This window comes from Kitasatospora griseola (assembly GCF_044999035.1).
Classification (GTDB): Bacteria; Actinomycetota; Actinomycetes; order Streptomycetales; family Streptomycetaceae; genus Kitasatospora; species Kitasatospora griseola.
On the sequence record NZ_CP173360.1, the window covers coordinates 831,660 to 944,297 of the forward strand.

Annotated in this window: 106 protein-coding genes, 1 tRNA gene and 1 riboswitch (1 of these 108 cut by a window edge); of the genes, 29 read left to right on the forward strand and 78 right to left on the reverse strand. The window is 72.9% G+C overall.

The genetic code is table 11. From position 1 onward, the window contains the following. Positions 1 to 66: 66 nt before the first annotated feature. Positions 67 to 540, forward strand: a complete 474-nt coding sequence (locus tag ACI1MP_RS04120; protein WP_380332323.1) for a carboxymuconolactone decarboxylase family protein — start codon at positions 67 to 69, stop codon at positions 538 to 540. Here ACI1MP_RS04120 and ACI1MP_RS04125 read toward each other — a convergent pair. From ACI1MP_RS04125 to ACI1MP_RS04150, 6 genes are all read right to left on the reverse strand, one after another. Beyond that, positions 494 to 1,054: a hypothetical protein gene (locus tag ACI1MP_RS04125; protein WP_404867742.1), complete on the reverse strand. Its 561-nt coding sequence runs from the start codon at positions 1,052 to 1,054 to the stop codon at positions 494 to 496. The genes ACI1MP_RS04120 and ACI1MP_RS04125 overlap by 47 nt on opposite strands. Next, the gene (locus tag ACI1MP_RS04130) at positions 1,055 to 1,510 is read right to left on the reverse strand and encodes a hypothetical protein (RefSeq protein WP_404867743.1); all 456 of its coding nucleotides are present in this window, start codon (positions 1,508 to 1,510) and stop codon (positions 1,055 to 1,057) included. It abuts the gene before it with no gap. 95 nt (positions 1,511 to 1,605) lie between these two features. Then, positions 1,606 to 1,971, reverse strand: coding sequence for a VOC family protein (locus tag ACI1MP_RS04135; RefSeq protein ID WP_404867744.1), 366 nt, complete (start codon positions 1,969 to 1,971; stop codon positions 1,606 to 1,608). Between the two features lie 173 nt (positions 1,972 to 2,144). Next, the gene (locus ACI1MP_RS04140; RefSeq protein WP_404867745.1) at positions 2,145 to 2,831 is read right to left on the reverse strand and encodes a hypothetical protein; all 687 of its coding nucleotides are present in this window, start codon (positions 2,829 to 2,831) and stop codon (positions 2,145 to 2,147) included. Next, positions 2,824 to 4,095 (reverse strand): hypothetical protein, encoded by a 1,272-nt coding sequence (locus tag ACI1MP_RS04145; protein WP_404867746.1) that lies wholly within the window; start codon positions 4,093 to 4,095, stop codon positions 2,824 to 2,826. The genes ACI1MP_RS04140 and ACI1MP_RS04145 overlap by 8 nt, the downstream gene beginning before the upstream one ends. A gap of 95 nt (positions 4,096 to 4,190) precedes the next feature. Beyond that, the gene (locus ACI1MP_RS04150; protein WP_404867747.1) at positions 4,191 to 4,580 is read right to left on the reverse strand and encodes a winged helix-turn-helix transcriptional regulator; all 390 of its coding nucleotides are present in this window, start codon (positions 4,578 to 4,580) and stop codon (positions 4,191 to 4,193) included. A gap of 125 nt (positions 4,581 to 4,705) precedes the next feature. Between ACI1MP_RS04150 and ACI1MP_RS04155 the strand changes: the two genes are divergently transcribed. Next, complete coding sequence (locus ACI1MP_RS04155; RefSeq protein WP_404867748.1) at positions 4,706 to 5,551, forward strand: NAD(P)H-binding protein; 846 nt, start codon at positions 4,706 to 4,708, stop codon at positions 5,549 to 5,551. A gap of 49 nt (positions 5,552 to 5,600) precedes the next feature. Here ACI1MP_RS04155 and ACI1MP_RS04160 read toward each other — a convergent pair whose 3' ends face one another. The 4 genes from ACI1MP_RS04160 to ACI1MP_RS04175 form a co-directional block, all read right to left on the reverse strand. Further along, positions 5,601 to 6,539, reverse strand: a complete 939-nt coding sequence (locus ACI1MP_RS04160) for a hypothetical protein (RefSeq protein ID WP_404870763.1) — start codon at positions 6,537 to 6,539, stop codon at positions 5,601 to 5,603. A 2-nt stretch (positions 6,540 to 6,541) separates the two neighbouring features. Beyond that, positions 6,542 to 7,150 carry a TetR/AcrR family transcriptional regulator gene (locus ACI1MP_RS04165; protein WP_404867749.1) on the reverse strand — a complete coding sequence of 203 codons (609 nt, stop codon included), beginning with the start codon at positions 7,148 to 7,150 and terminating at the stop codon, positions 6,542 to 6,544. A 69-nt stretch (positions 7,151 to 7,219) separates the two neighbouring features. Next, positions 7,220 to 7,864 (reverse strand): response regulator, encoded by a 645-nt coding sequence (locus tag ACI1MP_RS04170; protein WP_380332350.1) that lies wholly within the window; start codon positions 7,862 to 7,864, stop codon positions 7,220 to 7,222. Next, complete coding sequence (locus ACI1MP_RS04175) at positions 7,861 to 9,186, reverse strand: sensor histidine kinase (RefSeq protein WP_380332353.1); 1,326 nt, start codon at positions 9,184 to 9,186, stop codon at positions 7,861 to 7,863. Before ACI1MP_RS04175 ends, ACI1MP_RS04170 begins: the two co-directional genes overlap by 4 nt. A 180-nt stretch (positions 9,187 to 9,366) precedes the next feature. Here ACI1MP_RS04175 and ACI1MP_RS04180 point away from each other — a divergent pair, with 180 nt between their 5' ends. Continuing rightward, entirely contained in the window at positions 9,367 to 10,422 is a 1,056-nt protein-coding gene (locus ACI1MP_RS04180; RefSeq protein ID WP_100584679.1) for an FtsX-like permease family protein, read from the forward strand. Positions 10,423 to 10,454: 32 nt separating this feature from the next. Further along, positions 10,455 to 11,153 carry an ABC transporter ATP-binding protein gene (locus ACI1MP_RS04185; RefSeq protein ID WP_380332356.1) on the forward strand — a complete coding sequence of 233 codons (699 nt, stop codon included), beginning with the start codon at positions 10,455 to 10,457 and terminating at the stop codon, positions 11,151 to 11,153. Between the two features lie 144 nt (positions 11,154 to 11,297). On the opposite strand, the gene ACI1MP_RS04190 is transcribed toward ACI1MP_RS04185, so the two are convergent. The 10 genes from ACI1MP_RS04190 to ACI1MP_RS04235 form a co-directional block, all read right to left on the reverse strand. Beyond that, positions 11,298 to 12,527: an MFS transporter gene (locus ACI1MP_RS04190; RefSeq protein ID WP_380332359.1), complete on the reverse strand. Its 1,230-nt coding sequence runs from the start codon at positions 12,525 to 12,527 to the stop codon at positions 11,298 to 11,300. A 64-nt stretch (positions 12,528 to 12,591) separates the two neighbouring features. Further along, positions 12,592 to 13,344: a phytanoyl-CoA dioxygenase family protein gene (locus ACI1MP_RS04195; RefSeq protein ID WP_380332362.1), complete on the reverse strand. Its 753-nt coding sequence runs from the start codon at positions 13,342 to 13,344 to the stop codon at positions 12,592 to 12,594. Positions 13,345 to 13,505: 161 nt separating this feature from the next. Then, the gene (locus ACI1MP_RS04200) at positions 13,506 to 14,189 is read right to left on the reverse strand and encodes a TfuA-like protein (RefSeq protein ID WP_380332365.1); all 684 of its coding nucleotides are present in this window, start codon (positions 14,187 to 14,189) and stop codon (positions 13,506 to 13,508) included. Then, positions 14,186 to 15,367, reverse strand: a complete 1,182-nt coding sequence (locus ACI1MP_RS04205) for a YcaO-like family protein (RefSeq protein ID WP_404867750.1) — start codon at positions 15,365 to 15,367, stop codon at positions 14,186 to 14,188. Before ACI1MP_RS04205 ends, ACI1MP_RS04200 begins: the two co-directional genes overlap by 4 nt. Before the next feature lie 119 nt (positions 15,368 to 15,486). Next, positions 15,487 to 17,475, reverse strand: coding sequence for an alpha/beta hydrolase family protein (locus ACI1MP_RS04210; protein WP_380332371.1), 1,989 nt, complete (start codon positions 17,473 to 17,475; stop codon positions 15,487 to 15,489). A gap of 4 nt (positions 17,476 to 17,479) precedes the next feature. Next, positions 17,480 to 18,328, reverse strand: coding sequence for a JmjC domain-containing protein (locus ACI1MP_RS04215; protein WP_404867751.1), 849 nt, complete (start codon positions 18,326 to 18,328; stop codon positions 17,480 to 17,482). Between the two features lie 40 nt (positions 18,329 to 18,368). Then, complete coding sequence (locus ACI1MP_RS04220; protein WP_404867752.1) at positions 18,369 to 19,193, reverse strand: JmjC domain-containing protein; 825 nt, start codon at positions 19,191 to 19,193, stop codon at positions 18,369 to 18,371. Between the two features lie 117 nt (positions 19,194 to 19,310). Beyond that, the gene (locus ACI1MP_RS04225) at positions 19,311 to 19,436 is read right to left on the reverse strand and encodes a hypothetical protein (RefSeq protein ID WP_363475917.1); all 126 of its coding nucleotides are present in this window, start codon (positions 19,434 to 19,436) and stop codon (positions 19,311 to 19,313) included. 82 nt (positions 19,437 to 19,518) lie between these two features. Continuing rightward, complete coding sequence (locus tag ACI1MP_RS04230) at positions 19,519 to 20,412, reverse strand: transketolase family protein (protein WP_380332836.1); 894 nt, start codon at positions 20,410 to 20,412, stop codon at positions 19,519 to 19,521. 63 nt (positions 20,413 to 20,475) lie between these two features. Next, entirely contained in the window at positions 20,476 to 21,195 is a 720-nt protein-coding gene (locus ACI1MP_RS04235) for a thiamine pyrophosphate-dependent enzyme (RefSeq protein ID WP_404867753.1), read from the reverse strand. Between the two features lie 349 nt (positions 21,196 to 21,544). Here ACI1MP_RS04235 and ACI1MP_RS04240 point away from each other — a divergent pair, with 349 nt between their 5' ends. Together ACI1MP_RS04240 and ACI1MP_RS04245 are read left to right on the forward strand one after the other, a co-directional pair. Next, positions 21,545 to 22,537 (forward strand): aldo/keto reductase family protein, encoded by a 993-nt coding sequence (locus ACI1MP_RS04240; RefSeq protein WP_404867754.1) that lies wholly within the window; start codon positions 21,545 to 21,547, stop codon positions 22,535 to 22,537. A 39-nt stretch (positions 22,538 to 22,576) separates the two neighbouring features. Then, positions 22,577 to 23,107 carry a GNAT family N-acetyltransferase gene (locus ACI1MP_RS04245; protein WP_404867755.1) on the forward strand — a complete coding sequence of 177 codons (531 nt, stop codon included), beginning with the start codon at positions 22,577 to 22,579 and terminating at the stop codon, positions 23,105 to 23,107. Between the two features lie 597 nt (positions 23,108 to 23,704). Here the strand turns inward: ACI1MP_RS04245 and ACI1MP_RS04250 are convergent. Both ACI1MP_RS04250 and ACI1MP_RS04255 read right to left on the reverse strand, forming a co-directional pair. Beyond that, a complete protein-coding gene (locus ACI1MP_RS04250; protein ID WP_380332390.1) occupies positions 23,705 to 24,349 on the reverse strand; it encodes a fasciclin domain-containing protein in 645 nt (214 codons plus the stop codon). 76 nt (positions 24,350 to 24,425) lie between these two features. After that, positions 24,426 to 26,042 (reverse strand): molybdopterin-dependent oxidoreductase, encoded by a 1,617-nt coding sequence (locus ACI1MP_RS04255; RefSeq protein ID WP_404867756.1) that lies wholly within the window; start codon positions 26,040 to 26,042, stop codon positions 24,426 to 24,428. A 356-nt stretch (positions 26,043 to 26,398) separates the two neighbouring features. On the opposite strand from ACI1MP_RS04255, the gene sigK reads away from it, so the two are divergent. Together sigK and ACI1MP_RS04265 are read left to right on the forward strand one after the other, a co-directional pair. Continuing rightward, the gene (gene sigK / locus ACI1MP_RS04260; protein WP_387989484.1) at positions 26,399 to 27,004 is read left to right on the forward strand and encodes an ECF RNA polymerase sigma factor SigK; all 606 of its coding nucleotides are present in this window, start codon (positions 26,399 to 26,401) and stop codon (positions 27,002 to 27,004) included. Beyond that, positions 27,001 to 27,744 (forward strand): anti-sigma factor domain-containing protein, encoded by a 744-nt coding sequence (locus ACI1MP_RS04265; RefSeq protein ID WP_404867757.1) that lies wholly within the window; start codon positions 27,001 to 27,003, stop codon positions 27,742 to 27,744. Before sigK ends, ACI1MP_RS04265 begins: the two co-directional genes overlap by 4 nt. 61 nt (positions 27,745 to 27,805) lie before the next feature. Here the strand turns inward: ACI1MP_RS04265 and ACI1MP_RS04270 are convergent, their stop codons facing one another. Beyond that, entirely contained in the window at positions 27,806 to 27,934 is a 129-nt protein-coding gene (locus tag ACI1MP_RS04270) for a hypothetical protein (RefSeq protein WP_404867758.1), read from the reverse strand. A 132-nt stretch (positions 27,935 to 28,066) separates the two neighbouring features. Continuing rightward, positions 28,067 to 28,777: an ArsR/SmtB family transcription factor gene (locus ACI1MP_RS04275; protein ID WP_404867759.1), complete on the reverse strand. Its 711-nt coding sequence runs from the start codon at positions 28,775 to 28,777 to the stop codon at positions 28,067 to 28,069. Positions 28,778 to 28,842: 65 nt separating this feature from the next. Between ACI1MP_RS04275 and ACI1MP_RS04280 the strand changes: the two genes are divergently transcribed. After that, positions 28,843 to 29,460: a flavin reductase family protein gene (locus tag ACI1MP_RS04280; RefSeq protein WP_380332405.1), complete on the forward strand. Its 618-nt coding sequence runs from the start codon at positions 28,843 to 28,845 to the stop codon at positions 29,458 to 29,460. 31 nt (positions 29,461 to 29,491) lie between these two features. On the opposite strand, the gene ACI1MP_RS04285 is transcribed toward ACI1MP_RS04280, so the two are convergent. The 24 genes from ACI1MP_RS04285 to arc form a co-directional block, all read right to left on the reverse strand. Then, the gene (locus tag ACI1MP_RS04285; RefSeq protein WP_100584696.1) at positions 29,492 to 30,178 is read right to left on the reverse strand and encodes a GntR family transcriptional regulator; all 687 of its coding nucleotides are present in this window, start codon (positions 30,176 to 30,178) and stop codon (positions 29,492 to 29,494) included. Between the two features lie 64 nt (positions 30,179 to 30,242). Beyond that, positions 30,243 to 31,172, reverse strand: coding sequence for an ornithine cyclodeaminase family protein (locus ACI1MP_RS04290; RefSeq protein ID WP_404867760.1), 930 nt, complete (start codon positions 31,170 to 31,172; stop codon positions 30,243 to 30,245). Beyond that, positions 31,169 to 32,176 carry a proline racemase family protein gene (locus ACI1MP_RS04295; protein ID WP_404867761.1) on the reverse strand — a complete coding sequence of 336 codons (1,008 nt, stop codon included), beginning with the start codon at positions 32,174 to 32,176 and terminating at the stop codon, positions 31,169 to 31,171. The genes ACI1MP_RS04290 and ACI1MP_RS04295 overlap by 4 nt, the downstream gene beginning before the upstream one ends. Positions 32,177 to 32,773: 597 nt before the next feature. Continuing rightward, the gene (locus ACI1MP_RS04300; RefSeq protein ID WP_232733768.1) at positions 32,774 to 34,156 is read right to left on the reverse strand and encodes an aldehyde dehydrogenase; all 1,383 of its coding nucleotides are present in this window, start codon (positions 34,154 to 34,156) and stop codon (positions 32,774 to 32,776) included. A 207-nt stretch (positions 34,157 to 34,363) separates the two neighbouring features. Continuing rightward, a complete protein-coding gene (locus tag ACI1MP_RS04305) occupies positions 34,364 to 35,371 on the reverse strand; it encodes a proline racemase family protein (RefSeq protein ID WP_100584700.1) in 1,008 nt (335 codons plus the stop codon). Between the two features lie 85 nt (positions 35,372 to 35,456). Beyond that, positions 35,457 to 36,320, reverse strand: coding sequence for a dihydrodipicolinate synthase family protein (locus tag ACI1MP_RS04310; RefSeq protein ID WP_380332838.1), 864 nt, complete (start codon positions 36,318 to 36,320; stop codon positions 35,457 to 35,459). A gap of 117 nt (positions 36,321 to 36,437) precedes the next feature. After that, a complete protein-coding gene (locus ACI1MP_RS04315; RefSeq protein ID WP_380332419.1) occupies positions 36,438 to 37,841 on the reverse strand; it encodes an NAD(P)/FAD-dependent oxidoreductase in 1,404 nt (467 codons plus the stop codon). Beyond that, positions 37,822 to 38,130, reverse strand: a complete 309-nt coding sequence (locus tag ACI1MP_RS04320; RefSeq protein WP_369879809.1) for a (2Fe-2S)-binding protein — start codon at positions 38,128 to 38,130, stop codon at positions 37,822 to 37,824. The genes ACI1MP_RS04315 and ACI1MP_RS04320 overlap by 20 nt, the downstream gene beginning before the upstream one ends. 90 nt (positions 38,131 to 38,220) lie before the next feature. Further along, the gene (locus ACI1MP_RS04325; RefSeq protein ID WP_404867762.1) at positions 38,221 to 39,393 is read right to left on the reverse strand and encodes an NAD(P)/FAD-dependent oxidoreductase; all 1,173 of its coding nucleotides are present in this window, start codon (positions 39,391 to 39,393) and stop codon (positions 38,221 to 38,223) included. Positions 39,394 to 39,529: 136 nt separating this feature from the next. After that, positions 39,530 to 40,405, reverse strand: coding sequence for a twin-arginine translocase subunit TatC (gene tatC, locus ACI1MP_RS04330; RefSeq protein WP_043911534.1), 876 nt, complete (start codon positions 40,403 to 40,405; stop codon positions 39,530 to 39,532). Positions 40,406 to 40,508: 103 nt separating this feature from the next. Continuing rightward, entirely contained in the window at positions 40,509 to 40,775 is a 267-nt protein-coding gene (gene tatA, locus ACI1MP_RS04335; RefSeq protein WP_363475950.1) for a Sec-independent protein translocase subunit TatA, read from the reverse strand. 142 nt (positions 40,776 to 40,917) lie between these two features. Beyond that, positions 40,918 to 41,073 carry a hypothetical protein gene (locus ACI1MP_RS04340; protein WP_161801053.1) on the reverse strand — a complete coding sequence of 52 codons (156 nt, stop codon included), beginning with the start codon at positions 41,071 to 41,073 and terminating at the stop codon, positions 40,918 to 40,920. A 16-nt stretch (positions 41,074 to 41,089) separates the two neighbouring features. Beyond that, the gene (locus tag ACI1MP_RS04345) at positions 41,090 to 41,320 is read right to left on the reverse strand and encodes a hypothetical protein (protein ID WP_043911529.1); all 231 of its coding nucleotides are present in this window, start codon (positions 41,318 to 41,320) and stop codon (positions 41,090 to 41,092) included. Next, positions 41,317 to 42,252, reverse strand: coding sequence for a YafY family protein (locus ACI1MP_RS04350; protein WP_198520370.1), 936 nt, complete (start codon positions 42,250 to 42,252; stop codon positions 41,317 to 41,319). The genes ACI1MP_RS04345 and ACI1MP_RS04350 overlap by 4 nt, the downstream gene beginning before the upstream one ends. Positions 42,253 to 42,278: 26 nt before the next feature. Then, on the reverse strand, positions 42,279 to 43,253 hold the full coding sequence (locus ACI1MP_RS04355; RefSeq protein WP_189273559.1) for a YafY family protein: 975 nt from the start codon (positions 43,251 to 43,253) through the stop codon (positions 42,279 to 42,281). Positions 43,254 to 43,370: 117 nt separating this feature from the next. Beyond that, positions 43,371 to 43,742: an FKBP-type peptidyl-prolyl cis-trans isomerase gene (locus tag ACI1MP_RS04360; RefSeq protein ID WP_100584707.1), complete on the reverse strand. Its 372-nt coding sequence runs from the start codon at positions 43,740 to 43,742 to the stop codon at positions 43,371 to 43,373. 60 nt (positions 43,743 to 43,802) lie between these two features. Further along, a complete protein-coding gene (locus tag ACI1MP_RS04365) occupies positions 43,803 to 45,074 on the reverse strand; it encodes an FKBP-type peptidyl-prolyl cis-trans isomerase (protein WP_380332433.1) in 1,272 nt (423 codons plus the stop codon). A gap of 113 nt (positions 45,075 to 45,187) precedes the next feature. Further along, positions 45,188 to 46,174: an FKBP-type peptidyl-prolyl cis-trans isomerase gene (locus ACI1MP_RS04370; RefSeq protein ID WP_404867763.1), complete on the reverse strand. Its 987-nt coding sequence runs from the start codon at positions 46,172 to 46,174 to the stop codon at positions 45,188 to 45,190. Positions 46,175 to 46,246: 72 nt separating this feature from the next. After that, on the reverse strand, positions 46,247 to 47,608 hold the full coding sequence (gene pafA / locus ACI1MP_RS04375; protein ID WP_100584710.1) for a Pup--protein ligase: 1,362 nt from the start codon (positions 47,606 to 47,608) through the stop codon (positions 46,247 to 46,249). A 125-nt stretch (positions 47,609 to 47,733) separates the two neighbouring features. Continuing rightward, complete coding sequence (gene prcA / locus ACI1MP_RS04380) at positions 47,734 to 48,480, reverse strand: proteasome subunit alpha (protein WP_380332439.1); 747 nt, start codon at positions 48,478 to 48,480, stop codon at positions 47,734 to 47,736. Between the two features lie 32 nt (positions 48,481 to 48,512). Continuing rightward, positions 48,513 to 49,358, reverse strand: a complete 846-nt coding sequence (prcB, locus tag ACI1MP_RS04385) for a proteasome subunit beta (RefSeq protein ID WP_100584712.1) — start codon at positions 49,356 to 49,358, stop codon at positions 48,513 to 48,515. Positions 49,359 to 49,537: 179 nt separating this feature from the next. Next, positions 49,538 to 49,756: a ubiquitin-like protein Pup gene (locus ACI1MP_RS04390; protein ID WP_189273547.1), complete on the reverse strand. Its 219-nt coding sequence runs from the start codon at positions 49,754 to 49,756 to the stop codon at positions 49,538 to 49,540. Between the two features lie 97 nt (positions 49,757 to 49,853). Then, on the reverse strand, positions 49,854 to 51,365 hold the full coding sequence (gene dop / locus ACI1MP_RS04395) for a depupylase/deamidase Dop (RefSeq protein ID WP_100584713.1): 1,512 nt from the start codon (positions 51,363 to 51,365) through the stop codon (positions 49,854 to 49,856). A 95-nt stretch (positions 51,366 to 51,460) separates the two neighbouring features. After that, on the reverse strand, positions 51,461 to 53,227 hold the full coding sequence (gene arc, locus ACI1MP_RS04400; RefSeq protein ID WP_043911512.1) for a proteasome ATPase: 1,767 nt from the start codon (positions 53,225 to 53,227) through the stop codon (positions 51,461 to 51,463). 227 nt (positions 53,228 to 53,454) lie between these two features. Between arc and ACI1MP_RS04405 the strand changes: the two genes are divergently transcribed. Further along, positions 53,455 to 53,742, forward strand: coding sequence for a ferredoxin (locus tag ACI1MP_RS04405; protein ID WP_043911509.1), 288 nt, complete (start codon positions 53,455 to 53,457; stop codon positions 53,740 to 53,742). 7 nt (positions 53,743 to 53,749) lie between these two features. Here the strand turns inward: ACI1MP_RS04405 and ACI1MP_RS04410 are convergent, their stop codons facing one another. From ACI1MP_RS04410 to ACI1MP_RS04420, 3 genes are all read right to left on the reverse strand, one after another. Beyond that, positions 53,750 to 54,271 carry a hypothetical protein gene (locus tag ACI1MP_RS04410; protein WP_380332446.1) on the reverse strand — a complete coding sequence of 174 codons (522 nt, stop codon included), beginning with the start codon at positions 54,269 to 54,271 and terminating at the stop codon, positions 53,750 to 53,752. A gap of 196 nt (positions 54,272 to 54,467) precedes the next feature. Continuing rightward, positions 54,468 to 55,430: a tRNA (adenine-N1)-methyltransferase gene (locus ACI1MP_RS04415; RefSeq protein ID WP_100584715.1), complete on the reverse strand. Its 963-nt coding sequence runs from the start codon at positions 55,428 to 55,430 to the stop codon at positions 54,468 to 54,470. A gap of 49 nt (positions 55,431 to 55,479) precedes the next feature. After that, positions 55,480 to 56,679, reverse strand: coding sequence for a site-2 protease family protein (locus ACI1MP_RS04420; RefSeq protein ID WP_404867764.1), 1,200 nt, complete (start codon positions 56,677 to 56,679; stop codon positions 55,480 to 55,482). Positions 56,680 to 56,821: 142 nt separating this feature from the next. On the opposite strand from ACI1MP_RS04420, the gene ACI1MP_RS04425 reads away from it, so the two are divergent. Further along, complete coding sequence (locus tag ACI1MP_RS04425) at positions 56,822 to 57,688, forward strand: RecB family exonuclease (protein WP_100584717.1); 867 nt, start codon at positions 56,822 to 56,824, stop codon at positions 57,686 to 57,688. Further along, positions 57,689 to 58,360: a response regulator gene (locus tag ACI1MP_RS04430; RefSeq protein WP_404867765.1), complete on the forward strand. Its 672-nt coding sequence runs from the start codon at positions 57,689 to 57,691 to the stop codon at positions 58,358 to 58,360. A gap of 70 nt (positions 58,361 to 58,430) precedes the next feature. Here the strand turns inward: ACI1MP_RS04430 and ACI1MP_RS04435 are convergent, their stop codons facing one another. The 3 genes from ACI1MP_RS04435 to metH form a co-directional block, all read right to left on the reverse strand. Beyond that, complete coding sequence (locus tag ACI1MP_RS04435) at positions 58,431 to 60,029, reverse strand: ABC transporter substrate-binding protein (RefSeq protein WP_380332451.1); 1,599 nt, start codon at positions 60,027 to 60,029, stop codon at positions 58,431 to 58,433. A 350-nt stretch (positions 60,030 to 60,379) separates the two neighbouring features. Continuing rightward, entirely contained in the window at positions 60,380 to 61,084 is a 705-nt protein-coding gene (locus tag ACI1MP_RS04440; RefSeq protein ID WP_043911494.1) for an HAD family phosphatase, read from the reverse strand. Positions 61,085 to 61,263: 179 nt separating this feature from the next. Then, a complete protein-coding gene (metH, locus tag ACI1MP_RS04445; protein WP_387989550.1) occupies positions 61,264 to 64,767 on the reverse strand; it encodes a methionine synthase in 3,504 nt (1,167 codons plus the stop codon). A gap of 147 nt (positions 64,768 to 64,914) precedes the next feature. On the opposite strand from metH, the gene ACI1MP_RS04450 reads away from it, so the two are divergent. Next, positions 64,915 to 66,027, forward strand: coding sequence for a hypothetical protein (locus ACI1MP_RS04450; protein ID WP_380332458.1), 1,113 nt, complete (start codon positions 64,915 to 64,917; stop codon positions 66,025 to 66,027). 147 nt (positions 66,028 to 66,174) lie between these two features. Further along, entirely contained in the window at positions 66,175 to 67,701 is a 1,527-nt protein-coding gene (locus ACI1MP_RS04455; RefSeq protein WP_380332460.1) for a glutamate synthase-related protein, read from the forward strand. A 58-nt stretch (positions 67,702 to 67,759) separates the two neighbouring features. Here ACI1MP_RS04455 and adhP read toward each other — a convergent pair whose 3' ends face one another. Next, on the reverse strand, positions 67,760 to 68,773 hold the full coding sequence (gene adhP / locus ACI1MP_RS04460; RefSeq protein WP_387989559.1) for an alcohol dehydrogenase AdhP: 1,014 nt from the start codon (positions 68,771 to 68,773) through the stop codon (positions 67,760 to 67,762). A gap of 245 nt (positions 68,774 to 69,018) precedes the next feature. Between adhP and ACI1MP_RS04465 the strand changes: the two genes are divergently transcribed. Together ACI1MP_RS04465 and ACI1MP_RS04470 are read left to right on the forward strand one after the other, a co-directional pair. Further along, the gene (locus ACI1MP_RS04465; RefSeq protein ID WP_380332466.1) at positions 69,019 to 69,765 is read left to right on the forward strand and encodes a hypothetical protein; all 747 of its coding nucleotides are present in this window, start codon (positions 69,019 to 69,021) and stop codon (positions 69,763 to 69,765) included. Between the two features lie 136 nt (positions 69,766 to 69,901). Next, positions 69,902 to 70,813, forward strand: a complete 912-nt coding sequence (locus ACI1MP_RS04470) for a PAC2 family protein (RefSeq protein ID WP_043911482.1) — start codon at positions 69,902 to 69,904, stop codon at positions 70,811 to 70,813. Positions 70,814 to 70,992: 179 nt separating this feature from the next. Here the strand turns inward: ACI1MP_RS04470 and mshC are convergent, their stop codons facing one another. The 4 genes from mshC to ACI1MP_RS04490 form a co-directional block, all read right to left on the reverse strand. Further along, the gene (mshC, locus tag ACI1MP_RS04475; protein ID WP_404867766.1) at positions 70,993 to 72,222 is read right to left on the reverse strand and encodes a cysteine--1-D-myo-inosityl 2-amino-2-deoxy-alpha-D-glucopyranoside ligase; all 1,230 of its coding nucleotides are present in this window, start codon (positions 72,220 to 72,222) and stop codon (positions 70,993 to 70,995) included. Between the two features lie 89 nt (positions 72,223 to 72,311). Beyond that, positions 72,312 to 73,109, reverse strand: a complete 798-nt coding sequence (locus tag ACI1MP_RS04480; RefSeq protein ID WP_404870764.1) for an SCO1664 family protein — start codon at positions 73,107 to 73,109, stop codon at positions 72,312 to 72,314. A gap of 53 nt (positions 73,110 to 73,162) precedes the next feature. Next, complete coding sequence (locus tag ACI1MP_RS04485; protein WP_043911479.1) at positions 73,163 to 73,726, reverse strand: DUF3090 domain-containing protein; 564 nt, start codon at positions 73,724 to 73,726, stop codon at positions 73,163 to 73,165. 185 nt (positions 73,727 to 73,911) lie between these two features. Next, on the reverse strand, positions 73,912 to 74,607 hold the full coding sequence (locus ACI1MP_RS04490; RefSeq protein WP_043911471.1) for a histidine phosphatase family protein: 696 nt from the start codon (positions 74,605 to 74,607) through the stop codon (positions 73,912 to 73,914). A 62-nt stretch (positions 74,608 to 74,669) separates the two neighbouring features. On the opposite strand from ACI1MP_RS04490, the gene ACI1MP_RS04495 reads away from it, so the two are divergent. After that, positions 74,670 to 75,668, forward strand: a complete 999-nt coding sequence (locus ACI1MP_RS04495) for a magnesium and cobalt transport protein CorA (RefSeq protein WP_380332474.1) — start codon at positions 74,670 to 74,672, stop codon at positions 75,666 to 75,668. Between the two features lie 36 nt (positions 75,669 to 75,704). On the opposite strand, the gene ACI1MP_RS04500 is transcribed toward ACI1MP_RS04495, so the two are convergent. The 5 genes from ACI1MP_RS04500 to ACI1MP_RS04520 all read right to left on the reverse strand — a co-directional run bounded on the left by ACI1MP_RS04500 (position 75,705) and on the right by ACI1MP_RS04520 (position 81,580). Further along, a complete protein-coding gene (locus ACI1MP_RS04500) occupies positions 75,705 to 76,493 on the reverse strand; it encodes a TetR/AcrR family transcriptional regulator (RefSeq protein ID WP_404867767.1) in 789 nt (262 codons plus the stop codon). Next, positions 76,379 to 77,722: a S1 RNA-binding domain-containing protein gene (locus tag ACI1MP_RS04505; RefSeq protein WP_380332843.1), complete on the reverse strand. Its 1,344-nt coding sequence runs from the start codon at positions 77,720 to 77,722 to the stop codon at positions 76,379 to 76,381. The genes ACI1MP_RS04500 and ACI1MP_RS04505 overlap by 115 nt, the downstream gene beginning before the upstream one ends. Before the next feature lie 206 nt (positions 77,723 to 77,928). After that, the gene (locus ACI1MP_RS04510) at positions 77,929 to 79,449 is read right to left on the reverse strand and encodes an LPXTG cell wall anchor domain-containing protein (RefSeq protein WP_404867768.1); all 1,521 of its coding nucleotides are present in this window, start codon (positions 79,447 to 79,449) and stop codon (positions 77,929 to 77,931) included. A 118-nt stretch (positions 79,450 to 79,567) separates the two neighbouring features. Further along, the gene (locus ACI1MP_RS04515) at positions 79,568 to 80,698 is read right to left on the reverse strand and encodes an LPXTG cell wall anchor domain-containing protein (protein WP_404867769.1); all 1,131 of its coding nucleotides are present in this window, start codon (positions 80,696 to 80,698) and stop codon (positions 79,568 to 79,570) included. A 438-nt stretch (positions 80,699 to 81,136) separates the two neighbouring features. After that, positions 81,137 to 81,580, reverse strand: coding sequence for a MarR family winged helix-turn-helix transcriptional regulator (locus ACI1MP_RS04520; protein WP_404867770.1), 444 nt, complete (start codon positions 81,578 to 81,580; stop codon positions 81,137 to 81,139). A 94-nt stretch (positions 81,581 to 81,674) separates the two neighbouring features. Here ACI1MP_RS04520 and ACI1MP_RS04525 point away from each other — a divergent pair, with 94 nt between their 5' ends. After that, positions 81,675 to 82,166 carry a DoxX family protein gene (locus tag ACI1MP_RS04525; protein WP_380332489.1) on the forward strand — a complete coding sequence of 164 codons (492 nt, stop codon included), beginning with the start codon at positions 81,675 to 81,677 and terminating at the stop codon, positions 82,164 to 82,166. Here ACI1MP_RS04525 and ACI1MP_RS04530 read toward each other — a convergent pair. Continuing rightward, positions 82,114 to 83,160: an LLM class F420-dependent oxidoreductase gene (locus ACI1MP_RS04530; RefSeq protein ID WP_380332492.1), complete on the reverse strand. Its 1,047-nt coding sequence runs from the start codon at positions 83,158 to 83,160 to the stop codon at positions 82,114 to 82,116. The genes ACI1MP_RS04525 and ACI1MP_RS04530 overlap by 53 nt on opposite strands. Positions 83,161 to 83,270: 110 nt before the next feature. Between ACI1MP_RS04530 and ACI1MP_RS04535 the strand changes: the two genes are divergently transcribed. The 3 genes from ACI1MP_RS04535 (at position 83,271) to ACI1MP_RS04545 (ending at position 86,912) form a co-directional block, all read left to right on the forward strand. Continuing rightward, positions 83,271 to 83,669 (forward strand): hypothetical protein, encoded by a 399-nt coding sequence (locus ACI1MP_RS04535; RefSeq protein ID WP_404867771.1) that lies wholly within the window; start codon positions 83,271 to 83,273, stop codon positions 83,667 to 83,669. A 140-nt stretch (positions 83,670 to 83,809) separates the two neighbouring features. Continuing rightward, positions 83,810 to 84,790, forward strand: coding sequence for an aldo/keto reductase (locus tag ACI1MP_RS04540; RefSeq protein ID WP_380332498.1), 981 nt, complete (start codon positions 83,810 to 83,812; stop codon positions 84,788 to 84,790). Between the two features lie 28 nt (positions 84,791 to 84,818). Continuing rightward, on the forward strand, positions 84,819 to 86,912 hold the full coding sequence (locus ACI1MP_RS04545) for a helix-hairpin-helix domain-containing protein (protein WP_404867772.1): 2,094 nt from the start codon (positions 84,819 to 84,821) through the stop codon (positions 86,910 to 86,912). A gap of 231 nt (positions 86,913 to 87,143) precedes the next feature. Here the strand turns inward: ACI1MP_RS04545 and ACI1MP_RS04550 are convergent, their stop codons facing one another. Then, entirely contained in the window at positions 87,144 to 87,746 is a 603-nt protein-coding gene (locus ACI1MP_RS04550; RefSeq protein ID WP_100584738.1) for a hypothetical protein, read from the reverse strand. A 353-nt stretch (positions 87,747 to 88,099) separates the two neighbouring features. Here ACI1MP_RS04550 and ACI1MP_RS04555 point away from each other — a divergent pair, with 353 nt between their 5' ends. Beyond that, positions 88,100 to 88,309, forward strand: coding sequence for a DUF5703 family protein (locus ACI1MP_RS04555; protein WP_043912690.1), 210 nt, complete (start codon positions 88,100 to 88,102; stop codon positions 88,307 to 88,309). 104 nt (positions 88,310 to 88,413) lie between these two features. Here the strand turns inward: ACI1MP_RS04555 and ACI1MP_RS04560 are convergent, their stop codons facing one another. The 3 genes from ACI1MP_RS04560 to ACI1MP_RS04570 form a co-directional block, all read right to left on the reverse strand. Then, positions 88,414 to 89,319 (reverse strand): chaplin, encoded by a 906-nt coding sequence (locus tag ACI1MP_RS04560; RefSeq protein WP_404867773.1) that lies wholly within the window; start codon positions 89,317 to 89,319, stop codon positions 88,414 to 88,416. A gap of 361 nt (positions 89,320 to 89,680) precedes the next feature. Beyond that, complete coding sequence (locus tag ACI1MP_RS04565) at positions 89,681 to 89,923, reverse strand: chaplin (RefSeq protein WP_380332507.1); 243 nt, start codon at positions 89,921 to 89,923, stop codon at positions 89,681 to 89,683. A gap of 206 nt (positions 89,924 to 90,129) precedes the next feature. Further along, on the reverse strand, positions 90,130 to 91,452 hold the full coding sequence (locus ACI1MP_RS04570) for a M20/M25/M40 family metallo-hydrolase (protein WP_043911451.1): 1,323 nt from the start codon (positions 91,450 to 91,452) through the stop codon (positions 90,130 to 90,132). Between the two features lie 248 nt (positions 91,453 to 91,700). Here ACI1MP_RS04570 and ACI1MP_RS04575 point away from each other — a divergent pair. After that, positions 91,701 to 91,788 (forward strand) — tRNA-Leu (locus ACI1MP_RS04575). A gap of 215 nt (positions 91,789 to 92,003) precedes the next feature. Here ACI1MP_RS04575 and ACI1MP_RS04580 read toward each other — a convergent pair. Next, entirely contained in the window at positions 92,004 to 92,486 is a 483-nt protein-coding gene (locus tag ACI1MP_RS04580; RefSeq protein WP_404867774.1) for a hypothetical protein, read from the reverse strand. A 362-nt stretch (positions 92,487 to 92,848) separates the two neighbouring features. Here ACI1MP_RS04580 and ACI1MP_RS04585 point away from each other — a divergent pair, with 362 nt between their 5' ends. After that, positions 92,849 to 94,318 (forward strand): hypothetical protein, encoded by a 1,470-nt coding sequence (locus tag ACI1MP_RS04585; RefSeq protein ID WP_404867775.1) that lies wholly within the window; start codon positions 92,849 to 92,851, stop codon positions 94,316 to 94,318. Further along, positions 94,207 to 98,301, forward strand: a complete 4,095-nt coding sequence (locus ACI1MP_RS04590; protein ID WP_404867776.1) for a tetratricopeptide repeat protein — start codon at positions 94,207 to 94,209, stop codon at positions 98,299 to 98,301. The genes ACI1MP_RS04585 and ACI1MP_RS04590 overlap by 112 nt, the downstream gene beginning before the upstream one ends. A gap of 46 nt (positions 98,302 to 98,347) precedes the next feature. Here the strand turns inward: ACI1MP_RS04590 and ACI1MP_RS04595 are convergent, their stop codons facing one another. The 4 genes from ACI1MP_RS04595 to ACI1MP_RS04610 all read right to left on the reverse strand — a co-directional run bounded on the left by ACI1MP_RS04595 (position 98,348) and on the right by ACI1MP_RS04610 (position 102,673). After that, complete coding sequence (locus tag ACI1MP_RS04595; protein WP_404867777.1) at positions 98,348 to 100,072, reverse strand: putative Ig domain-containing protein; 1,725 nt, start codon at positions 100,070 to 100,072, stop codon at positions 98,348 to 98,350. A 273-nt stretch (positions 100,073 to 100,345) separates the two neighbouring features. Continuing rightward, positions 100,346 to 100,792, reverse strand: coding sequence for an acyl-CoA thioesterase (locus tag ACI1MP_RS04600; protein WP_380332522.1), 447 nt, complete (start codon positions 100,790 to 100,792; stop codon positions 100,346 to 100,348). A gap of 67 nt (positions 100,793 to 100,859) precedes the next feature. Next, positions 100,860 to 101,004, reverse strand: a riboswitch (cobalamin riboswitch). A gap of 89 nt (positions 101,005 to 101,093) precedes the next feature. Beyond that, positions 101,094 to 101,384, reverse strand: a complete 291-nt coding sequence (locus ACI1MP_RS04605; RefSeq protein WP_404867778.1) for a sulfurtransferase TusA family protein — start codon at positions 101,382 to 101,384, stop codon at positions 101,094 to 101,096. Then, complete coding sequence (locus ACI1MP_RS04610) at positions 101,381 to 102,673, reverse strand: MFS transporter (protein WP_404867779.1); 1,293 nt, start codon at positions 102,671 to 102,673, stop codon at positions 101,381 to 101,383. The genes ACI1MP_RS04605 and ACI1MP_RS04610 overlap by 4 nt, the downstream gene beginning before the upstream one ends. 245 nt (positions 102,674 to 102,918) lie before the next feature. Here ACI1MP_RS04610 and ACI1MP_RS04615 point away from each other — a divergent pair, with 245 nt between their 5' ends. After that, positions 102,919 to 104,787, forward strand: a complete 1,869-nt coding sequence (locus ACI1MP_RS04615; RefSeq protein WP_404867780.1) for a flavin monoamine oxidase family protein — start codon at positions 102,919 to 102,921, stop codon at positions 104,785 to 104,787. 161 nt (positions 104,788 to 104,948) lie between these two features. After that, positions 104,949 to 106,592 carry a translation initiation factor 2 gene (locus ACI1MP_RS04620; RefSeq protein WP_404867781.1) on the forward strand — a complete coding sequence of 548 codons (1,644 nt, stop codon included), beginning with the start codon at positions 104,949 to 104,951 and terminating at the stop codon, positions 106,590 to 106,592. Positions 106,593 to 106,625: 33 nt separating this feature from the next. On the opposite strand, the gene ACI1MP_RS04625 is transcribed toward ACI1MP_RS04620, so the two are convergent. The 3 genes from ACI1MP_RS04625 to ACI1MP_RS04635 all read right to left on the reverse strand — a co-directional run bounded on the left by ACI1MP_RS04625 (position 106,626) and on the right by ACI1MP_RS04635 (position 110,555). After that, a complete protein-coding gene (locus ACI1MP_RS04625) occupies positions 106,626 to 108,791 on the reverse strand; it encodes a hypothetical protein (protein ID WP_404867782.1) in 2,166 nt (721 codons plus the stop codon). 218 nt (positions 108,792 to 109,009) lie between these two features. Further along, positions 109,010 to 109,957 (reverse strand): hypothetical protein, encoded by a 948-nt coding sequence (locus tag ACI1MP_RS04630; RefSeq protein WP_404867783.1) that lies wholly within the window; start codon positions 109,955 to 109,957, stop codon positions 109,010 to 109,012. A gap of 79 nt (positions 109,958 to 110,036) precedes the next feature. Continuing rightward, the gene (locus tag ACI1MP_RS04635) at positions 110,037 to 110,555 is read right to left on the reverse strand and encodes a SigE family RNA polymerase sigma factor (RefSeq protein ID WP_380332543.1); all 519 of its coding nucleotides are present in this window, start codon (positions 110,553 to 110,555) and stop codon (positions 110,037 to 110,039) included. Between the two features lie 161 nt (positions 110,556 to 110,716). Here ACI1MP_RS04635 and ACI1MP_RS04640 point away from each other — a divergent pair, with 161 nt between their 5' ends. Beyond that, positions 110,717 to 110,959 carry a hypothetical protein gene (locus tag ACI1MP_RS04640; protein WP_404867784.1) on the forward strand — a complete coding sequence of 81 codons (243 nt, stop codon included), beginning with the start codon at positions 110,717 to 110,719 and terminating at the stop codon, positions 110,957 to 110,959. Between the two features lie 62 nt (positions 110,960 to 111,021). Here ACI1MP_RS04640 and ACI1MP_RS04645 read toward each other — a convergent pair whose 3' ends face one another. Further along, positions 111,022 to 111,618 (reverse strand): TetR/AcrR family transcriptional regulator, encoded by a 597-nt coding sequence (locus ACI1MP_RS04645; protein ID WP_043911431.1) that lies wholly within the window; start codon positions 111,616 to 111,618, stop codon positions 111,022 to 111,024. 222 nt (positions 111,619 to 111,840) lie between these two features. Between ACI1MP_RS04645 and ACI1MP_RS04650 the strand changes: the two genes are divergently transcribed. After that, positions 111,841 to 112,638, forward strand: partial view of an acyl-CoA dehydrogenase family protein gene (locus tag ACI1MP_RS04650; RefSeq protein ID WP_380332549.1) — the 5' portion only. Its footprint extends 342 nt past the window's final position; the window shows 798 of its 1,140 coding nt (coding positions 1–798); it begins with the start codon at positions 111,841 to 111,843; its stop codon lies off the right edge, out of view.

The window sequence follows — 112,638 nt, forward strand, 5'->3', positions numbered from 1 at the left end:
GCGGTCACATTCGGGGGAGCTGCGGGGTCAGTCCTTGCAGAAGCACACACGACAAGGAGCCCGACCGTGGACGCACGCCTCAACTACTTCGGCAACCCGCTCGCGGGGAAGATCATCAAGCACATCAACTCGGCCGGCGCCGCCATCGGCGGCTCCTCGCTCCCGGCCGCCACCCAGGAGCTGGTGAAGATCCGGGCCAGCCAGATCAACGGCTGCGGCTTCTGCACCGACATGCACACCAAGGACGCCACCCACGCCGGGGAGACCCAGCAGCGGCTGAACATGATCGCCGCCTGGCGCGAGGCGACCTGCTTCACCGAGGCCGAGCGCGCCGCGCTCGAACTCACCGAGCAGGGCACCCGGATCGCCGATGCGGCGGGCGGCGTCGGCGACGAGGCCTGGGCGGAGGCCGCCAAGCACTACGACGAGGAGCAGCTGATCGCCCTCGTCGGCCTGATCGCCCTGATCAACACCTACAACCGGATCAACGTGATCATTCGCCAGCCCGCGGGCGACTACGTCCCCGGCCAGTTCGCCTGACCCGTTCGGCCCCTCCCCCCGCAGGGGAGGGGCCGCCCTCGATCTCCCCGGAGAGCGCGGCAGCGGCGGCCCGCACGTCGGCCTCCCAGCCGCGGAACTGCTGGGCAGTCAAGTACCCGGCGCAGCAGTCGCAGTGGACGGCCAGCAGCCCGAGCAGCGCCGACTCGTCCTGGTCCAGGCCCTCGGGGTCCCAGTCGCTCACCGCCGCAGCCAGCTCCGCGGGCGTCGTGCCACCCGCCACCACCCGGGCCGCGAGCTCGCGCACCAGCCACCGCTTGCCGTCCACTGCCCCCGGGTACGCCAGACCGAACTCGTCCAGCACCTCCCGCAACAGCGGCTCCAACTCGGACGCCGACTCCCGCCGCCCCCGCCCGGCCAGGTCGTACAACGCCGGGGAGTCGAACCCGTCGGCCACCAACTCGGCGGCGGCCATCGGAAGTTCACCGGTACTCAGCTCACCCGCGCGGTACCGAAGCGCCACCAGCCGCACCCGCTCCACCTCCGGCACCCCCACTCACCGCCCCTCCGCCACGAGCGCCGCCGCGGCGGCCCGCGCCTCCGCCTCCCAGGCCCGGACCTGCTCGGCAGTCCAGTACTCGACGCACCCGTCGCAGCACCCCTCCCCCACGATCCGGACGAACTCCCCCTCCGCGGACTCCAACCCGCCGACGGCAGCCATCACTTCGCCCATCGACCGGATCTCGCCGGAGACCAGCCGGGCCGCGACATCGCGCAGCGCCCACCGCTCCGCGTCCTCCTGCTCGGGCTCCGCCACCCCCAGCTCGTCGAGCGCCCGCCGCCAGAGCCGCTCCAGCTCGGCACACTGCTCGCGGCCACTGCACCCGGCCAACTCCCGCAGCGCCGGGGAGTCATGACCGTCCACCAGCAGATCCGCCGCCGCCATCGGAAGCTGCTCGGGCCAGATCCACCCGACGGCCTGACGGTTCGCCACCACGCGCAAGGAGTCCATACCCGGCAGCCTGCCAGCCTCGCCGGCGCCCTGACCAGTGGTTTTCCAGGAGGGAGCGGACCACCGGAGGAACTGGTGGCGCACCCCGCCCTCGGTCAGCCGTGGCTGGTGTCGATCACACAGAAACGGTTCCCCTCGGTGTCGGCGAGCACCACGAAGTCCGGGTCCTGCGGGTAGCTGTCCCAGTCGACGCGCTGCCCGCCGAGGGCCAGCAGCCGCTCGATCTCCGCGGCCTGCTCCTCCGCGTCCCGGGCGTACAGGTCCAGGTGGACCCGCGGATGCTCCTGAACCGGTGTCCCCGTACGCATCAGCGCCACCTGGACCCCCTCACCGGTCGGCACCAGGACGACCCAGTCGTCCCTCATCCCCTCCCGGGGCACATACCCGAGCGCCTCCGTCCAGAACGCCGTCGCCCGCGCCACGTCCGCCACGCCCAGTACCACCGACCCGACTCTCAGCATGCCGCCGATTCTCGCGCACCGCGGAGATCGGCGGCAGCCGCACCCGTGGACCTCGGGGCCGCCGGCCGATGCTGCCCCGGCCGGCCCGGAACGCCTTGGGGTCGTCCGCGCTCCGGGTGGCGGCCTCGGTGGAAGTGGACGAACTGCCCGGCCGGATCGGCCGGTGAAGCACCTCAGCCGACGTCGGTGCCTTCGGCGTCGGCGCGGGGGGCGGGGCTCAGGCCCAGCCGCCTGCCGAACGTGTTGGCGATCGCGCCCACGTCGCCGGTGTCGCTCCGGCGCAGGACGAACATCTTGGTCAGCACGATCAGCACCGGACCGACCAGGATGCCCATCGGCCAGTAGTGGCCGGCCGCGCCGAACCAGATCGCGCCGCCGATGCAGCTCAGGCTCACCACCACGCCGGCGGCCACGCCCACCAGGTGCTGCCGGTCGGCGTCGTTGAGCTTGGCCATCTCCAACTCGTGGAGCCGTTCGCCGTCCTTCAGTCTGGCCATGTCCACCTTGTGCCGCCGGTCGGCGTCCTTGAGCTTGGCCATCTCCCGTTCGTGGAGTCGCTCGCCGTCCTTCAGCTTGGCCATCTCCAACTCGTGGAGCCGCTCGCCGTCCTTGAGCCTGGCCATCTCCAGCTCGTGCTGGAACTCCGCCAGCTTGAGGCGCAACTGCTGTTTGCGCTCGGCCTCCTGGTTCAGGGTGGCCAGCATGGCGACGACGGTCGGCGCGGGGACGTCGCCCCACTTCGCGGCCATCTTGCTCGCCTGCTCGAACGCCCGGCTCTGCCACAGGTCTTCCGGTTCGAAGCCCTCCTCGTACGGCCCGTCCGGTTCGGAGTCCGCCTCGTACTGCTCGTCCTCAGCCACGATGTTCCCCGGTGGGCCTTTCCGTCGGATCGTCGCCCAGGGTCCCGTTCGTCGGGACGGGCAGGCGGTCGAGTCGTTCCAGCAGTTCGGTGAGGCCCCGGTCCACGGTGTCCGCGACCGCCTCCAGCGAGGCCTCGTCGAGTGCGCCGAGCGCCGTGAGGTCGGTGTCCAGGAGCCGCCGCACGTGGTCCCGGACGAGCTCGGGCGGGCGGGCGGCGCGAGGGGCGGCGTCCTTGTCGTACGGCGAGTCCCAGGTCAGGGCGGACGTGTCGGTGCCGGGCCTTCGGCGGAAGCCGACCGGGCTGTACCGGGGCACCGCGGCGGCGAGCCCGGCCGCCGATGAACCGCGCCGCGAGAGGCCGGAATCGGAGAAGGGGGACGGGCGGAGCCGGTCGGTGACGGTGATGGAGAGGCTGTTCAACGACATGCGGTTGCTGTCCTCGTCCTCGGTCAGGATGCCCGCGAGCCTGTCCATCTTGGCGGCGGTGTCGCGGAACGAGGTGAGGATCCGTCCGAGGGCGTCGTCGGTGATCGCCCGCAGGATCTTCTCGGTGGCCTCGATCGCCAACTCACCGAAGGGGTCGCTGGGTTCGCCGGTGGTGAGGCCCTGCACGGTCCGCCGGAGGTCGAGGCCCTTCGACTCGATGTCGTCCGCGCCGCGGCGCAGGCCGGCCGCGCACGATCTGAGCTGCCCGAGGTCGATGTCGAAGCTCTGGCCGTCGGAGCGGTCGGAGCCGCCCACCGGGGCGGGGGGAATCCTCTGCGCGACCTTGTCGACCATGTCGTCGATCGGCCGGGCGACGGTCCGGGCGAGCCGGTCGGCCGCCGCCGCCAGCAACTGGTTGACGATCTTGCGCCCCAGCCGCAGCACCGCCGCCGCACGCCACGAGCCGCGGGCCGAGACCCTCGCCAACTGGGCCTGGACGGCGATCAGTTGCGTGATGAGCTGGGTCTTGGCCACCTCGACCACCACGGCCGCCGCACGCAGCACCCTGGCCACCGTACGGCAGGTCTCGGCGATCAGCCCGGAGTACCCGGTGACGGTGCTCCACAGCTCGGCGAGTTTGCCCGCGGACCAGCCCCGATAGACCTCGTACAGCTGGGCGAGCTGCGCGTCCGCCGCCGTCTGGGCACCGTCCAGCCCCTCGGCGAACTTCTCCAACTGGTCGGCCAGCAGCCTGAGTTGGTCCTCGTCGATGCTCGGGAAGCGGACGCCGAGCAGGCTGAGGACAGGATCGAGTCCCGGTGGTGGTTGCACAGCCATTGCCGCCCCCAGCTGCTGTTTCGCGACAGCCGTCCGGTCGCGCACTGCGACGATACACACACGCGGCGGCGCTGACCAACCGAATCGCTGCGGCCTCAGGGCGTCTGCCCGTCGTAGGCGTGCCGGGCCTGTTCGACCCGGTCGAGGTTGGCGGCGGCCCACTGGGAGAGGTGGGCGAAGAGCGGGGCGAGGCTGCGGCCGAGGTCGGTGATCTCGTACTCGACGCGCGGGGGGACTTCCGGGTGGTAGTTGCGGACGACCATGCCGTCGCGTTCGAGTTGGCGCAGGCGCTGCGTCAGGACTTTCGCGGTGATGGCGCCGATCCGGCGTTCCAGTTCGACGAAGCGCTGACGGCCGTGGGTGTGCAGGGTCCACAGGATCGGCGTGGTCCAGCGGCTGAACACGATGTCCACCACCGCGCTGGTGGGGCAGGCGAGTTCGGGATCGGTGGCGGCGGCCGATGCCCGGTCGGTCTCGGTGGCCACGCGCACTCCACGGGTAGTCGCTTTCCTCTAGGTACCTACTGTATCGGCCTTGTTAGCGTCCTCGCACTGCCCGGGAGCGCCGCTCCGACTGGGCGTCAATCACCGTACGGAACAGAGGAATTGCCATGATCGTAGTCACGGGAGCGACGGGTAACGTGGGCGGATCGCTGGTGCGGGCGCTCGCGGCGGCCGGCGTGCCGACGACCGCGACGTCGCGGAACGTCTCGGCGGCGGACGTCCCGGAGCACGTCGCGCACCGGCGGGCGGACCTGGCCGATCCGGCGGGCCTGCGGGCCGTGTTCGACGGGGCGGACGCGCTGTTCCTGCAGAACGGCGGGCCGAGCGCCCACCTGCTGAGCCCGCACGGGATCGTCGCGGTCGCGCGGGCGGCCGGCATCGGCCGCGTCGTCCTGCTGTCCTCGCAGGGCGTGGCGACCCGGCCCGAATCGCAGTCGCACGGGGCGACGGCGCTGGCGTTCGAGGAGGCCGTGCGGCAGTCGGGGCTGGCGTGGACGATCCTGCGGCCCGGCGGGTTCCACTCCAACGCGTACGCGTGGGCCGAGCCGGTCCGTGCCCACCGGACGGTCGCCGCGCCGTTCGCGGACGTCGCCCTGCCGTCCGTCGACCCGGACGACATCGCCGAGGTGGCGGCCGTCGCCCTGCGCGCGGACGGCCACGACGGGCGGATCTACGAGCTGACCGGTCCGGTCGCCACCACGCCCCGCCAACGGGCCGAGGCGCTCGCCGACGCGCTCGGCGAGCCGGTGCGGTTCGTCGAGCAGACGGCCGAGGAGGCGCGGGCGCAGCTGCTCGACTTCATGCCGGCGCCCGTGGTGGAGACCACGCTGAGCATCCTCGGCGCTCCCACTGCGGCGGAGCGGCGGATCAGCCCGGACGTGGAGCGCGTCCTGGGCCGCGCCCCGCGCACCTTCGCCGACTGGGCGCGGCGGTACGTCGCCGCGTTCAAGTGAGCCGCCTCAAGTGAGCCGCCTCATGTGGGGCACCGCAAGCGGGTCGCCGTCAGCGCCGGTAGCGGGCGGCCATCGTGTCGAACACCCGCTTGGGCTCCCACCGTTCGTCGTCCAGCGTCCGGACCACGCCGTACGAGCCGAGGTCGCGGGGGCCGGGCTTGTCGTAGGCGGCGAAGGTGAACCAGAACGCGCTGTCGATGCCCTCCTGGGCGAAGACGTCGAGCAGGTCGTCGAGGTGCCGGGCCTGTTCGCCCTCGTCGGGGACGGCGCCGGGCGGCACCTGCCAGGCCATGCCGCCGAGGTCGGCGGCGCCGCGGTAGGCGCAGGTGCCGAACTCGGTGACGGCGACCGGCTTGCCGTGGGCGCGGGCGGCCCGCAGGTGCTCGCGGTACTCGTCGGCGTTCTGCGCGGACCGGTACGCGTCGACGCCGACCAGGTCGAACGGGGTCCAGTCGACGGGTTCCCACGGTCCGGACGCGTAGCCGACGGGGCCGGCGAACTCCTGGCGGACCGTCGTCGCGGCCTCGGCGAGGAAGGCGTTCAGCCGCTCGGGGACGGGGCCGAGCGCCAGCCACCAGTCCAGGTCGGCGGTGGTCATGGCGTGCAGCCGGTCGAGGTGGGTGGCTCCGGGCAGGAACCCCTGGGCGAACACGCTGAGTTCGCAGCCCGCGACGAACACCACCCGGGCGCCGGAGCGGCGCAGCGTCTCGGCGCGGCGGGCGCAGTCCGCGAACAGCGGCAGCAGCTGTGCGGGCGGCAGGTCGGCGGGGAACGGCGAGTACCAGACGTCGAGTCCGGCGTCGGCGGCGAACCGGGCGGCCAGGTCGAGCCGTTCGGGGTCGCCGCCGGTGATCCGGACGGCGTCGCAGTGCAGTTCGCGGGCGACGACCGTCAGGTCGTGGCGGACCCGGGCGGGGTCGAAGCGGCGGCGGGTGAGGCGTTCGCCGGTGAAGGTCCCGGTGTCATAGGTGATGCCCAGGGTGCGCACCGTCACTGCTCCCTCGTTCCGCTGTGGCCGTGTTCCAGCAGGTCGAAGGCGAGTTCGAGGTCTTCGGCGAGCATCCGGTCGGCCTGCTCGGCGGGGGTGCCGGCGACCAGGCGGGCGAAGTGGCGTTCCTGCAGGGCGGCCAGCGAGGCGGCGATCTGGGCGGCCATCAGCGTGCCGGCGGTCTCGCCGTGTTCGGCGGACAGGACGTCGGCGAGGGCCTGCCGTTGCCGGTACCGGAGGCTGTCGGCGGCGATCCGCAGCGCGGGGCTGGCCTGGATCACCCGGACCCGGGTGAGCAGTGCGGGCAGGTCGGCGGCGGCGACCGGGCCGGACGCCAGGGTGCGGTGGTGGGCGCGCAGGGCGGCGAGGGCCGACTGTCCGTCGGGGCGGTCGGCGACCGTCGCGGCCAGGTCGTCGCCGGCCACGCCGGCCAGGACCAGCGACTCCTTGGTGGGGTAGTAGGCGAACAGGGTCGCCCGGGCCACTTCGGAGGCCCGGGCGACCTCGCCCATCGTCACGTCCTCGAAGCCGCGTTCGGCGAACAGGCGCAGGGCCTGCTCGGCGATCCGGCGTCCGGTCCGTTCCTTCTTCAGTTCGCGCAGTCCGACCATCGGATCATCATACTCAGACCGGGTACGAAACTGTACCCGGTCCGGGTTTCTGCGGCAGTAGGCGGTCGGTCAGCGGTCGACGGCGCGGATCAGGCCCGCCGCCAGGCCCGCCGCGACGGCCGAGGTGCGGGAGTCGACGCCGAGCTTGTCGTAGATGTGCACCAGGTGCGTCTTGACGGTGGCTTCGCTGATGAACAGGCGCTTGGAGATCTGCCGGTTGGGCAGCCCCTCGGCGAGGAGCTGGAGGATCTCGGCCTCGCGCGGGGAGAGCGTGGGGCGCCCGGCCCGGACGCGGCCGAGCAGGCGGGCGGCGACCGGCGGGGCGAGGACGGTCTCGCCGCGGGCGGTGGCGTGGATGGCGGCGGCGAGGTCCTCGGGCGGGGCGTCCTTGAGCAGGTAGCCGGTGGCGCCGGCCTCGACCGCGGCGAGGATGTCGGCGTCGGTGGAGTAGGTGGTGAGGACCAGTACGGCGGGCGGGTCGGGCAGCGCGGTGATCCGGCGGGTCGCTTCGACGCCGTGCATGCCGGTGCCCATCTGCAGGTCCATCAGGACGACGTGCGGGCGCTGCCCGACCGGGAGCGCGGCGAGCAGGTCGAGCGCGGCGGCCCCGTCCGCGGCCTCGCCGACGGTGGTGACGTCGGGCAGGTCGTCGACCATCGCGCGCAGGCCGCGCCGCACCACGGGGTGGTCGTCCACCACCAGCACCCGGATCACCGCCGCACCCCCGCGAGCCGCAGGCGCAGCGCACCGCCGGGCGGCGTGCCCGGCCGGCCGCCGGGCGGCGTCTTCGGACGGGCGCCGGGCGCGGGGCCGTCGGCGGCCGTCGGCAGCGGGTCGATCGCGCGCAGCGGCAGGGTCGCGGCGACGGCGGTGCCTTCGCCGGGGGTGGACTCGACGGTGAGGGTGCCCCCGAGCGCGGCGATCCGCTCGTGCATGCCGTGCAGGCCGAAGGAGCCGGGGGCGGGTGCGGTGGCAGGGTCGAAGCCGGTGCCGTCGTCGTAGACGTCCAGGGTGACGGTGTCGTCGAGGTAGCCGAGGGTGACGGCGATGTGCTGGGCCGCGGCGTGCCGGACGGCGTTGGCGAGGGCTTCCTGGGTGAGGCGCAGCAGGGCGACCTCGGCCTCGACGGGCAGGGGGTAGGGCTCGCCGTCGAGGTGGAACGCGGCGTCGGCGCCGTCGGCGAGGCGGCGCAGCGCGTCGGCGAGGGTGGTGTCGTCGAGCGCGGGCGGGGTGAGCGCGTGGACGAAGCGGCGGGCCTCGGCGAGGTTCGCGGAGGCGTTCTGTTCGATCTCGCGCAGCAGCGGAAGGGCCGGCGAGGGGGTGCCGGGCAGGGCGGCGGCGGCTTCGCGGGCCAGCAGCACGATGCCGGACAGGCCCTGGGCGAGCGTGTCGTGGATCTCCCGGGCCAGCCGCTGGCGTTCGGCGAGGCGGCCGGCTTCGCGCTGGCTGGCGGCGAGTTCGCCGCGGGTGCGGACCAGGTCGTCGATGAGCTGCTGGCGGGCCCGGCTCTCCCGGTAGAGGGCGGCGTAGCCGTAGGCGGTGAGCAGCGCGACGGCGGCGCCGGCCAGCGGGCCGATCACCTTGGCGGTGGTGAGCCCGCCGGGGGTGGTGGCCTGCGCGGCGATCACGGCGGCGGTCAGGCCGGCCACCGCGGGCAGCGCCCAGCGCACCGGCAGCACGTGCAGGCAGACGAAGTACAGCGGGAACGCGAGGTAGCTGAACTCGGGGTGGTGCAGGGTGAGTTCGATCCACAGCAGGGCGACGGCGAGCAGCCACACGGTGCCCAGCGCGCGCGATTCGCGGATCTGCCGCAGCACGCCGCCGGCGGCGTAGGCGACGGCGAGTGCCCCGGCGCAGACCCAGCCGGCCGCGCCGAGTTCGCCGTTGGCGGCGGCCCGGATCAGCAGGACGGCCAGCAGGGTGAAGAACATGCCGTGCACGGCGAGGTTGGCCAGTCGCAGCGCGGGCGTCGGGCCGGCGGGTGAGCGGTGCGGTGCGGTGGCGGGCGGGGGCGGGGGTGGTTCGGTACGGGGCACGCTGTCCGAGGGTACGGGGCGTCGGCGGCCGGTCGGCGCGACGCGGCATCAACCGTTCGATGGATTTTCGGCTGCACCGCACGGACGGTGCACAGTCCGCCTTCTCCCTGATGGCAGGGCGGGCGGAAAACGCGAAGGTGGAGTGGTCTTCTCGTCCAGCTGTCCTTCGGAAGGTTTCCCGTGTTCGTCGCATTGCGTGACATCCGTTTCGCCAAGGGGCGGTTCGCCCTGATGGGCGCGGTGGTCACTCTGATCACGACCCTGGTGGTGTTCCTCTACGGCCTGACCGGCGGCCTGTCCTCGGCGGCGTCCTCGACGATCGCCGAACTCCCGGTGGACGGCGTGGTGTTCGGCGCGCCCGCGGGCGCGGCGCCGGAGGTGTCGTTCGCCTCCAGCACGGTGACGGCCGAGCAGCAGGCGCAGATCGCCGCAGCCCCGGGCACCCGGGACGCGCACCCGCTGGGCGTGGCCATGACGCGGTTGACGGCCCCCGACGGCGCGGCCTCGGTGAGCGTGCTGGGCACCGACGCGGCGCTGCTTCCGCCGCTGTCGGCCGGCGCGGCGCCCAAGGACGGCGAGGTCGCCGTCGGCACCGACACCGCCGCCGAGCACCACCTCTCCCCCGGCAGCCAAGTCACCCTCGGCGCCCAGAAGTTGACGGTCAGCGCGATCACCGCCGAGCGCTCGCTCTCGCACGCACCGAGCGTCTGGACGACCACGACGACGTGGCAGCAGGTCTCCGGCCAGAAGCAGCCGACCGCGGTCGCGGTGCACGGCACCCCGAAGGACCTGCCCACCGACCTGAAGGCGGTCTCCCGGAGCGACGCGCTCTCGGGCATCAACGGGTACTCGGCGGAGCGGGGCAGCCTGCTGATGATCCAGGGCTTCCTGTTCGCCGTCAGCGCCCTGGTGATCGGCGCGTTCTTCACGGTGTGGACGGTGCAGCGCCGCCCCGACATCGCGGTGCTCAAGGCCGTCGGCGCGTCCAGCGGCTACCTGGTGCGCGACGCGCTCGCGCAGGCCGCGGCCGTCCTGGTGGCGGGCTCGCTGCTCGGCGGGGCGATCGGCGCGATCGGCGGGGCGTTCGCCTCGGCGGCGGTGCCGTTCGACGTGGGCGTGCTCACGGTGGCGGTGCCGGTCGGCGCGATGGTGCTGCTCGGCCTGCTCGGCGCGGCCCTCGCAGTGCGCCGGATCACCGCCGTGGACCCGCTCGCCGCGCTCGGCGCCAACCGATGACCGTCGTACCTCTCTTCCCGAAGGACCCCGCCATGACCACCACCACCGCCGTCCGCACCGGCCTCGCACTGAGTGGCGTCACCCTCACCTACCCGGACGGCGAGAGCCGGCTGACGGCCCTGAACAACATCGAGCTCTCCGTCGCCCCCGGCGAGTTCGCGGCCATCGTCGGCCCGTCGGGCTGCGGCAAGTCCAGCCTGCTGGCGGTCGCCGCGACGCTCCAGCGCCCGGACACGGGGCAGGTGCTGATCGACGGCGTGGACGCGGGCGCGCTCGGCGACCGGGAGCGGACGTCGCTGCGCCGCGAGCGCCTGGGCATCGTCTTCCAGCAGTCGAACCTGCTGGCCTCGCTGACCGCGGTGGAGCAGCTGTTGGTGCTGGAGTCGGTGCGCGGCCGCCGCCCGGCCGCCGCCCGGCAGCGCGCCGAGGACCTGCTGGAGTCGGTGGGCCTGGCCGGCCCCAAGCAGCAGCGCCGCCCCCACCAGCTCTCCGGCGGCGAACGCCAGCGGGTCAACATCGCCCGCGCCCTGTTCGGCGAGCCCTCCGTCCTCCTGGTCGACGAACCCACCTCCGCCCTCGACCACGAACGCGGCGCCCAGGTCGTCGACCTCCTCGCCGACGTCACCCGCACCCACCGCACCGCCACCGTCATGGTCACCCACGACCGCGACCTCCTGAGCCGCACCGACCGAGTCCTGGAAATGCAGGACGGCCGCCTGACGGCCCGCTAGGAACCGTCCTCAGAGGGCGGCTCTCGTCCAGCGGGCCGCCCGCGCCGACCAGGAACGACCCGCACCGGAGCACGGCGCCGGACCGTGACGACCGGTGAGGACGGGTCGGAGCCGCCGGCCTCGCTTCAGAGGTCGGAGATCGAGCTAGGCGGACACCGGGGTCAGGTCGTCCTTGCGGGCCCGGCGCACCGCGGGGGCGATCGCGGCCGTACCGGCGAGGAAGACCAGGCACAGGGTCAGCCAGCCGTACGAGCCGTAGTGGATCACCAGGAAGGAGACCACGGCCGGTCCGACGGTCGCCTGGACGACCACGTGGAGGTGGAACGCCCCCAGGTACTCTCCCCGTGCCGCCTCGGGGGCGAGTCCGAAGCCGAGGCCGAACGCGCTGGCCGACTGCCCCAGCTCGGCAAAGGTGACGAGGAGGACCGCCGCCAGCGCGAACACGCCCGCGACCCATGCCGTGGTCACGTTGCCTATGGCCATGGCGAGGCATGCAACCACACTGATCAGGCCCGCCTTGCGCGCCGCGCGGACGGAGCCGCCCAGTGTCTCGGATCCCTTGGCGAACTTCACCTGGAAGAGCACGACCAGGATCGTGTTCAACACGAAGACCACGGGGATGACGCTGCGCGGGAGCTTGTCACTGGTCACGAGCCACAGCGGGATGCCGACGACGAGGACCGCGCCGTGCAGGGCCAGCAGGCTCGAGGCGCCGATGACGCCGAGGAAGGGCGTGTCCTTCAACGCCCGGAAGCGGGACTCGCGTTCCGTCCTGGTGCGCGGGGCGGGGGTGGCGGGCAGCCGCAACACCAGTCCCGCCGCCAGCAGGAAGGAGAGGGCGTTCCCCAGGGGAAGCATCTGCATCGCGGAGCCTCCGATGCCGATCAGCGCCGCGGCCATCAGGGCACCGAGCGAGAAGCCGACGTTGAACACCGAACGCAGGGCCGCGCGTGCGCTGACCCGGTCGCTCTCCGGGACCAACTCCGCGATCAAGGTGTGGAACAGCGGGCCGGAGCCCCATTCGAGCGCCCCGACCACACCCACCGCCGCGAAGAACGCCGGCAGCGAACCGACCACCGGGTAGAAGCAGTAGGCGACGCCGATCGCCAGCAACGCGAGGAACAGCAGACGCCGGGCCCCGATCCGGTCGGCGGCCATGCCCATGAGCACGCTGGACACGAACCCGGAAAGGCCCGCGATGGAGAGGCCGAGGCCGACCTGGGGGGCGGAGAGGTGGGCGACCACGATGAAGTAGACGGCCGAACCGGACGTGAAGACACCGCCGCCCACGCTGTCGAGGAAGTGCAGCAGGGCGAGCGTCCTGGCAGGGCCCTTCAGCGAGGAGTAGTTGTTCCGTACGAAAGAAGCGATCACGTTGAACTCCGTGGCATGTCGGGCGATACGCGGCCGCGGGGGCCCGTCCTCAAGCGGTCTGTCTTCACGGGAGCGGGGGGAAGTCGTCATCCGGGAACGGGACTCCCGCAGCGACGCCGGCCGGCTCGACGAGGGGTTCGCCGACGAGGCGTTCGCGGGGGTCGTAGCGCGTCTCGACGTCCATGTAGACGACGACGTGGGCGACGCGCGGGTCGTCGGTGAGGTTCGGCGAGGCGCTGTGGGCGGTGAGCGAGTGGTGGAAGGTGCAGTCGCCGGCCCGGAGCGGGACGGTGACGCGGGGTTCCCAGACCAGCTCCGGAGCGGCCCGCATCAGGTTGTCGGCGTCGCGCAGGTCCTGGCGGTGCCGGCCGTCGAGGAGGTGCGAGCCGGGGATGAAGGTCATGCAGCCGCGTGTCGTCGGGACGTCGACGAGGGCGACCCAGGCGGACAGGGAGTGCCGGGAACCGAGGTGCGGCCAGTAGGGCTGGTCCTGGTGGAACTCGGTGGGGGCACCGTTGTGCGGTTCCTTGATCAACAGATGGTCGTGGTACAGCCGCAGCGGGACCCCGGCCAGGGCGGTGGCCGCGGCGGCCAGGACGGGGCTGAGGGTGAGCTCGCGGAGAGTCTCGTCCTGCTGCCACAGCTGCATCAAGTGGGTGAACGCCGGATCGCGGGGAACGTCCTTCTGCCGGTCCCGCGCCGCCAGCGCTGCCCTGGCATAGCGAGCGGCCTCGTCCTCGCCGATGATGCCGGGGATGCGGACGAACCCGTCGCGTCGGTAGGCGCCCACCTGTTCATCGGTCACGGGCTGGTTCATGCGTTCTTCCTGTCGGAATCCGGGAACGGGCCCGGACCGCCGAACGGGGCCGGGGGTTCTCATGGGTGGGAGCGTGGAGGCGAAGAGCCCGGGCTGATCGCGGTCGGCGGCGGCGTCGACGCCGGTCCACTGCCGACGGCGTCCAGGGGACGCAGCGTGCCTCAGGACGACAGCGCCGCGCGGACGGCTTCGAGGGCGTCGAGCCGCTTGCGGTCCCAGTGGTCGAGGCGGTCGGCGGCGAGGTGTTCCTCCAGAATCGCCGCGGCGTCGCCGGGAAGCCCGCGCTTCCACTGCTTCACCAGGACGGAGGGCCGTCTGGCCCGGAAGTTCAGGGACCGCGCGATCGCCAGCGCGGTGTGCGCATCCTCGGGGGTGAGGTCCTTCTCCCCGACCCGCTCCGCCATCAGCCAACGGAGGTTCACCAAGGGAACGGTGACGGGGGTGTAGTCCTCCGGGTCGTAGAGGAGCGCCACCTCGCCGTCGGACTCGATCGAGCCGTTCAGGTACTGCTCATAGACCCAGCCGCTGCCGGTCATCCCGATCGTCCGGCACTCCACGGCCCGCAGGGCCCCCATCGAGGACGCGCCGGTCAGCGGTTGCCCCGCGAACAGGAGAGCCCGCACCTCGGTCACGCTGACCGCGAGGCTCTGGCCGAACTCCCCGTCCAGCATGAGGGTCCTGCGAGGGGCCTCGGCGCCGATCAGGGCCGCCAGGTCGTGCCGACGGACCGGCGGGCGCAGGTCGAGCACCCGGTTCCGCTCCTCGGCGAGCAGGCGCAGGTGCGTGAGGTCTGCCGGGCGCAGCGAAGGGCCCGCGAACACCGTGATGGTGGCGGCGGCGCTCATGACAGGGACTTTGCGAGTCCGGCCTGCACCATCTCGCGGTGCAGGCGTGTCCCCAGCCGGGCGGGATCGTTGTGATAGACCTCGAGTCCGGGCACGATCGCCTTGGTCACCGAGAAGGGAAAGCCTTCGGGGGCCAGTTCCGTCGCGAACACCAGCGGGAGCCCGGCGCGTTCCAGCCCCGCCAGGACCACGTCGAGGTCGCCGTCGGTCGTGCCGGTACTCGCGCTCTCCACCACGTCGAAGTCCGCCGTGGGCCGTCCGCCGTTGAACATCCGGTACATCTCCTGCAATGCCTCGTAGGACGAGTTCCGGCGATAGGCCTGCCCCGTGAAGTCCTCCCGGGCGCCCGCGATGACAGCGAGTCGGGACTGGGCCGCTTCCGTCAGCGCGCGGGTCACCGCGACGACCGGGTCGAGGTGGCAGCCCCAGCCGCCGTTGAAGAGCATTCCGTCTCCGGCCTGGGTGTCGTCGGTCGTCGCGAAGCAGGTCGGCACCCCGATGTCGTTGACGTAGGCGAAGACCTGGACCTCGATGCCGATCCGTTGGAACCGCCCGGCCAACTCCCGGGCGGCGTCCGGCAGTGAGGACAGCCGGATGTTCCAACCACTCTTCAGGGTCTCGCCGAACGCCGTGCAGTCGTGCTCGACGGTCTCGAGCAGCCCGTGCAGCAGGGCTTCCTGCGGGCTGTTGCCCACGGCGAGGCCGATGGTGTTCGACCGGAACATCCCGCACTCGTTCGGGAACGGGACGAAGACCGCGAGGGCGGGCACCAGGACCTCGACGTTCGAGGCCAGTTCCCGCACGGGCCACCAGCTGATGGAGGTGGTCTCGGTCCAGGTGTGGCCCCTCTTGAGGATCAGACGCCGCGGGTCGAGGACCGGGGTGCCCGCCTCGCGCAGCTCGGCGTACGAGGCCCGGAGCGGGGGCTCACCCGCCCGCTGTTCGCACCAGGTCCGTTCGATCGCCTCCATCATGGCCGACACCCGGGCCGCAGCCGGGGTCATGCCCTTGCCGCTGGTCACCGTGTTGAGCCCGGGGGCCGCGGCGGGGCGGAAGCTGTTGAAGACCGGGATGCCGAGGTCGTCGAGCTCGGTGATGTCGGCGATCCGGGTGATGCCGCACCGGGTGAAAGAGGCCCGGGCAAGCGCTTCCGTCTCCTCCAGCGTGCGCGTCCGCAAGGAGGTGCCGCAGGCGGTGGCGGGCGGGTCCCCGGCGGGCGGGAACCAATGGGTCCGATCGAGGCTCGCCGGAACACCCGCCGCGGGGGCTCCCGTACGGAGGTTCGTGTGAACGATCGTCATCTGACGCTGAGTTCCTTTCGCGCTGATCGGCCTCCGAGCGTCTCGCGGCATGCCCGGGCCACCCATCGGTGCCAGGCTGCGGCGTTCGCGGGCCTGAGGATGCTGTGCCTCTCGTCCGGGACGAGCATGAGTTCGACGTCCACGCCCTGGGTGTCCAGCGTCCGGTACATGGCGCGGGATTCACCGACCGGTACGTGAGTGTCCTCGCACCCGTGGGACAACAGCACCCTCGTCCGCGGCGGGATCGCCTCCAGTGAGAGGCTCTCCGAGCGGTAGGAGGACGACGAGTCCACCGGACCGTACTCGCGCAGCCAGTGCCAGTGCAGATCGCACGCACGCGCCACCGCCGGGAAGTCGGCCCAGCCGCAATGGCTGACGATCAGACGCGGCTCCCGCAGGAGCGTCCCCAGGGCCAACGACAGGAAGCCCCCGAAGCTCGCGCCCATCACCGCCACCCGGTCGGCGTCGAGACGCGGGTCGAGCAGCGCGTCCGCGACCTGCTCGGCGGCCACGACGGCCACCTCGGAGGTCCATTTCCCCCAGCCCCGCTCGATGGCGTCCTGACCGTACCCGACCGACAGGGGCGGGTCGGGCATCAGCACCGCGTACCCGTCGGCCACGAACGGCCACGGGTTCCACCGCCAGGACCAGTCGGTCCAGCTGAGCATCGGTCCGCCGTGGCACCAGACCAGGACGGGCAGCTCCCGGTCGACGTCCTCGGGCAGGCAGAGCCAGCTGCTCCACTCGACCCCGTCGGATGCCGTGTGGGTGAGGCGCTCCATCCGGCCCCGTGGAGTCGCCTCGACCGCCGGGGCGAGGATCTCCGTCCGAGGGACGTCCGGCGTGGCGAGCGCGAGGGCGACGACCGAGGGCGGTGAGGCGATGGAGGAGCGGACGACCAGGGCCTCACCCGGGCGGGCCGTCACGGAGAACACCGAGCCGCCGGCGTCGATCCGCGTGACGTCGTCCTCGTCGACGGCGACCCGCCACAGGTGGCGCCGCCCGTCCTCCTCGCCGGTGCACAGCAGGGTCTTCGGGTCCTGCCAGGCGCGGGGCTGGAGCCAGTCGCGGTGGCCCCGGCCGACCTTGCGCACGACGAGGCCGTCGCTCGACACCAGGGCCGCTTCCTGGCGGGGCGCCGTCCCGGGGACCGCGATCCGTTCCGCCGTGCAGGCGAACCAGGCACCGTCCGGAGAAGCGATCGTGTCGCTCAGATCGTCATCGGCCCACACCTGCCGGGCGTCGTCCGGCGCGCCCGGGGAGAACACGAGCAAGCCGTAGCGGCGGTGTCCGCCGGGAAGGAAGCGGACCAACCCGGCGGCGCAGCGGCGGCCGTCCGGAGTCAGGGCGAGCTGGCCGGACAGCAGGGTGTCCCGTTCCAGGGGCGTGTTCAACAGTTCCGGCTCGGCCGCATCCTCGTCCAGGGACACTCCGACCAGCTTGAGCACCTCGGGACCGAACCGATGGCCGGAGCGCGGCCAGAGGTCGCCGCCGACGATCACCGCAGTCAGGCCGTCCTGAGCCGCCCCCTCCCGGAGCGCGCGGTCCGAAGCGAGGGAGTCCGCCTCGGCGTGGACCCAGACGGCCGCGACGGCCGTCCGGCCGCCGGCGGCGTAGCAGACCACGTCGCGAGCGGTGCCGAGCAGCGCCTCCGGCCGCCGCCCCTCGCGGTGCCGCCAGAGTGACCGGCCGCCGACCGGATGTTCCGCTCTCGGACGCCGATCCGAGAGGAACAGGTAGTCGTCGTCACCGATGACGGTCACCGACGAGGCGCCCGCGTGGGCGTGCTGCAGGGCCGGTCCGTCATCGCCGTCGAACGAGTAGCCCAGCACAAAAGGAACGAGGTCGGAACGGTTCTCCCGCTCGATGTCGGATTCGACGAGAAGACGACTGCCGAGCCGGTGCGCCGACTTGAGCCGCTGCTGCGCCCTGATGAGGTCGAACAGGGCGGTCCCGGCGGTGCCTTCGGTGGTGGGCTCGCTCACGGTCCTACGCCCTGCCTTCATGCTGCCGCAGCCGCACGGCCTGCTCCGCCAGCGCTCCGCGGTCGTGGCCGGCCAGATGGGCGCGCAGTTCGGTGCGGAGCCAGGCGACCTTCTCCGCCGGGGACCCGAAGTGGTGCCGTCCCGCGATCTGTGCCGCGGCGGAGCCCTTGAGGAACTGTGCCAGGGCCAGCTCGGCGAGATCGCGGACCGTGGGCTGCTGGACGGAGATCACCAGGTGGAGCGTGTCGGTGCCGTCCGGGGCCACCTGGCGCACCCGTCCCGCCGGGACGTAGAGGACGCCGCCGGCCTCCAGGACGGTCTCGACGGCGCCCTCGCCCTGGCCCACGACCCAGCGCGCCCGGCCGTCCAGCTGCACGACGAGGGCGTGGGCGCCGTCGACATGGGAAGGCACCCCGGCGGATCCGGCGGCGCAGAGGTACGCGTCGGCGCCGACCTCGGCACGGCATTCGCCCCGGAGTGCGTCGACCAGGGTGCCGAGGCCGGCGTTCCAGTCCTCCAGCTGCCTCAGCAGGAAGACCTGGCCGGAGGCGACCAGCTCCCGCACTGCGGCCGGCTTCGCGTACCCCGGGCGGGGCTTCGTCTGGACGATCCGGGTCTCACAGACGCCCGAGACCGTGGGAGTGGCGTCCTGCCGGAGGATGCCGAAGTAGGGGGCGACCAGCGAGCCGCAGTCCAGCTCGCGCCAGACGCTGTCCATGGAGAGCAGCCCTCTCGCCGGCTCACAGGTGAACGTGGCCGTGCGGTTGCCCCACACCTCGGCGAGGAACGGCTCGGCGTCACCGACGAGGTCGGCGATGTTCGCGGGCGTCCGCGTGGTCCCCTCGGCCCGCATGGTCCCGTCCGTCCGCGCGGAAGCATCGATCATCATCGGGTCAGGCCCTCCGGTTCCGCATGCGCGCCACGGCCGAGTCCACGAGTGCGTCCGGATCCATCCGGTCCAGGTGGTCGAGCAACGCGCGGGTCATCGCCTCGGCCTTGTCCTCGGTGGAGGCGCCGGAGGTGACGGCCTCCAGCCGGTCCGCCTCGGCACCGAAGCCCTCCATCACGGACTCGACGAGATCCAGCGGGGCCGGCTCCGTGAGGGTCAGGGTCAGATGCAGGGAGGTGCCCGTGCGGGCCGTCGCGACGTGGGGGATGCCGTGGGGCAGGTAGAGGACGTCCCCGGGCTCCATGACGAAGGAGTGCGAGTGACTGTCCGCGTCCAGGTCGGGCAGGAGCCCGCCACGGGAGTCGACCTTGTCGGGGGTGTCGTAGATGCGCCACTCCTTGGCGCCTGCGATCTGCAGCGCGAGCACATGGGACGGGTCCCGGTGCGGAAGCATGCCGGTGTTGTCGCACGGGGTGTAGAAGACGTAGGCCTTGAGCTCGGCGGGAAGCCGGCTCTCGATCTCGTCCATGAGCGACCGTGTCGGCAGGTGCCAGTCCTCGAGCTGACTCAGCTTCATCGTGGCGCCACTGTCGAGGAGCCGGCGAACCTTCCCGGCGTCGGCGAAGCCGCTCACGCCCTGGCCCCGGACGTTCCTGGTCCGGGTGAAGTCCGAGATCGCGGGCTGGACTCCCTCCTTGAGGAGCATGAAGTACGGCCAGCGGAGCAGGCCGACGTCGAGTATTTCCTGAATTGCTTTCTCGTCCAGCATTCCCGTGACGGGAGAGGCATCCTTGAACAGGCCGTGTTTCTTGTTCCAGAAGACCTCCATGAGATCGACTTCGTCAATGAGGCGAGCCAGCGGATGTACAGTTCCCACGGGAAATTCCTGCCGATCGGATGGAACCGCTCGGAGACGGCCCGGAGGCCGTCTCCGAGCGGCGCGCTGTCAGGCCTCGTTGATGACGCCGATGACCATCGGGCGGTCGTGCTTGGAGAGCTCCTCGATCTCGGCCTCGGCCTCGGCGATGATGACCTCTTCGTTGGTGGCGGCGAGCTTGTCGTTGATGGACATCGAATACTCCTTTTCCTGCCGGTTCGTCGGTTCCCGTCGGATAACGGTCTGATGAATATTAGATTGGAGAGCGAGCGGCGCGTCAAGGGGAGAGGAACGAATTAATTCGCTGACGCATCCCCGCCGGACCCAAACCGTGCGCGATGGAGTGCTGGCGCGGCGATCCGTAGTGCCTCAGTTCCTCTTTGGCAACCCCGAGAGCGAGAATTCGGTGCGGCCTGTCGATCAGGGCATCGGATATTTCGGCCGTCGACGTTCCGGCGAGATAGGGCTCGACCAGGACGACGGAGGCCACCGCTTGTTCGTACACCGCGGCGCGCAATCCCTCGGCGTCGAAGGGGCGAATCGTGGCGGCGTAGAGGACGGTGACGTCAAGGTGTTCGGTGGCCTGGAGCACCGAGTCGGCCAACGGGCCCACCGCGATGACCGTGGCCCGTCTCCCCCGGCGCAGGAGCCGGAAGCCCGGCCCCGAACGCAGACCGTACGGCTCGGCGTTCGACTGGTTGGACAGGCGGACGTAGACGAGCCCGTCGCCCGTCGCGGCCTCGCGCAGCTGCGCCTCGGCCTCGTCCGGATGGCCCGGCACGTGGATGGTCCAGTGCGGCAGCGTCGACAACAGCGCGACATCGCCGGGCGACTGGTGGGACCGGCCGCCGCTCGCCATGTCGTAGGAGGCGCCGGCACTGACCAGGACCGCGCCCACGTCCTGGTGGTTCAGGTCGACTTTGATCTGCTCGAAGGGCCGCTCGACGAGGAAGGGGGCGAAGCTGTGGGCGATCGGCCGCATTCCCGCCAGTGAGAGGCCGCCCGCCACGCTCACCAGCAGTTGTTCCCTGATCCCCAGGTTGAGTACCCGGTCGGGATGGTTCTCCCTGGCGGCGCCGAACAGACCCGCTGTGAGGTCGGCGGTCACCAGGGCGAGGTTCTCGTGGACGTCCAGCAGTTCCGTCGTGACGTCGACGAAGCGCTGACGCATGATGCCGGCCAAGGCAGCTCCTCCGGATGGCTCTGAGATCTGGATGGCTCCGAGGTCGAGGAGTCAGCGGTCGGCCGCGGCGCCCACGTCGGCGACGACCAGACCGGGTCGGCCGGGATGGGGGGTGGTGAAGGCCTTTTCCAGGGCGTCGTGGTCGCGGCCGTCGACCCGCTGGATCGCCCAGCCCTCGGCCGCGAACCGCGTCTCCAGACCGCCGGGCCAGCCCTGTGTCGCCGAGTGGTTGTCGACGACCACGGCGTTCAGCCGGTCCAGACCGGCGCGCGCGGCGTAGGCGACCGCTTCGTGATTGGACCCCTCGTCGAACTCGCCGTCGCCGAGCAGCACCCAGACGTGGGAGTCCGTGAGTCTGCGGGCCCGCAGCCCCAGTGCCGTCCCCACCGCGAGGGGCAGGCCGTGCCCGAGGGATCCGCTGGAGATCTCGACGCCGGGGACGAGCGTGCGGTCGGGGTGGTAGCCGAGCGGTGACCGGAACGCGCCGAACATGTCGAACAGCTCAGGCTGGAAGAAGCCCTTGGCGCACAGCACCGCATAGTAGGCCTGCGGACCGTGGCCCTTCGACAGATAGAACCGGTCACGGTCCTCGCGCATGGCCGGATCGACGCGCAGAACCCGGTCGTAGAGCACCCAGAGCGCGTCCACCGTCGAGGTCGCGGCCTCGGCGTGCTTCTCGTCGCCGGTCATCCTCGACATCAGTCCCGCGAGGTCCTCGAATTCAGCCGGGCCCGACTCCGGGTCCCGTAACCGAGGCAGGTTGTCGCGCATGGTCATCCTTTCGAAGGCCAACCAAGAACCTACACTCAGTTCGGTCGGTCTCGAACGATGCTTCCCAGGTTGGCCGAATCCATGCTCATGAATCACTCGTCCTCGATTCGTCAGCGGCCCTCACTCGGTGATCGTCTCGGCGGTTCGCCCGTTATGTCCCGAGGCCGTTCGGGGCGGGCCATCGCATGACGCTGCGGGAACGCCGGGTTCCACGGGCCCGGAACTGCTGTCTTTCCTCGCGTCGTCGCAGTTCAGGGACGCCTTTTCCGCACTCGTCGGCAGATCGGCCTGCCCGGTCGAATACCCGAGTCTCGTAAACCGCTTGACCTCGGGCGTAAACTGCCGAGCCATGAAGCATCGATCACTGGGGCGTAGCGGGCTGAAAGTCAGCGAAATCGCCTACGGCAGTTGGATCAGCTACACAGAGGGATCAGCCGAACGAATCGCCCGAGAGGCGCTCGAACAGGGCATTACGACCTTCGACACCGCCGACGTCTACGGCGGGACCCGAGCAGAAGTCGTCCTGGGCCGCGCTTTGGCGAACGTGCGCCGGGAGTCCGTCGAGATATCGACCAAGGTCTTCTCCCCGATCGGTCCGGGGGCCAACGACCGGGGCTTGTCCCGCAAACACATCATGGAGGCGGCGCACGGCTCGCTGCGGCGCCTGGGAACCGACTACATCGACCTCTACCAAGCACACCGCTTCGACGAGCGGACCCCACTCGCCGAGACCCTGCGCGCCTTCGACGACCTGGTCCGACAGGGAAAGGTCCTCTACGTGGGGGTGTCGGAGTGGACGGCGGCCCAGATATCCGAGGCCCTCGAACTGGCCGACCGGATGGGGCTGGACCGGATCGTCTCCAACCAGCCCCAGTACAACCTGGTGTGGCGAGTCATCGAGGAGGAGGTCCTGCCGCTGTGCGAACGCGAGGGAATCGGCCAGCTCGCCTGGTCGCCGCTGGCCCAGGGGCTGCTGACCGGTAAGTACCTGCCGGGTGCGCCGCCCCCCACCGGATCGCGCGCCGCGGGCGTGGCGGCCTCCCAGTTCGCCTCGGGGGCGCTGACTGCCAACGTGCTGAAACGCGTCGCCGAGCTCGGCGAGGTCGCCTCGGACCTCGGCCTGACCATGCCCCAGCTGGCCATCGCCTGGGTGCTGCGCAACCCGAACATCGCGTCCGCGATCGTCGGCGCGAGCAAGCCCGAGCAGATCGCCCAGAGCGCCACGGCCTCCGGGATCGAGCTCGACGACGAGACCGTCGAGCGCATCGACCGCATCCTCGACCCGATCATCGAGCGCGACCCGCGCAAGACCCCCTCACAACCGACCAGCTACGGCAACTGACAAGGCAGCAGAGCACCCGTGAAGTCCACGTTGATCCGCTTGATCGACCCATCGGACGGTCCCGCACTGGCCGAGTTGCTCCTCCGGGACAGGCAGGAGTACGCCCGCTGGCTGCCCGCCAGGCCCGAGGAGTTCTATGCGCCCGGCGGGCAGGCCACGGTCGTCGCGTCCCTGCTGGAGTCCTACCGCAAGGGGCTCGCGTGGCCCGGCGTCGTGGTCTCCGCCGGGGCCGTCATCGGCCAGATCACCATCAGCTCCATCCTGCGCGGCCCGTTCCAGAAGGGGTTCCTCGGCTACTGGATCTCCTCCCGCCACCAAGGGCTCGGGCACACGAGCCGTGCCGTCGGCCTGGCACTGCGGATCGCCGAGGACGAGCTGAACCTGCACCGCCTGGAGGCACACACCCAACTGGAGAACCTCGCCTCCCAGGCAATCCTCCGCAAGCACGGATTCCGGTCCTGGGGCATCGCCCACGAGCACTTCTACGCCGACGGCGCGTGGCGCGACGAGGTGTTCTGGGAACGCAGACTGAACGACGGGCGCACAGCCCAGGGGGCGTCGACACAGTAGCGTCGTCCGCCGCCCGGGCCGGGCCCGCTGAGAACGGGCCCCGGCCGTGGACGTGTCGGGCCTGGTCATCGCCGTCGTCGTCCTGGCCGCGCACACGCACGACAACGCCGCGGGCATCGCATCGACGTCGAGATCGTCGAACGCAACCGGCCGGTGCTGGTGGTCGCGGACCGGACGCCGGTGCAGCACCAGAATCCCGTGGGTTGAAGCGGTAGCCCTCACCCCGACCTCGACTCGAACCGGACATCAACCCTCGAACCGCGCTCTCGGAGGTCGGATCCGGAGCAGGACCGCGTCCACGCCTCCGACAGCGGCGGGACGACATCCACCTTCCTGTCCACAGGGCGACCCCGGGCGCGGTGCGGCGGGGAAGGGCGCGCCGCGGCCCGGGGTCGGGCGGCCGGGAGGTGCTCCCCCGGCCGCGCCGCTCCGCCGGCTGGTACGGGAGTCCGGCGGGAACGGGTTCATGAGGGGCGGTCGGCCTCCGGGATCGGCGAGTGGTGGGTTCGGGTCGCGCACCGCGGTCGGCGCGAGGCCCCGGCCCGAAGCGGCCGGGACCTCGGCACGAAGCGGCCGGGACCTCGGCAGGACAGCGGCTCAGGAGGCGGGCATCAGCACGGTGTCGACGATGTGGACGGTGGCGTTGGCGGTCTGCACGTTGCCGCACAGGACCTTGGACTTGCCGTTGACGGTGAAGTCCGGCTCGGAGCCGGTGGCCGTGAGGCTTCCGCCCTCCAGGGTCTTGTGGGCGCCGGCCAGCGAGCTCGGGGCGAGGCGCCCGGGGGTGACGTGGTAGGTGAGGACCTTGGTGAGCTCGGCCTTGTCGGCGAGCAGCGCGTCCAGGTCGGCCTTCGGGATCTTGGCGAAGGCGTCGTTGGTGGGTGCGAAGACCGTGATGTCCTGTGCGGAGTTGAGGGTGTCGACCAGGCCGGCCTGCTTGACGGCGGCCACCAGGGTGGACAGCAGCGGGTTGTTCGAGGCGGCGGTGGCGACCGGGTCCTTCGCCATGCCGTTGAACGAACCGGCCCCGTCCTTGGGGACGGCGGCGCAGGCCGCGCCGAAGGGCTCGTCGGCCGGCACTGCCGCGGGCACGGCACCGCCGGGCATCGCCGCGGCGGTCGACGCCGAGGCCGAGGTGGAGCTGGGGCTGTTCCCGGTGCTGCACGCGCCCAGGGTGAGCGCGAGCGTCCCGGCGGCGAGCAGGGCGGTGAAGGTGCGGCGGCTGCGGGTGTTCGCGGACATGGCGGGGTTCTCCTCGGTGTTCGGGCGAAGGTGAAGGTGAAGGTGAAGCGGTACTGGGGAAAGCAGGACGAAAGGGTCAGGTGACGGTGACGACGGTGCTGTGCCAACCCGTCGCGCCCGCGGGGAAGGGCGCGGCGCGCCGCTCGGGTTGCACGGCGCCGGTCGCGTCGGTGGCGCGCACCTCGATGCGATGGGCGCCGGGGGGCGCGTCGGCCCAGCGGTACGACCACTGACGCCACAGGTCCGGACCGGCATCGAACGCCAACTCGGCCTGCCGCCAAGGGCCTTGATCGATGCGGACCTCGACGGCAGCGATACCGCGGTGCGTGGCCCAGGCGGTGCCGGCAATGTCGACGTTCCCGGCGCGGACCTTCGCGAAGGGGGCGGGGACGTCGATCCGGGAGGCGGTGCGGACGGTTCCGGTGCGGTCCCAACCGCGCTGCACCCAGTACGGGTCGAAGGCGGCGAAGGTGGTGACCTCCAGGTCGACCAGCCATTTGGTGGCGGAGGTGTAGCCGTAGAGGCCGGGGACCACGCTGCGGCACGGGAAGCCGTGCGCCGGCGGCAGCGCCTCGCCGTTCATGGCGACGGCCAGCAGCGCGCGGCGGCCGTCGAGGACGGACTCCAGCGGCGTGCCGATGGTCATGCCGTCCTGCGAGCGCCCGACCAACTGGTCCGCCCCGGAGCGGACTCCGGCCCGGCGCAGCAGCGTGGGCAGGGAGGCGCCGAGCCAGCGGGTGGTGCCGACGTAGGGGCCGCCGACCTCGTTGGAGACGCACGACAGGGTGTGGTCGAGCTCCTCCAGCGGTTCGCGCAGGAGTTGGTCGAAGGTGATCAGCTGCGGCCGGTCGACGAGGCCGTGGATGCGCAGCGCCCAGTCGCGGGGGTCGATCCGGGGCAGGGTGAGCGCGGTGTCGACGCGGTAGAAGTCGCCGTTCGCGGTGGTGAACGGGGACAGGCCCGGGATGTCCGGGTGGACGGACGGCGGCGGCGGTGCCGGCGGGACGGCCGGTGCCGGAAGGCGGACGGCGTCGCGGGCGGCGGTGACGTCGAGCCGGCGGTCCGTCAGGATCCGGCCGCCGATCCCGGCCAGCGCGCCCGCCGTGAAGGTCGCGGCGGTCGCGGCCAGCACCGTCCGACGGCTCGTCACCGCCGGTGCCGGTCCGGGCAGGGCGCCTTCCTGCTCCGGTTCCGGCTGCGGTCCGGGGAGCGTGGGCGACGTCCGACGCCACGACCGGGCCAGGAGCAGGAGGGTGGCCGCGCCGACCACTCCGGCGGCCGCCGACGGGGCGCAGTCCGCCGCGTGCGCACCGGGACGCGACAGTGCGGCCCAGGCCCCGAGGCCGCCGAACGCCCCGAGCGCCGCGGCTCCGGCGAGCGGTCGACGCGCCGCCAGCAGCCCGGCGAGAACGGCGAGCAGAGCCATCGTCAGGTGGATCCCGTCCAGCAGCACCGCCTTGTCGCGGGCGCCGAAGGTGCGGACCGCGTACTCCTTCAGCGGCGTCGGCGTCAGGTCGATCGCCGCCGACCCCACCGCGATCACCGGTGTGCTCGGTGCGCCCGTCGCGTAGGCGGCCATGGCGCCCGTGCCGAGCGCCGCCGTCGCCGCCGCCAGCCCGGTCGCGGCCGCACCGGCCGTCCGGAGCAGCCGGTGGCCGGGCCGTGGGGGCGAAGGAGTGGGTTCGTTGCTCACGTCCCCGGTTCGGGGCCTCTTCCGGGCCGGATTGGTCGGACGTCCCGACCCACCCGATCGAGTGACTGCGGGCATCGCGGGGACCGGGCGTCCGGCGGCCGGACGAAGTCACCGGTGCCACCGCCGCTCCGGTCGTCTGTTCGTCCTCCGCCGTCCCGACGGTCAGAACGCTGCGGAACCGGTGGCCTTCCGGTTCGCGGAGCGACCAATCCGTTCACCGCGGGGCGCCGAACTGCACGTGCGAGCAGGTAGCCGATTACCTGTCGCACGAGTGACCTGCCACACGAGCCGCCGAGCGCGGCCGTTCGACGGAAGGCGTCCATGTCGCACACCGCCTCGGAAGCACGCTCCGACCGATGCCCCGGGACCACCGCATGGTGAGCGCGGTCGTCCACCTGCCCGACCCCGGCCGGCGCGGGCCCGACCTCCAGGAGTTGATCGGCCGGATCGCCCTCGGCGACCAGGACGCCTTCTCACGGTTGTACGACGCCGTGGCCGGGCCGGTGCTCGGCCTGGTGCGACGTGTGCTGCGCGATCCCGCGCAGTCCGAGGAGGTCGCCCAGGAGGTGCTGCTGGAGGTGTGGCGCACGGCTGCCCGCTACCGGCCCGAGCACGGGAACGTCATGCCCTGGGTGATGGCCATCGCCCACCACCGCGCCGTCGACCGCGTCCGGTCCGCCCAGGCGGCCGCCGACCGCGACCGGCGCGCCGCGGCCGCCGCCCACACGACGGCCTTCGACGAGGTCGCCGAACAGGTCGAGGGCCGGCTCGAACGCGAACAGGTCCGCCGCTGTCTCAAGACGCTGACCGAACTCCAACGGGAGTCCCTGACCCTCGCCTACTACAGCGGCTACACCTACCCGCAGGTCGCCGACGTGCTCGGCGCCCCGCTCGGCACCGTGAAGACCCGCATGCGCGATGCGCTGATCCGCATGCGCGACTGCCTGGGAGTGGGCACATGAACGCCACCGCCGACCTGCACACCCTGACCGGCGCCTACGCCGCCCACGCTCTCGACGACACCGAACGGGCCGCCTTCGAACGCCATTTGGCGCGCTGCCCGTCCTGCACGCAGGAGGTCGCCGAGTTCGCCGCCACCCTCGCCAGGCTCGGCACCGCCGAGGCCGTCACCGCGCCGCCCCCGCTCAAGGACCGGGTCATGGCGGCCCTGCCCGTCACCCGGCAGGACGCCCCGCAGGTCGCCTCCGCCGCCGGTCTCCGCCCGGGCGGCCGACTGTCCCGGCACCGGCGGGCATGGGCCCTCGCCGCGTGCCTGGCCGTCGCCGTCGGCTCCGGCGTGATCGCCGTCCAGCAGCACCGGGAGGGCGAGCGGGCCCGAACGGCAGCAGCGGCGGCCGGACATCAGCGGGCCGCCCTCACGGCACTCCTCACCGCTCCGGACGCCCGCCTCGCCACCGGCCCCGTGACCGGCGGCGGAACCGGCACCACGGTGTGGTCGCCCGCGCTCGGCCGGGCCGGGTTCTGGGCCTCCGGCCTGCCCGCCCTCCCCGCCGACCGCGTCTACCAGCTCTGGTTCGACGACGCCGGCACCATGCGCCCGGCCGGACTGCTCCCCGCCGACGGCGTGCTCGTCCTGGCCGGCCCCGTCGACGCCGCGTCCGGGGTCGGCGTCACCGAGGAACCGGCGGGCGGCTCCCCGCACCCCACCGGCAGCCCTCTCCTCCTGCTGCCCCTCGCCTGACCCGCCGTCGAACACTCCGCTTCCGCACGGGTCGCCGTCGGCAGTGCGGGAGTCCGACGTCTCAGCGCGTGGGCTCGGTCAGGAGCAGCGTGTTGAGGGTGGCGTAGTCGAATCCGCCCCCCAGCGTGGTCGTCGTGCCCTTCTCCAGCAGTTCGCGGGCTGCCTGGTGGATCAGGCCGTACGCCGCCAAGGGCCGGCTGACCGATCACGGTTCACCCCCTGTCGACGCCGTGACCCGCCGAGCAGCACCTGGCCGGTTGCCGGGACGGCCGGCGGCCTGCGGCCCGGCCCGAGGCCGCCCGGCCGCGCCGGCCGTCTCGGCTCAGCGCGTCGGCCGGACGTCCCCCCAGCGCACGCCCAGCAGGTCGTGCAGGGCCCGCTCGCCCGTCGCCGTCACCCGGACGGCCCGGCTGTCGGGGCGGCGTTCCAGCCAGCCGGCTGTCAGGGCGTGGGCGCACAGGGCGGCGCCGATGGCGCCGGCCAGGTGGGGGCGGCGTTCGGTGAAGTCCAGGCAGGCGCGGACGGCGGCGCGGCGGGCGGGGGCGACGGTGATGCCGGTTGCCGTCAGCCAGTCGGCGCCGGCGGGGGTGAGGGCGAGGCCGTGCCGGTCGTCCAGCAGGCCGCGGGCGGTCATCGCCTCGGTGACGGTGACACCGAGCGCCCCGGCCAGGTGGTCGTAGCAGGTGCGGGCGCGGGCGAGCTCACCGCTCTGTCGGGCGGCCCGCAGCGAGGTCGCGACGGGCGGCGGGCCGCCGGTGAACTGGGCGAGCACTTCGACGAGTTCGGCGGCCGTCGGCCCGGCGAGCCGCAGGTAGCGGTGCCGGCCCTGGCGTTCCTCGGCGAGCAGCCCGGCGGCGACCAGCCGGTTGAGGTGGCCGGTGGCGGTGGGGGCGGCGACCGCCGCGTGCCGGGCGAGCTCGCCGGCCGTCCAGGCCCGGCCGTCCAGCGGGGCGAGGCAGATCGCGGCCCTGGTCGGGTCGGCGAGCAGGGCCGCCGTGTCGGCGAGCCGGCGGGCGCTGAGCGGGGTGTCCACCCGTCCATGGTGCCGCGCGGACGCTTCGGCGGGCGCCGAAGCGTGCCCGGCCTACGGTCGGCGGCATGAACGACATCTCCCTGCCCGACGCCGGCCCGACGCACCGCGTGGTGGAGCCGCACATCCTGTACTTCGGCACTCCGGTGGTGCTGCTGAGCACGGTCGACGCCGATGGCGCGGTCAACCTGGCGCCGATCTCCTCCGCGTGGGCGCTGGACCGCACGGTGGTGCTCGGCCTCGGCCCGGACGGCCGGACCTCCCGCAACCTGGCCGCCCGCCCCGAACTGGTGGTCAACGTGCCGGGCCCGGGGCTGTGGCGGCAGGTGGAGCTGCTCGGCGGCACCACCGGGCGGGCGGACGCGGCGCACTTCGTCCGCGACAAGTTCGGGCACGCGGGGCTGACGGCGCAGCCCGCGGAGCTGGTCGCGCCGCCCCGGGTCGTCGAGTGCCCGCTCCAACTGGAGGCCCGGGTGGCCGACCTGCGGGCGGACGCCACCGGCGAGTTCCTGGTGGCCGAGGTGCAGGTGCTGCGGGTGCACGCGGCCGAATCGATCACCGTGCCCGGCACCGACTACGTGGAGCCGGCCGCGTGGAGCCCGCTGGTGTACAACTTCCGGCACTACTTCGGGCTGGGCCCGGAGCTCGGCCACTCGTCCCGCAGCCGCACGCCGCGCACCGCCTGACGGACGCTCGGCCCTGAACGCGGCCGGACGCTCAGCGCCCGGCCGCGCGGGCCTGCTCGTCGGCCGCCCACAGGTGGCGGATGTGGCCGAGGTGGCGGGTCATGCACTCCTCGGCGGCCTTGGCGTCGCCGGTGAGCAGCACGTCCAGCAGTTCGAGGTGCTCCTCGGCGGAGGAGACCAGCTCGCCGCGCTGGTCGAGCCGGTTGAGGCCGTACAGGCGGGAGCGCTTGCGCAGGTCGCCGACGGTCTCCACCAGGCGGGCGTTGCCCGCGAGGGCGAGCAGGTCGAGGTGGAACTGGCGGTCGGCCTCCAGGTAGCCGATCAGGTCGTGCTTGCGGGCGGCCGCGACGATCGCCTCGGCCTGCGGGCGCAGCGCCTCCAGCTGTTCGGCGGCGGCGGTGCGGGCGACCCGGCCGACGGTCGGGACCTCGATCAGCGCGCGGATCTCGGTGAACTCGTCGAGGTCGCGGTCGCTGAGCTCGGTGACCCGGAAGCCCTTGTTGCGGACGGCCTCGACCAGGCCCTCGCGGGCCAGGTCGAGCATCGCCTCCCGGACGGGGGTGGCGGAGACCCCGAAGTCGGCGGCCAGCGCCGGCGCCGAGTAGACCACGCCCGGGCGCAGCTCACCGGAGATCAGGGCGGCGCGCAGGGCGTGGGCGACCTGGTCGCGCAGCCTCTCCTGGACGGAGATGAGGTTGCGGGGCTTCAGGTCGGACATGGCGGTTCCTCCGGGGGTTCAGCAGAACCCCAGCGGGGTTTCAGCAGAGCCCCATTGTACAATGTCACGTTGCGGAGAGTGAATGACTTGATCCGCTTCCGCTCGACCGACTCTCGGAGTACTCCGCCGCCGCCACCGCCAGATCCTGCCAGGCCATGCCGACGCTCTTGAAGAACCTCGGCCGATCATGGCGGACAACGGCCCTGCCGGTCACCAGTTCCGACAGATTGACCAGGATTTCCTCCGCCGCCCCCGCCATCAGCAGGTCTCCGGCCTCCCGTCGGGCCACCGCCCGCGCCTCCACGAACAGGTCGGCGCGGCCCACCAGTTGTTCGTCCACCTCGCGGGCGTCCGGCTCGTGCGAGCCGACCGCCGCGACCACCGCGCCGTCCGGCACCAGCCGCCCGTCGAACAGCGGGGTGCGCGCCGTGGTGCAGCACACCACCAGGTCCGCCTTCGCCACCGCGTCCGCGCCACCGACCGCCGCGGCCAGGCCCAACCCCTCCGCGTACCGGACGAGTTCGGTCGCCGGGCCGGGCCGGCGGGCCACCACCGTCACCCGCTCCAGCGGCAGCACCGCACGCAGCGCCGCCACGTGCCCGAACGCCTGCGGGCCCGCGCCGAACACCACCAGGTGCGCCGCGTCCGGCCCCGCGAGCGCGCGCAGCGCGAGCGCCGTGACGGCGGGCGTGCGCAGCGCGGTGAGCGCCGCCCCGTCCAGCAGGGCCAGCGGCTGCAGGGTCGGCCCGTCCAGCAGCAGGTAGCTGCCGGTGATCCGGGGCAGCCCGGCCGCCGGGTTGGCGGGCGCCACGCCCGCGATCTTCACACCCGCGAACGCGCCCGTGGCGGCGGGCATCAGCAGCAACTCCCCCGCCGGCACGGGCACCGCGGACCGCTGCGGGCAGCGCTCCACGTCCAGCCCGTCCAGCAGGGTGCGCTCCAGCGCCTCGACGGCCGCCGGGTGGCCGAGCGTCAACTCCAGGCTCTCGATCACAGCAGGAACCCCGCGCCGAGGGTGTCGTCGCTGTCCAGCACGAACCGGTGCTCTCCGGTGCGGTGCGCGGCGCCGGTGACTTCGGTGACCACGCCGTCCGGCCGCCGTTCGCGGACCCGGCCGGTGAACACCGTGCCGATGATCGAGTCGTGCCGCAGGCTCTGCTCCGGCCGGAGCGCGCCCTCGTCGGCGAGCAGCGCCAGCCGGGCGGAGGTGCCGGACCCGCACGGCGAACGGTCGATCTGGCCGTCCGCGAACACCGTGACGTTCCGCTGGTGCGGGCCCGACGGCGTGTCGGGCAGTTCGTCGTACAGGATGACGCCGTAGACGCCGTCCCGGTACTCCGCCAGCGCCGGATGCCCCTCCAGCGCGGCCCTGATCTCCCGCCCGGCGGCGGTCAGTTCGGGCAGCTGCTCGGGGACGACGGCCAGGCCGAGCGCGGACGCCGGGAGCGAGGCGTAGACCGCGCCGGAGTGCGCCAGATCGACCGCCAACGACCCGCGGGAGGTGTCCAGTTCGACCTTCCTCGCGAGCACCCGGGTCGGCACGTTGCGGAACGTCACGGCCGTGGTGCGACCACCGCGCCGATGCACCGTCGCGCTCACCCGCCCGGACGGCACGTCGATCCGCACCAACGCCGTCCCGTCCTCGGGCGCCGGGACCCTACCGGTGTCCACCGCCCACGCCCCGAGCGCCATCGTCCCGTGCCCGCACGCCGTCGAGTACCCGTCCTTGTGCCAGAACAGCACCCCGAAGTCCGCCTCGTCGTCGTCCGGGGGGACGACGAACCCCCCGTACATCCCCGCGTGGCCCCGCGGCTCCCGGGTCAGCAACCGCCGCACGTCGTCCAACGCACTGCGCCGGGGCGAGGTCGCCGTCCCACCCGCCCCGATCGCGATCGCCCGCCGCTCGGCGACGCTGTCCCCGGGCACCGGCGGCAGGCCTCCGGTGACGATCCGGAACGGCTCACCGGCTGTGTGGTAGTCGGTAGTGGTGATGTTCATTCAGTACTCCACGAAGGAACGCACGCTGACAGAGGGAGAGAAGGACAGCCCGCCGGGCCGGGGCGGCCACGGCCCGAAGCCCGGCGGCTGACGACGGGTCGGACGGACCCGCCGGTGGACCGAGCACCTGCGACGAGACCCGCCGACGTAACAGAACGCAGAACGGGTCGGCGCGGCAGGACCGCAGCCCGGCCGACCCCCCACGGGCGCGAACCGCCGCCACGAGGCCGACCCCGCACCTGCCGACACACGACGATGCCCGGCATCGGCCCGCCGGCGGAACGCACGACACCCCGACACGGACCGGACGCCCGGAGTCGGACCGGGTCGGGTCGGACCGGGTCGGCGGCCGACCGAACGCGCCTCCGACCCGACGCCCGCCACCGGGCCGTGCGGCCCGCCCGGCACGGCGCCGGCCGCCGACGCCGACCCGACACCGCCGCGCGCCGCGACCGCCCCGGCAGGCACCGGCCGCGCGAGCGCCCCGCACGGCACCCGCACCACGCGCCCCCGACTGCCCGGCTCCGCCCCGGCCGACGGCATCCGCTCCCGCGCCCGACCGCCGGAGGCGCCTCGCACCGCCGCCGGCCCCGTTCCTCAGTACGTCTCGGTCGGCAGCACGCTGACGGTCCGCGAGGCCGTGTAGAAGTCCAGCACCGCCTGGCCCTGCTCGCGGGAGCCGTACGACGCAGCCTTCGCACCGCCGAACGGCAGGTGGTAGTCCACGCCGCTGGAGGGCGCGTTGATGCGGATCATGCCCGCGTCCAGCCGGTCCGCGGCGGCCAGGGCGACGTCCAGGCTGCGTGAGTGGACGGAGGTGGAGAGGCTGTGGCGGGTGTCGTTGGCCAGGGCGATCGCCTCGTCCAGGTCGGCGGCGGGCAGCAGCACCGCCACGGGGCCGAAGAACTCCTCGCTCGCCAGCGGGTGTGCGGCCGGGACGCCCTCCAGCAGCGTCGGCTCCAGGTACCAGCCGTCCCGGTCCGCGGCCCGGACGCCGCCGGTCAGCACGGTCGCGCCGGCCGTCCGCGCGCTGTCGATCGCCTCGGTGAGGCGGGTCAGCGCCTGGGCGTTGATCACCGGGCCGCAGGCGGTGGTCGCCAGCGCCGGGTCGGCGGCGGCGAGCTGGGCGAGCGCCTTGGCCAGCGCCTCCGCGAGCGGCTCGTACGCGTCGCCGACCGCGATCACCCGGCTGGTCGCCGTGCACTTCTGGCCCGCGTAGCCGGCGATCGCCGAGGCCAGGTGCGCGGCCGCCTGCGCGATGTCGGCGTCGGGGAGCACCAGTGCGGCGTTCAGGCCGCCCATCTCGGCCTGCACGGGGACGCCCCGGCCGGCGGCCGCCGCGACCACCTGTCGGCCGACGGCGGTCGAGCCGGTGAAGGACACCACGTCGGTGCCGGCGACCAGGGCCGCACCCTCCTCGCCGCCGCCGGGGACCACCGTCAGCACGCCGTCCGGCAGTCCGGCCAGCTCGGCGAGGCGCAGCGCGCACGCCGTCGCCTCGGGGGCGGGCTTGAGCACCACGGTGTTGCCGACGGCCAGCGCGGGCGCGGCCTTCCAGGTCGGGATCGCCAGCGGGAAGTTCCACGGCGTCACCAGCCCGGCGACGCCGTACGGCCGGCGCCGGGTCAGCAGCAGGCCCTGCCCGGCGGCCGGCTCGTGCAGCTCGCCGGCCGCGGCGAACGGCGCCTGCGCGTAGTAGCGCCAGATCGCGACCGTCCGCGCCACCTCGCCGCGCGCCTCCGCGACCGGCTTGCCGACCTCGCGCACCGTCAGCGCGACCAGTTCGTCGGCCGCCGCCTCCACGGCCGTCGCGGCCCGGCCGAGCGCCGCCGACCGGCCCGCCGCGCCGAGCGCCCACCACTCCCGCTGCGCGACCCGCGCCCGCGCGATCGCCTCCTCGACTCCGGCGGCTCCCGCAGAGGGCGCGGAGACGACCAGGTCGCCGGGGTCGGCGGGGTTGTACGAGTCGACAGTGGTCACGATCGAAACACCTTTCGTTGCAAGAAATTCGGGGCCCGCCCGGCCGGGGACGTACAACGGGCGGAACGGAAGGACGGGCCGGCCGCCGACCTGTTCCTTCCGCAGGACGCGGCCGTCCATGCCCGCACGGACCGGACGCCGCACGGACCGGACGCCGCCCACCGCATGCCGAGTGCCGCGCGCCCCCCGTCACGCGCGGCGCCCCGGCTACAGCAGGAACCCGGCCGGGAACGGGTCCGTCGGGTCGAGGAAGTACTGCGCCGTCCCCGTCACCCAGGCCCGGCCGGTGACGGTCGGCACCACGGCGGGCAGGCCGGCCACCGTGGTCTCCTCCACCAGGCGACCCACGAACGTGGTGCCGAGGAAGGAGTCGTTGCGGAAGTCCACGCCGAGCGCCAGCTCGCCCCGCGCGTGCAGCTGGGCCATCCGCGCCGAGGTGCCCGTCCCGCACGGGGAGCGGTCGAACCAGCCGGGGTGGATGGCCATCGCGTGCCGGGAGTGGACGGCGTCGGAGCCGGGCGCGAGCAGTTGGACGTGGTGGCAGCTGTGGATGGACGGGTTCTCGGGGTGCACGGGGCGGTGCTCCTCCGAGGCGTTGATCGCGTCCATCATGGCCAGCCCGGCCGCCAGGATGTCGTCCTTGCGCTCCCGCTCGAACGGCAGCCCGAACTGCTCCAGCGGCAGGATCGCGTAGTAGTTGCCGCCGTACGCCAGGTCGTACGTCACCGAGCCGTACCCGGGCACGTCGAGCTTGCGGTCGAGCTCGACCGAGAACGAGGCGACGTTGCGGATGGTGACGCCGACGGCCGCGCCGCCCCGCACCTGGACGTCCGCGACCACCAGCCCGGCGGGGGTGTCGAGGCGGACGGTGGTGACGGGTTCGACCACCGGGACCATGCCGGTCTCGACCAGGACGGTGGCGACGCCGATCGTGCCGTGGCCGCACATCGGCAGCAGGCCCGACACCTCGATGTAGAGCACGCCGAAGTCGGCGTCCGGCCGGGTGGGCGGCTGCAGGATCGCCCCGCTCATCGCGGCGTGGCCGCGCGGCTCGTACATCAGCAGCGTGCGGAAGTGGTCCAGGTGCTGCTGGAAGTGGGTGCGCCGCTCGGCCATGGTGGCGCCGGGGATGGTGCCGAAGCCGCCGGTGATCACCCGGGTGGGCATGCCCTCGGTGTGCGAGTCGACGGCGTGGAAGACGTGGCGGGTCCGCATCGCGGGTCCTCTCCTGACGGCTGGTGGTCCGGCCCGGACCGGCGCCCCCGAGGTCGCCGGTCCGGGTCGGGGCATGGGGCGGGCTCTACTTGTGGCCCTCGGCGAGCGCCTTCTCGGTCGCGGCGCGCACCGCGGCGTCGATCTCCGGGCCCAGCGGCAGTCGCGGGGCGCGGGTGGGGCCGCCGGTGCGGCCGGCCAGGTCCATGGAGAGCTTGATGGCCTGGACGAACTCGGTCTTGGAGTCCCAACGCAGCAGCGAGTGCAGCGACTTGTAGAGCGGCAGCGCGGTGGCCAGGTCGCCGGCCACGGCGGCGTGGTACAGCTCGGCGCTGGTGGCGGGCAGCGCGTTCGGGTAGCCGGCGATCCAGCCGACCGCGCCGGCGATCGCGAGCTCCAGCAGGACGTCGTCGGCGCCGATCAGCAGGTCGAGGCCGGGGGCGAGTTCGGCGATCTCGTAGGCGCGGCGGACGTCGCCGGAGAACTCCTTGACGGCGACGATGTGCCCGGCCGTGTGCAGGTCGGCGAGCAGCGCGGGGACGAGGTCGACCTTGGTGTCGATCGGGTTGTTGTAGGCGACGATCGGCACCCCGGCCTTGGCGACCTCGGCGTAGTGGGCGCGGACGGCGTCGTGGTCGGCGCGGTAGGCGTTCGGCGGGAGCAGCAGCACCGAGCCGGCCCCGGCCTCGGCGGCCTGCTCGGCCCAGCGGCGGGACTCGGCGCTGCCGTAGGCGGCGACGCCCGGCATCACGCGCGCACCGTCACCGGCGGCCTCGACGGCGGTGGTGACCACCTTGGCACGCTCTTCGGGGGTGAGGGTCTGGTACTCGCCGAGCGAGCCGTTGGGGACGACGCCGTCGCAGCCGTTGTCGAGCAGCCAGCGCACGTGGTCGGCGTAGGCGTCGTAGTCGACGCTGCGGTCCTCGCGGAACGGCAGGGTGGTGGCGACCATGATGCCGCGCCAGGGGCGGGCGGAGTCGTGGGCGGTGCGAGTCACGGGGATCTCCCTCGATATGATGTGTGACATTTTATAAGTGGTCGACGGGGGCGCACAAGGCCCCACTCGGCTCTACTCGGAGAGCTCCGTCGTCCCGTCCTGCTGTGCCAGTTGGGCCAGCGGAACGGGGCAGGACAGCGGCCGGCTGTCGGGCCGGCCGACCGGGCCGCCGGACAGGCAGGCCACCGCGGGCCCGCACATCCGGCCCTGGCACCAGCCCATGCCGGCCCGGGTGAGCAGTTTGACGGTCCGCGCGTCGGCCGCGCCGAGCTCGGTGACGGCCTCCCGGACGGCCCGCGCCGGGACTTCCTCGCACCGGCAGACGTCGGTGTCGTCGGTCACCCAGCCCGTCCAGTCCGGCCCGGGCGCGTGCGCGGCCGCCATCAGCGCGGCGAATGCCCGCCGCCGCCGACGCACCGTCAACTCCCTTGCCGGAGCAGGTTTTCCGGCCACCGAGTGGGCGGCGAGCACCCCCTCGGCGAGCGCCAGGTCCGCGCCGCCGACGCCGCAGGTCTCCCCCGCCGCCCACAGCCCGGGCACGCTGGTGCGCTGCTGGGCGTCCACCCGCAGCGCGGCCGTGCCGTCGGCGGTGGTGACGGTGTCCGCGCCGAGCTCGACGGCCAGGTCGATCTGCGGGACGAGTCCGTGGCCGACGGCGAGCGCGTCGCAGTCGATCCGCCGCTCGGTGCCGGGCACCGGCTTCCACCGGGCGTCCAGCCGGGCCACGGTGACGCCGGTGATCCGGTCCGTGCCGTGCGCCTCGACGACCGCGGAGCGACGGCGCAGCCGCACCCCGTGCCGCAGCAGCCGGGCCGCGTGCTCGGCGCCCTCGGCGAGCTTCGCCGGGTTCCCGGCCAGCACCGGCAGCCCCCGGGCGTACCCGAGGTAGGCGGTCGCCTCCACGATCGCGGGAATCCGCGCCCCGGCGGCGGCCAGCGAGGACGCGGCGGCCAGCAGCAGCGGGCCGCTGCCCGCCACCACGATCCGCCGCCCCGGCAGCACCAGCCCCGACTTCAGCATCGCCTGCGCCCCACCGGCGGTCACCACGCCGGGCAACGTCCAGCCGGGGAACGGCAGTTGACGCTCGTACGCGCCGGTGGCCAGCAGCAGGCACCGGGCCGTGACGGTGGCCCGGTCGGCGGCCTCCGGCCCGCGGGTCGCGTGCAGGATCCAGTCCTCGCCGCGCTCCGCCGCCCACACGTGGTGCCCGGCCAGGTGGTCGACCAGCGGGGCCGCCGCCAGGCGCTCCCGCAGCTCGGCGAACGTCCGCCACCCGTGGTGCAGCTTGTCCGGCCGCGCCGCACCGAGCTCGGGCGCAGGGTGCCGGTAGTACTGCCCGCCGAGCCCCGCACCCGCGTCCACCAGCGCGACCCGCAGCCCGAGCCCGGCGGCCGCGTCGGCGGCGGCCAACCCGGCCGGCCCCGCACCGATCACGGCGAGGTCGTACCGCACCTGCTCAGACCTCGAGTTCACCATGTCCGTGCCCTTCCTGGGTGGTGACGGCGTCGCCGTGCTCGGCGGTCAACAGACACAGCCGCTGATTGGGACGCCCGTTGACGGTCGCCAGGCAGTCGAAGCACTGTCCGATCCCGCAGAACGCGCCCCGCGGCCGCCCACCCACCCGGGTCGTCCGCCACGCCACCACCCCGTCGGCCCACAACGCCGCCGCCAACGTCTGCCCGGGCAGCGCGGACACCGGCCGCCCGTCGAACAGAATCGTCCGCGCGGGGCCGGGCTCGGCCCCCACCAACTCGAGCGGATCCACGCTCACACCTCCCTGACACCGTTGACCTGCCACACCGGCCGCACCACCGGACCACCGGCGCCCGCGCACGAGCGCCGCCGGCCCGCTCACCTACTCCGCACCGGAACCCGAACCCTCGGCCGTCCCGTCGAACCGCTCCGGCCGGAACGGAGCCAGCTCGAACTCCACTGCCTCACCCGCTAGTTGACGGGCGATCAGCAGACCCGTCGCCGGCGCGAGCCCGATGCCCGCGCCCTCGTGGCCGCACGCGTGGTACAGGCCGGGCACCCGGGCGTCGTGGCCGATCGCGGGCAGGTGGTCGGGCAGGTACGGGCGGAAGCCCCGGTACGCGCGCTGCACGGCGACCGTGCGCAGGACCGGGAACAGGGCGACGGCCTGCGCGGCCAGCCGGTGCAGCACCTCGGGGCTCAGCGTCCGGTCGAAGCCGACCCGCTCCCGGCTGGCGCCGATCAGCACCGGCCCGGCGGGCGTGCCCTCGACGACCGCGGAGGACTGCAGGTCCGCGGAGCCGGAGGCCACGTCGGCGACGTAGTCGGCGGCGTAGACCTTGCGGCGGACGAGTCGCGGCAGCGGCTCGGTGACCAGCACGAAGCCGCGCCGCGGCAGCACCGGCAGCCGCACTCCGGCCAGCTCGGCCACCGCGCCGCCCCAGGTGCCGGCGGCGTTGACGACGGCGGGCGCGGCCAGCTCCCGGCGCTCGGTGACCACGCCGCGGATCGCGCCGTCGGGCCCGCGCCGCAGCGCGGTGACGGCCTCGCCCAGGTACCGCTCGGCGCCGGAGGCGCGCAGCAGGTGGGCGGCGGCGAGCGCGGGCTGGACCTGCGCGTCCTGCGGGTAGAGCACGCCGCCGGGCAGGTCCTCCGCGAGGTGCGGCTCCAGTTCGCGCAGCGAGTCCGCGGCGACCGGGACGGCCTGCACCCCGACCGTCCGCTGCTTCGCGGCGAAGCCGTTCAGGGCGTCCAGTCCGGCGGGCGCGGAGGCGACCACCAGGCCGCCCTTGGGCTCGTACTCGACGCGGTCGCCGAACTCCTCGGCGAGCTCCCGCCACAGCGTGGTGGAGAGCAGCGCGAGGTCGAGTTCGGGGCCGGGTTCCTTGTCGGAGACCAGCAGGTTGCCCTCGCCGGCGCCGGTGGTGCCGCCGGCCACCGGCCCGCGGTCGACCACGGCGACCCGCAGTCCGGCCCGGGCCGCGTAGTAGGCGCAGGCGGCGCCGACCACGCCGGCGCCGACCACCACGACGTCGTAGGAGGTTCGCTTCAGCACGTCAGTAATATGTCACATGTTCAGAAGCATCGACAAGCCCCCCACCAGCCCAGATCCCCGGGACGACCGACCCGGGAACGCCGAACGGCCCCGGACCGTCGGGTCCGGGGCCGTTCGGGACGGCGATCCTCGCGGATCAGGTGATGTCGTCGATCTGGTCCCGGCGCGCGGCCGTCACCGGGGCCGGGGCCTGCACCGCCTCCGAGTCCTCGATGGCGTCCACCGTCAGGTCGACCTCGGACGCCTGCTCGTCGTCGAGCAGCGCATCCGGGTTGCGGGCCGCCTTGCGCTTGTCGTTGAGCAGCGCGATGCCGGCGGCCAGGAAGTACAGCACCCAGATCGGGGCGGCCAGCGCCAGCATCGACAGCGGGTCGGTGGACGGGGTGGCGAAGGCCGCGAACACCGTGATGCCCATCACGAAGCCGCGCCACCAGCCCATCAGCCGCTTGCCGGAGAGGATGCCGATCAGGTTGAGCATCACCAGGAACAGCGGCAGTTCGAAGCCCAGGCCGAACACCAGCACCATGCGGGTGATCAGGTCGAGGTAGGTCTCGACCGGAACGATCGCCTTGATGTCGTCCCCGGAGAAGCTGAGCAGCATCTCGGAGGTCGCCGGCATGACCAGGTAGGCGAGCACCACGCCGGCCAGGAACAGCGGGGTGCCCAGCACCAGGAAGGACAGCGAGTAGCGCTTCTCGTGCCGGTGCAGGCCGGGCGCCACGAACTTCCACAGCTGGTACAGCCAGATCGGAGTGGCGCCCACCACACCGGCCGTGAGGCTGACCTTCAACGCGATGGTGAACGGCGTGGTCAGACCGATGGTGGAGATCTCCGCGCAGTGCTTCACCCCGGCGGGCGGGTGCCCGTCCGGGAGGCACTTCGGCAGCGGCTGGGTCAGGAAGTGCACCAGGTCGCGCTGGTAGAACGCGGCGACGATCGTGATCACGATGATCGCCAGCACCGACTTGACCAGCCGGTTGCGCAGCTCGCGCAGATGGTCGGCCAGCGCCATCCGCCCCTCAGGGTCCTTGGGCGCTTTGGTCGTCTTGCTCAACCCGGTCCTCGAATCGTGCGCTCGTCGGTGGTGGTCGGAGTGGTACGGGCAGCCCTACGGTTCAGGCGGCCCGGTCGGTACGGGAGGCACCGGAGGCGCCCGGAGCGGACTTGACCACCCGCTCCGGCTCGGCGACGGCGGCCGCCGGCTGCGCGGCAGGGGCCTGGGCCCCGGCCGCGAACTCGCCGCGCAGCGCCTTGCCCTCGCTCTTGAGGATCCGCAGGGACCGCCCGATCCCCCGCGCCACGTCGGGCAGCCGCTTGCCGCCGAACAGCAGCACGGCAAACACCACGACGACCAGCAGCGAGGCGGGTGACAGGATCCGCATCGGAGCACCGCCTTCCTTGTCCGGGAGGTCCGGGAGACCCGGGAGGTCCGGGAGGCAGAGCTCTCCCTGCGGGCGATGGTAGCCGCTCGGGGTGTCGCGGCGGGAACCCGGTCCCCAACGTTCGGCGACCGGGCCCGCGCGGTCAGTTCCTGTCCGCGGCCCGCTGCAGCGCGGCGACCGCCCCGTCCACCTCGCGGGTCAGCGCCCGGGCGTCCAGCCAGAGCCGGACGGCGAGCACGCCGAGCACCAGCAGGCCCGCGGTGGACAGCAGGACGGCGCCGACCAGGGTCCAGTTCATGTGCGTGCGGCCTTTCCTATCCGTCCACCGGCAGCAGCCGCATGGTGTGCACGCCGGCCGCGGTGAGCGCGGCGACGATCCGCTCCCCGGCGATCTTGCGGACGGACGCTCCGCAGGCCGGGCAGGTGAAGCTGTAGAAGGTGCGTTCCCGGCTGGCGCCGAGCGCCAGCCGGAACTCGGGGGCCGGGAGCTCGACCTTCTCCCGGCACTGCGAGCAGTACACCTTGAATCTGGTGCCCTCGGTCACGTGGTTCGGACCTGTCCGTCCCGGTAGTGCTCCAGCGCGGCCAGGGCGGCGGTGCGGGCCTGCTCGGCGAGCTGCGGCGGCTTGGTGATCCGGCCGTCCCGGCCGAGCCGCAGGGCGAGCGTGCGCAGGCCGGACGGCTCGGCGGAGCGCAGGGTGATCCGCAGGCCGCCGTCGGGGAGTTCCTCGGCGCTGTCGTGGGTGTAGTACTCGGCGACCCAGCGGCCGCCGGGACCGACCTCGACCACCACCTCGGGGTCGTCGGCGGCGGGCGCCACCAGGCCCGCGGACAGGTCGCGGGGCTGCATCCGGGGCGGGTTGGCGGGCTCGTCGAGGACCTTGATCTCGGCGATCCGGTCGAGCCGGAAGGTCCGCCGGTCCTCGGAGGTGCGGCACCAGCCCTCCAGGTAGGTGTGGCCCTCGGTGACCAGCCGGATCGGGTCGACCTCGCGCTCGGTGAGCTCGCCGCGGCCGTGCGACCAGTAGCGCAGCCAGATCAGCCGGCCCTCGCTGAGCGCCCGGTCGATGTCCGCGAAGACGGTGCCCTCGGCCTCGAAGGTGACGCCGATCCGGGCCGCGGACTCGGCGCTCTCGCCGGCCGCGTCCTCGATCTTGGCGACGGCCCGGGTGAGCGCCTGCCGGTCGCGCTCGCGCAGCCCGGGCAGGCCGGCCACCGCGCGGGCGGCGACCAGCAGCGCGGTGGCCTCGTCGGCGGCCAGCCGCAGCGGCTGGGCGACGTCGTCCACGTTGTGCCACCAGATCCGCTCGCCGTCGGTGTCGATGTCGAGCAGGTCGCCGCCGCGGAAGGACGTGCCGCACATCGGCAGCACGTTGAGGTCGCCGATCAGTTCGCGCTCGGTGATCCCGAACGCGCGGGCCACCTCGGCGACCTCGGCGCCGGGGCGTTCGCGCAGGTAGGTGACCAGCGACAGCATCCGCCGCGTCTGGTCGATGGCATTGCTCACGACTGAACCTCCGCGAGACCGGCGACGGCGCGCAGCCGGTCGATGACGTCGGCCCGCAGGTCCTCGGGGCCGATCACGATGACGTCGGGGCCGTACTCGGCGAGGTCGGCGCCCAGGCCGTTGCCGTACGGGATGTCCAGCTCGTCCCGGTCGGCGTCCACCGGCCGGGTGTCCAGGGCGCGCTGGCGCAGCGGGTAGGCCGCGCCGCGGCGGACCTGCACCACGGCGGTGGCCGTCGCGCCCTCGCCGGCGAACCGGGCGACCACGGCGCGCACGTCGACGTGCTCGGGGACGTCGCCGGTGAACGCGCCGGCCCGGGAGCGGACCTTGCCGGTGATCCGGGACAGCCGGAACACCCGGGCGGAGCCGCGGTCGCGGTCCCAGCCCGCCAGGTACCAGTGGCCGCGCCAGCACTCCAGCGCCCACGGCTCGACCGAGCGGGGCTCGGCGGTCGCGGCGCCGGCCTTGCGGTACTCGAAGGTGACCGGCCGCCGGTCGCGGGCGGCGACCAGCAGCGGCTCGAACGCCGCCTCCCGGCCGGGGATCCGCGGCTCCAGCGCGCCGTGCTCGCGCTCCTCGGCGAACGGGACGCCGGCGGCCCGCAGCTTCTGCAGGGCGCCGCTGGCCGCGCCGGACATCTTGGCCTGCTGCCAGACCCGGGCGGCGAGGGTGAGCGCGGCGGCCTCCTCGGCGTCCAGGGCGATCTCGGGGAGGCGGTTGCGGTCGCGGCGGGCCAGGTAGCCCACTTCGCCGTCGAGCGCGTTCTCGTCCACGTCGATGATCAGGCCGAGTTCGCGCAGGTCGTCCTTGTCGCGCTCGAACATCCGGTTGAAGGCGTCCTCGGAGCCCTGTTGCCAGGCCTCTCTGTACGCCTCGACGGATTCGCGCAGCTCTTTCTTGGAGAGCGGACGCCGGGTGTTCATCAGGCACAGGGCGAGGTTCATCAGCCGCTCTGCCTTGGCGATCGCCATCGCTGACCTTTCCTCCGATCGGGGGTGACCCGCCTGACCGTACCGGTACGGACACGCTGGGCGAAAGCCGAACCCCCGGCTCCGAGCGGAACCGGGGGTTCGGTGGTGCGTCCGAGGTCAGACGCCCAGCAGGTCCACCACGAAGATCAGGGTGGAGCCGGCCGGGATCAGCGGGCTCGGGGACTGGTTGCCGTACGCCAGGTGCGGCGGGATGACCAGCTCGCGGCGGCCGCCGACGCGCATGCCCTCGACGCCCTGGTCCCAGCCCTTGATGACGCGGCCCTTGCCCAGCGGGAAGCGGAAGGTCTGGCCGCGGTTCCAGGAGGCGTCGAACTCCTCGCCGGAGGCGAAGGTGACACCGACGTAGTGGACCTCGACGTTCGCTCCGGCCTTGGCCTCGGCGCCGTCGCCGACCACGATGTCGCGAATCTGGAGCTCGCTCGGGGCGTCGCCGCCCGGGAAGTCGATCTCCGGCTTGGTCAGGCTCACTGTTGCTCTTCTCGTTCGGTTGCGTGAACGCTGCTCATCCTAGACAAACGCGGCGGACGATCAGTCCTCGCCGCCGACGCCGGCGTCCAGGATGTCGATCACGAACACCAGCGTGGAGTTGGCCGGGATCGAGCCGCTGGCCTGGTCCTTGTAGGCCAGCGAGGCCGGAATGACCAGTTCGATGCGGCTGCCGATGTTCTGGCCGACGACGCCCTTGTCCCAGCCCTCGATGACGCTGCCGGCGCCGGTGGCGAAGGTGTACGCCTGGTTGCGGTCGAGCGAGGAGTCGAACTTCTTGCCGTCCTTGTACAGCGCGCCGGTGTACTGGACCACGACCTTCTCGCCGGTCTCGACCTTGCGGCCCTTGCCCTGGATCAGGACGTGCGACTTCAGCTCCGTCGGGTCGGGGACGCCGGGGACGGGGGTGATGTCGAACGGCTTCTTGCCGTTGTCCTTGACCTGCGGCATGTCGGCCGGCGGCGCGGTCATCTCGCCGCTGAGCACCGCGTCGGGCGCGGTGGCCTGCCGGATGTCGAGCACGAAGACCAGGTTGTCGGTGGCGGCGATGCCCAGCTGGCTGTTGCCCTGCGCGCCGAACGCGGCGGCCGGCGGGGCGACCACCAGCACCCGGCTGCCGGCCTTGTGGCCGGCGACGGCCTTGTCCAGCGCGGGGATCAGCTTGCCGGAGTCGGCCTGGAACAGCTGGGGCTTCCCGGCCTTCTCGTCGTACGAGCCGGGGATCTCCTTGCCGGTGTTCCAGTCCAGCGCGGTGTAGTCGATGGACACCCAGTTGCCCTTTTCGACCTTGGGGCCGCTGCCCGCGGACAGCTCCTTGACCACGAAGGTGCCGTCCGGCTTGTCCTGCGGCACGGTGATGGTCGCCTTGGAGCCGAAGTCGCCGGTCACCGTGGGCAGCGCCTTGGCGTTGTCCTTGATCGGCGGCACCGGATCCTGGCTGGGCGTGTCAGTGGCGGCGGGCTTCGCGTCGGACTTCGCGGCGGGCTTGCCGCTGTCCTTGTTGACCTCGTACATGGTGATCGCGGAGCCGATCAGCAGCACCGCCAGCACCGTGCCCAGGATCGCGCCGAGGCGGCCCGAGCTGCCCGGGTCCTCGGCGTAGCCGGCCTCCGACTGGTCGACCTTGCGCTGCGTGGAGGCGAAGACCTGCGGCGCCTCGCCGCTCCCGGCCGCGGGGCCCGGTGCCGGGCTGGCCGGCGGGGCCCAGCCGGCCTGGGTCAGCATCTCGGCGGGGACGACGATCGACTCGCGGTCTCCCGGCCGCAGCTGCCCGGTGTTGTCGGCCTCGTCCGGGCTCGACAGCTTCTCAGACATGACTCCCCATTCATCTCGCCCGACGACGCGTGTACCACTGGTGCGGGGCAGCAGTATGTCAGGTCGGCATGAGAGCCGGTCAGTCCGGTACTGGCCCCGCTGTCAGGTGTCGGTCAGACAGCTTCCAGGATGTCGATCACGAACACCAGGGTGGAGTTCGCCGGGATCGACCCGCTGGCCTTGTCCCCGTAGCCCAGCGACGGCGGGACGACCAGCATCACCCGGCTGCCGACGGTCTTGCCGACCAGGCCCTGGTCCCAGCCCTTGATCAGGCTGCCGGTGCCGACCTGCAGCGCCTGCGCCCCGCCGTGGTTCCACGAGGAGTCGAACTGCTTGCCGTCGGCCCACGTCACGCCGGTGTACTGGACCACCAGGGTCTGCCCGGACTTCACCTCGGGGCCGTCGCCCTTGATCAGCACGTACTGCTGCAGGTCGGCGGGCGGCTGCTCGCCGACCGGGATGGTGATGGTGGGCGCGGCCTTGCCGTTGTCCTTGACCTGCGGGGCGTTCGCCGGCGGCTCGGTGACCGGCCCGGAGGCGGTGGAGTCCTGCGGCACCGACTGCATGATGTCGAGCACGAACACCACGGTGTCGTCCTTGCCGACGCCGAGCGCCGTCGAGCCCTGGGCGCCGAACCCGGCGGCCGGCGGGGCCACCACCACCAGCCGGCTGCCGACCTTCTTGCCCTCCACGCTCACGTCGAACGCCGGCACCAGCTGCCCGCTGCCCGCCTGGTACAGCTGCGGCTTGCCGCCGGAGTCGTAGGAACTGGTCAGGTCCTTGCCGCTGGTCCAGTCCTTGGCGGTGTAGTTGACGGTCACCCAGTCGTTCTTGTTGACCGTCGCCCCGGTGCCCTCGGTCTCGGTGCTCACCACGAACTGCCCGCTCGGCTGGCCGGCGGGCAGTGTGATCGTCGCCTTGGTGCCGAACTCCCCACTGATCGTGGGCATCGGCGAGGCGGAGGCCACCGGGCTCGGCACCTCCGCCGGGGAGGCCGCCGACGAGGGCGTCGCCCCGGCGGACTTGCCGGAGCCGCTGCCGCACGCGGTCAGCAGCACGGCGGCGAGTGGAACGGAGAGCAGGCAGGCGATTCGACGCATGAGCTCAGCGTATGGCCCGATTCGTCCGGTCCGTCGGAGGCACTCGGGCGTGCCCCCGACGGACCGTCACCGTCACATCCCCGCGATCAGCTTCTCCACCCGCTCGTCCACCGACCGGAACGGGTCCTTGCACAGCACGGTGCGCTGCGCCTGGTCGTTCAGCTTCAGGTGCACCCAGTCGACGGTGAAGTCGCGGCGCTGCTCCTGGGCGCGCCGGATGAAGTCGCCGCGCAGCCGGGCCCGGGTGGTCTGCGGGGGCACCGACTTGCCCTGGAAGGTCAGCAGGTCGTTGGTGACCCGCTGCGCCTGGCCGTTCTTCTGCAGCAGGTAGAACAGGCCGCGGCGGCGGTGGATGTCGTGGTAGGCGAGGTCGATCTGGGCGACCCGCGGGTTGGACATCGTCATCTGGTGCTTGGCGCGGTACTTCTCGATCAGCTGGTACTTCATGATCCAGTCGATCTCGGTGCCGACCTTGCCGAGGTCCTCGCTGCGCACCGCTTCCAGGGTGCGGCCCCACAGGTCGAGGACGCGGGCCACGGTGCCCTCGTTGAGGCCCTTGCGGTCGGCGAACTCCAGCGCCTTGGTGTAGTACTCCTCCTGGATCTCCAGGGCGCTGGCCTCCCGCCCGTTGGCGAGCCGGACCTGGTGGGTGCCCGTCAGGTCGTGGCTGACCTCGCGGATCGCCCGGATCGGGTTCTCCAGCGTCAGGTCGCGCATCACCACGCCGGCCTCGATCAGGCGCAGCACCAGGTCGGTGGCGCCGACCTTGAGCAGGGTGGTGGTCTCCGACATGTTGGAGTCGCCGACGATGACGTGCAGGCGGCGGTAGCGCTCGGCGTCGGCGTGCGGTTCGTCGCGGGTGTTGATGATCGGGCGCGAGCGGGTGGTGGCGGAGCTGACGCCCTCCCAGATGTGCTCGGCGCGCTGGCTGACGCAGTACACCGCGCCGCGCGGGGTCTGCAGCACCTTGCCGGCGCCGCAGATCAGCTGACGCGTCACCAGGAACGGGATCAGCACGTCCGCCAGCCGGGAGAACTCGCCGTGCCGGGCGACCAGGTAGTTCTCGTGGCAGCCGTAGGAGTTGCCGGCGGAGTCGGTGTTGTTCTTGAAGAGGTAGACGTCGCCGGCGATGCCTTCCTCGTGCAGCCGCCGCTCGGCGTCCACCAGCAGCCCTTCGAGGATCCGCTCGCCGGACTTGTCGTGGGTGACCAGCTCGACCACGTCGTCGCACTCGGGGGTCGCGTACTCGGGGTGGGAGCCGACGTCGAGGTAGAGGCGGGCGCCGTTCTTCAGGAAGACGTTGCTGCTGCGGCCCCAGGAGACGACACGGCGGAAGAGGTAGCGGGCGACTTCGTCCGGCGACAGGCGGCGCTGGCCGCGGAAGGTGCAGGTGACGCCGTACTCGTTCTCGATCCCGAAAATTCGGCGGTCCATATGGCGACTCTTCTCTGTGGGAAGCTCCGTGAAACCCTTCGGTGCGGTGATGGATCGTCGGGCGGCCCGCCGGCAGGTGGCGGGTCGCGGGGCCCGTCCGGTCGGCCGGACAGGCCCCGACGCGGTCATTCGGTGGTGGTGCCTTCGTCCTCATCGGTGGCGGCGCTCTCGTCGCCGCTGAGCAGCCGGGACAGCTGGCCGCCCAGGATGCGCTTGAACTTGCGCTGCTGGACCCGCTGGCGGTCGAGGACGGCGACCTCCAGCTGTTCGGGCGTCAGGGTGCGCGGGGTGCCGCCGTTGGGGTCGCGGGCGAGGCCGTCGACGGCGAGCTTGAGCGCCTCGGTGAGGCTCAGGCCGGCCCGGTGGCGCTGGCCGAGGTAGTTGCCGATGGAGTCGGCGTTGCCGCCGACCACGACGGCGTTCTTCTCGTCCACCACCGAGCCGTCGGGGGTGAGCCGGTAGATCTGGTCGTCGGCGTCGGTGCGGCCGACCTCGGCGACGATCAGCTCGACCTCGTAGGGCTTCTCCCCGACCGAGGAGAAGATGGTGCCCAGGGTCTGGGCGTACACGTTGGCCAGGCCGCGGGCGGTGACGTCGGCCCGGTCGTAGGAGTAGCCGCGCAGGTCGGCGTAGCGCACGCCGCCGATCCGCAGGTTCTCGAACTCGTTGTAGCGGCCGACCGCCGCGAACGCGATCTTGTCGTAGATCTCGGAGACCTTGTGCAGGGCGCGGGAGGTGTTCTCCGCGACGAAGACGATGCCGTCGGCGTAGGTGAGCACCACCACGCTGCGTCCGCGGGCGATGCCCTTGCGGGCGTACTCCGCGCGGTCCGCCATGGCCTGCTGGGGCGAGACGTAGAACGGCGTGGACACCGCCGGTCTCCCTTCGGGTGGTTGAGGCGGATTCAGAGCAGCGGGGCCTGCGGGCCGTTGGGGTGCTCGCGCCGCTGGTCGGTGATGGACACCGCGATCGCGGCGACCTCTTCCTCGCTGAGCCGGCGGAAGCCGTCCTCGGTGATCAGGGTGACGATCGGGAAGATCTTGCGGGCGAGGTCCGGGCCGCCGGTCGCCGAGTCGTCGTCGGCGGCGTCGTACAGCGCCTGGACGGTGAGGGTGGCGGCCTGCTCGCCGGTCATCCCGTCCCGGTAGAGCTTCTTCATCGCGCCGCGGGCGAACACCGAGCCGGAGCCGGTGGCGGCGAAGCCCGCCCGCTCCTCGGAGCGCCCGCCGGTGACGTCGTAGGTGAAGATCCGGCCGCGGCCGAGGTCGAGGTCGTAGCCGGCGAAGACCGGGACGACCGCGAGGCCCTGCATGGCCATCGCCAGGTTGGACCGGATCATGGTGGTGAGCCGGTTGGCCTTGCCCTCGAAGGAGAGCACGGTGCCCTCGATCTTCTCGTAGTGCTCCAGCTCCAGCTGGAACAGGCGCACCATCTCGATGGCGAGGCCGGCGGTGCCGGCGATGCCGACCGCGCTGTACTCGTCGGCCGGGAAGACCTTCTCCATGTCGCGCTGGGCGATGACGTTGCCCATGGTGGCCCGGCGGTCGCCGGCCAGCACCACGCCGCCGTCGAAGACCGCGGACACGATGGTGGTGCCGTGCGGCGCCTCGATCGTCAGGCCCTCGGGCAACTGGCGCCGCCCCGGGAGCAGCTGCGGCGCGTGGCTGTCGAGGAAGTCGAGGAACGAGGAGGAACCGGGGGTGAGGAAGGCAGCCGGTAGACGCCCGGTGCCACTGAGGTTGGCTTCCACACGTGTCCTTCCAGATCGAAGATCCAAAGTTGGAGTTGTGCCCCGGACCCTACCCGTTCCGGGAGCCGGATCCACGTTTTCGGTGCCCTTACGGCAGAGAAGGCGAGGCCGCAGGCGCGCTCAGGGCACACCTGCGGCGCTCGCCGTGCTCTTTTCCGATGGAAAGGGGTTCGCCCCTCTCACTCGCCGCCCTTCTGCACGAATCCGCGCACGAAATCCTCGGCGTTGGATTCCAGCACTTCGTCGATTTCGTCGAGTACCGCGTCGACGTCGTCGTTGAGCTTTTCCTGACGCTCCTTGAGGTCGTCCGAGGCCTGGGTTTCCGCGGCCTGCTCCTCGACCTCCTCGGAGGAGCGGCTGGCCCGCTGCTGGCCGCCGCCGGTGTCCTTCTCCGCCATTTTCCTCACCCCGCTCGCTCGGTGTTCCCGTAACAACGCTCGCTGCTCACCCGAATGATTCCCCGTCCGGGAATGTTCACCCGTGGTGATCGAAAAGTTACCCGCCGGAGAGGACGCGCACCAGATCCTCCGCGGTGCGGCACCGGTCGAGCAGTTCCTTGACGTGTGCCTTGGTGCCGCGCAGCGGCTCCATGGTGGGTACTCGCTGGAGGCTGTCGTGCCCGGGGAGGTCGAAGATGACCGAGTCCCAGGACGCGGCGGCCACGTGGTCGGCGTACTGCTCCAGGCAGCGGCCGCGGAAGTAGGCCCGGGTGTCGTCGGGCGGCTCGGACACGGCGCGGCGCACCTCGTCCTCGGTGAGCAGGCGCTCCATCCGGCCGCGGGCCTCCAGGCGGTTGTACAGGCCCTTCTCGGGGCGTACGTCGCTGTACTGCAGGTCGACCAGCTGGAGGCGGGGGCTGTCCCAGTTCAGCGCGTCGCGCTGGCGGTAGCCCTCCAGGATCTCCTTCTTGGCGATCCAGTCGAGCTGCCGGGACAGGCTCATCGGGTCGCGCTCCAGCCGGCCCAGCACGTCCTCCCAGCGGGCCAGCACGTCCATGGTCTGGTCGTCGGCGTCCTGCCCGAAGCGGTCCTCGACGTACTTGCGGGCCAGTTCGCAGTACTCCATCTGCAACTGGACGGCGGTGAGCTTGCGCCCGGAGCGCAGCGACACCAGGTGCTTCAGCTCCGGGTCGTGGGAGATCCGGTGCAGGGTGCGCACCGGCTGGTCGACGGCGAGGTCGACGGCGATGAAGCCGTCCTCGATCATCGACAGGACCAGTGCGGTGGTGCCGAGCTTGAGGTAGGTGGAGATCTCGGAGAGGTTGGCGTCGCCGATGATGACGTGCAGCCGGCGGTACTTCTCGGCGTCGGCGTGCGGCTCGTCGCGGGTGTTGATGATGGGGCGCTTGAGGGTGGTCTCCAGGCCGACCTCGACCTCGAAGTAGTCGGCGCGCTGGCTGATCTGGAAGCCGTGCCCGCCGCCCTCCTGCCCGAGCCCGACCCGGCCCGCGCCGCACACCACCTGGCGGGAGACGAAGAACGGCGTGAGGTGGCGGACGATGTCGGCGAACGGGGTGGCCCGCTGCATCAGGTAGTTCTCGTGGGTGCCGTAGGAGGCGCCCTTGTTGTCGGTGTTGTTCTTGTAGAGCAGGATCCGCTGCCCGTTGGGCAGCTCCAGCGCGCGGGCGGCGGCCTCGGCCATGATGCGCTCGCCGGCCTTGTCCCACAGCACCGCGTCGCGCGGGTTGGTGACCTCGGGGGACGAGTACTCGGGGTGCGCGTGGTCGACGTAGAACCGGGCGCCGTTGGTGAGGATGACGTTGGCCAGCCCGATGTCCTCGTCGGTGAGCTGGCTGGCGTCCGCCACGTCCCGGGCCAGGTCGAAGCCCCGGGCGTCGCGCAGCGGATTCTCCTCCTCGAAGTCCCAGCGGGCGCGGCGCGCCCGGTGCATCGCCGCCGCGTACGCGTTGACGATCTGGGACGAGGTGAGCATGGCGTTGGCGTTGGGGTGGCCCGGCACGGAGATGCCGTACTCGGTCTCGATCCCCATCACGCGCCGTACGGTCATGCGGCCCTCCAGACCCTGTCGGTACTGCCGGTGCAGACGCGCCGTCCGGCTGCGGAACTGTGCCGAGCACCGCAGCCGGACGGATGGATCGCGTACTACAGGTACTGCCCCGTGTTGGCGACAGTGTCGATGGAGCGACCGGACTCGGCGCCCTGCTTCCCGGTGACCAGGGTGCGGATGAACACGATCCGCTCGCCCTTCTTGCCGGAGATGCGGGCCCAGTCGTCCGGGTTGGTGGTGTTGGGCAGGTCCTCGTTCTCCTTGAACTCGTCCACGCAGGCGGCGAGCAGGTGGGAGACCCGCAGGCCGCGCTGGCCGTGGTCGAGGAAGTCCTTGATCGCCATCTTCTTCGCCCGGTCGACGATGTTCTGGATCATCGCGCCGGAGTTGAAGTCCTTGAAGAACAGCACTTCCTTGTCACCGTTGGCGTAGGTGACCTCCAGGAAGCGGTTCTCCTCGGTCTCCGAGTACATCCGCTCGACCACCGACTGGATCATGGCGGCGACGGTGGCGGGCACCGAGCCGTCGTGCTCCTTGACGTCGTCGGGGTGGAACGGCAGCGAGTCCTTGAGGTACTTGGAGAAGATGTCCTTCGCCGCCTCGGCGTCCGGCCGCTCGATCTTGATCTTGACGTCCAGGCGGCCGGGCCGCAGGATCGCCGGGTCGATCATGTCCTCGCGGTTGGAGGCGCCGATCACGATGACGTTCTCCAGGCCCTCCACGCCGTCGATCTCCGCCAGCAGCTGCGGGACGATGGTGTTCTCCACGTCCGAGCTGACGCCGGAGCCGCGGGTGCGGAACAGCGACTCCATCTCGTCGAAGAACACGATGACCGGCGTGCCCTCGCCGGCCTTCTCCCGGGCCCGCTGGAAGACCAGGCGGATCTGCCGCTCGGTCTCGCCCACGTACTTGTTGAGCAGCTCGGGGCCCTTGATGTTCAGGAAGTAGCTCTTGCCCTGCGGCCGGCCCGTCACCTCGGCGACCTTCTTGGCCAGCGAGTTGGCCACCGCCTTGGCGATCAGCGTCTTGCCGCAGCCGGGCGGGCCGTACAGCAGCACGCCCTTGGGCGGACGCAGCTCGAACTCCTTGAACAGGTCGGCGTGCAGGTAGGGCAGCTCCACCGCGTCCCGGATCTGCTCGATCTGGTTGGACAGGCCGCCGATCTGCCGGTAGTCGATGTCCGGGACCTCCTCGAGGACCAGTTCCTCGACCTCGGACTTCGGGACCACCTCGTACACGTACCCGGAGCGCGGCTCCAGCAGCAGCGCGTCGCCCGCCCGCAGGGTCAGCTCGCGGAGCGGCTCGGCGAGCCGCACCACCCGCTCCTCGTCGGTGTGCCCGACGACCAGCGCGCGGTCGCCGCCCTCCAGCACCTCCTTGAGCGTGACGATCTCGCCGATCCGCTCGAACTCCATCGCCTCGACGACGTTCAGCGCCTCGTTGAGCATCAGCTCCTGGCCGCGGCGCAGCTCGTCCAGCTCGACGCTGGGGCTGACGTTGACCCGGAGCTTGCGGCCGCCGGTGAAGATGTCGGCCGTGCCGTCCTCGTTCTTCTCGAGGAAGACGCCGAACCCGGCGGGCGGCTGGGCGAGCCGGTCCACCTCCTCCTTGAGGGCCACGATCTGGTCGCGGGCCTCGCGCAGGGTGGCGACGAGCCTCTCGTTCTGGGCGGTCACACCGGCCAGGTTGGTCTGCAGCTCGACGATCCGCTCCTCAAGCACCCTTGAGCTGCGCGGAGAATCGGCGAGCCGGCGTCGAAGCACAGCGATCTCCTGCTCGAGGTAGGAGACCTGCGCGGCCTCGTCGGACCCCCGTGCGGGCCTGCCGGCGCTGCGGTCGTAGTCGTCATCGTGGGCTGCCACGGTCCTCACCTCCTCCTGGGGGAGCTGGACGACCCAAACCTACCTGGGACCAGGGTCATGTAAACCCCTAGATCAGAAAGATGGATCGGGCGTGTCCGATGTTCGCCCTGCGCGCTTCCCCTCTGACAGAGGAGATGCCCACCCCTCAACGGTTCAAAGCAGCGCGGATGTATCGTGACAGGAATGTCCCCGAATGCGGGGCAACCGGAGCAGAAACGGCAGGGGCAATGGCGGGGACTGGCGAGGCACTCGAAGTCTGGATCGACCAGGATCTGTGCACCGGGGACGGGATCTGTGCGCAGTACGCGCCCGAGGTCTTCGAACTCGACATCGACGGACTCGCCTATGTGAAGGGCGAGGACGACGAGTTGCGCCAGCAGCCCGGCGAGACGGTGCCCGTCCCGCTGACGCTCCTCAAGGACGTGGTCGACTCGGTGAAGGACTGCCCGGGCGACTGCATCCACGTCCGCCGGGCCTCCGACGGCGTCGAGGTGTACGGCCCGGACGCGGACTGACGTTCCGTCAGGCGGTGTGGGCGGGGGTCCGGGTCTCGGCCCTCGTCCACCCGCGGGCGGACTGCTTCCACACCAGCTCCACCACGACGTCCGGCGAGAACCGCGGTACGTCGTCGGACGAGTAGCCGCGAGCCGCTCCGCGGACCGACCCGTCGGAGCGGATCGTCAACTCGGTGAGCGTGTAGCCGTCGCGGTCCGAGAGCAGCTCGACCGGCCGGCCGCCGGCGCCCTCCACCACGAACACCTGATCCGGCGGGGTCCCCATGTCGGCCTGGCAGTGCCCGGCGAGAACCGCCAGCGCCTTCCCGTCCACCACCGCGGACGCCTTCAGGCTCACCGCGACCGGGAACGGCCCGCACTCCATGGGCAGTTGGACCTTCGACAGGTCCACCTCCGGCACCACCGCCTCGGCCTGACGACCCGTCACCACCGCCCCGGTCGCCGACGTCGCCCCCAGCGCCCCGCCAACCACGGCGGCACACCCCGCCGCGACCAGCACCCAGTGCTTCAACCCCGACCGTGCGTGCACCGCAAACTCCCCTCTCCGTGCGGGCATTTTCGCACACGGGGGGACAAGTACCCGACGGCAGGTGGGCAACGGGAAACCGGGGGCGCGGGCGGTGCGGAAAACGGAAGGCACCCGTCCGCAAGGTCGCGACGCCGGCAATGACTTGCCGTTGATCGCGCTCCTGCCGACGGGTGCCGGTTGCTCGTGCCTCGGTGGCTCAGCCCAGTTCGCGGGCGTCGTGCGCCGCGGCCTCGCGCTGCGCCTTGCGGACCGCGGCCCGCTCCGCGAGCGTGAGCTCGGGCTCCGTCACGTCGTAGTCCTCGCCGTAGGCGCCCTTCGCGGGCCGGCGGCGGCGCAGCGGGGGCTCGACGCCGTCGGCGAGGCGACGGGCGGTGAGCAGGAAGCCGGTGTGGCCGATCATGCGGTGGTCGGGGCGGACGGCGAGGCCTTCGAGGTGCCAGGTGCGGACCATGGTCTCCCAGGCCTGCGGCTCGGTGAAGGTGCCGTGCTCGCGCAGCGCCTCGACGGTGCGGGACATCTGCGTGGTGGTGGCCACGTAGCAGCAGATGAGGCCGCCGGGGACGAGCGCCTCGGAGGCGACGTCCAGGCACTCCCAGGGGGCGAGCATGTCGAGGATGACGCGGTCGACGTCGGTCTCGACCAGGTTGTCCTGGAGGTCGCCGACGGTGAGCTTCCAGGCGGGGTGCGGGCCGCCGAAGTAGCGCTCGACGTTGCCGCGGGCGATGTCCGCGAAGTCCTCACGCCGCTCGTAGGAGGCGAGCATGCCGGTGTCGCCGACGGCGCGCAGCAGGTAGGTGGACAGGGCGCCGGAGCCGACGCCCGCCTCCACCACCCTCGCGCCGGCGAAGATGTCGGCCATGGCCAGGATCTGCCCCGCGTCCTTGGGGTAGATCACGGCTGCGCCGCGCGGCATGGACAGGACGTAGTCGGGGAGCAGGGGGCGCAGCGCGAGGTACGGGACGTTGCCCGTCGTGCGGACGACCGTGCCCTCGGGAGCGCCGATCAGCTCGTCGTGCGGGAACGCACCCTTGTGGGTGTGGAACTGGTTCCCGGCCTGGAGCGTGAACGTGTAGTGGCGGCCCTTGGGGTCGGTCAGCTGGACCTGGTCCCCGACCTGGAAGGGCCCGCGTCGGCGGGCGGCACCGGTCGGTTCGGACATGGGGGCCATCCTACGGGAGCCCGAGGGCTCTCCCGACCACATGATCGGTTCAGACGGTCGGGCGCCCGAGAAGCGCGGCGGTGAGGCGGCGTTCGAGGTCGGCGAGGGAGAGCACGCCGTAGACGCTGCCGTCGGCGCGGACCACCAGGTACTCGGAGGCGGGGGCGCGGCGCAGGGTCTCCAGGATCTGCTCGCCGGCCAGGTCGACGGGGACGATGTGGCCGGGCTGGAGGTCGCGGGCGACGGCCGAGACGGCGACCCAGGGGCGGCGGTGCTCGGGGATGTCGGTGACCCCGGACTCCTTGACCAGACCGGTGGGTTCGCCGCGGCCGTCGACCACCACGATGGCGCCGGCGTGGGCCTCGTGGGCGCGGCGGAGGGCCTCCCCGAGCGGGGTGTCGGAGGTGACGTCGATGCTGCGGCGGGCCAGGTCGCGGACCTTGAGGCCGGGCAGGACCTCCTTGAGGCGGGCGTTTCGCAGCGAGTTGCCGGCGCCCTGCCAGATGATGAAGCCGAGGATGGCGGCGAGCACGCCGTCGAGCATGGCTTCGCCGGTGGAGCGTTCGGCGTTCTGCGCGGCGCCGAGCACGGGCAGCCCGAGGACCACGGCGACGGCCAGGGCGCGACCCGTCCAGACGGCGGCCACGGTGCCCTTCATCGGGTCGCCGGTGGCGGCCCAGACGACGGCGCGCAGCATCCGTCCGCCGTCCAGCGGGAGGCCGGGCAGCAGGTTGAAGGCGGCGACCACCAGGTTGGAGATCATCAGGCCGGCCAGCAGCACGCCGGGGACGGTGGCGGGTTCGACGGCGCTCAGGCCGGCCCAGAACACGCCGGCCAGCACCAGCGAGAGGAGCGGGCCGACCAGGGCGAGCCAGAACTCGCGCCAGGGCCGGTCGGCCTCCTTCTCGATCTCGGAGACGCCGCCGAGGAACTGGAGCTGGATGCGGCGCACGCCGAGCTTGTAGCGCAGGCCCACCACGGTGTGGGCGAGTTCGTGGACCAGCACCGAGCCGTAGAAGGCGACGGCGAAGGAGAAGGCGAGCAGGTAGCGGGTGGCCCCGAGGCCGGGCAGGACGTCGGCCAGCCGGCTGCCGAAGATCCAGGTGATCAGCGCGGCGACCAGGAACCAGGACGGGGTGACGTAGACGGGCACGCCGAACGGCCGGCCCATCAGGATGCCGCCGCGGGGCGGTTCGCCGCCCTCCGGCGAGTCCGGCGTCCCCGGTGCCCGCCCCTTGGTGTCGTTCACCGTGCTCCCTTCACCTTCCGCCGACTCTCTGCGTCCTCGTACGCTACGTGATCTCCCGCCCGCTGCGACGGCGCACCCCGCTCTCCTTAGCCATACCCACCTCTTCGTCCGAGCTGTCCGTCCGGTGCAATAGGGTCGGGGCATGCAGCAGACCGACCCCACGCCCACTGCCCGTCCGGCGGCCGCGCCGACCGGGCTGTCGCCGTCCCGGGCGGGTGACTTCATGACCTGCCCGCTGATGTACCGGCTGCGGGTGATCGACCGGCTGCCGGAGCCGCCGAGTGCGGCGGCCACCCGGGGGACGCTGGTGCACGCGGTGCTGGAGCGGTTGTTCGACCATCCGCCGGTGGAGCGCACCCCCGAGCGGGCCCGGGGGCTGTTGGCCCCGCAGTGGGAGCGGCTGCTCGGGGAACGGCCGGAGCTGGCCGAACTGTTCCCGGACGAGCCGGAGAAACTGGCCGGCTGGCTGGGCGACGCCGAGAAGCTGGTGGAGAAGTGGTTCCGGCTGGAGGACCCGACCCGGCTGCACCCGGTGGAGCGCGAGCTGTACGTGGAGACCGCGCTGGCCTCCGGCCTGCTGCTGCGCGGCTACATCGACCGGGTGGACGTCGCACCGTCCGGCGAGGTGCGGCTGGTGGACTACAAGACCGGCCGGGCGCCCTCGCGGGACTTCGAGGGCAAGGCGATGTTCCAGATGAAGTTCTACGCCCTGGTGGTGTGGCGCTGGAAGGGCGTCGTCCCCAAGCGGCTGCAGCTGGTGTACCTCGGCGGCGGCGGCGACGTGGTGACGTACGACCCGGACGAGGCCGATCTGCTGGCGGTGGAGCGGAAGCTGGAGGCGCTGTGGGAGGCGATCTCGGCGGCGGTGGCCACCGGTGAGTTCCCGGCGACCCGCAACCGGCTGTGCGACTGGTGCGACCACAAGGCCAGCTGTCCGGAGTTCGGCGGCACTCCCCCGCCGTACCCGCTGCCGCTGGCCACCCTGACCAATCCCCGCAAGGAGTCGTAGGTGACGATCCGTGTGCTGCTGGTGGACGACCAGCCGCTGCTCCGTACCGGTTTCCGGATGATCCTGGAGGCGGAGTCCGACCTGGTGGTGGTCGGCGAGGCGGGCGACGGGCAGCAGGCGCTGGACCAGGTCCGCGCGCTGCAGCCGGACGTGGTGCTGATGGACATCCGGATGCCGCGGATGGACGGCGTGGAGGCGACCCGCCGGATCGCCGGCCCGGACCGCAGCGGCCCGGCGAAGGTGCTGGTGCTGACCACCTTCGACCTGGACGAGTACGTGGTGGAGGCGCTGCGCGCGGGCGCCAGCGGCTTCCTGCTGAAGGACGTCCCGGCGGAGGAGCTGGTGCAGGCGATCCGGGTGGTGGCGGACGGCGCGGCGATGCTCGCCCCGTCGGTGACCCGCCGCCTGCTGGACATGTACGCCACCAAGCTGCCGGCGGGCGACGAGGCGCCGCCGCAGGCGCTGACGGTGCTGACGGAGCGCGAGGTGGAGGTGCTGCGGCTGGTGGCCCGCGGGCTGTCGAACGCGGAGATCGCGGCCGAGCTGTTCGTCTCCGAGACGACGGTGAAGACGCACGTCGGCCATGTGCTGACCAAGCTCCAGCTGCGCGACCGGGTGCAGGCGGCGGTGTACGCGTACGAGAGCGGCCTGGTGCGCCCCGGCGCGATGTAGCGGGCCCGAAACCGGCGGACGGCCCGTCACCCCGGTGGGGTGGCGGGCCTTTGTGCTGCCGGGAGAATCGTTACTTCTTGTTGCGGCCGATCAGCCAGAACCGGAACCGGCTGGTGTTGTCCACGGTGGTGTCGACGCCGGTGACGCCGTTCTTGTACACGTAGAACGACTTGTTCTGGTACAGCGGGACCATCGGCACCGCGTCGGCCAGGATGTTCTGGATCTGGGCGTAGGCGCCGGCGCCGGTGCGGTCGGTCATCTTGATCGATTCCGGCACCAGCTTGTTGCTGATCTGCGCGTTGTCGTAGTTGTTGTGGAACGCGCCGCCGTTGACCACCAGCGGGCTGATGTAGTCGTCCGCGTCGACGTAGTCGGGGGTCCAGCCGATCAGGTACGACTGGTAGCTGTCGTTCGACCAGTTGGCCAGGAAGGTGTTCCAGTCGTTCTCCTGCTGGACCGTCACCTGGAACAGGCCGCTGGCGTCCAGCTGCTTCTTGATGGCCTCCAGCTCGGCGGCGCCGGCCCGGGAGCGGGACCAGGTCATGGTGAGCTTGACCGGGGTGCTGATGTGCGCGTCGGTCAGGATCTTCTTGGCCTTGGCGACGTCCGGCTCGCCGTACTTGTCGAAGAAGGCGGTGTTGTGGCCGACCACGCCGGCCGGGACGACCGAGTACAGCGGCAGCACGGTGCCCGCGTACACGTCGTGGGCGAGCGCCTTGCGGTCGATCAGCTGGGCGGCGGCCTGCCGGATCGCCTGCTTGCCGCCGACCTCGTCCTTGGTGTTGAACACCAGGTAGAAGGTCGCGGCGCTGTCGCCCTCGGCGACCCGCAGGTTGCCCTTGCCGGACTGGTCGTCGTTCTTGATCTGGGCGGCGACGGCCGGGTCGAGGCCGTTGTCCGCGATGTCGACCTCGCCCTTGTCGAGGGCGGCCTTCAGGTCCTCCGCCTTCTCGTAGAAGCGGACGGCGAACTTGCTGTTCTCGGGCTTGGTGGCGCTGCCGCGGTAGGTCGGGTTCGGCGACAGGGTGACCTTGCTCGGGCTCTTGCCCTGGTTCTCTATCGCGTCCACCCGGTACGGGCCGGAGCCGACCAGCTTGTCGTTGGCGAGCAGCTTGTCGGCCGGGAAGACCTGGTGGTCGACGATGGCGCCGGCCGGCGAGGACAGCTTGGCCGGGAGCACCGCGTCGGGGGTCTCCAGGTGGAAGACGACCTCGAGGTCGCCGTTCGCGTCCACCGACTTGATGGTCGACAGCAGCGGGCTCGGACCGGTCGGGTCGTTGATCTTCTTGACCCGCTCGATGGAGAACTTGACGTCCTCGGCGGTCACCGGGTGCCCGTTGGTGAACTTCAGCCCGGCCTTCAGCGTGCACTTGTAGGTCATCGCGTCGCTGCCGGTGAACTGGCAGGACTCGGCGGCGTCGGGCTGCGGCACGGTCGCGCCGGGCGGGAAGGCCAGCAGCGACTGGAAGGAGTTGTTGAGCACCAGCCAGGCGCCGATGTCGTACGCGCCGGCCGGGTCCAGCACGGTGGTGCCGTTGGTGGTGCCCAGGGTGATCGCGGCACCGTTGTCGCCGCCGTTGGCGACCTTCTCCACGGACGCGCAGCCGGCCGCCGTGGTGACGACGAGCGCGGCGCAGCTGAGCACGGCCAGGCGGTTGGGCGTAGTCATGCGGGGTGGTCTTCCTTACTGCGTGCGGCCGGCTCGCCCTGGGGGAACCCGAGTCCGGCCGCCGGGGTGGGGCGGCAGGACGCAGGCCGGTACGACCGCGCGGGCGCCCCCTGTCGGATTCGACGACGGTGGGCGGCGGCGCGGGAGGGCGTCTGATCGGTTGTAGCGTGCCACATCGCACCGGGGCGGTCACCGTCTGTTCGAACAATGGGTGGCCGACGGGTGGAAGACCGGCTCCGGACCGTCGACGAGTTGTCAGCCAATGCCCGATTTCATACCCGCTGCCGGATACGGTCCGCGTACCCACGGACGCGGAGGGGAACCGGAAAACCGCACAGCTGAGACGAACGTCACACCCGGGTGGCGGCCAGTGTGCGCAGCAGGTCGAGGTCGACCTGTTCGAGCGAGGGCAGCACCAGCCGGCCGGGGCCCGGCTCGATGGCGGCGATGGAGGGTACCGCAATGACGGGGCAGCCGGCCGCCTCGGCGGCGGCGACGCCGGTCGGGGTGTCCTCGACGACCACGCAGCGGGCCGGGTCGGCGCCCAGGCGGGCGGCGGCGGTCAGGTACGGGTCGGGGAAGGGCTTGGTGCGCGGCACCTCGTCGCCGGCCACCGTGAAGGCGAAGTTCTGGGCGCCCAGGCTGCGCAGCACGATGTCGATGATGCGCCGGTGCGAGGCGGACACCAGCGCGGCCGGGATGCCGTGCGCGGCAAGGGTGTTGAGCAGACGCTCGGCGCCCGGCATCAGCGGGACGCCGCCGTCCAGCAGGTCCACGAAGCGCTGGTTGATCTGGGCGCCGAGGTCGGCGGGGCGGATCGCGGCGCCGGTGCGGGTGAGCAGGTAGTCGATGACGCGGGTCATCGGGCCGCCGACCACGTGGGTGCGGTCCTCGGGGGTGAGCCGGTGGCCGAGTTCGGCGAACAGGTCGACCTCGGCCTGCCACCAGAAGTCCTCGGTGTCGACCAGGGTGCCGTCCATGTCGAGCAGGACGGCCTGCAGGCCGCTGTCCTCGCCGTCTCCGCCGACACGGATCGGGGTCGAGACCGTCGTCATGCGCGCCGTCCTTCCGGGTGGTCGTCCGGAGCGCACTGCGTCCGGGGATGACACGGGCCGGCCCGCTGGTGAGCGGACCGGCCCGTTCAGGATCATCAAGAATACGCCCGCCGGGGCGGATTGCGTCGGGCGCCGGCGCGGCGAACGGATGATCTCCGGTTGAAGTTCTGCTGCGGCGGCTACCGCGCGTTGAAGTACTTGGCCTCCGGGTGGTGCAGCACGATGGCGTCCGTGGACTGCTCGGGGTGCAGCTGGTACTCCTCGGAGAGGATCACTCCGACCCGCTCGGGCCTGAGCAGCTCGGCGATCTTGGCGCGGTCCTCCAGGTTCGGGCAGGCGCCGTAGCCGAGCGAGAAGCGCGCGCCGCGGTACTTGAGCGCGAACATGTCCCGGACGTCCTGCGGGTCCTCGTCGCCGAAGCCGAGCTCGTAGCGGACCCGGGCGTGCCAGAACTCGGCCAGTGCCTCGGCCAACTGCACGGACAGGCCGTGCAGTTCGAGGTAGTCGCGGTAGGAGTCGCCGGCGAACAGCTCGTTGGCGGCCTCGGAGATCCGGTTGCCCATGGTGACCACCTGCAGGGCGACCACGTCGCGCTCGCCGCTCTCCTCCGGGCGGAAGAAGTCGGCCAGGCACAGGCGGCGGCCGCGGCGCTGGCGCGGGAAGGTGAACCGGGTCAGCTCGGTGCCGTCCTCGCCGTGGACGATCAGGTCGTCGCCCTTGGAGTTGGCCGGGTAGTAGCCGTAGATGACGGCGGGCTCCAGCCAGCCCTCGGTCTGCAGGCGGTCCAGCCAGCCGCGCAGCCGCGGGCGGCCCTCGGTCTCCACCAGCTCCTCGTACGACGGCCCGCCGGAGCGGCCGCCCTTGAGGCCCCACTGGCCCTTGAACAGGGCGTCCTCGTCGAGCCAGGAGGCGTAGTCCTGGAACGGGATGCCCTTGATGATCCGGTCGCCCCAGAACGGCGGGGTCGGGATGCGGTTGTCGACGGCCACGTCGGAGCGGATCTGCCCGAGGTTGACCTCCTCCGGCTCCTCGACCTCGACCCGGGCGTGCCGGCGCTGCCGCAGCTCGGGCAGCACCACGCCGGGCACGCCGCGCTTGACGCCGATCAGGGCGTCCATCAGCCGCAGGCCCTCGAAGGCGTCGCGGGCGTAGCGGACCTCGCCGTCGTAGACCTCGTGCAGGTCCTGCTCGACGTAGGCGCGGGTGAGGGCGGCGCCGCCGAGGATCACCGGGAAGTCGGCGGCGAGGCCGCGCTGGTTGAGCTCCTCCAGGTTCTCCTTCATGATCACCGTGGACTTGACCAGCAGGCCGGACATGCCGATCACGTCGGCCTTGTGCTCCTGGGCGGCCTCGACGATCGCCGAGACGGGCTGCTTGATGCCCAGGTTGACCACGTTGTAGCCGTTGTTCGACAGGATGATGTCGACCAGGTTCTTGCCGATGTCGTGGACGTCGCCCTTGACGGTGGCGAGCACGATGGTGCCCTTGCCCTCGCTGTCGGACTTCTCCATGTGCGGCTCCAGGTGGGCCACCGCGGCCTTCATCACCTCGGCGGACTGCAGCACGAACGGCAGCTGCATCTCGCCGGAGCCGAACAGCTCGCCGACCACCTTCATACCGGACAGCAGCGTGTCGTTGATGATCTCCAGCGCCGGACGCTCCGTCAGGGCGGCGTCCAGGTCGGCCTCCAGGCCGCCCCGTTCGCCGTCGATGATGCGGCGCTGCAGGCGCTCCTCCAGCGGGAGGGCGGCCAGCTCCTCGGCCTTGGAGGCGGCGCTGGAGGCGGCGGAGACGCCCTCGAACAGCTGGAGCAGCTTCTGCAGCGGGTCGTAGCCCTCGCTGCGGCGGTCGTAGACCAGGTCGAGGGCGGTCTGCCGGCGGTCCTCGGGGATGCGGTTCATCGGGAGGATCTTCGCGGCGTGCACGATCGCGGAGTCCAGGCCGGCCTCCACGCACTCGTGCAGGAAGACCGAGTTGACGACCTGCCGGGCGGCCGGGTTGAGGCCGAAGGAGATGTTGGACAGGCCGAGGGTGGTCTGCACGTCCGGGTGGCGGCGCTTGAGTTCGCGGATCGCCTCGATGGTCTCGATGCCGTCGCGGCGGGACTCCTCCTGGCCGGTGGCCAGGGTGAAGGCCAGGCAGTCGACCAGGATCGAGCTCTCGTGGATGCCGTACTCGCGGCCCAGCTGCTCGATCAGCCGCTCGGCGATGGCGACCTTCTTGTCGGCGGTGCGGGCCTGGCCGTCCTCGTCGATGGTGAGGGCGATCAGGCCGGCGCCGTGCTCGCGGGCCAGCGCGGCGATCTTCCCGAACCGGGTGTCGGGGCCGTCGCCGTCCTCGTAGTTGACGGAGTTCAGCACCGCGCGGCCGCCGAGCATCTCCAGGCCGGCCCGCAGCACCGGCGGCTCGGTGGAGTCCAGCACGATCGGCAGGGTGGAGGCGGTGGCCAGGCGGCCGGCGATCTCCTTCATGTCGGCGACGCCGTCGCGGCCCACGTAGTCGACGCACAGGTCGAGCAGGTGCGCGCCCTCGCGGATCTGCTCGCGGGCGATCTCCACGCAGGTCTGCCAGTCCGCGGCGAGCATCGCCTCGCGGAACTTCTTCGAGCCGTTGGCGTTGGTGCGCTCGCCGATCGCCAGGTACGAGGTGTCCTGCCGGAACGGCACCGCCTGGTACAGCGAGGCGGCGGCCGGCTCGGGCTTCGGCTCGCGCGGCGTGATCGGCCGGCCCTGCACCCGCTCGACCACCTGGCGCAGGTGCTCGGGGGTGGTGCCGCAGCAGCCGCCGACCAGCGCCAGACCGTAGTCCCGGACGAACGCCTCGTGGGCGTCGGCGAGCTCCTGCGGGCTGAGCGGGTAGTGCGCGCCGTCCTTGGTGAGCACCGGCAGGCCGGCGTTCGGCATGCAGGACAGCCCGACCTTGGCGTTCTTCGCCAGGTAGCGCAGGTGCTCGCTCATCTCGGCGGGGCCGGTGGCGCAGTTCATGCCGATGAAGTCGACGCCGAGCGGCTCCAGCGCCGTCAGCGCCGCGCCGATCTCCGAGCCCAGCAGCATGGTGCCGGTGGTCTCCACGGTGACCTGCGCCAGCACCGGCAGGTCCAGGCCGGCCTCGGCGAGGGCGTCCTTGCAGCCGAGCACGGAGGCCTTGGTCTGCAGCAGGTCCTGGCTGGTCTCGATCAGCAGCGCGTCGGCGCCGCCGGCGATCAGGCCGGCCGCGTTCTGCCGGAAGCCCTCGCGGACCGTCTCGAAGGCGATGTGACCGAGCGTCGGCAGCTTGGTGCCGGGGCCGATCGAGCCGAGCACCCAGCGGACGCGGCCGTCCTTGGCGGTGTACTCGTCGGCGGCCTCGCGGGCGATCCGGGCGCCGGCCTCGGACAGTTCGCCGATCCGGTCGGAGATGTCGTACTCGCCGAGCGCCGAGAAGTTGGCGCCGAAGGTGTTGGTCTCGACGCAGTCCACGCCGACCGCGAAGTACGCGTCGTGCACCGAGCGGACGATGTCCGGGCGGGTCGCGTTGAGGACCTCGTTGCAGCCCTCCAGCTGCTGGAAGTCCTCCAGCGTCGGCTCCTGGGCCTGGAGCATGGTGCCCATCGCTCCGTCCGCCACCACCACCCGGGTGGCGAGCGCCTCGCGCAAGGCGGCGGCGCGGTCCTGCTGGGCGGACGTGGATACAACGGTGGCCATGAGGCTGCTCCCTGGTTGCGACGGCTGTCGGCTATGCGGCCCCACCTTGACCTGGGGCGCACCCGACCAGGGTATCCGCCCGGCGGCGGTGCTATGGAACCCATTTCGCATCGTGGGCGTCCCTGTCCACCGGAAGGGAGCCCGATCATGCCCGCTTCACCACGTCCCAGCAGGTGGCATCACCGCCTCCGCACCCGCGCCGCGTCCGCATGGCGGACAGCGCCGGCCCGGGCGCGTCGCCGCTGGACCGAGCGCACCCGCTGGACCCGGCGCCGCCGTGCGTTGACCGCCTGCGCCGTGGTGGCGGCGCTGCTGGTGCTGCCGGTGCTGGGCGCGGCGCTCGCGCTGCGCTGGTGCTACGCGGGCGACCCGGCGGTCGACGCCCGCACCCGCGGCCGGGACGCGATCTGGCTGGGCCACGCCTGGGTGGACGGGCGGCGCACCGACGCCGACCTGTCGGTGCTGGCGACGCGGGTGCGCGGCACCGGCATCCACGACCTGTACGTGCACACCGGCCCGCTGGAGCACGACGGATCGCTCGATCCGAAGCGGGCCCCGGGCGTGGCGGACTTCCTCGGCCGGGCCCGGGCGGCGATGCCGGGGGTGCGGATCCAGTCCTGGCTGGGCGACGTGGTCGCGCCGGAGAAGGACGGCCTGCACCTGGACCGCCAGGACGTCCGGGACCGGATCGCCGCCTCCGCGCAACAGGTCCTCGACCTGGGCTTCGACGGCGTCCACTTCGACCTGGAGCCGGTGCACGACGGTTCGTCGGGCTTCCTCGCACTGCTCGACCAGGTGCACGCGCTGACCGCCGCCCGGTCCGCCCCGCTGTCCATCGCGGCCCCGCAGATCGAGCCCGTCCCGATGGTCGGCCGGGTCAGCTTCGCGCTGACCGACCACGGCAAGTGGTGGAGCGCCGGGTACTTCGCGCAGGCCGCGCGGCGGGTCGACCAGGTCGCGGTGATGTCGTACGACACCTCGATGCCGGTGGAGTCGCTGTACGGCGGCTACGTCGCCCGCCAGACCACGCTGGCGCTGGCCAACACTCCGCCGAACGTGGCGCTGCTGATGGGCCTGCCCGCGTACTGGGACGACACCCCGACGCACCGCGGCGACGCCGAGACGGTCCGCGCCGCGGTCCGCGGGGCCCGGCTCGCGCTCGGCCCCGACGGCCGGGAGAACTTCGGCCTGGCGCTGTACGTGGACTTCGCGGCGACCCCGGACCACTGGGCGGCGTACCGCGACGGCTGGTGCGTGTAGCCGGCCGGTGCGTGCCGTCCGCAGGGGCCCTGACCTCGGGTGATCCGGCGTCGGGGCCCCCTGGCCGCCGGGCGGTGCGGGGGAACCTCCTAGCATCGGTTCGGCTTCGCCGTGTGGGGACGGAGTCGGCACTCAGGAGGAACGTTCATGCAAGCCCGGAAGATCGGCGCGGCCGCTGCCGCCGCGGTGGCGGTCATCGCCGCCCGCGACCTGGTCCAGAAGAAGCACGCCCTGCTGAGGAACTTCCCGGTGCTCGGGCACGCCCGGTACCTGCTGGAGACGATCGGGCCGGAGCTGCGGCAGTACATCGTGACCTCCAACGAGGAGGAGCGGCCGTTCAGCCGCGACCAGCGGAGCTGGATCTACGCCTCCGCCAAGGAGGAGAACAACTACTTCGGCTTCGGTACCGAGGTGGACGTCGCCCAGGCGCAGGGCCGCGCCTACCTGAAGCAGCGCACCTTCGCCGGACCGCTGCCGGACGGGCACGACCCGCAGGCCGCGCTGCCCTCGGCCAAGGTGCTGGGCGGCCCGCGCGGGCGCGCCAAGGCGTTCCGGCCGGGCAGCGTGGTGAACATCTCCGCGATGAGCTTCGGCTCGCTCTCGGGGGCGGCGATCACCGCGCTCAACCAGGGCGCGGCGCAGGCCGGCGCGATGCACAACACCGGCGAGGGCGGCCTGTCGCCGTACCACCGCAAGGGCGCCGACCTGGTGCTGCAGCTCGGCACCTCATACTTCGGCTGCCGCAACGAGGACGGCAGCTTCAGCCTCGACAAGCTCAAGGACGTGGTCGCGGGCGCGCCGGTCCGGGCGATCGAGATCAAGCTCTCGCAGGGCGCCAAGCCGGGCCTGGGCGGCATGCTGCCGGGCGCGAAGGTGACGCCCGAGATCGCCGGGATCCGCGGCATACCCGTCGGCAAGGACTGCGCCTCCCCGTCGCGGCACTCCGCGTTCGGCGACGTGGACTCGATGCTGGACTTCGTCGAGCTGCTGGCCGCCGAGACCGGCCTGCCGGTCGGCATCAAGAGCGCCGTCGGCGAGCTGGACTTCTGGCAGGAGCTGGCCGCGCTGATGGCACGCGGCGACCGGGGCGTCGACTTCGTGACGGTGGACGGCGGCGAGGGCGGCACCGGCGCGGCGCCGCGGATCTTCGCCGACTCGGTGTCGCTGCCGTTCCGGATGGGCTTCTCCCGGGTCTACGGCACCTTCGCGGAGCTGGGCCTGACCGACGAGCTGACGTTCATCGGCTCCGGCAAGCTCGGTCTGCCGGAGAACGCCGCGGTGGCGTTCGCGCTCGGCGCCGACATGATCAACGTGGCGCGCGAGGCGATGCTGTCGATCGGCTGCATCCAGGCCCAGAAGTGCCACACCGACAAGTGCCCGACCGGCATCGCCACCCAGAACCCGTGGCTGGCCCGCGGCGTGGACCCGGCCTCCAAGTCCACCCGGGCCGCGGTCTACCTGCGCACCCTGCGCAGGGAGCTGACGAAGGTCTCCTCCGCGCTCGGCGTCGCCCACCCGTCGCTGATCACCGCCGCCGACATCGAGGTGCTGAACGGCGACTACGAGGCCCGCACCCTGGCCGGCGTGTACGGCTACAAGGAGGGCTGGGGCGAGCTCGGCCCGGACCTCGCCGCGGGGATCACCGCGCTGATGACGGGCCGCCCGGCCGTCTGACGCAGCGTCGAGGGGCGGAGCCGAGGCTCCGCCCCCGTTCCGTCCGGCGCAGGTCGAATCAGCGCAGGTCGAACACCAGCCGGGCGGACACCTTGCCCGCGAGCACGTCCGCGAAGCAGGCGTTCACGTCCTCCAGCTTGCGGGTCTCCCGGATCACCGTGGTCCGGCCCAGCTCGTGCAGCCGGAACACCTCCGCCAGGTCCTGCCGGGTGCCGACGATCGAGCCGATCACCCTGGTGCCGTTCAGCACCGTCTCGAACACCGGCAGCGTCAGCTCGCCCTCGGCGGGCAGCGCGACCAGGACGAGGGTGCCGCCGCGGCGCAGCGAGTCGTAGGCGGCGCGGAACGAGGCGTTGCTGACGGCCAGCGAGACCGCGGCGTCGGCGCCGCCGAGCTTGTGGACCTCGTGCGCCACGTCCTGGATCCGAGCGTCGATCACGTGGTCGGCGCCGAGCTCCTTGGCGAGCTTCAGCTTGTCGTCGGTGATGTCCACCGCGACCGTCTCGGCGCCGAAGATCCGGGCGTACTGCAGCGCCAGGTGGCCCAGGCCGCCGATGCCGGAGATCAGCACCCGGGTTCCGGGTCGGGCGCCGGACAGCTTGACCGCCTTGTACGTGGTGACGCCCGCGCAGGACAGCGGGGCGGCGTCCATCGGGTCCACACCGTCGGGGACGGGCACCACGTAGTCGCCGTGCGCGACGGCGTACTCGGCGTAGGCGCCGTCCACCGAGTAGCCGGAGTTGTGCTGGGACAGGCAGAGCGTCTCCCAGCCGGTGACGCAGTAGTCGCAGCGTCCGCAGGCGTCGGCCAGCCACGGGATGGCGACCCGCTCGCCGACCTTGACGTGCCGGACGTTCGAACCGGCGGCCTCCACGACGCCGACGCCCTCGTGGCCGGGCACGAACGGCGGGGACGGCTTGACCGGCCAGTCGCCGTGCGCGGCGTGGATGTCGGTGTGGCACAGGCCGGAGCACTCGATCCGCACCAGCACCTGGTGCGGCGCGGGGGCCGGCACCTCGCGTTCCTCGATCTCCAGCGGCTCGGTGAAGTCCCGGACCACAGCTGCCTTCATGGCCTTCTCTCCTCGCAGAGCGGGTGAATCCGACAAAAGGGATGCCTCTCTGCGCTCAGCCTGCTGGCTCCGCCGGGGAACCGCGAACGGGCGCGCCGACCCCGGCGAAGATCACCGTCCGCTCCCCGTCCGGGACTGACGGAGCGTCAGGGTAGCGTTGACCAAAGCCCGTCATTCCCAGGCGGGTTGGGCATTTTCTGTGCCCATCGGACACATCGGACACACCCCAGGTACGGAGGACCGACATGACCCGCGCACTGCTGCGCACCGCCGGGACCGGACTGGCCCTGCTCACCGCCGGCCTGCTCCTGGTCGGCTGCGAACCCGCCAAGCACGCCAAGGCCGCACCGCCGCCCAGCCCCTCCCCCACCGCCACTGCCGCCGCTTCCCCCGTCGTCTCCCCCACGCCCTCCCGGCTCGACGACTCCTACTTCGCCGAAGGCAGCTGCGCCCGCTCCCTCAACCCGGGCGGCAGCGGGACCACCGCCCACTACGAGACGGTGCCCTGCGACAGCCCGAACGCCGAGGCCAAGGTCACCAAGCGCAGTGGCACCCTGACCGGCGTCGCCGCCGCCCTCCCGCGCGGCGCGGACTGCCCCGACGGCACCGACGTCGCCCTCGACCTCACCCAGAACGACCTGACCAACGTCACCCGCAACCGGGCCGCCTGGGCCTGCCTGCGCAACCTGCACGACCCGCACCCCGGCGAGCCCGGCGGGGGCGGCGGCCCCGGCATCGTCGTCGGCGACTGCGTCTACGCCACCAAGAGCGCCAGTGGCTCCGACACCGTCGCCGAGACCCGCTGCGACGGAAAGGGCGACCACAGGCCCGAGTACAAGGTCGACAAGGAGTACGTGAAGCAGACCGTGCAGCTCAAGGGAAGCACCGAGGCGACCTGCCCCGACGAGGCCACCGTCACCTTCACCATCCCCGCCCCGCCCGGCACCCTCGCCATGAACCCGACCGTCGCCTGCGCCGAGCCCGTCGACTGACGGCCGGGCCCGTCCGCTCACGGCGATACGCTTGGGCCTCTTGCCCGGCCACGGGTGGCATTCAAAGCCCGTAGGCTGGGCAGATAAGGGACCTGGGGGCGGCAGTGCCCCCGCCACGGACGGAGGGAGATGCCGGGTGATCGAGCTGGAAGACCTGCCCGAGTTGATCGACCCGGTGATGATCTGCGCCTTCGAAGGCTGGAACGACGCCGGCGACGCGGCCTCCGCCGCGCTCGGACACCTCGACGAGACCTGGGGCGGCAAGGTGTTCGCCGCGCTCGACGCCGAGGACTACTACGACTTCCAGGTCAACCGGCCCACCATCTGGCTCGACGGCGGCGTCCGCCGGATCACCTGGCCCACCACCCGGCTCTCGGTGGTCCGGGTCACCGAGCCCAAGCCGCGCGACCTGGTCCTCGTGCGCGGCATCGAGCCCAGCATGCGCTGGCGCTCCTACTGCAACGAACTGCTCGGCTTCGCCCACGAGTTGGGCGTCGAACTGGTCGTCGTCCTGGGCGCGCTGCTGGGCGACACCCCGCACACCCGGCCGGTCCCGGTCTCCGGCGTCACCTCCGACGCCTCGGTGGCCCGCAGCCTCGACCTGGAGGAGAGCCGCTACGAGGGCCCCACCGGCATCGTCGGCGTCCTCCAGGAGGCCTGCGCCCACGCCGGAGTCCCCGCCGTCACCTTCTGGGCCGCCGTCCCGCACTACGTCTCCCAGCCGCCCAACCCCAAGGCCACCCTGGCCCTGATCAACAAGCTGGAAGACCTCCTCGACCTCCGCATCCCCCCGGGCGAGCTCGCCGACGACGCCCGCGCCTGGCAGCTCGGCGTCGACCAGCTCGCCGCGGAGGACACCGAAGTCGCCGAGTACGTCCAGCAGTTGGAAGAGGCCCAGGACACCGCGGAGCTGCCGGAGGCCTCCGGGGACGCGATCGCCCGCGAATTCGAGAGGTACCTGCGGCGCCGCGAGAACCAGGGCCCGAAGGGCGAGAAGCCCATCACGGGGCACGCCACGGAGCGCCCCAAGGACGAGGACGAAGAGTAGGAGCAACCGGGGCGCGGGGAACTGCGCGAAGCGGAAGGCACCACGTCCGCAAGATCGCGACGCAGGACAATGACCTGCGCTTGATCGCGACCTTGCGGACGTGGTCCGCGTTTGTCGCGCAGTTCTCCCCCAGCCCTTGCGGGCCGGGAGGTGCCCCCACGCGCCCCTGTTGTAACTCCTTACAGGGCTACGCCCAGGAGCGCGTCGACCGCGCGGGAGACCAGGCCCGGGGCCGAGATGTCGTCGCCGCCGTCCGCGTGGGCCGTCGCGGCCCAGCGGTCGACGGCCGCCAGCGCCGCCGGGGCGTCGAGGTCGTCGGCGAGGGCCTCGCGGATCTCCGCGAGCAGCGACGTCGCGGAGGGGCCGTCCGGGCGGGAGACCGCGGCGCGCCAGGCAGCGAGGCGGGTGAGGGCGGAGTCGAGGTCCTCGGCCGTCCACTCCCAGTCGCTGCGGTAGTGGTGGGCGAGCAGCGCGAGCCTGATCGCGGGGGGGTCGACGCCCTCGCGGCGGAGCGCGGAGACGAACACCAGGTTGCCGCGCGACTTCGACATCTTGTGGCCGTCGAGGGCGACCATCCCGGCGTGCACGTAGGCGCGGGCGTAGGGGTGGGCGCCGAGGGCGACCTGGGCGTGCGAGGCGCCCATCTCGTGGTGCGGGAAGGACAGGTCGCTGCCGCCGCCCTGGATGTCGAAGTCCATGCCGAGGAACTTCAGCGCGATGGCGACGCACTCGATGTGCCAGCCGGGCCGGCCGTGGCCGAGCTCGGTGTCCCAGGCGGGTTCGCCGGGTCGGGCGGCGAGCCAGAGCAGCGCGTCCAGCGGGTTCTTCTTGCCGGGGCGCTCGGGGTCGCCGCCGCGCTCGGCGAAGACCGGCAGCATCTGCTCGCGGGTGAGCCCGGAGACCTCGCCGAAGTGCGGGTCGGACTCCACGGAGAAGTAGATGTCGCCGTCGACCTCGTACGCGGCGCCGGAGGCGAGCAGCTGCTGCACCAGCGGGACGATCCACGGGATCGATTCGACGGCGCCGATGTAGTGCGCGGGCGGGAGCATCCGCAGCGCCGTCATGTCCTCGCGGAACAGGGCGGTCTCGCGGGCGGCGAGTTCGGTCCAGTCCTGGCCGGTGGCGACGGCGCGCTCCAGCAGCGGGTCGTCGACGTCGGTGACGTTCTGGACGTACAGGACGTCGTGGCCGGCGTCCTTCCAGACCCGCTGGACCAGGTCGAAGGTGTTGTAGGTGGCTGCGTGGCCCAGGTGGGTCGCGTCGTAGGGAGTGATGCCGCAGACGTAGAGCCGGGCGGTCGGGCCGGTGGGTACGACCTCTCGGACACTGCTCGTGGCGGTGTCGTAGATGCGCAGGGGGAGCCCCTGACCGGGCAGGGCGGGAACCTCGGAGGTGGGCCAGGCATGCATGGCACCGACTCTAACCGTGCACTGATTTGAAAGACCAACCTGTTGGCGTGATCGGCTTGATTCCGCCAGTTCTCTGTTTCGGATCGGTATCAGACCGGCGGCCAGGGAATAGATGGCCAGTCAGCCGACGGCTGCGGGTGCCGTCCGGAGGCCAGCAGCGCGCCGGTCCGGGCCCGCAGCGCGTCGAGTTCGGCGCGGGTGAGATGCGGGCGCAGCCGCTCGCCGAGCGGGCCGTCGAGGTCGGCGGCGAGCCGGCCGAGGACGTCGAGGGCCTCGGCGGTGAGCGGTCGGTCGGCCCATCCCCACAGCAGGGTGCGGAGCTTGGGCTCGGTGTGGAAGGTGACGCCGTGGTCGATGCCGTAGATCCGGCCGTCGGCGGCGGGCAGCCAGTGGCCGCCCTTGCGGTCGGCGTTGTTGAGGACGGCGTCCAACACGGCGAGGCGGCGCAGCCGTTCGTCGTCGCGGTGCACCAGCCAGGCCTGGCGTCCGGCGTCGAGTTCGGCGCGGACGATCGGCAGCCAGCCCGCGGCGGGCCCGTCGAGGGGCTGGAGGTCGAGGAGTTCGGGGGCGTCCGGGTCGGGTTCGATCCACAGCTGGACCATGCCGGGCCCGGCCGGGCCCTCACGGAGCACGGTCGGCGGGATCAGCTGCCACCCGGTGGCCGCGGACAGCTCGTGGGCGGCGGTCTCCCGGCCGGCCAGCGTGCCGTCGGGGAAGTCCCACAGCGGGCGTTCGCCGGCGACGGGCTTGTACACGCACGGGGCGGTGACGCCGTCGAGGGTGGCGGTGCAGTACAGGACGGCGTTGGAGGCGTCGGTGACCCGGCCGTGGACGGTCAGCGTGCCCTCGCGCAGCAGGGCGAGGGCGGCGGGGGTGTCGGCGGCCAGTGCGGCGCTGGTGGCCGGGTCGGTGCCGGGGGCTTCCACGGCCGGTTGCCCGCTCAGCGCCGGTAGCCGTTCGCGCGGGGGCAGAGGTGGCCCTCGGGGTCGAGCGGCAGGTTGCAGAACGGGCAGGGCTTGCGGCCCGCCGCGACCAGGTCCAGGGCCCGCTTGGCGAACACCCGGGCCATCGCGCCGCTGAGCCGCACCCGCAGCAGGTCGGGGCCGTTCTCGTCGTCGAAGACCTCGATCTCGTCCTCGTCCTCGGACTCCTCGACGTACGCCTGCGCCTCGACCACCAGGCACTCCTCGCGGGCGTCCCAGGCCAGTGCCATGGTGCCGACCCGGAACTCCTGCTCCAGCGGCAGGTCGAGCGGCGCGGCGTCGAGCAGGTCGACGGGCGCGGCGGCCGGGATCGGGGCCTCGCCGCCGCTGCGCCGCAGCGCCTCGTCGAGGACTTCCTCGATGCGTTCGGCGAGGGCGGCGACCTGGGCCTTCTCCAGCAGCACGCTGGTGATCCGGCCGCGCGAGGAGGCCTGCAGGTAGAACGCCCGGGCGCCGGGCTGGCCGACGGTGCCGGCCACGAACCGCTCGGGCTGGTCGTAGAAGTGGACCTGACGGGACACGCTGCTCGCTCCGGTACGGGGGTGTGCGGTCTTCTCGATCTCACCCTACGGCCAAACGGGCCTGCCGTGGGGTGCGGGTGGCGCGGATTCCTGCTGGGGACGGCGGAGGCCCGGGCGGCGCCGGCCCGGCGGGGCTCGGACCGCGCGGGTCCGGCCGGGCCCGGACGGCGCCGGCCCCGCGGGGCTCAGACGGTGCCGGTGTCGCCGCCGACCACCGCGTCGTCGCCGGCCGAGTGGCCGTGCGGGCGCGGGGCGAGCGAGGACAGGCTGCCGGTGTCGCCGAGGCGCAGCAGGTACGGGCGGTTCGGGGTGTAGCGGATCGCCGTCACCGAGCACGGCTCGACCGAGATCCGCTGGAAGTGGTCGAGGTGCAGGCCGAGCGCGTCCGCGACGATCGCCTTGATCACGTCGCCGTGGGTGGCGACCGCCCAGAGCGCGTCCGGGCCGTGTTCGACGGAGATCTTCTCGTTCCACTCGCGGACGGCGTCCACGGTGCGGTGACTGAGCGCGCGCAGCGACTCGCCGCCGGGGAAGGCGGCGGCGGAGGCGTGGTCCTGGACGGTACGCCACAGCGGTTCGTCGGCGAGCTCGGACAGCGGACGGCCGGTCCAGTCGCCGTAGTGGCACTCGCCGAGCCGCTCGTCCAGCTCGGGCGGGCCGAGTTCGGGGCGGGCGGCGACCAGCGGCTCCAGGGTCTGCCGGCAGCGCTCCAGCGGGCTGCTGACCAGCCGGACGACGGGCAGTCCGGCCAGCCGCTCCGGCAGGGCGGCGGCCTGGGCGCGCCCGGTGTCGTCCAGGTCGACGCCGGGCGTCCAGCCGGCCAGGATTCCGGCCGTGTTGGCGGTGGAGCGGCCGTGGCGCACGAGCAGCAGGGTGGGCATACCGCAAGCGTACGGGGTGCTCCCCTCCCGGCGGGCCGGGGGTTCGGGTCACAATGGCGGGCATGATCGTGGATTGCGGCACTTACCGGGCCGGGCGGCGCACCGAGGGGCCGGAGGATTTCTCGGACGCCCTGGATGCGGTCCGGGCGGCCGGCGACGGCTTCGTGTGGATCGGCCTCGCCGACCCGACGGAGGCCGAATTCGACCACGCCGCCGACGAGTTCGGCCTGCACCCGCTGGCGGTGGAGGACGCGGTGACGGCGCATCAGCGCCCGAAGCTCGACATCTACCGGGACTCGGTGTTCACCGTCCTGAAGACCGCCGGGTACCACCCGCACGACGAGTCGGTCTCCATCGGCGAGCTGATGATCTTCCTCGGCGACTCGTACGTGATGACGGTCCGGCACGGGCCGGAGAGCCCGCTCAAGGACCTGCGGGCCAGGCTGGAGGAGCAGCCCGAACTGCTGGCGCACGGGCCCGCCGCGGTGCTCTACGCGATCTTCGACATGGTGGTCGACCAGTACCTCGACGTGGCCACCGAACTCCAGACCGACCTGGACGAGTTGGAGGCGGAGATCTTCTCCCCCGGCCGGGTCCGCGGCGCCGCCGAGCGCATCTACGGCTTCAAGCGGCAGGTGGTGAACTTCCGCAAGGCCGCCTTCCCGCTGATGGAGCCCGCGCTGCGCCTCACCCGGGCCGGCACCGCCTCCGGCGAGGTCAACGTGCCCTTCGTCCCCGCCGAGCTGCGCCCCTACTTCCGGGACGTCGCCGACCACCTGGCCAAGGTCAACGAGGTGGTGGAGAGCCTGGACCGCCTGCTCTCCGACATCCTGTCCGCCAACCTCGCCCAGGTCAGCGTCCAGCAGAACGACGACATGCGGAAGATCTCCGCCTGGGCCGCCCTGGCCGCCGTCCCCACCATGATCGCCGGCATCTACGGCATGAACTTCGAACACATGCCGGAGCTCCGCCAGGTCTGGGGGTACCCGGCGGCGCTGTCCCTGATGGCCGGCGTCTGCTTCGTCCTGCACCGCCTGTTCAAACGCGCGGGCTGGCTGTAGCCGGCCGTCCGCTCCCGACGGGTCCGGGCCGCGCCGTCAGCGGCCGGCGTTCGTCCGGGGCGGCCGGTGGTCGGCGGCCGGCCCCGTCCTCGCCGTCAGGTCCTGCATCAGCAGCTCGAACATCGGCTCCTGATCCGTGACCAGGGGCGCGAAGTGGTCCTCCTCGGCCGGGAGCGGATACGGCCGGGCCGCCCAGAGGTGCGTGAACACCGGCCCCCGGACGCCGGCGAGCCGGCGGACCCGTTCGCCCGTGACCTCCCCGCAGGCCCCGCCCGCAACCGAACCGTGGTTTCCGAACAGCAGACCGAACTCCTGCCGATGGGCAAGCTCCCACCGCCGGAAGGCCCTTGACGGCTCGACGAGTCGTGCCGCGAAGTCGCCCTCGGCCTCGGCCTCGACGACATCCCGCAATTCCCGACAGAGTTCCCCGACGATGTCGCGCGCGGCCTGCCGGACGATGCCGGGGAGCCCGGTGAAGTACCGGTGGAGCGCCGCGGGCGTCACCCCGACCGCACGCGCCACGGCGGCCAGGGTGAGGGCCTCCACCCCGTGCCGCCCGATGATGTCCCGCGCGACCGATCGGACCTCGGCCGACAGCTGGGCCCGCAGCCGGTCCCGACGCGACGACGACCCTGCGCCCGTGGTCCTCCAATCCTCCCGGACGGCGGTGGGACCGCATCGGCGGCAGGCGCACGCGGGGACCGCGTCGCTCACGCGCCCGGCCCCTGGCCGGGCGCCGTCGTGCCCGCACCGTCGTCCGCGCCGGCCGCGGTCAGTCGCGGCGCGGCCTGCGCACTCCGGTCCTCCTCCAGGGCGATGTCCCACTGCGCCACCCGGTTCCGCGAGGCCGTCACCCGCAGCACCACCACGTCGATCGTGGAGCCGGCGGTGACCCGGCCCGCCCGCACCGCCTGCCACAGCGCATCGCTCATGTTCGACCGGTGGAGCAGGCCCGGCCGCCGGTAGCCGTCCAGCCGCACCCGGACGTAGCCCTTGTTGGCCTGCACGTCGTGCACCGTGCCCGCGAAACGCTCCCCGACCGTCGGGTACTCGCCGGCGGGCGGCGCCGCGAGGCCGGCCTTCGGCGCGTCGGCCAGCGCCACGTCGATGCGCCGCTGCACCGGGTCCACCCGCAGGATCCGCACCTGGACCTCGTCGTCCTTCGCGATGCCCGCGGCCCGCACCTGATAGGCCGGGATGAACGACTTGCCGCCCTCGGGCAGCAGCTCGATGAACGCACCGGCCGCGGGGCTCACGTTGGTGACCCGCGCCGAGTACACCTGCCGCAGCCGGTAGGCCGCCACCAGCCGGGGCCACGGGTTCTCCTGGCGATACCGCTGCGTGAAGACCACCCGCCCCTGGTCGACGACGAAGAAGCCGTTGACCGTACTGCCCTGGCGGTAGTGCTTGCTGGCCGACATGTCCTCCGGGACCATGTCCCAGTAGCTGACCTCCTCGCGCCTCATCTCGGCGGCCTGCAACGGGTCCTGGATGTTCCGGACGAAGACCCGGTCGGGAAACGCCAGTTCCACCTGCGCCGTCGCCTCGTACGCCCCCCACGTCGCGGTCCGCGGCACCAGGTCCCGCTCCGGCGCGGTGCGTTGCAGCTCCGCCTGGATCCGCTCCCGCAGCTCGTTCTTGAACCGCCCGAACTGTTCGAACTCCTGCGTGTAGGTGATGGGCCGGAGCCGCCCGACCACGTTCGTCGGGACCGCCGCCCCCTCGTACATGGTCACCACCATGCGCTTGTGCAGGCACATGGCCCAGCCGAGCTCCATGGCCACCGACGTCGACGGAACCGACAGATCCACGACCACGATGCCGGCCCGGTCGACCCCGTCCCAGGCGGCCTCCAGCGGGCCGAGCGTCGTCTCGTCGTTGGTGTCGGCGCGCTGGGCGCTCAGCCCCAAACTCCGCACCACGGACTCGAGTTCCCGGTACACCGAGTCGAAGTCGAGGGTGCGGCCGTCGGGTACGGCTTTCCTCCCGTACGGCATCAGGAAGAAGACGAGGTTGGGATCCACCGGTCGACCCGGCTCGCGTTCCAGCTTCATGGACACGGCGAACTCCTCGAGGGTAAACGGCCGTGGCGAACTAAGCCCGCTCCACTCCCAAGGAACCACCAAGTCGACCTGCGCACAAGGAACCTGACGCAGCATCGGTCGGCGGACGGCCGGCCGTCCGGCGCAGAACGAGAACCGCGACGCACACCGGTGCGTGACCGGAGTGCGCCGCGTTCAGGACCTGCGGTGACGGCTCGTCAGGACTGCTGCTGCCGACGGCGGCGGGCGGCCACCAGGGCGGCGCCGAGAGCCACGGAAGCGGCGCCGGCGGCGGTGATCGCACCGAGCGGGGCGTCGACGCCGGTGGACGCGAGGACGCCCGTGGTGGTGGTGTCGTTGGTGGTCACCGTGGTGGTGGTCGTGTCGGACACCGGAGTGACGGTGGTGCCGCCCTGCTCGGGAGTGGTACCGCCGGTGCCCTGGTTGCCGCCCTCCGACTGGTGGGCGTTGGCCGTGTCGCGAGCTTGGGCCTCGGCCAGGCCGGTGAGCAGGAAGGCGTGCAGCGACGCGGAGGTGTGGCCGTCCAGGACGTGGCCGACCGCCTTGCGGACCTCCGGCCCGCCGATCGACATCGCCTGCGAGATCCGCAGCCGGACCTCGTCGTCGGAGATGCCGTCCAGACCGGCCAGGAAAGCCTTCGCCGCGTCCGCCCCGAGCGCCTGCTCGGCGGCCTCGGTGAGGGTGAGCGAGCTGCCCGGCCGGATCAGCGTGTGGAGCACCTTCTGCCAGTTGGCGTCGTTGACCTTGGCGTTGGCCGCGTCCCGGGCCTGGGCCTCGGCCAGGCCGGTGAGCAGAACGCTGTGGATGTATGCCTCGTCGAGCGAGTCCAGGGCCCGGTTCGCGATCTTGCGGACCTCGGGCCCGCCGAGCGACATGGCCTGGGTGATCCGCAGCCGGGCCTCGCGGACGTCGGTGCCGTCCAGACCGGCCAGGAAGGCCTTGAGGTCGTCCGCGGAGAGGGCCTTGGCAGCGGCCTCCGTGAGGGTGAGCGAGCTGCCCGGCTGGGTCAGCTGGCGGAGCACCTTGATCCACCGCTGGCTGTTGGCCCACTGCGGCCACTCGACCTGGAGGAAGTGGTCGATCGCCGCGTTGTCGCCGTTCAGCGCCTTCTGCCCGGCCTGCCAGATGTCGGTGCCCGGTCCGGCCTCGCTGATGATCTGCACGACCCGGATGCGATTGTCGTCGTGGATGATGCCCGGCATCTCGACGTCCAGGAAGTGCCGGATGTCCTCGGCGGTGCCGCTCAGCGCCTTGTTGGCGCGCTCGTAGAAGTACCGGCTGTGGCCCGGCTCCGCGATCACCCGAAGCAGCCGCACCCGCAGGTCGTCCAATTCCTGCGAGGCGTCGCCGCCGGGCGCGGGCTCCGCCGGGGTCGGCTCGGCGGGCGCCGGCGTGGGCGTGCCCGGCGTGGTCCCGCCCGGCGTGGGCGTGCCGGTGCCCGGGTCCGTCGCCGGGGTCTCGGTGGAGGGTGCCTCGGTGGACGGTGCCTCGGTGGAGGGCTCCTGGGCCGACGGGGTCTCCGTGGACGGGGTCTCCGTGGACGGGGCTTCGGTGGTCGGGGCTTCGGTGGTCGGCACGTCCGTGGCCGGGGTGTCCGGCTGGGACTGGCCGGTCGGCGTGGGCGCGGTGTCGGCGAGGGCCGGCGTGCTGCCGAGGACGGTCGGAGCGGAGACCGCGGCCACGAAAACGGCAGCGGCGATCGAACGACGGATGCTCAAGGTCTTCCCCTGGTACAGGTTTCAGGTCATCGCCGCGCACCTGGGCGGCGGGAGAAATGAGGAGTCACGGGGCGGCCGTCCGGAGAACGGCCACCCTGCGGGGCTCGTCGGCGAAGCGTCAGGACTGCTGCCGGCGGCGGGTGACCACCAGGGTGCCCGCGCCGAGGGCCAGCGCGGTGGCGCCGGCGACGGTGAGCGCACCGAGCGGAGCGTCGGCACCGGTGGAGGCGAGCACGCCGGTGGTGGTGCCGGTCGTGGTCGTGGTGGTGGTCACGGTGGTGGTGTGGGACGCCTGGGTGACACCGGTGCCGCTGCCGCCGTTGTTGCCGTTGTTGCCGGTCTGCGGGTGGTTCTGCTGCTCCTGCGCGGCGGCATCCCGGGCCTTCGCCTCGGCCAGACCGACCTCCAGGAAGGTGCGCAGCGCCTCGTTCGAACCGTTCTCCAGCGCGGCCAGGGCGGCCTTGCGGACCTCGGGGCCGCCGACCTCGATCAGCTGGGAGATCCGCAGCTGGTCGTCGTCGTGACGGAGCTGCGGCAGGCGGCCGATGAAGTAGATGAGCTCCTGGTCCTTGCCGTCGAGCGCCTCGTTCGCGGCGTCCCGCAGGATCCGGGTGATGCCCGGCTCATTCAGGATCCGGGCGGCCTTCGCCCGGTACTCGGCGGCAACCGGCGGCCAGACGGTGTTGAGGAAGTGGTCCATGTCCGCTTCCGTGCCGCCCTCGTACGCCTCGCGAGCGGCCTGTCGGAGCGGGCTGTCCGGCTCCGAGAGGCTCACGATCTGCGCGACGCGGACGAACTTGTCCTCGACCAGGATTCGCGGCATGTCGACATCCAGGAACTTCCGGACGTCGTCGACAGTGCCGGCCGCCGCGGCCTTTGCGTGCTCGTAGAAGTACCTGCTGTGGCCCTTTTCCGCGATCGCCTTGTCAAGACGGTCGCGCAGTTCCTTCTCGACCGCCGCCGGATCGACCGGCTTGGGGTCCACCGGAGCGGGCTCGGTCGGCTTGGGCTCCACCGGAGCGGGCTCGGTCGGCTTGGGCTCCACCGGGGCGGGCTCGGTCGGCTTGGGCTCCACCGGAGCTGGGTCCACCGGTGTCGGGTCGGTCGGCTTGGAGTCGGCCGGCGCAGGGTCCGCAGGTGTCGGATCGGCCGGGGCCGGGTCCGCAGGCTTCGGGTCGGCCGGCGCCGGGTCCGTGTCCGTCGCGGCGGCGTCCGGCTGGGACTGACCGGTCGGCACGGTCTCGGCCATGGCCTGCGCGGCACCGAAAGCGGTGGGCGCAGAGACGGCAGCCACGAATATGGCGGCAGCGATCGACCGACGGATGCTCAAAGTTCCCCCCAGAAAGGACATTCGCGCCCAAGTCATCACCGTGGCGAACTCACACGGCTACGAACGTGAGCGATCGTATCGGAACCTTATGCTGCGTCAAAACGCTTTCTTTTCTATATTTTTGGCCGCTTCCGACCACGTCCGCGCATATCTCGGAGCCCGGCCCGGAACCGCTCCGGCAGCCCGCTCAGGCTGGCCCTCTCGCCCGGATCCTGTCGGATCAGCGCGCGCCTCCCCCGGCCCGAGGGGGGCTGGGGAAGGGATGATCCGGCGTCGCGCGCCCCGCAAGATCCGGAAGGGTGGCCTTAGCGAGGCCGGCGCGATGCAGGGACCGCCGGCCTGCGGGCCCAGTCGGCGTCACTCGCCGCACTCGTGGGTGGCCGGGTCCACCAGGACGCGGTCGAGCAGGTTGCGCAGTTGGGCCTGCTCCTCGGCGCTGAGGTCGCCGAAGAGTTCGCGCTCGGCCGTGCCGACCTCCTGGTCGATGCGTTCCAACGCCTGCCGACCGGCCGGAGTGATCTCCACGATGTGGCGCCGCCGGTCGGCGGGATCGCGGCGGCGCTCGCACAGCCCGGCGGACTCCAACTCGTTGAGAACGGCGACCAGTTGGCTCGGGTCGACCTCCATCGCGGCGGCCAGTTCGCGCTGGCTGGTAGCGCCGGGGGCAAGCCGCATCAAGGTCATCGCATTGCGCGGATGCAGCCCGGCGACGGCCAGCGCGGCACGAATGCGGGTGCCCGCGAGCTCCCCGCGGAAGGAGAGGAGGAAGCCGAGGCGGTCGATCGGGTGTGCAGCTGCCATGGCGTCCACCGTACACAGCGACCACATTATGGAGGACAACAAATCATTGGTGCGGTTCAATGGCTTATCCTCCACCCATCATTGAATGTGCTCCATGTTCACCGGTTATGTCGTCGTCGCCGCACTGCTCGCACTCGGCCTGTCCGCCTCCGCCTTCCTGACCTTCACCCGGAACCCGCAGGTCACGGCCAGCATGACCAAGGTGGGCGTGCCCGACTCCTGGCTGCCTTGGCTCGGGACGGCGAAAGCGGCGGGCGCGCTCGGCCTGCTCGTCGGCCTGCTCGTCCCGCCGCTCTCGGACGCACCGGGCAGTTCTCTCGTCCGCCCACCCGATGACGCGCCCGCCCTCGCGCGCCGCTGCGTCGAGGATCAGGTCACGCTGCCACCCGGGAGCGGCGGCGGACGCCCAGCAGGCTGCGCCCGCAGCCGTCGTACCGCGTCACGGTGCGTCGTTGGTGCCGGTCACAGCGGGCAGGTGCTTCCTGAGGGCCTGGACGGCTTGCCCGAACCTGACCCCCGGGGGAGACCTGTCGTCAGGCGAGACCGGCGCGTTCCAGGGCGTCGACGCCCGTGCGGAGGGCGGTGATGCGTTCGTCGAGAGTCCAGCCGGAGGGGGCGAGGGTGAGGGTGGTGACGCCGGCGGCGGCGTAGGCCTGCATGCGGTCGGCGATGCGGGCGGTGTCGCCGAGGAGGGAGGTGGCGTCGATGAAGTCGTGGGGGACGGCGGCGGCGGCGCCGGCCTTGTCGCGGGCGAGGTAGCGGGTCTGGACTTCGTCGGCGGCCTGCTCGAAGCCCATCCGGCGGGCGAGCCGGCTGTAGAAGTTCTTCTCCTTGCTGCCCATGCCGCCGAGGTAGAGGGCGGTGTAGTCGCGCAGGGTGTCGGCGGCGGCGTGGATGTCCTCGCCGACCGCGATGTTGACGGTCGGGCAGAGGTCGAAGCCGTCCAGGGTCCGGCCGGCCTTGGCGCGGCCGGCGGCGAGGGCGTCGACGGAGAGCGCGGCGTGCTCGGGGGCGAAGAACAGGCCGAGCCAGCCGTCGGCGATCTCGCCGGTGAGTTCGAGGTTCTTCGGGCCCATGGAGGCGATGTAGATCGGCAGGTGTTCGCGCACCGGGTGGACGGTGAGCTTGAGCGCCTTGCCGGGCCCGCCGGGCAGCGGCAGCGTCCAGTTGGCGCCGTCGTGGACCAGCCGCTCGCGGGACATCGCCTTGCGGATGATCTCCACGTACTCGCGGGTGCGGGCCAGCGGCTTGTCGAACTTGACGCCGTACCAGCCCTCGGAGACCTGCGGGCCGGAGACGCCGAGGCCGAGCCGGAAGCGGCCGCCGGAGAGGGTGTCGAGGGTGGCGGCGGTCATCGCGGTCATCGCGGGGGTGCGGGCGGGGATCTGGAAGATCGCGGAGCCGACGTCGATCCGCTCGGTCTTCGCGGCGACGTACGACAGCACGGTGGCGGCGTCCGACCCGTACGCCTCGGCGGCCCAGCAGACCGCGTAGCCGAGCCGGTCGGCCTCCTGGGCGACCGCGATGTTGTCGGCGTCCAGGCCGAGTCCCCAGTAACCGAGGTTGATGCCGAGTCGCATGTGCCCGCTGCCTTCCAGTCGGTGGTGCGGCGAGCGTAGCCCCCGTGCCGACCACCTGCTACCGACCGGTAGAAGTGTCGTGCGCCACACCTGCCCGGCATGCTGCCGGGGTGCCGAAGAAGCGACCGCCCGCCACCGCCTTCGCCGACCTGGTGGCGGCCGTGCCCGCACCGCCGGAGGACGAACCCGACGTCCGCCGCAACCCGATGCCCGTCGCCGACGGCGGCTTCACCGACATCGACGGCTGCCACTGGCGCCTCGCCCGGGGGTCGCTGGACGTCCGCCGGGCCAAGCGGCTCGCCGGCACCGCCGACCGGATGACGACGGGCGAGGAGTACGACGAGCGGGCCCGGTTCCGGGTCCCGCGCCTGCTCACCCCCGAGGAGCGCCCGGACGCCTGGCTGCGGGCGCGCGCCGGGTACGACGCCGCCGCGGATCCGCGCCACGAGGCGTACGAGTTCGCCGACGCGGACGGCCGCGTCCTGCTGTGCATCGCGACCCACTGCTGAGCGCGCGGCACGCGGACACGTCGGCCGAGCGGGTCGTCCCCGGCGGCAGGGGGTTTCGCCGCTAATCTCGCAGCACGTGGGGGGCACCGCCCCCGACCTGCGCCGTCCTGCGTGGCGCAGCACGGTTGACGGAGGGCGCGATGGAACAGCGACGGCTCGGCCGCACCGGCCTGCGGGTCTCCCGACTCGGCCTGGGCACCCTCACCTGGGGTCGGGACACCGACGAGCACGAGGCCGCCGAGCAGTTGAAGGCCTTCGTGGACGCCGGCGGCACCCTGGTGGACACCGCCGACGTGTACGCGGACGGCGGCGCCGAGTACCTGCTGTCCCGGCTGACGGACGGTCTGATCCCGCGCTCCGAGCTGGTGATCGCCACCAAGGCCGGCGCGCTGCCCGGCTCCCCCCGTCACGACGCCTCCCGCGGCCACCTGTTGAACGCCCTGGACGCCTCGTTGCGCCGGCTCGGCACCGACCACGTCGACCTGTGGCAGGTGCACGCGTACGACCCGGCCACGCCGACCGAGGAGACCCTGCACGCCCTCGACCTGGCGGTGGCCTCGGGCCGGGCCCGGTACGCCGGGGTGTGCCAGTACAGCGGCTGGCAGCTCGCCAAGTCCGCGGCCTGGCAGCACGCTTCGCCCGGCCGCGCCCCGCTGGCCGCCGTCCAGCTCGAGTACTCGCTGCTCCAGCGCGGCATCGAACGCGAGGCGCTGCCCGCCGCGCTGGACGCCGGGGTGGGTCTGCTGGCCTGCTCGCCGCTCGGCCGGGGCGTGCTCACCGGCAAGTACCGGCACGGCGTGCCGGCGGAGTCGCGCGGCGCCGCCCCGCACCCGGCCGGCTCGGTCCAGCCGTACCTGGGCGAGACGTCCCGCCGGATCGTGGACGCGCTGGCCACCGCCGCCGACGGCCTGGCGTCCACGCCGTTGAAGGTCGCCCTCGCCTGGGTGCGCGACCGCCCCGGCGTGTCGGCCGCCCTGCTGGGCGCCCGCACCGCCGCCCAGCTGCAGTCCTCACTGTCGGTGGAGGCGCTTACGCTTCCGGGTGAGATCCGCGCTGCCCTGGACGACGTGTCGGCCCCGGTGCACCGCTACCCGGACCAGGGTTGGACGGAGCTGTCGTAGCCGTCCGCCCGTTGAAGGAGCCTTCCGCATGACCACCCCCGAGGAGAGCCCGGCCCCGGCCGCCGAGCAGCACGCCGGTACCGTCGCCGCCCTCGCCGAAGCGATCCGCGCGGTCGGCCGGAGCGGCCAGAGCGATCCTGACGCTTCGTCCGCCGACGCGCCGCCCGCCGACGGCCCGACCTCCGACGGCCCGACCTCCGACGCCCAGCGGAAGGCCGCGCTGGCGGCCGTCGCCGAGGTGCTGGCGGCCGGCGGCGCGCCCGCGCAGCTGGCCCCCGTCGCGGTCGCCGAGCTCGGCGAGGGCGCGGCCGAGCAGCTGCGCGAGGACCCGTGGGCGGTGCTCTCGCTGCCCGGCGTCCGCCCCGAGCACGCCGACGGCTTCGCCCGCGGGCTGCTCGGCCCCGACGCGCAGCCCGGCGACCCGCGGCGCGCCCAGGCGCTGGTGGCCTGGCTGCTGGAGCAGGCCGCGCTGCGCGGGCACTCCGCGCAGGAGCTCGGCGAGGTGTCCGAGGCGCTGCGCGCCCAGCACGTCCCCGACCCGGCGGGCGCGCTCCAGGCGGTGCTGGAGGACGGGCGGGTGATGCCGTTCCAGGAGGAGCTGCCGATGCCGCCCGGCAGCCACGACGAGGACGAGGAGCCGCCCGTCCGCACCCTGCTCGCCCTGGAGCGCCTCGCGCTGGCGGAGGAGAGCCTCGGCGAGGGCCTGGTCCGGCTGCTGTCGACCTTCACGCCGGGCGAGGACGGCGGGGACGCAGAGCACGCCGAGGACGCCGAGGATGCCGAGGACACAGCGGCCGCCGAGGGCGCAGAGCACACCGGGGACGTCGAGGACGCCGACGCGGCGGACAGCGCACCGGCGGAGCCCGCCGAGGGCGTCGACGCACCGGCCGGGGGCGAGACGGCCGCTGAGGGCCCGTCGGCCGACGCCGCCCCCGTCCAGCCCGGCCCGGCGGCGTGGGAGGCGGCGGCCGCGGCCGCCCCGTCCCGGTCCGCGCAGGAGCTGGTGCGCACCGTCGCCGAATCCGGCCTGGTGCTGCACACCGGCGGCGAGGCGGCCCGGGCCGAACCGGCCGCGCTGCTGCACGCCGCCGCCGGGCTCGGCCTGCGGGTGTGGGCGGCGACCTGGACCGGCCAGGGCCGCGACGCGCTGGCCGCGCTGCTCCCGGACGACTCCCCTGCCGCCGGACGGATCGGCACGCTGGCCGAACTGCTGTACGGCACGCAGCTGCCGCGCGCGGTCGACGGCACCCTGCCGCTGGACGTGCTGGTGGTGCTGGACGCCCCGCTGCTCGACGTGGAGACCGCCGCAACGCTGCTGGAGGCGCTCGCGGACGGCACCCGGCTGGTGCTGTCCGGCGACCCGGGCGGCCTCTGGTCGGCCGGCCCGGGCCGGTTCTTCGCCGACCTGCTGGCCGCCAAGGCGTGCCCGGCGGTGGCGTCCCGCACGCCGGACTTCGGGCCGATCGGCGAGCTGGTCTCGGGCATCGGCATCGGCGAACTCCAGCCGGTGGACGCCCCCGACAAGGAGGTGGTGATCCTCACCGCCAAGGACGGCGGCGAGGCCGTGCACCGCGCCGTGCAGCTGCTCACCGACTCCATCCCGCGCGCGCTGTCGATCCCGTCCGAGCAGACCGTGCTGCTGACGCCGGGCCACGGCGGCCCGGCCGGCACCCGGGCGCTGAACGCCGCCGCCAAGGCCAGGCTGAACCCCGGCCCGGGCCGTTTCGGCGGCTTCGACCCGGGCGACCGGGTGGTGCACTCCCCCGCGCTGGGCGTCAACCTGCCCGCGCGGGTGCTGGACGGCGACGCGAACGGCCTGCACCTGGAGCTCGCCGACGGCGGGCGGCTCACGCTCAGCCCCCAGCAGGCCGCCAAGCTGCGCCACGGCTGGGCGGTGACGGCCCACCAGGCGGTCGGCCGGCGCTGGCCGGCGGTCGTCGTGGTGCTGCCGGAGGACGCGGCCGGGCAGCTCACCAGGCAGTGGGTGTACTCGGCGTTCGGCCGGGCCGAGCGGCACCTCTCGGTGGTCCACGCGGCCGGCCCGGCGCTCGCCCAGGCGGTCGCCGAGCGCCCCGCCGCGCCCCGCACCACCCGCCTGCGGTCGGTCCTCACCGACCAGTAGCCGATCAGTAACCGACCGGCCGCCGGTGCCGGTCGGTGGCCGACCAGCAGCCGGTCAGCGACCGACTCTGGTAGCCGATCGGCCGAAGCACGTCGAAGGGCCCGGGACGACAGGTCGTCGTCCCGGGCCCTCTCGTCGGTGGCGTCCGGTCGCTTCTGGCGTCCGGCGTTTCGGTTTCACCGGCCCGGCGGCACCGGGCCGGTGTCATCCCTCGGACAGGATGACGGTCCGTCAGTCGTCCAGCTCGTCGTCGTAGACCTCGCTGACGTCGAAGCGGCAGATCAGCAGCTCCGGGTCGGCGCCCTCGAACGGCTCGGGGAGCCACTCGCCGGGCTCGGCGGGATCGGTGGCCGACACCCACAACGTGGAGTCGCCCTCCTCCAGGCCGAACTCCTCGGCCCGGGCGGCGATCTCGTCCGGCTCGTACTCGCCGAACAGCACGCCGATCGCCGCGGTCACCTCGGACTCGCCGCCCCCGCCGGGGGTGAGCGTCTCGTCGACCCGTTCGGCCTGGGCACGCAGGCGCTTCGGGTCGGCGATCAGGTAGTCGCGGCGGATCAGCACGCTGATCGCCTCGGGCTGTTCGGGGCCCTGGTAACCGGCCCCCGGCTCGTCGCCCGGGATCTCGAACGGGGTGACCTCGTCGTAGACCTCGTAAAGGATCTGGTCGTAGGCAATGGCGGCCGCCGCGAGCTCCTCGTAGGCGTGGACGACGACCGGATCGCCGGGCTCGGTGGAGCTGGAGACGGCCTGCAGGTGGCGGTCAATGGCGGCCTTGACCGCCTCTGCGGCGGCCCGTACCTCGGTGATGGTCAGCTGCGCGGCATCAGACATGGTGCAGACGCTATCCCCACCTGGCGACGACACGCACAGCGGTTGTCACCTACGGCCGTGAAAACCGGGCAAGTTCACCCTGGATGTCCGATCTGCGGCTTTCTGTCACCGCGATTCCCGGGGGCGCACCGGCCGCCGGGCCCGCCCGAACCCGCCTGATCGGCGCACGCGTCGAACGCGCATCGGCGCGGTCCGGGGCGGGTATCCGTACCGGAAGGGAAAACTGATTGACGGTCAGCTCCGACCCCGGGAAGGCTCGTCCTGCCGCCCGGGACGGATCGGACCCGAACCGGCCACCGGTCGGCGGCGCGCCGTAGGCTTGCAGGCAGCACAGCAGCGGAGGAGAAGTCTTGATTCCTACCAAACCGGTCCGGCTTCCGGAGTACGAGTACCAGTCGCTTCGTCTGCCGCGCGGCACCTCCCGCAACGCCGCGCGCCAACTGCTCACCGACCACGCCGAGTACGGGCAGTGGGAGCTCGACCGGCTCCGGCTGTACCCCGACGGCAGTCGGACGGTCCGACTGAAGCGGCGCATCATCCGGCAGGTCCGCTCCACCTGGTAGCGCGCATGCCCGCGCCCGGGCCGCCCCGTCGCATCAGCGGTGGGGCGGCCCGGGCGCGGGCGTTCTCCGGCGTCGTTCCCCGGCCCGGGGGCTGTCGGTCCGGCTCAGTGGCGGCCGGCGAGGGCCCGGGAGCGGCGGTACAGCACGCCGCCGCCGAGCATCAGGAGCAGGCCCGCCGGGGCGAGGATCTCCAGACCCTCCGCGCCGGTGGAGGCCAGCTGCCCACCCGTTCCCCCGGAGTGGGCACCGGCTGCGTGCGAGCCCGGGGGGGACGTCTGCCCGCCGACCGGGACGACGGTGCGCCCCGGCGGGGTGACCGGCGGCGTCACCGGCGGGGTGACGGGCGGCGTGACGGGCGGGGTCACCGGCGGGGTGACGGGCGGAGTGGTCGGCGGGCACTCGCCGCCGGGCGGGGGGCAGGCCGGCGGCGGCGTCTCCTCGACCGGGACGGGCGGCGTGACCTCGTTGACGCAGTTGTTGCCGAACGCCGGGTTGCCGAGGCCGATCACGTCGATGGTGTTGCCGCACGCGTTGACCGGCACGTCGACCGGCGCCTGCGCCTGGTTCCCCGAGATCACGCCCGGCGAGTTGGCGGCCACGCCGCCGGCCGAGGAGCCCGCACCCGACGTCCCGCCCGCCGACGTTCCGGTCGGGACGGAGCCGCCGGTGTGGGAGCCGGAACCTCCGGTCCAGCCCGAGCCACCGGTGGAGCCCGAACCGCCCGTCCAGCCGGAACCGCCGGTGTGGGAGCCGGTCGAGCCGGACCCGGTGGTGCCGGCTCCGGCTCCGGTGGAGCCCGAGCCGCTGTGGTTCGCGCAGTTGTTGCCGTAGGCCGGGTTGAGCAGGCCGACCACGTTGATGGTGTTGCCGCACGCATTCACGGGGAGCTCCACAGGGACCTGCACCGCGTTGCCCGAGCCGACGCCCGGCGAGTTCGCGGCCACGCCGTGAGCGTCGGCGATGGCGTGGGCGTAGCCCGCGGTCGAGGCCAGCACGCTGCCGGTGGCCATGGCCGTGAGGAGGCCTTTCCTGGCGACCTGTCGCATTGACTCCCCTTGTTTCCTAGTCCGGTGGACTGATGAACCGACTTCCGATGACTTCCGCATTCCGCCAGTCGGGACCGCTCATCGATCCGATAGTCGGAATTCCGTGCCGCATTTGCGGCAGCACTACGTTCAACGACCCTTGGCGGTGAAGGTTGAGCCGGTTGCAGTCAGTTCATCCGATCGGGTGAGGTCTGCCCTATGCCGGGAACCACGACGTTCACCCGGACGAGAAAGCCCACAGGTGCGCCCCACCGATTTTCGCCGGACATGCGAAAACCCCCGCCCGACCCGGAGGTCGTACGGGGGTCCGAATTCAGGGAATCCGTCAGAAGTTCGCGCAGTGGTTGCCGAACGCCGGGTTGAGCAGGCCGATCACGCTGATCGTGTTGCCGCACACGTTGACGGGGACGTGCACCGGGATCTGGATCAGGTTGCCGGAGAGCACGCCCGGGGAGCCGACCGCAGCGCCCTCCGCCTGCGCGCCGCCGTGCGCCGAGGCGACACCCGCGCCGGCGAGCAGCAGACCACCGGTGGCGGCGGCGACGGCAGCGATCTTCTTGGCCTTCATCTGTTCTGTTCCTCCTGGTCGATTCCAGCCCGTTCCCCCGGGCTGCACACGGATGAACGAAGGCCCGGCGCCCGGGTTGCGGGGCCGGGCCGACATTCACCCGTTGAAGTGATCAAGCGAACAGCTGATCGGCATCTCTCACGCTCGACTGCTTCTCATATTTCCCGGATGTGCGGATTTCCTCTCGGATCACGGGTGAGCCGGTCTCAGGCCAGGTCGATGAACCGGTCCAGCACCCGGACGCCGAACTGCAGGCCGTCCACCGGCACCCGCTCGTCCACGCCGTGGAACATGCCGGCGAAGTCCAGCTCGGGCGGCAGCTGGAGCGGTGCGAAGCCGAAGCAGCGGATGCCCAGGTCCTGGAAGGACTTCGCGTCGGTGCCGCCGGACAGGCAGTACGGGACGGCCCGGGCGATCGGGTCCTCGGCGCGCAGCGCGGTCTGCATGGCCTCGACCAGCGGGCCGTCGAAGCTGGTCTCCAGCGCCTTGTCGTAGTGCAGGCTCTCCCGCTTCACGCGGGGGCCGAGCACGCTGTCCAGCTCGGCCAGGAACTCCTCCTCGTAGCCGGGCAGGAAGCGGCCGTCCACGTGCGCGGTGGCCTGGCCGGGGATCACGTTCACCTTGTAGCCGGCGCCGAGCATGGTGGGCTGGGCGGTGTTGCGCAGGGTGGTGCCGATCATCTTGGCGATGCCGCCGAGCACCCGGAGCGTCTCGTCCATGTCCTCCGGGTCGAGCCGGACGCCGAGGGCGTCGGAGAGCTCGTCCAGGAACGCCCGGACGGTCTTGGTGATCCGCAGCGGGAACTGGTGCCGGCCGAGCCGGGCCACCGCCTCGCACAGTTCGGTGATCGCGTTGTCGTTGTTCTCCATCGAGCCGTGGCCGGCCCGGCCCTCGACGGTCAGGCGCATCCAGTGCATGCCCTTCTCCGCCGTCTCGATCAGGTACAGCCGGGCCTGGTCGTTGACGGTGAAGGAGAAGCCGCCGACCTCGCCGATCGCCTCGGTGACGCCCTCGAACAGCTCGGGGTGACGGTCCACCAGGAACCGGGCGCCGTAGGTGCCGCCGGCCTCCTCGTCGGCGAGGAACGCCAGCACCAGGTCGCGCGGGGGCTTGCGGCCGGTGCGCAGCCGGTCGCGGACCACCGCGAGGGTCATCGCGTCCATGTCCTTCATGTCGACCGCGCCGCGGCCCCACACGCAGCCGTCGGTGATCTCGCCGGAGAACGGGTGCACCGTCCAGTCGTCGGCGTTGGCCGGCACCACGTCGGTGTGGCCGTGGATCAGCAGGCCGGGCCGGGAGCGGTCCTCGCCCTCGATCCGGACCACGGTGGAGGCCCGGCCCTTCGCCGACTCGAAGATCTGCGGTTCCAGCCCGAACTCGGCGAGCTGCTCGGCGACGTACTCGGCCGCCTTCCGCTCCCCCGGGCCCGACCCGTCACCGTAGTTGCTGGTGTCGATCCGAATCAGGTCACGGCAGATCTCGGCGACCTCCGACTCGGCCGTCACCGCGCGCTCGCTGCCCACACTCATCGCTCCCACCTAGTCTCGGCCCGCCCGGCGCGGCTGCGGCCCGCGCCGCCCCGACCCGGCCGGGAGCCGCGGGCGCCATTCCGCCATCCTCCCCCAGCACCCGCCCGGCCCCAAGGGCGCACCCGTCCGCACTTCCCGGTTTCGAAGCCCCGAACCACCCCGCCGCCCCCGGTTTTGGGTCTACCAGGCGATCTTTGCTACTGTTGTCCATGTCAGCGCGGGGGAACACCCCGCAAAGACAACACCCCGTCCGGGTGGCGGAATGGCAGACGCGCTAGCTTGAGGTGCTAGTGCCCTTTATCGGGCGTGGGGGTTCAAGTCCCCCCTCGGACACCATCGAAAGGCCCCAGCTCAGCTGGGGCCTTTCGCGTTCTTCGGCAGTCGCACGACCAACCGCATGACCAACCGGACCCCGCGCGTGTGGTCTTTCCGCTCACCGGCCGAATGATCTTCCGGCACCCCGAGCTGTCCCGAGCGCGGGCGACGCAACGTGCGCGTCGGTCGCCCCATGGGTCGGACCGGCCGGCGAAGGGCACCACACACGCTCGCTGTCAGTCCTGGGCCTTGCCCGGCGGCGGGGTGGGAGCGGGCACTCCGACAGTCACCGGTCCGTCGATGCGCATGGCCGCGACCGACCCGGCGCCCGTCGCGTTGATGGTCACGGGGCCGCCGACCGCGATGCCGTCGCCGCTCGCCGACACGCCGGCGGAACGCTCGGCGTTCTGCACTGCCTGCACGGCCGCGAGGAGCGCAGCGGCGAACTGCGGATCCTGCTCCGCCCTGTCGTTGAGGCTCAGTGCGAGCCACTGCCGGGTGTTGGCGGAGAGGACTGCGGTCTCGGCCCCGGCCTCCGCGACGGCTTTGGTCAGAGCCGGATCCTGTCCGAGCTTGGTGGTCACCAGGTCGTGGACGCGGTCCATCCCGGTCTCCAGCACGCGGTCGACCTCGCCGTCCGCCCGGCCCGCGACCAGCCGCGCCTTGCGCACTGCCCACGCGAACACGTACCCCACCGCGATCTCCACACCCGGAACCACGAAACCCCCTCGAAGCGGACCCGACCACGTGCAGCAGACCGTACCCCCGATCGGTCGGCTCCACCGTGATATCGGCCATCCTGCCGGCCTTGTCAGGCGTTCGAGCGCCAGGCGGGGCCCGGGCAGCCCTGACGGCATTCAACTCGCGTTGCGCGGTGGGCGGTTGGGAGCTCCCGTGGCCGCCGGGGAGCAGCTGGGGTCGCGGGGCGGCCGAGCCACCGCGGCCAGGTCTCCTCGCGCCCGGTGCCGCGCCGTTCCCCGCATGGTGGAGCCCCTCCGGGGAATCCGCCGTTCCGGCCCGGCGGCGATCCCGGCCCCGCTACTGTCTGACCCACTGTCAGGACGCTTCGGGGGGTGGTCCGGTGGCGGACATCGAGCTGGTGGTCGGGTATGTGGTCGCACGGATGTCGGGCGTCGTCGACCCCGGTCCGAGCGAGGCGGCGTCCCGTCTGCACGAACTGGTTCACGGCCGCCTCGACGGGGCTCCCGCGTGGGAGCGGGCCGTGCAGGACGCTGCCGGAGCGGAACCGCTCCCGAACGGCACCCGGATGCGGCTGGTGATCGCGCTGAAGAACGCCGTCGCGCAGGACCCGGAGTTCGCCCAGGAGTTGACGGCGCTGGCGGCTCGACTCGGCACCGCTCCGCCGCAAGTACGCCCCGGGACCACCCCACCGGCACCGCAGCCCGCCACCGCCGTGCGGACGCCGCGTTCCGGCCCGGCAGCGCCGCCCACCGCGAACCGGCCGGAACCGCAGGGCGGCACTCCGCCGCCCCCGGCTTCGGGGCAAGTGATTGTCGCCGCCGACCGCAGCGTGGCGGTGGGTGAACTACGAGGAGACCTCAACTACACCCTCCAGGAGGCGGCACCGGGCCCGGTCGAGTGGCCACTGGCGATCGGCCGGCCGCCCACGCCGGAGCCGTTCGCCCTGTCCCGCGACGAGGTCGGGAAGGAGTTGGCGAAGGCCCTGACCGCACACCGTTCGGTGCTGCTCAGCGGGCCGGGCGGGGTCGGCAAATCGCACGTGGCGGCGGCGCACGCGCTCCGGGCCACGGCCGACGGGACGGCCCTGCTGGTGTTGTGGGCGGACGCCACCGACGGGACGTCACTCGCCACCTCGTTCGCGCATGCCGCGTGGAAGGTGCTGCCCCGGCGGAAGCCGACCGGCCTGGAGGCGGACTCCGAGGCGTTCCTGGAGTGGTTCCGCACCCCGGGCCCGTCTGCGCTGGTGGTGCTGGACAACCTGTCCGATCCGGCGCTGCTCGCCCACCTCCTGCCGCACAGCACCGCCGACGACCGTCGAGTCGTGATCACCACCCGGCTGCGCGGGTCCTCCACCAGGTCGAAGGTGGGCGCCGTCGTCAAGGTCGAGCCGTTCACCCCGGCGGAGTCGCTGACGTTCCTGCGCGGGCGGCTGGCGGCCTCGGAGCACCAGGACCCGGCGGGCGAGGAGCACGGCGGCGCGCTGGCCGAGCTCGCCGCGGAGCTGGAGCACCTGCCGCTGGCGCTCGGATGTGCGGCGACGGCGCTGGCCGAGGAGGGCGAGCCGGTCGCCGCTTACCTCGATCGGCTGCGGCAACGCGCCGCCGGCCTGGACGACATGCTGCCCCCGGACCCGACCAGTGGCGCCCCTGCGGTGACCGCCGCGCTGCTGCTCTCGCTGGACGCGGCCGGTCGGCGCCGGCCGACCGGCGCGGCCGGACCGGCGCGGCCGGACCGGCGATGCGGCTGGCCGGCTGCTTCGAGCCGACCGGGCATCCGGAGCGGTGGTGGCGGGCGGCGCCGGTGCGGGAGTTGTTGCTCGGCCAGGGCGCCGAGGACTTCGGCGGGGTGAGCGGGCAGGGGGTCGGCATGATGGCCGTGCGGAGGCTGCACGAGTACGGACTGCTCACCCACGACCGGGCGGCCGAGCCCCGGGCGGTCCAGCTGCCCGCACTGACCGCGTGGGCCTCCCGGGAGACCACGCCTCCGCAGCTGCGGGCCGCGCAGCTCGCCTGCGCAGCCACCTCCGTGGTCGGCCCGTGGCCCGAATTCGACTACACGGAACCCGACTTGGAGGAGGTTCTGCGGGCCAACGCGGGCGCCCTGCGGCGTCACTTCGGCAACCGGCTGTACGAGGTCCCGGACGGCCCCGCGTTGCTCACCCGCTTGGCCCGCAGCATGGCCTCCGCAGGTCTGCTCCGCGAGGCGGAGCAGCTGTGGAAGGAACACACCGCCGCCTGTGGGGACGTACTCGGGCCGGACGCGCCGGACACGGTCGAGGCCTGTTACTGGCAGGCCGAGACGGTGATCGCCGTCGGCCGGCCGGAAGAGGGCCTGGCCCTCGCCGAGGCGGCCGCCGAGCGTGCACTGCGTACCGCGGGCCCCGCTTCGGAGGCCCATCTGCAGGCCCGGCTGATCGCCGTCCGGGCAGTGGCCGCGACCGGGCAGTACGGTGCTGCCGCCGAGCTTTCGGCCGAGCTGGTCGACGCGGCGGCGGCTGCCCTCGGCCCGGCCCACAAGGTCGCGTTGGCGGCCCGGTTGGCGGCGGCCGAGGTGGAGCAGCTGAACGGACGCCCGGAGGCGGCCGCCGCGCACGAGCAGGCGGTCCTGGACCAGGCGGGCGCTCCCGCACTGCGGTCCGCGGAGGGCGAGCTGCAGGTCGAGCAGTCGGTGCTGATCACCCGGTTCACGCTGACCGGTGATGCCCGCGCCGCCCACGTCGCGGCGTCCAGGCTGCTGAAGCGCCGCGAGCACCTGCACGGCGCCGACCACCCGGTGGTCGCCATCGCCCGGACCGCCGTGGCGGGCGCCGCGTTCGGCTGCGGCCGGTACGAGGAGAGCCTGGCGCAGGCGACCTGCGCCGCCGAGGCGCTGTCCGCCGCGGTCGGCGGCCGGCATCAGCTGCAGCTGGAGGCGAGGACCGTCTCCGCCCTCGCGCTGGTCGCGCTCGGCCGTCCGGCCGACGCGGTCACGGTTGCTGCCGCAGCCCACGCGGACGCCGTCGCCGACACCGGTACCGACGGCGTCGCCGTCGGCCACCTGCATCCGGCGGCGCTGGACTGCGCCGCCACCCTCGCCACCGCACTGGTCGCGGCGGGGCGCCACGTCGAGGCGGTGCCGCTGCAGGAGCACGTCCTTCGGGCGCGTACTGCTCAACTGGGGGCGACGCATCCGGCGACCCTGGCCGCCCTCGCCGACCTCGCCGCGTCGCGCCGGCTCGAAAACCGCCTCGACGAAGCCGAGCGGATGCTGTGCGAGACGCGCGACGCGGTCGTGGCGCAGCGCGGCGCGGAGCATCCGCAGGCGCTGACAGCACGTCACAACCTCGCGCTGATCCGGTCGGCGCAGGGCCGGGACGCGGAGGCGGCGGCGGAGGTCGCGGAGGTGGTGCGGCTGCGGTCGGAACTGCTGGGCGCCACCCATCCGCACACCCTGACCTCACGTCAGAGCCTGGCGTTCATGTGGTCCCGCACCGGTCGGATGCTCGACTGCCTGACCGAGAGTTCGGCCGTCCGGGCCGCCCAGACCACCGCCCTCGGGCCGAACCACCCGAGCACGCTGAACAGCCGCAACAACGAGGCGCTCGCGTTGCACGGCTGCGGGCGCACCGAGGAGGCCGTCGAGGCGCTGCGGGCCGTCGCCGCGGACGCGGCCGACGCACTCGGCCCGAACCATCCGGCCGCGCTGACAGCCCGGTCGAACCGGACGTCCCTGCTGTCGAAGCTCGGCCGGCACGAGGACGCCCTCGATCAGGCCCGGGGCCTGGTGGAGCACGCCGCGACGCTCGGTGGGCCGACCGATCAGCTGGTGCTGATGCTGCGCACCGGGCTGGCCCGGGCACTGTACGAGGCGGGCCTGGCGGACGAGTCGCTCGCCGAGCACGAGCGGCTGCTGGCCGATGTCGAGGCGGCGTTCGGCCCTGACCATCCGCAGGTGCTGACCGCCCGCAGCGACCTGGGCAAGGCGCTGGTCCAGGCGGGCCGACTCGACCGAGCGATGGAGACGGCCGCCGCGACTCTGGACGCCACGATCAGGCGCTACAGCGAGGACCATCCGGAGAGTCTCACGGCGGCCGTCAACTTCGGCGCGGCGCTGCACGCGGCCGGGCGGTTGGGGCAGGCGGCGATGGTGACCGAGGCGATCGCGGAGGCCACCGCCCGGGTGCACGGGCCGCTCGCACCGGCCACCCTGCTGGCCCGGAGCAACCTGGCGGTCGCGCTGAGCGGGATCGGCCGCACCGCCGAGGCGATCACGCTCGGACGGGAGGTCCTGCGGCACTGCACCGAGCTGCTCGGCGAGCGGCACCCGGGCACCATCGGCGCCGGAGCCAACCTCGCCGCGGCCCTGCACCAGGCCGGCGAGTTCACGGAGGCTCTGGAGGTCGGCGGGTCGGTGGTCGCCGCCGCCGAGGAGGTGCTCGGCCGCGAGCACCCGCAGACCCTGGACGCCGTGCTCAACCAGGCCGTGCACCTGTGGGCCGCCGACCGCCGGCCGGAGGCCGTCGAGCTGGAGCGACACGTCCTGGGCCTGCGGGTGCGCGCACTCGGCCCCGGGCATCCCGACACCTGGCTGGCCCGCAACAACCTGGCGCACAGTCTGTCCGCGCGTGGCGACTGGGCGGCGGCCGCGGAACTGCACGGCCTGAACGCCGAACTCGCCGCCGAACTGCACGGCCCCGACCACCGGTTCGTCCTGGACAGCCGCTGCCACCGGGCACGGGCGCTGGGGTCGGCCGGGCAGGCCGCCGAGACGCTGACCGAGCTCGCCGCGGTGGTCGCGCGGGCCGACGCGCTCGAAATGGAGCCGGCAAACCGTTCGAACTACCGGCTGCAGTACGCCCTCGCGCTGGACGAGGCCGGTCGGGTCGCCGACGCGCTGGAGCTGATGCGCGAGGTCGCGGCGGAACTCGCCGCACGGATCGGCGCCGAGGCGCGGAAGACCCTCACCGTACGGTCCAACATCGCCTTCTTCCTGGGTAAGCTCGGCCGTCCCGACGAGGCGCTGACGCTCCAGCGCGAGCTGCTGGAGATCCACGAGCGGCTGCACGGGCCCGAGCACCCCGACAGCCTGGCCGCGCGGGCGAGCCTCGCGGCGGTGACCTTCCAGGCCGGCCGGTTCGCGGATGCCGCCGCGCTGCTGGCGCCCGTCCGAGCCGTGCGGCTGGCCGCGTTGGGGCCCGATGATCCGCAGGTGCTGACGCTGACCGCCAACCTCGCCGCGGCCCGTTCGCGGGCCGGGTTCGCCGAGGAGGCGATCGAACTGGAGGCGGACGTCCTGGCGCGGCGGGCGCACCTGTTGGGGGCGCGGCATCCGGAGACGTTGTGGGCCCGGTCCAACCTGGCGGCCAGCTGCCGCCGGGCCGGACGTACCGCGGAGGCCGTCGGGCACGCCCGGCAGGCTCACCTGGACGCGTTGAAGGCTTTCGGCGCCGACCACCCCACCACGCGGCAGGTCGCCGTCGGCCTGGCCGACGCCCTGCGCGCCGACGGCCGGGCCGCGGAGGCTGCCGTGCTCGCCGAGGCGGAGTGGTCGACCGCGCTGGCCGAGGGAGCGGCGGGCGGCCCGACCGCTGTCCAGGCCTGCACCGTGCTGGCGCGGACGGCCCACGCCGACGGCCGCCCCGACCGGGTCGCCGCACTCGTCGCGCCCGCCCTCGCCGCCGCGGCGGACGGCCTGGGCCTCGACCACCCCGACGTCCTCCTGCTCCGTCACCTCTCCGCCCTCGCCACCGGGTCCGCGACGGAGGTCGGCGAGGTCCTGGCCGCCCTCGCCGCCGCTCTCGGCGACCGGCACCCGTCGTACCTGGAGGCGGTCCGACTGGGCGGCGCGGGCTGAACCGGCCCCGGGCCGGGTGGGGCCGGCCCGGGGGGCTGGTGGGGGGTCAGGAGACGTTGAGGGTGATGTCGTCGAGGACGAAGGAGGTCTGCTTGGTGTAGTCCTCGGCGCCGGTGAACTTCAGGGTGACGGTCTGGCCGGCGTAGGCGGCGAGGTTGAAGGTGCGCTGCTGGTAGCCGGCGGCGGCGTTGACGTTGGAGTAGGTGGCCAGGGTGGTGCCGTTGGCCGCGACGGTGAGGGTGTCGAAGACGGTGGTGGTGGAGGAGGCGCTGTCGATGTGCAGCCAGAAGCTCAGGTTGTAGTTGGAGCAGCCGGTCGGCAGGGTGACGGTCTGGGCGAGGGTGTCGGTGTTGGTGGCGCCGTAGCCGTCCAGCCAGACGTCGTAGGTGCCGCTGTGGGCGGGCTCACTGGTGCTGCTGTTGATGGTGCTGGCGCCGCCGCTGTTGGTCTCGGTCCAGCCGGAGGTGGAGCCGGTCTCGAAGCCCGGGTTGGTGATCAGCTGGGCGGGAGTGCAGGTGGTGCCGCCGCTCGCGGCGACCGTCCAGGTGAAGGTGGCAGTGGCGGACGGCCCGGTGGAGTCGGCCGCGGTGACGGTCACCGTGGAGGTGCCGGCGGTGGTGGGCGTACCGCTGATCAGGCCGGTGGCCGGGTTGACGGTCAGTCCGGCGGGCAGGCCGGTGGCCGCGTAGCCGAGGGTGCCGCCGGCGGTGTCGGTGGCGGACAGCTGGAGGCTGGTCGCGGTGCCGACGGTCGCGGTGCGGGCGCCCGGGTTGGTGAGGGTGACCGAGCCGGTGTTGCCGGTGGAGCCGCTGCCCTGGGCGAGCCACGCGGTGGCGTTGAGGGCGAGCGCGGCGTCGGTGCCGGCCGGGTCGTTCCAGCCGTTGTACAGGGTGTTGCCGCTCTGGCCGGTGCCGTCGTCGATCGGGGAGGAGTCGCCCCAGATCGCCACCCGGCCCTTGCCGAAGGTGGAGGTGGCGAACGCCGCGCCGGTGTTGCCGCTGTAACCGGTGCGGTAGACCAGGCCCTTGACGTTCGGGTTGTCGGCCGGCTTGAGGGTGAAGGTGGTGCCGTTGCGGATGATCGAGCCGGTGACGGTGCCGAACGGCCCGTTGATCACCGGGTCGGAGGTGGAGGAGATCGCCCGCGGGTTGTCGGTGGTGATGTTCAGCAGGTCGACGGAGAAACCGAACGGGTCGTTGTTGTTGACGCCGTTGCTGGTCAGCAGGTCGTTGATGATGGCCGGGGAGTCCCAGCCGTCGTTGTTGCGGTCGCTCTGGGTGTGGTCGGAGATCAGGAACAGGCCGCCGCCGTTCTGGACGAACGTCATCACGGCGGTCTTCTCGGCCGCGCTGAGGCGGATGTTGGGCTCGGGGATCACGAACTCGTCGAAGTTGGCGAGGTCGAGCGCGCCGCCGGTGCCGTAGGTGATGGTGTTGCCGGCGGGCAGCGTCTTCAGGCTGTAGTTGCCGGTCTTCTGCAGGGCCACGCCCCAGGCCGAGAGGGCGCCGGTCCAGCTGGTCTCGGTGGTCGGGTTGGCGTTCTGCGCCAGCGGGTCGGGCTGGCTGGTGGAGATGATCCAGTCCGCGTTGCCCGCGGTCTCCGCCTTGGTGTTGTCGAACAGCACCCGCTTCGGGGTGGCGGTGGCGGCCGCGGCGGCGGTCTTGGGGGTGGCGGCGGTGGCGTGCTGCGGGACGGCGCTCGCACCCGCTGCGGCCACCAGCGCGGCGGCGGCGAGGGCCAGCGGGCGGGCGGCCTTCCACGTTCTGATCATCTGTCAATCTCCTTGGACCACGAGAACCATGGGGTGCGCTACGCGCGTAGGCGGGCACACGCTGCCATGGTGGGGTAATCGGAGCTTGAACGGAACATGTCGATCACACGCCGTCCGCAATCACCCGATTCGTCCCGGCGTGACAGTGATCACGTGGCGATCGGGACAGCCGTGTGCCCGGAACGCCAGGTGGGGACGGCGTTCCGGGCACGGGAGGTGACGGCGCTCGCGTCAGTGCAGTGACGGCGCTCGCGTCAGTGCAGTGACGGCGCGTCAGGCGACCTCGGCGGGCTCCGCGGCGAGCAGCGCCGGGACGGGGCGCGGGCGGCTCTCGGCGTCGATGGCGACGAAGGTGAGCCGGCCGGTGGCGACCCGGGTGACGGGGCCGGCGGCGTTCCAGCGTTCGGCGGTGACGGTGACGTGGACGGTCATCGAGGTGCGGCCGGCCCGTTCGAGTTCGGCGTGCGCGGTGAGCAGGTCGCCGGCCCGGACGGGGGCCAGGAAGGCCATGCTGTCCACCGCGGCGGTGACGGCCGGGCCTTCGGCGTGCCGGGCGGCGGCCGCACCCGCGGCGTCGTCGATGAGCTTCATCACCACGCCGCCGTGGATGGTGCCGTAGAGGTTGGTGTCGTGCTCGCTCATGATGTGCGCGAGGGTGACCTGGGACGCCTGGACGGGCTTGGCGGCGGCCGTCACGGCTACGACGGTCTGGTCTGCCACGGGAACTCTCCTTCGCGAGTTGCGGCTCGGACGGTCCGCGGCGCCGGTGGGCGCTGCGGGCGGCGGCAGGTCTTCGGACTCGCGGGCATCTCCCGTGGAGGGCCTGTCTACTGGCCGTCGCTTCCCGGGCCGGTCGGGCCCAGTGCGTGTGACGGCGGTCGTTCCCGCTCACCGCTGCGAGGCAGTCCTGGACTCGCACCAGGTTCCCTCTTGCGACGCGCCCGCCCTGGCTCGGACGGGGGCGAACCGCTGCCCGACCAGCCTATATCCCCGTTCGAGGTGCTCCCGACGGCGGTGGCGGTCAGCCCGCCGGGCGGTGCCACGGGGCGTCGGCGCGGGTCGGGGCCGGGTCGGCGGTCAGGCGCAGCGCGTAGGTGTCGTCGGTGTCGTCGGCGACGGGGCCCAGGTAGTGGTGGCCGGTGAGGTGGCACCAGGCGGGGAGGTCGAGCGGGGCGGCGGGGTCGGTGGCGCGGACTTGCACCAGGGTGCCGGCGGGGGCGTCCGCGATGGCGGCGCGCAGGCGCAGCAGCAGGGTGACGCAGAGCAGTCCGCGGCCGTCGAAGGTGATCGCGGGTTCCTGGCGGTCCGTCATCGCCGGCCCCGGGCGGCCGCGGTGGCGAGGGCGGGGAGGAGCAGCAGGGCGAGCAGTCCGCCGCCGAGCGCGAGGACGGGGTAGCCCGCCAGGTCGACGACGGCGCCGGAGGCGAGGCCGCCGGTGGCGCCGGCGATGGCGATGGCGACGTCGACGCCGCCCTGGGTCTTGGCGCGGGTGGCGAGCGGGACGGCGTCGGTGAGGATCGCGGTGCCGGAGACCAGGCCGAAGTTCCAGCCGAGGCCGAGCAGGACGAGCGCGAGGGCGAGCAGCGGGACGGAGTGCGCGGGGGCGGCGGCGGCGAGCAGGCCGGCCGCGAGCAGGGTGAGTCCGGCGGCGGCGCCGACGGCGAGCGGACCGTGCCGGTCGACCAGGCGTCCGGTGAGCGGGGAGGGCAGGTACATCGCGGCGACGTGCAGGGCGATGACGAGCCCGGATGCGGCGGTGCCCTGTCCGGCGTCGTGCATGTGGACGGGCGTCATGGTCATCACGCCGACCATGACCACCTGGGTGACCACCATCACCTGGGCGCCGAGCAGGACGCGGTTGCGGGTGCGGGCGGTCGACGCGGCGGCGGCCGCGGGGTCGGCCGCAGGGTCGTCGGCCGGGGCCTGCTCCGTCGGGGCCGCGGCGGCGCGGGCGAGCAGCAGCGGGTCGGGGTGCAGCCGGGTGGCGAGGACGACCGCGGCGGCGGCGTAGGCCAGACCGGCCAGCAGGAACGGTCCGGCGAGGCGCGGCAGGTGGACGGCGTGCGCGAGGGCGCCGGTGGGGGCGGCCAGGTTGGGGCCGAGGACGCCGCCGAGGGTGGTGGCGACCAGCACGGTGGAGATCGCCCGGGCCCGGTGGCCGGGGGCGGCGAGGTCGGCCCCGGCGTAGCGGGCCTGCAGGTTGGTGGCGGTGCCTGCGCCGTAGACGAACAGGGCGAGGAACAGCAGGACGGGGCTGTCGAGCGCGGCGGCGGCGATCACGCCGACGCTGCCGACGGCGCCGGTGGCGTACCCGACGGCCAGTCCGGGGCGGCGGCCGCGGGCGGCGGATATTCGGCTCACCACGATCGCGGCGAGCGCGCTGCCGGCGGTGAACAGCGCGCTGGGCAGCCCGGCCAGTCCGGTGCTGCCCAGCATGTCCTGGGCGAGCAGCGCCCCGACGGTGATCCCGGCGGCCAGCCCCGCTCCGCTGAGGATCTGGGAGGTGACCAGCACGCCCAGGATGTGCCGCTGAACGGCGGGGTCGGCAGCGAGTTCGGCGGGTGGCGGCGCGGCGACGCCGGCGCTGGTCTCGGACTTCACGGCTCTCCTCTATTCTCCAATGTTTCGTGGAATACCTTAACCGCCCGCTGTCCCGACGGAACCCGTCCCGACCGCCCGACTCCGCCCCCCGACCGGCCTGCCGGGTCCGCCGACCGAGCGCCGGGCGCACGTGTCGGGAGCGGTAGCGCCGGCGGGTGCGGCGAGCGCCCCCCGTGCGAGTGATCAATGGGACTCGATGGGCGGAGCGCACATCTCGGGGTGTGCGGCGCTGCCAGGCTGAGCCGGTGATCTCTCGACGCGGACTGCTCTTTGCCTCCGGCGGCGCGGTGACGGCCGCCACCCTGGCCGGCCCGGTGGCCGGCTCCTCTCGTGCGGCGGGCGCGGCTCCGCCGGACCCGGCGCGGAAGGCGGCGGCGCTGATCATGGCGCGCCGGATCCTGCTGACCGACGCCGACCACAACGACCTGACGCTCGACTACCTCAAGCTGCTGACGGGCCGTCAGCGCCTCAAGAAGACCGAGACGCGCGACGTCCTGGTGGTCGGCGCGGGCGTGGCCGGCATGGTGTGCGCCCGGCTGCTGCAGGCGGCCGGGCACAGGGTGCGGGTGCTGGAGGCAAACCGCAGCCGGGTCGGCGGCCGGGTGAAGACCTTCCGCGGCGACGTCTGGCAGGACCCCCGGCTGCACGCCGAGGCCGGCGCGATGCGCATCCCGTCCAGCCACGTGCTGACCCTCGCGCTCGCCGACCACCTGAAGGTGCCGCGCCGCCCGTTCGACCTGGTGGACCTCCCGCCGGTGCCGGACCAGGTCTCGCACGACTCCCGCGTGGTCTACAAGTCGTGGACGGGCGAGGAGTTCGCCAGCGGCGAGGCCCCCGTGTACGTCGCGCCGAAGGGGCTCGGCAACCGCTTCGTGCACGTCAACGGGCAGACCGTCAGCAAGGCCGACTACAACGCCGACCCGGGCCCGATCAACAAGAGTTTCGGCTGGGACAGCGGCCAGACCACCGCCGCGGCCTTCGACAAGGCGCTCGACACCGCCCGCGCCTACACCATGACGAAGAACCCCGACGGCAGCTGGACGGACAAGCCGATCGCCGACCGGGTCACCGGCATGGCCGACCTGCTGTACGACATGGACGGCTACTCGCTGCTGCGCTACCTGCAGGAGGGCGAGGGCTGGAGCGACGCCCAGATCCAGGCCGTCGGCACGCTGGAGAACCTGACCAGCCGACTGTCCTACGGCTTCCTGCACTCGGTGTTCGACGCCGGCGACATCAACCCGTCCGTCACCTACTTCGAGTTCAATGCGGGCACCGACGCGCTCACCGAGGCCCTGGCCGCCGACCTGCCGATCGAGCGCGGCCAGGTCGTCACCCGGGTCCGCACGGACGACGACGGCGTGACGGTCACCTCCGAGCCGGAGACCGGCCCGGAGGACGAGGCCTGCGACGGCGCGATCGGCGGCCAGGCCCGCGAGTACCGGGCCGACATGGTGGTGCTGGCGGTGCCGTTCGCGGCGCTGCGGCACGTCGACTTCGAGCCGCTGCTCCCCTACGGCAAGCGCCGGGCGATCAACGAGCTCAAGCACGACACCGCGCACAAGGTACTGCTGGAGTTCACCGAACGCTGGTGGGAGTGGGACGAGGCCACCTGGCACGAGAAGCTCGGCAGCGACTACCGGCCCGCCCCGCACGGCGACGCGGTGGCCGCGGTCGGCGGCGGCTGCGTCTCCGACGAGGCCAGCCGGTTCGTCTACTTCCCCTCCCACCCCAGCGACGGCGGCGCGCCCGGCGGCGTCGTGCTGGCCGCCTACAACTGGGCGGAGGACGCGCTGCGCTTCGACGCCCTCACCCCCGCCGACCGGCACACCGAGGCCCTGGAGCACCTGACCGGCCTGTACGGCGAGAGGATCCGTCGCTACGTCACCGACCGGCACGTCTCGCAGTCCTGGCTGCGCAACCGCTGGGCGCTCGGCGAAGCCGTCATCGAGACGCCCGGCCAACTGCTCAGCCTCGGCCCGCACGTGGCGACGCCGGTGAACGGACGGCTGTTCTTCGCCGGCGACCACTGCCAGCCGCGGTACCACGCGTGGATCTCCGGCGCGATCGCCTCCGGCACGGAGGCCGCCATCCAGGTCGCCGACACGGCCTGACCACCTCGCACCGCCCGCCGCCGGTACCCGCCGATCCGTCGGCCGGGGACCGGCGGCCGGCGTTCCAGCACTCCTTCGCACCGGCCCTCTCCGGTGTCCCACTGCCCGTCAGCCGCCGTGTCCCGGCGGGCGGGCGGCGACCTCCCGGATACCATCGGCGCATGCGCGACACCGGCGGGGACCAGCGGCGCTCCGTGCTGCTGGCGTTCCGCTCGGCGGTGGCGCTGCACCGACTGCTGGACGTCCTGCCGGTGTTCGAGGGCGACGGCCGGATCTCCCGCTGGTTCACCCTGGTGCCCGGCTCCCGCTTCGACCTGGAGGCGCTGGCCGCGCTCGACCGCTCCGGCGCCCGGGTGATCGACTTCGAACAGGCCACCGACCGGCCCTTCGACCTGATCCTCACCACCAGCCCCAAGGGCGCGCTGGCCAGCCTGTCCGGCCGCGCCCGGGCCCTGCTGCCGCACGGCGCGGGCTTCAACAAGGCGCTGCACGACGAGGGTTCGCCCGAGCTGCCGAGCGGCCTCGACCCGGCGTTCCTGCTCTCCGACGGCGCGCCCTGGGCCGACCTGCACGGCCTCGGCCACGCCGAACAGCTGTCCCGGCTGGCCGAGTTCTGCCCGCCGGCGGCCACCCGCGCGGTCGTCGTCGGCGATCCCACCCTGGACCGGATGCTGGAGTCCGGCCCCCGTCGCGAGGCGTACCGGGCCGCGCTCGACCTCGGCGAGCGGACCCTGCTGGCGGTGCTATCCACCTGGGGACCGGAGAGTCTGCTCGTCCAACGACCTGATCTGCCTGGCGAGTTGGTGCTCGGCCTGCCGGTGGACCGGTACCGGGTCGCGCTGCTGGTCCACCCCAACGAGGTCGGTGAACGCAGCCGCCTCGACCTCGCCGAGCAGTTCCGCCCCGAACTGCGGGCCGGCCTGCTGCTGCCCTCCCCGCACCAGGACTGGGCGGCGGTCCTGGTCGCCGCCGACGCGGTGATCACCGACCACGGCTCCACCGCGCTGTACGCGGCCGCGCTCGGCCGCCCGGTGCTGAACGCCTACGACGGCAGCCGGGAGTTGATCGCCGGCACCCCGATGGCCCGACTGCTGGCCGCCGCGCCGCGCTTCACCGGCCTGGAGACCGTCCGCGGGCTCCCGCCGTCCACGGCCGCTCCCGGCCCCGCCGCCGACGCCTTCGACCGGCCCGGGCAGGCCCTCGGCCTGCTGCGCACCGAGCTGTACCGGCTGCTCGACCTGACGCCCCCTCGGCGGGCCGTGCCGGCCCAGCCGCTCCCCGTGCCCTCGGTGCCCCGGTCCGCCGCGCCGGCGCTCGCGGTGCGCGCCGAGGTGGACGGGCAGCGGGTCCGGGTGGAACGGTTCCCCGCCGCCACCGACCTGCCGATCCACCACCTGTCCGCCGAGCACCCGGTGGCCGGCCTGGCCCAGGTGCGCAGCGCCGCCGTCCTGTGGCGACGCCCGGGCTCCGGCCGCTGGACGGTCTCCGGCTGGACCGCCCACGTCCTCGCCGAACTCCCCGCCTGCCTCACCGCCGCCGCCGTGCTGTCCGCCGACCGCATCGTCCTGCGCCACCGCCGACGCGGCACCCTCACCGTCCGACTCGCCCCCGGCCGCTCCGCCGGCCGCATCCACCGCATCGACCCGTCCGCCGCCGTCTCCGCCGTCCACGCCTGGCTCGGCACCTGCCCGACGCTCTCCCCGACACCCGACCGTCCCGTCGAACTCGACTGCGTGCTGGCCCCGTTCACCGCCCGCCTCACGATCCGCCCGGCCCGGGCGGAGGAGCTCGACGCGGAGCTGTGACCTGCCGCCGACCGGGCTGGGGTCGCCAACCGGTCAGTGTTCCTCGGGGCGCGGCTCCTCCGGGGCGGACTCGTCGGGGACGCCGCCGTGTGCGGCGCGCAGTTCGGTGGCCTTGGCGCGGTGGTGGGCGGCCTGGTCGGGGCGGCCGGTGCGGTCGGCGAGAGTGGCGAGGTCGGTGCGGATGCGGGCCTCGTCGAAGGTGGAGCGGCGGGCCTCCGCGTCGGCCAGGGCGGCTGTCAAGTGCGGTTCGGCGTCCGGGTATCGGCCGGATCGGAGCAGGGCCTGGCCGAGGCCGAAGCGGGCCCGGGCGGTCATCCGCTGGCGGCCGGTCATGCCGTCGAACGCCCGGTACGCCTGGGCGAACAGCTCCGCGGCCCCGGTCGGGTCGTCGGCGGCGGCCGCGGCCTTGGCGGACTGGTAGGTCTGCAGCGCCGCGCCGTACCCGTTGTCGATCGCCAGGTGGATCGCCCGGGCCGTGTCGAAGTCGGCGCGAGCGGCGGTGAAGTGCTCGCCGGCGGTGTCGGCGTCGCGATGCGCGGCGGCCCATTGGCCTTCGGCGAGGGCGAGTTGGCCGCGGAAGTCGACGGCGGAGGCGGCGAGACGGCGGTCGTCGAACTCGTCGCCGAGCAGTGCGGCCAGCGCCCCGGCCCGGTCGAGGGCGGCGGCGGCTTCCTCGAACCGGGCGGTCTCCCACAGCGGCCGGGCCAGCAGGCAACGGGTGCGGATCCGGGCCGGAACGCTCTCGGTCCGGTCGGCGGCAGCCACGGCGGCGCGGAAGGCGTCGATGGCGTCGGCGTGCCGCGGGTGGTCGAGGAAGTGCGTCCACAGCGATTGGGCGAGCGCCACGGCGTCCTGGTCGCGGCCGCTGTCGTGGGCGAGCGCGACCGCGCCGTACAGGGCCTGCCGGTTCGCCTCCATCCAGTGCAGCGCCTGGGACTTGGCGGTGCCGAGGTCGGCATCGGGGACGTCCGGCAGTGGCGGGACCTCGGGTTCGACGGTGAGGCGGCGGCCGGCCATCAGCAGGTCGGCGCGGGCGGTCTGGCGGCGCAGCCAGTGCAGGACGCGGCGCCGGGCCTCGGCGCGTTCGGCGCCGTCGGGATCGGCCTGTCGGGCCCGGCGGCCGGCGTGGCCGCGGACCAGGGCGTGCTGGCGGTAGCCGTCGGCGCGGTAGTCGAGCAGTCCGGCGGTGACGAGTTCGGCGAGGGCGTCCTCGGCGGCCGGCAGGCCGTGGCCGAGCAGCGCGGCGGCGGTGTACTCGGTGGCGAACGGGCCCGGGCACTCGGGCAGGACACGGTACAACTGGGCGGCGGTGTCGCCGAGTTCGGCGTAGGCGGCGTCCCAGACCGCCTCCACCGGCCGGCTGCCCTGCTGGTGGAGTTCGGCGGTGAGGCGTTCGGCGAGGGCGGCGAGGCTGCGGTGCGGGAGGCGGCGGGCGAGTTCGCCGGCGACCTCGGCCGCCTTGGGCAGTCCGGCGCACGCGGTGGCGAGGGTGCGCACGGCGGCGGGGTCGGCGGCGGCCCAGCGCTGTTCGCCGAACAGCAGGCGCAGCAGTTCGGCGGTGTGGTCGGTGCTCAGCGGGGCGAGGGTCAGCTCCAGCGGGGCGGTGTCGCCGAGGTCGTACAGCGGGCCGTGGCTGGTGACCAGCACCAGGCTGGCCGCGGAGGCGGGCAGCAGCGGCTGGACCTCGGCGCCGGTGCGGGCGTTGTCGACCACCAGCAGTCGACGGCCGCCGCGCGTCCGGGCCCAGTACTGGCGGGCCAGGGCGCGGAAGTCCGGCCCCAGCCAGGCCCGTTCGACGCCCAGGCCGGACAGCAGGTCGGCGAGTACCGCGGCCGGGTCGACCGCGCCGTCGCGCCGGTACTCGTCCAGGTCGACGTAGTGCGCGCCGTCCGGGTAGCGGTCGGCGAGGCGGTGGCCGACCCGCAGGCACAGGGCAGTCTTGCCGATGCCGCCCAGGCCGCTGATCGCCACCACCTGCGGGGTGCCCGCGCCGGCGTCGGCCGGCCCGCGGAGCTCGGCGATGCGTCGCTGTTCCTCGGTCCGGTCGACGAAGTGGGCGCGCTCGGGCGGCAGTTCGAAGGCCGGGGCGGGCGCGGTGGCGGGCGCCTGGTGGATGTTCACGGTGCCGACGTGCTGTGCCTGCACCACGGTGTCCACCCGGGCGTCGTCGCCCACCACGTTGCGCGTCTGTTCGGTCACCCGCCAACCCTACGCGCCGGCAGGGGTGCTGACCGGGAGACGGCGGAACCCGGGCGGGTGGGCGTGCCAGGGTGTCGGGGTGTCGGCCCTCGGGCCGGGATGCCGACCGGCGGGCCGAGGTACCGACTGGCGCGCCGAGGTGCCGGCCCTCGGGCTGGACGTCAGGACTCGGGCCGGGCGTCAGGACTCGGGCCGGGCGTCAGGACTCGGGCCGGGCGTCAGGACCTGGGGACGGCGAACCAGTGCCAGTCCGGGCTCTCCGCGACCTCGCGCCAGACGGCGAGCGGGATCGGCGGCTCGGTGCGGGTCTTGAGCGACTTCCCGCCGGTGTAGTCGCGCAACCCGCTGTACTCGGTGAATTCCAGCACGGTGCCGTCCGGTCGCCACACGCTGACCCGGTGGCTGTACAGACCGGGCACCGGAGCGTCGTTGGACTCCACCATCTCCCCGGTGCCGTCCGGCAGGAAACCGAAGTGGCAGCCCTGGACGGAGCGGGCCCCGTTGCCGAGCACGGTCTCCGCGCACTGGAACGGCAGCGCGCTCGGGTCGACGGGCGCGTTCCGGTCCGTCGGAAAGGCGGCCTTCGAGTGACGCACCGTCACCTCGATGCCGGCCGCCTCGCCGGTGCCGTCGACGTAGTGCACGAGGACGCCCATGGTGCCGACGGGGAGCGAACCGGGGTGGTTCTCGGCGCCCTTGAGGTACTGCAGGTCCGCGGGCAGCAGCGCACCGAGCGTCTTGGACACCTGGGCGGGCGTGAACGCCAGCAGGCCGCCGGAGAGCGGGGTGCCGGTGGCCGACGGCCGACCCGGCGTGGGCGGCGCGGACACGTTGAATGCCGAGCTGCGGTCCGGCCCGGGACTCGGCTCCCCCTGGCCGGACGAACGACCGAACAGGCCCGCCGGGTCGGTGGCCGAGGCGACGCCCGCACCGGCCGGGCCGGTGCTGCCGACGGGCGTCCGCGCGGTAGTGCCGGACAGTGCGGCGTTCGCACCGGCCGCGACCACCGCGACGACGGTGAGCGCGGCGCCCGCCCCCTGCAGTCGCCGGACCAGCCGGAGCCGACGACCTCGCCGCTTGCTCTCCGCGACGATCACGGCGACGGGGACGCACAGCTCCTCGACGCTCTTCTCCATCATCCGGGAGAGCTCCCGGTCCAGGTCCAATGTTCGTTGCCTTCCGTACTGGCGGGTGGGCGCCACGAGGTGGCGAAGGTCGGGCGGGCGACGCGGCCGGGTCGGCCGGTCAGTCCTGGAGCAGCAGCGCGCGGTCCGGACCGAGGATGGCACGCAGCCGGGTCATCGAACGGGAGTTGAGGCTCTTCACGGCACTGACGGTGATGCCCATCGCCTCCGCCGTCTCCTCCAGGCTGTAGTCCTCCAGGTAGCGCAGCACCACCGCGGCCCGGTTGCGGGGCGGCAGTTGGCGCAGCGCCGCGACCAGGGTGATCCGCAGCGCGGCGGCACTGCCCTCCCGGACGCCGACCATCGGCTCGTCCGGGAACTCGGCGACGACGACCTCGGTGGAGCGGCGCAGCCGACGGTGCGACAGGTAGCAGCGCAGCAGCACCTTCCGGGCGTACGCGTCGACCCCCGCCTCCCCGTCGCCCCGCCGCAGCCGGCCCCAGACCGGGTACATCTTCGACAGCGTGGTCTGCACCAGATCCTGGGCCTGGTGCCAGTCCCCGCACATCAGGTACGCGATGTGGAACAGGCGGCGTGCCCGACTGGCCGCGAACTCGTCGAAGTCGAGCCCCTCGGTCATGTGGTCCCCCGGATGAGAATCGTTTCGTCAATGTGCTGAATAGACGCTGCACCGGGGGCGGTTCGTCGCGCCGCCCAAGATCAAGATTGAGTAACGCAGGGGCGGACGCCCTGTCCTTCCCGCCCTCCCGTTCGCCCGGCGACGGCGGCACACTGGACCTCATGGATCCCGTCGAACGCGCCGGCCGCACCGAGCACGTCACACGTACCGAGCACGTCGCACGCATCGACCGCGTCGAGAGCGGCGAGCACACCGAGAGCACCGGGCGCGAGGGCGGCGAGCCTGCCTGCTGGCTGCATCTGGTCTGCGAGGAGTGCGGCAAGGTCCGGGAGGGCGGGCGGTGCCCGGTCTGCGACGCCGAGGCGGCGGGGCCGTCCGTCGCCGAGGTCGACGCCGGCTCGTAGCAGGGCGGTCGGCCGGGCGTCGCCGGGCCCTCAACAGGTCCTCACAGGTCCTCAGCAGGTGCTCAGCGCAGCAGGCCGTGCAGCAGCAGCTCCGCCAGGTGCCCGTACGCCTCGGCGTCGGCCAGGCCGGTGGTCTCGGCGACCTGGCGCTGCTGGATGCGGACCATCACCGAGCTGATCACGTCCGCCGCGAACGCCACGTGGGTCTCGCGGAAAGCGCCTTCCGCGACCCCGTCGTCAATCAGCTGTTGAATCTGCCGGGCGGCGGCGCGGGTGTTGCGGCCGTACACCTCGGCGGCGGGCTCGAAGGCCGCCAGGTCGTCGAAGAACCGGGCTGAGCCGGGGGCGAGTTCGGCGGAGACGGCACGCAGGTAGGCGGCCAGCCTCGCGGCCGGGTCGGTCTCGGCGGCCAGCGCGGCCTCCACCCGGGAGGTGGCGTCGCGGAAGAAGTGCACCACGGCCGCCCGGACCAGCTGTTCCTTGGAGCCGGCCAGTCCGTACAGGGTGCGCTTCGAGCAGTGCAGCCGGGCGGCGAGGTCGTCCAGCGTGAACTGGGCGAACCCTTCGGCGGTGAAGAGTGCGACGAGTTCCTCGAAGAGGGCGCTGCGGCGGGCGGCGCCCCGTCCGCTGGGCTGGGGTGCGGCGGCGCTGTCGATCACCGGGCCAGTATGACAGTCGACCTCTCCGCAGCCGCCGATCCGGCCGCCCCGCGCACCCCGGGCCCCGTCCCGTACTCCCCCGCGCTTCCTGTGCGCCCTCGCTTCCCCCGTCCTTTCCCGGACTTTTCCCTGTTCACCGTCTCCGGGGCCACCACTGCCGCCTCTACTGCGCTACGCTTCCCGGTACTGACGTACCGCTTTGCGTACCGCTTGGAGCCGGACATGGCCGTGGATCGCCTGCTTCCCACCGAGGAAGCCGCGGACCTGATCGCGCTGACCCGCGATCTCGCCGACAAGGAACTCGCCCCGAAGGTCGAGTCCCACGAGAAGCAGGAGCTGTACCCGGAGGGCCTGTTCGCACTGCTCGGCCAGGCCGGCCTGCTCGGCCTGCCGTACTCGGAGGAGTTCGGCGGCGGCGGGCAGCCGTACGAGGTGTACCTCCAGGTGCTGGAGGAGCTGGCGGCGCGCTGGGCGGCCGTCGCAGTCGCCACCAGCGTGCACACCCTGGCCTGCCACCCGCTGAACGCGTTCGGCACGCCGGAGCAGAAGGAGCAGTGGCTGCCCCGGATGCTGGCCGGTGAGATGATCGGCGGCTACAGCCTGTCCGAGCCGAACGCCGGCTCCGACGCGGCCGCGCTGACCTGCAAGGCGGAGCCGGTCGACGGCGGGTACCGGATCACCGGCACCAAGGCGTGGATCACCCACGGCGGCAAGGCCGACTTCTACGCCCTGTTCGCCCGCACCGCGCCCGGCGCGCACGGCATCTCCTGCTTCCTGGCGCCCGGCCAGGTCGAGGGCCTGACCTTCGGCGCGCCCGAGGAGAAGATGGGCCTGAACGGCGTGCCGACCACGGCCGCGTACTGGGACGGCGCGCTGCTCGCGCCGGAGCGCCGGATCGGCGCCGAGGGGCAGGGCCTGTCCATCGCGTTCTCCGCCCTCGACTCGGGCCGGCTCGGCATCGCCGCCTGCGCCACCGGCCTCGCCCAGGCCGCACTGGACACCGCCGTGGCGTACGCCAAC

Coding starts and splice junctions, on each gene's coding strand:
- ACI1MP_RS04130 (WP_404867743.1), bottom strand. CDS start 1,510: ATGGACTCCTTGCGCGTGGTGGCGAACCGTCAGGCCGTCGGGTGGATC.
- ACI1MP_RS04135 (WP_404867744.1), bottom strand. CDS start 1,971: ATGCTGAGAGTCGGGTCGGTGGTACTGGGCGTGGCGGACGTGGCGCGG.
- ACI1MP_RS04145 (WP_404867746.1), bottom strand. CDS start 4,095: ATGGCTGTGCAACCACCACCGGGACTCGATCCTGTCCTCAGCCTGCTC.
- ACI1MP_RS04155 (WP_404867748.1), top strand. CDS start 4,706: ATGATCGTAGTCACGGGAGCGACGGGTAACGTGGGCGGATCGCTGGTG.
- ACI1MP_RS04165 (WP_404867749.1), bottom strand. CDS start 7,150: ATGGTCGGACTGCGCGAACTGAAGAAGGAACGGACCGGACGCCGGATC.
- ACI1MP_RS04185 (WP_380332356.1), top strand. CDS start 10,455: ATGACCACCACCACCGCCGTCCGCACCGGCCTCGCACTGAGTGGCGTC.
- ACI1MP_RS04195 (WP_380332362.1), bottom strand. CDS start 13,344: ATGAACCAGCCCGTGACCGATGAACAGGTGGGCGCCTACCGACGCGAC.
- ACI1MP_RS04200 (WP_380332365.1), bottom strand. CDS start 14,189: ATGAGCGCCGCCGCCACCATCACGGTGTTCGCGGGCCCTTCGCTGCGC.
- ACI1MP_RS04215 (WP_404867751.1), bottom strand. CDS start 18,328: ATGCGGGCCGAGGGGACCACGCGGACGCCCGCGAACATCGCCGACCTC.
- ACI1MP_RS04220 (WP_404867752.1), bottom strand. CDS start 19,193: ATGGAGGTCTTCTGGAACAAGAAACACGGCCTGTTCAAGGATGCCTCT.
- ACI1MP_RS04225 (WP_363475917.1), bottom strand. CDS start 19,436: ATGTCCATCAACGACAAGCTCGCCGCCACCAACGAAGAGGTCATCATC.
- ACI1MP_RS04230 (WP_380332836.1), bottom strand. CDS start 20,412: ATGCGTCAGCGCTTCGTCGACGTCACGACGGAACTGCTGGACGTCCAC.
- ACI1MP_RS04235 (WP_404867753.1), bottom strand. CDS start 21,195: ATGCGCGACAACCTGCCTCGGTTACGGGACCCGGAGTCGGGCCCGGCT.
- ACI1MP_RS04240 (WP_404867754.1), top strand. CDS start 21,545: ATGAAGCATCGATCACTGGGGCGTAGCGGGCTGAAAGTCAGCGAAATC.
- ACI1MP_RS04250 (WP_380332390.1), bottom strand. CDS start 24,349: ATGTCCGCGAACACCCGCAGCCGCCGCACCTTCACCGCCCTGCTCGCC.
- sigK (WP_387989484.1), top strand. CDS start 26,399: ATGCCCCGGGACCACCGCATGGTGAGCGCGGTCGTCCACCTGCCCGAC.
- ACI1MP_RS04265 (WP_404867757.1), top strand. CDS start 27,001: ATGAACGCCACCGCCGACCTGCACACCCTGACCGGCGCCTACGCCGCC.
- ACI1MP_RS04280 (WP_380332405.1), top strand. CDS start 28,843: ATGAACGACATCTCCCTGCCCGACGCCGGCCCGACGCACCGCGTGGTG.
- ACI1MP_RS04285 (WP_100584696.1), bottom strand. CDS start 30,178: ATGTCCGACCTGAAGCCCCGCAACCTCATCTCCGTCCAGGAGAGGCTG.
- ACI1MP_RS04295 (WP_404867761.1), bottom strand. CDS start 32,176: ATGAACATCACCACTACCGACTACCACACAGCCGGTGAGCCGTTCCGG.
- ACI1MP_RS04305 (WP_100584700.1), bottom strand. CDS start 35,371: ATGCGGACCCGCCACGTCTTCCACGCCGTCGACTCGCACACCGAGGGC.
- ACI1MP_RS04310 (WP_380332838.1), bottom strand. CDS start 36,320: ATGGTCGCCACCACCCTGCCGTTCCGCGAGGACCGCAGCGTCGACTAC.
- ACI1MP_RS04315 (WP_380332419.1), bottom strand. CDS start 37,841: ATGGTGAACTCGAGGTCTGAGCAGGTGCGGTACGACCTCGCCGTGATC.
- tatC (WP_043911534.1), bottom strand. CDS start 40,405: ATGGCGCTGGCCGACCATCTGCGCGAGCTGCGCAACCGGCTGGTCAAG.
- tatA (WP_363475950.1), bottom strand. CDS start 40,775: ATGCGGATCCTGTCACCCGCCTCGCTGCTGGTCGTCGTGGTGTTTGCC.
- ACI1MP_RS04340 (WP_161801053.1), bottom strand. CDS start 41,073: ATGAACTGGACCCTGGTCGGCGCCGTCCTGCTGTCCACCGCGGGCCTG.
- ACI1MP_RS04350 (WP_198520370.1), bottom strand. CDS start 42,252: ATGCTGTCGCTGGTCACCTACCTGCGCGAACGCCCCGGCGCCGAGGTC.
- ACI1MP_RS04355 (WP_189273559.1), bottom strand. CDS start 43,253: ATGGCGATCGCCAAGGCAGAGCGGCTGATGAACCTCGCCCTGTGCCTG.
- ACI1MP_RS04365 (WP_380332433.1), bottom strand. CDS start 45,074: ATGTCTGAGAAGCTGTCGAGCCCGGACGAGGCCGACAACACCGGGCAG.
- ACI1MP_RS04370 (WP_404867763.1), bottom strand. CDS start 46,174: ATGCGTCGAATCGCCTGCCTGCTCTCCGTTCCACTCGCCGCCGTGCTG.
- pafA (WP_100584710.1), bottom strand. CDS start 47,608: ATGGACCGCCGAATTTTCGGGATCGAGAACGAGTACGGCGTCACCTGC.
- ACI1MP_RS04390 (WP_189273547.1), bottom strand. CDS start 49,756: ATGGCGGAGAAGGACACCGGCGGCGGCCAGCAGCGGGCCAGCCGCTCC.
- dop (WP_100584713.1), bottom strand. CDS start 51,365: ATGACCGTACGGCGCGTGATGGGGATCGAGACCGAGTACGGCATCTCC.
- ACI1MP_RS04405 (WP_043911509.1), top strand. CDS start 53,455: ATGGCGGGGACTGGCGAGGCACTCGAAGTCTGGATCGACCAGGATCTG.
- ACI1MP_RS04415 (WP_100584715.1), bottom strand. CDS start 55,430: ATGTCCGAACCGACCGGTGCCGCCCGCCGACGCGGGCCCTTCCAGGTC.
- ACI1MP_RS04425 (WP_100584717.1), top strand. CDS start 56,822: ATGCAGCAGACCGACCCCACGCCCACTGCCCGTCCGGCGGCCGCGCCG.
- ACI1MP_RS04435 (WP_380332451.1), bottom strand. CDS start 60,029: ATGACTACGCCCAACCGCCTGGCCGTGCTCAGCTGCGCCGCGCTCGTC.
- ACI1MP_RS04440 (WP_043911494.1), bottom strand. CDS start 61,084: ATGACGACGGTCTCGACCCCGATCCGTGTCGGCGGAGACGGCGAGGAC.
- metH (WP_387989550.1), bottom strand. CDS start 64,767: ATGGCCACCGTTGTATCCACGTCCGCCCAGCAGGACCGCGCCGCCGCC.
- ACI1MP_RS04450 (WP_380332458.1), top strand. CDS start 64,915: ATGCCCGCTTCACCACGTCCCAGCAGGTGGCATCACCGCCTCCGCACC.
- ACI1MP_RS04455 (WP_380332460.1), top strand. CDS start 66,175: ATGCAAGCCCGGAAGATCGGCGCGGCCGCTGCCGCCGCGGTGGCGGTC.
- adhP (WP_387989559.1), bottom strand. CDS start 68,773: ATGAAGGCAGCTGTGGTCCGGGACTTCACCGAGCCGCTGGAGATCGAG.
- ACI1MP_RS04465 (WP_380332466.1), top strand. CDS start 69,019: ATGACCCGCGCACTGCTGCGCACCGCCGGGACCGGACTGGCCCTGCTC.
- mshC (WP_404867766.1), bottom strand. CDS start 72,222: ATGCATGCCTGGCCCACCTCCGAGGTTCCCGCCCTGCCCGGTCAGGGG.
- ACI1MP_RS04490 (WP_043911471.1), bottom strand. CDS start 74,607: ATGCCCACCCTGCTGCTCGTGCGCCACGGCCGCTCCACCGCCAACACG.
- ACI1MP_RS04495 (WP_380332474.1), top strand. CDS start 74,670: ATGATCGTGGATTGCGGCACTTACCGGGCCGGGCGGCGCACCGAGGGG.
- ACI1MP_RS04505 (WP_380332843.1), bottom strand. CDS start 77,722: ATGAAGCTGGAACGCGAGCCGGGTCGACCGGTGGATCCCAACCTCGTC.
- ACI1MP_RS04515 (WP_404867769.1), bottom strand. CDS start 80,698: ATGGCCGAGACCGTGCCGACCGGTCAGTCCCAGCCGGACGCCGCCGCG.
- ACI1MP_RS04520 (WP_404867770.1), bottom strand. CDS start 81,580: ATGGCAGCTGCACACCCGATCGACCGCCTCGGCTTCCTCCTCTCCTTC.
- ACI1MP_RS04525 (WP_380332489.1), top strand. CDS start 81,675: ATGTTCACCGGTTATGTCGTCGTCGCCGCACTGCTCGCACTCGGCCTG.
- ACI1MP_RS04530 (WP_380332492.1), bottom strand. CDS start 83,160: ATGCGACTCGGCATCAACCTCGGTTACTGGGGACTCGGCCTGGACGCC.
- ACI1MP_RS04540 (WP_380332498.1), top strand. CDS start 83,810: ATGGAACAGCGACGGCTCGGCCGCACCGGCCTGCGGGTCTCCCGACTC.
- ACI1MP_RS04545 (WP_404867772.1), top strand. CDS start 84,819: ATGACCACCCCCGAGGAGAGCCCGGCCCCGGCCGCCGAGCAGCACGCC.
- ACI1MP_RS04550 (WP_100584738.1), bottom strand. CDS start 87,746: ATGTCTGATGCCGCGCAGCTGACCATCACCGAGGTACGGGCCGCCGCA.
- ACI1MP_RS04560 (WP_404867773.1), bottom strand. CDS start 89,319: ATGGCCACCGGCAGCGTGCTGGCCTCGACCGCGGGCTACGCCCACGCC.
- ACI1MP_RS04565 (WP_380332507.1), bottom strand. CDS start 89,923: ATGAAGGCCAAGAAGATCGCTGCCGTCGCCGCCGCCACCGGTGGTCTG.
- ACI1MP_RS04570 (WP_043911451.1), bottom strand. CDS start 91,452: ATGAGTGTGGGCAGCGAGCGCGCGGTGACGGCCGAGTCGGAGGTCGCC.
- ACI1MP_RS04590 (WP_404867776.1), top strand. CDS start 94,207: ATGCGGCTGGCCGGCTGCTTCGAGCCGACCGGGCATCCGGAGCGGTGG.
- ACI1MP_RS04595 (WP_404867777.1), bottom strand. CDS start 100,072: ATGATCAGAACGTGGAAGGCCGCCCGCCCGCTGGCCCTCGCCGCCGCC.
- ACI1MP_RS04605 (WP_404867778.1), bottom strand. CDS start 101,384: ATGACGGACCGCCAGGAACCCGCGATCACCTTCGACGGCCGCGGACTG.
- ACI1MP_RS04620 (WP_404867781.1), top strand. CDS start 104,949: ATGCGCGACACCGGCGGGGACCAGCGGCGCTCCGTGCTGCTGGCGTTC.
- ACI1MP_RS04635 (WP_380332543.1), bottom strand. CDS start 110,555: ATGACCGAGGGGCTCGACTTCGACGAGTTCGCGGCCAGTCGGGCACGC.
- ACI1MP_RS04640 (WP_404867784.1), top strand. CDS start 110,717: ATGGATCCCGTCGAACGCGCCGGCCGCACCGAGCACGTCACACGTACC.